Genomic DNA, 115,343 nt, shown 5'->3' with positions numbered 1-115,343 from the left:
CTAAAAATCTTTTCACAATGTCAGTAAGTATTGTAATTGTTCAGGACACAAGAAGGCCGAAAAAAGAGGGTGTTTATCCATTGAAGTTAAGAGTAACGTTGAATAGAAAATGCGACTATTATCCAACAATCTATGATTTATCCCCAGAGGATTATCAAAAGTTTTCGGCACCCCGTATTAGCAATGAATTGCAACAAATCCGCGTCAATATTCAAAAGATAGAGACCGATGCGAAGAAACTTGCCGATGAATTACACCCCTTTGATCTTTCTTATTTCGAACAACAGTTTATAAAAGACAATCCGCTCTTTAAGCAAAAGCAGCTAAAAGAGAAACCGGTAGAGAACAATAGTACAGATTTTGATTTTGAGCCATATAAAAAACGCTTTAAAATTTTGGATGAAAAGCATCCGAACATGTACCATATTTCTTATACGTTTGTTTCATACATAAAACGACTAATTGAGGAAAGAAGAATTGGGAATGCGCTTAACTACCAGGATACCTATTATTGCCTGAAACGCTTCAAAGGTAATGTTCGGTTTACAGAAATAACGGTAAGCTATTTGAACCAGTATGAACATTGGATGATAGATACAAATAAATGTACTAAAACAACTGTAGGAATAAAGTTAAGATCATTAAGGGCAGTATTTAATGAGGCTATAGAAAATAAAATCATCAAACGTGATCTGTGTTACCCATTCGGGAGAAGAAAATATCAGATACCCACCTCCAGGAGAGTTAAAAAGTCTCTGGATCTTGATGATATTAGGAGGTTATATGAATCTAAGCCAAAGCGACCGGAAGACCAACGGGCAAAAGCCTACTGGTTTTTCTGCTACTTTGGAAACGGGATGAATCCCAAAGATTTAGCTTACTTAAAGTTTAAAGATATTTACGGAGAGTATTTGCATTTTATAAGAGCCAAGACGGAACGTGAAACCCGCAACGATCCGAAACTGATCCGTGCATACATCAACGAGGATATGTTGGAATCTATTGAGAAATGGGGTAATAAGGACAAAAGTCCTGATAATTTCCTATTTCCTATAATGGATAAAGAGGCAGATCCGTTACAACAGCATATTCGTGTTAAGTGGCTGTGCAAGTTTATTTGTGACGGGATGAAAAGAATATGCAAACAATTAGGGATAGAAAAAGAGGTAAATAACATGGTGTGCCGTCATTCCTATGCTACTATTACCAAACGATCCGGAGCGAGCACAGAATATGTCCAGGAGGCTTTGGGGCATACCACCAAAACGACTACCGAGATTTACTTAGGCGACTATGAAGATGCTGTAAAGAAAGAGTTCTCCGGCAAATTGCTGGCCTTCACGAAAGGGACAAAACGAAATAAAACCACATTAAAAGCAGTCTAAAGTATTAATAATCCTGGCGACACCCTGATGGCTATCGCTGTCAGGGCATTTTTATGCCTGTTCAGGAATGTATAATTTTTATTAATTTAGGTAGTAATATTTCTTCCTAAGAAAAACGTTAGTATATGAATATAAGAAAATGGTTGTTTTCCCGGATGATTTTTAGGAATATGCTGGCTACATTCGGTTTCCGGTCGGGATACTCTGCTACTCCGGGAGGGTTTACTGCCTATTTTGTTTACCGGCTTGGAGACTATGAGCAGAACTTTTATCTGTATTTCCCTAAAGAGCCATTTGCAATACGCTATGTAAACGAAATCTTCAACAAGTTGTATGAATACGAAGGATTTGATATTATCCGGTATCTTGAATTTCATTATGGCCTGTATCCGGATAAAGCTGATTTTCTTCGATTTCTTAAATATGAGATCAACGACAGGCTGAAAAGAAAAGGCCACCAACAAAGGAAATTAAACGCCGCCCTTGAGTGGGTTACTGAAAAGCAATCCGAATTGCATGACCAGATCCGGGAGAAAATTAATCAGGAACAAAATGATTTAAAACAGGAACTTTCTGCGGGTGTTCAATCTATTATCCAGGAGGTCGGCACGACAAAAGAAGCCAATACCGACCAGCAGATTAAAATATTGGTAGAAAAATTATCCGGCCATATCGACCAGATTATGAAAACAGCCGATACAGAACTAAGGGAACTAACCAACTCTTTTAGTACCGGAAGTATTGAATTGAATAACCGCAACCATGAAATGTTGATGATCCAACTGCTGATCCTACTGAAAAACGTTCAGGCCCCTTCGTCCTTGCAAAAGGGTGAACAGCTTTTTAAAAAGTTTTCGGATACAGATATTGCGGCGATACTTGCTTTACACTTTGAAGCCTTTAAGAATCTAAAATTAAATACACTGCAAGGGAAAGCCCGCAGCCAAAATGAATTAATAAACTATAAAAGCCCTAAAGTAAAGCAGCTTATTCAGGCATTGGAAGATTTTTTTTACTGATGAAGCTCTTTTTATTTACCCTTTCACTATTCCCTTACCTGCGTCCACTTGCCTGAACTTCGTTGTAACTGATTTATTACTAATCCCAAAAAATCCATACTCCATCCATCATTGACTTTGGGTAAAATCTGATCCATGTTGCATCCATAAAAATCAATTTTATGGATACACTATTTATTCCCAACGAGGGAGATTTTCGCAGGTGGATTAAGGAAGCAATAAAGGAATGTTTAGAGCAAATTCCTGCACAACCAACGCAAACCGAAGGTGAAGAACCCTTACTAACCCGTAAAGAGATCGCTGGTATGTTCCGCATCTCTTTGGTTACCCTGCATGACTGGATGAAACGCGGCCTGCCCTGCCATAAACAAAGAGGTCGGGTGTATTTTCTTCGCTCCGAAGTATTGGCCTATCTCAAACAAAAAGGCCACAAACCCATCATTGAACCAGAGTACCCACCGTACCTCCCTGTTTCTGCTAACACTATAACCAGTAAAAAATAAAAGAATATGTCCTCACAAATTATATTTGAAGAAGCAAAGAAAGTGGAACTGGTAGCCCTGTTAGCATCGCTTGGTTTTATGCCGGATAGAATAACGAGGCAGGATTATTGGTATAGATCACCATTCAGAGATGAACACACCGCTTCCTTCAAAGTTGACCGTACTCGTAATATTTATTACGACCATGGTGAAGGTAAAGGTGGCAACATCATTGATTTTGCTGCCAGGTTTTTCCGTTGCGATGCCAAAACAGCAGCAACAAAAATTATTGAGCAAAATATTGGAAGCAATTTTTCTTTTCACCAGCAACAACACCCTACGCTCATGGCTATGGCTGGTGAAAAGAAAGAGCCAGGCAGGGGAAAAATCATTATTACCGGCTTACGGCCTTTACAAAGCACTCCGCTACTTTCCTATCTGGAAGAAAGAAAAATCCCCCTCCATATCGCGCAGCAATACTGCAAAGAAGTTGACTTTTCACTGTATGGCAAACAGCAAACGGTGATCGGCTTTGAAAATCGATCGAGAGGTTTTGAACTGAGAAGCCCAACCTTTAAAGGTAGTAGCTCACCAAAAGACATTGCTTTTTTTAACAATGGCAAACAGGAAGTTTCCGTATTCGAGGGCTTCTTTGATTTTCTATCGTTTGCCGTTATACGACCACAAGCGGGTTTGGTTTTGACCAATTACCTGGTGCTTAATTCTCTTTCGTTTCTTGAGAAAAGCCGCTCCCTGATGGAGCAGCACCATACGATCTCCCTGTTCTTAGACCGGGGGATTTCCGGCAGGCAATACACACAAAAAGCGCTTGCCTGGAATAAAGAATCGCAGTCGGAAAAATACACCGACAGCAGCCATTTATACCAGTACCGTGATGATTTGAATGAATGGCTGATCGCTCAATCCAAACAGCAGCAGCAACAAAGAACGCAGAGAGGCAGAGGGCTTTGATTTTATACCCTTTGCTCCAATATTAATTTTTAAAGTAAAAAAAATTAAACAATGCAACAGTTTCAATTTAACATCCAGGCCAAAGGGGGTGCCGGTAAATCAATGCTTACGTATCTGCAAGCCTTAAAACAACAGGATAATGACAGGGCTTATTTTGTGGATTTTGACAGTTCCGTGAAATCAAGCTGTCAACAACTAAAATTTCTACAGGGTAAAACACCCTCCCGTTTTGCCACCATGAGCCTACTTGACCAACGTGAGAAACTGGATCGCCAGTTGCTGTTTGAAAACCTGTACCAGTTAGCGCAGAAAGACTATGACGCGTTCTACCTGGACTTTGGCGCCCCGGAAAGCGACCAACTGCCATCACTGTTTTCAAAAGATTATACCATCGGAGAATTTAAGGCTGTGCAGGATGAGCTAAACGCAAAATTTACGTTCAATGTTGTGATTGCAGGCGGCAGCGCTTATGCACCTTGTACGCAATACCTGGAAAAAATTGTCTTATTGAATAGAGGTGCTTTTGAAACCAACATCTATATCAATGAAAGCACGTTTTCCGGCACTCCACAACTCATCAAAGAGTTGACAACATTCGGATCTGTAGCAGAAAACCATATAAACGCCATCCGGTTTTTTGGAGATTTTGATAGTACCACAGCCCCGCACCGGAGCATTCTCCAAAAAGTCAGCGAAGGAAAGGGCTTGGAAGCCTATCAGTTTGTCGAAAAAATAAAAATGCAGAAAGAATTATCCAAAATATAAGAGCATGCAAACATCCCGGACTGATTTAAAAAAACTAAGGTCAGCGATCTTCTTACAATATGGTATAGAGCTGGATGAAACTTCGCTTACCATTCTTGCCATTTTATTGCAGGAGGTGAAGCGCCAGTTTATGCCGATGCATACAAAGCTGGATGAAATGGCAACGCAAATACAATACTCTAAAAAATCCTTGCAGGTAGATCCCGATCATCCCCGTTGGCAGGCATTCTGGCACGGCATGGGCCAATGGGGACTTGGCTTCATCCTAGCTGTTATTGCTGCCTTCACAGTTTTTGCCATTGGCGTAAACAAGGAAAGAGAAGAAAAGAAGATGATACAACAGGAGCTCGCATGGTATAAAGAGCATTACAAGGCCACACAAAAAACTGGTAGTAAAACAAGCAATGGCACAATTGAAAAAAAATCCAGGCAAAAAAACAAACAGTTCAAATGATGTACAAAGATTTTCTAAGGAAACACCTATTGGAGAACACCTACGGTATCTACGGCAAGATACTGGAGATGTACCGGGAGCAAATGACCGTCTTGAATACTGCTTCCCTTTTTCGTAAGTGGTTGGCCGATGAGCTGGAGGTACCAATTGAGAAGATTAACCTGAATAGCCTGAACTCTGTGTTAAAACGCGAGCGAAAGAAAAAAGCATCAGCTAAGCAGGAGCCACCGATCCCATCGCATACAGCATCGGTTCAGAGCCAACCCGGCAGCTTTAAATTTTCTACTCCCAGTTCAGATGATGAAAAAAAATCAAGAATCAGGGAATACTAATCCGCCAGGCAGACAAACCTTCAGGAACACCCCTGAACCAGCAATAAGCCCGCTTGAACCAGACATAGGCGTTAATAAACCTTCTTAAACCTGAATCAACCTAAACAGACTCCAAAGTATCCCCACAAGTTCATACCGGTCTTTGCCGGTTCATTTAGAAACGGGGAAAATCAGGAGCCAGCTATGTTCTCGTAGGCTCGTAACCTCACCTACTTCGAACAGCTGGCCCCATTCATGCCGCTTTGGGGCGGCATTCATGGGGGCGCAAAGCGCGGTTATCAAATATTAAAATTATTATAGTATGAATACACCAAATGAAAAAAACAAAGGCGGCAGACCAAAGAAACCCGTTAAACGCAGCTACCGCCTGCGCGTGGCTTGCACTGCATTGGAGCTTCAAATAATTGAGACAAAAGCCAAACAGGTGCAGCTGACCATCTCCGAGTTTTTACGTGAAGCTGCCTTTAACAGTCATATTGACACCAGGCAGAAAACGTTACCCAAAGAAGTTTTAGATTTTACCGGGCAGTTAAATCACCTTGCAGCTAATGTTAATTCATTGGCCTATAAAAATAATGCGGCACAGGCTTTTAATGCCTTTGAGCGTACAGAATTAAGACAACTGGCAGCACAGCTAAAAGAGTTGGCAGAGGCAATTAAAAACAGTTTAAAATGATTGGTAAGGCCATTACAGGAAAAGGGTTTGCCGGCTGTATCAGCTACTGCCTGGAAGATAAAAAAATGGAGATGGATAAAAACCAACCTCTGATGAAAAACCGGGCAGAAATTTTGCTGTTTAATAAATGTTTCGGCAATAAAAAGGAACTGGTACAGCAGTTTAATGAAGTGCGAAGGCTTAATCCCAAGCAATCCAAACCTGTATTTCATTTTACCCTTAGTATGGCACCAGGGGAACACTTATCAAGGCCACAACTCATCCAGGTTGCCGGGGATTGTGCCAAGGAATTTGGCTTTGCAGATAACCAATTTTTAGCAGTTGAGCATAAAGATACGCAACACCAGCACATTCATATTGTAGCCAACCGGATTGGCTATAGCGGTAAAACGAATGTATCGGACAGCAATAGTTACAAGCGCATGGCGGAGTTCTGCCGTAAAATGGAACAAAAATTTAAGTTGCAACAGGTATTAAGTCCCCGGCGTTTTTTATCAAAAGACCAACAATTGCTGCCCAGAAATGACCAGCGAAGGGATCAGATCAAAGCGCAGTTGCAGCAAATATTACGATCATCAAAAACTATGGACAGCTTTCTGCAGAAAGTAAAGGCACAAGGGTTTGAAGTTATTAAAGGCCGGGGCATTTCTTTTATTGACAATAGCGGTGTTAAAATAAAAGGTAGTAATATGGGGCTTTCTTTAAGCACTATTGAGAAACTGTTGCAGAAAAACCAAACTCAATACCTCACCCGGGATCGGGAGAAAGGAAACAAGATAGGTCTGGAAACCAGACTTGCAAATGCCTGGCGATTGACTGTACCTTTTTCACCATACAAGAGAAGCCCGCAGGAAAGTGCTTTCATTAGCGCATTTATACAATCAGTAAAACAAGTGGCAGAAAATACCGCCGATTTAATGGCCGATTTATACAAAGTACAATATCCTAATCCCGAAGACTATGCTATATCTGAAGTGGAACGGGAATACTACCGGAATATTAGAAAGAAGAAGAAAAAAAGAGGTTACCGGTTATAGGCTTATTGAGGTATGCAACAATAACTAAGAACCCGAAAGGCTAAAATTTGAGAAAATAAAGAAATCAATTAATCGCTAACAAATCGGATAAGATTTTGTACCTTAGAGCTGGTGTTTTTCATAGGTTAGCAACGGCCAGCTTTTTCAAAGGCAGGCCTTTTTAGTCTAATAAATTCGCCCAAATTTGAGTATTAGTATATTTTTTTCTCGTAATGCTCAGGCTAATGCGCTGTTTAGTCCACAAAAATCTCTTTTTGTTACATTCTTCATCAGAACTGCCCTGCTATTATTTGCTTTGTTGGTAAAATAAAGGGCAAATATGTAAGTTTGGGAATACAAATAATGATATGAATAACCGGTTTACAGATATTATACAAATAATAACACAATCCCGTGCTAATGCCATCAAAGCCGTTAATACAGAGCTGATAAACCTGTATTGGACCGTGGGTGCGTATATCAAACAAAAACTATCCGTTGCGGAATGGGGAGATAAAACAGTAGATGAATTAGCGGATTTTATAAAGAAAAACAATCCCGATCTGAAAGGTTTTAACCGCAGGGGAATTTATAGAATGATACAGTTTTATGAGACCTATGCTGAATCCCTAATTGTGTCCGCAGTGAGGACACAATTACAACACACTGATAAACAATCAAATAAAGTTGTGACCCCAGTGAGGACGCAATTTGGTTTCCAAATTCAAGACATCAGAAATACTATTTTAGCTCAAATTAGCTGGACACACCACCGAACAATATTTTCGAGATGCAAAACCGAAGAGGAACGGGAATTTTATATAAGAATGTCTGTCAAAGAAAATTACAGCGTTCGGGAATTAGACCGCCAGATTTCCGCCAGCCTTTTTGAACGGACAATTTTAGGTAATGCAAAAACCCCGACATTGCCCAAAGAATTTAAAGCTGATATAACAAATGCTTTCAAGGATAGCTATGTGTTTGAATTTTTGAATTTACCCGAACCGCACAGCGAAAACGATTTGCAAAAAGGTCTAATCAGGCAGATGAAAAAATTCATTTTGGAATTAGGCCGGGATTTTATTTTCATGGATGAAGAATACAAATTGCAAGTGGGAAACAGCGATTTCTACGTCGATCTTTTGTTTTACCACCGCGGCCTGCAATGCCTCGTGGCTTTTGAGCTAAAAACAGACAAATTCAAACCAGAATATCTGGGGCAATTGAATTTTTACCTGGAAAGCCTGGACCGGGATGTAAAAAAGGAGAACGAAAACCCAAGCATCGGCGTATTACTATGCAAAGACAAGGACAGCGAGGTAGTGGAATATGCATTAAGCAGGAGTTTGTCACCTACAATGGTTTCCGAATATAAAACACAATTACCTGATAAAAAATTGCTGCAACAAAAACTGCACGAGCTGTTTGAATCCGGTAATGGGGAAAAATGATCCTGTTTCATAGAACCCTCATTGGAAGGACCAATGTAACGTATTTTAGTGCTTAACAGAGATAATGAACGTCTCTAATATTTTAAAACAATTCCGTATCAGTTTTAAACAATATTAATATTAACAATAATGCTTGTTTCATCAATGACTGTACAGGAAATCCACAAAGAAGTTTTTGAGGATATTCCTAACCTTCGGAGTAAAGTTGATAAATGCCATAGTGATTTCAGAAAAACAGTTTTAAATGCCCGCGGCTATCCTTTGTCAAAATCGTATGATTGTTGCACAAAAGAAAAAGGTAATTTATATATAGTAGATTTTGCAGCGCTGAAAAGGAGCGACTGGAAAAAACCTGTCCTCTCCATATATACAACCTATTTACGCCCCGAAGGCAAATATGCAGTTACCCTGAGCCTAGACATGAATATGATATCCATATATCCGCCACACTTTTTTAAAAGGTACCGGGAGCGTATATTAAAAGACAGTTCTGCTTCAAACGAAGCTGTTATACGGGAATATTTTAAAAAAGACTGGGGCTTTATGGGAGCCTTAGTAAACAGGGACTTTCAATCAGTATATCATTCTTTAGAAAAGGATATTGAAGGCGAAATGGTTAGCTTTGTTGCAGCTACTTCACTGGGATATTGTTTTGGGGAAAAGCAAGGGAATATCAATATCATTAAAACAATTATTTCTGAGAATATGCTGTTTGACGATCAAAAAAACATTTTTAATGATCTCAGAAATGCCTTCAACAAAGCCAATAAGGAAAGGTATGGTACGACTGTATAGAAAGATTGGCACTAAGTCGCCGGCATGACCCGCGCGCAACACCAGTGACGGAAGTGCAATATAGGACTTACTCTTGTTTATGCTACTTGGATACTAACTTGGTTACCGCTTAGTTACTACTCTGTGGATTATTTGCAGGTGATAATACCTGCAAAGGTGAAAAAGTAAAAGGGTGGTGTAAAAACTTGTTGTACGTACATTCAATAAAACTAAGTATTTTAGCGTTATGACCTGCTTATGAGCAGCCGTATAGAAAAAGGTGAAAACTGTGGCATTGGCAATTTCAATACTATCGTTATTTATTTCGGCGTTAACATTCTGGCTAACCCGGATCTGGAAGGGACAATTAAAAATGACCCGCCCTACGATTATTTGCCTTGTTGGTAAAAATGGAGATGATGAGCCGAAAGTCTTTCTCGGAACCTTACTTTATTGCACTTCAGACCAGGGGCAGTACATCCAAAATATGTTTATCCGTATTTATACGCCACAAACAGGTTATGATTTTAATATTTGGGCCTATGGAGATCATGGCTTGGTGCGAGGCAGTGGTTTATTTGTTGGCAAAACAGGTATATCCATCTATCACCATTTTTTACTCTCTAAAAATGAGCAATTGCGTTTAATTGCGGGTAATTATAAGCTGGAAGTATACGCGGAGAATAGCAGGAATGTGATGAAAAAACTATTTGAGCAGGAGTTAACGATAACTAATGAACAGGCTAAAGCATTGGGGAATGAAAAGGCGGTATATTTTAACTGGGCGTCAAATAAGGGGCAATATGCTCCTTTTATTGAAAGTGAGGTAAAACTACAATAAACTTACTTGACATTACTAAGAATAATAAATAACAGGAATTATAGTATTCTTCATGATTACAGCCGAAAAACTCGAAACGATTACTGACAGTGGCTTATTTGAACAACTAGCAAATGCTATTTTGAGAATTAAATTTCCTGAACTGGAGAACCTGATAGAATCAGGGATCAACGCCAAGGGAAAAACGATAAAAGATCCGCTCGATGCATTTTGTATGATAAACGAAAATCATTTCGCATTGATAGAGCATACTATTAATAGTACAAATCTTGAAAAAAAATGGTTAAGTCCTGGCAACAACAGCAAGTCTCCCGAAGGAGATTTACATAAGGCGATTGCATATGCTGAGAAAATTCGCGAGCACTCCCCACAAATAAGGTTCACAATATATTTGGTTACTAACCAGCGTTTAAAATCCGATCTGCAAGAAAAAATATTGAAAGCTACAGCAATGAGTTTTATAGATATCGTTGTAGTTGAGCAGTCTATTATTGCCGATTTTCTTGATAACAATTCAAAAGGACAATATCTCAGATTCAAGTATTTGGGAATTGACGCTGTGTTGCTATCTGACTTATTACTTAGAGACTTGCTAAACAGCAATCACCATAAATACAGTAAGGAGTGTTTTCTTGATGAAGAATCTATTGTTCAAACAGAGGCTATCTCAAAAGTTAGAAACGAGCTAGAATTAAGTACAAGGGCTCTCAATTTTCTAATCGGTGGTTCGGGTTATGGGAAAAGCACAATCGCTTACTTTTTACTAAAACAGCACCAAACCAATAATTTAAACGCTATTCGTATAGAACCCGATATAGCAGAAATTAGCCGTTCATTGATTGAAGCAATAGAACTTCAATTAAAAAAGGAACATCCCAAAATATTCACCTCAAAACAAGAAATTGAGACATTTTTTTATGGATCAACCTTGGTTATTGTAGACGATGTTAATAAATCAAAGAATTCCGAGTATCTGTTAGATCGACTAATATCTTGGTCGCAATCCACAGCAGAATCATGCAATGACATAAAAATCCTTTGTCCTGTATGGCCCAAGAACTTTAAGTTAATCCAACATCAAATACAGAAAGAATCGTTATATCATTTAATTCCTAATCCAGAAATGTCGATTGAAGACGGTCTGGCTATAATTGAACATGGGCTTGATAAACAGATTTCAATAAGCCGGCAGCAAATGACAGCGATCGCTTCAGAAACAGAAAACAATCATTTGTTGCTAAACCTTCATCTTAGATTAATTAACAATAGAAAAGCTTATATACCCAACCAGGGAATAGAAATTATCAATTCTTTTATCGAAGATTCATTAGCTAAGCTAGCAGAAGAAGGAATAGGACTCGCTTTCAAACTTAAGAAAGTAATCGAAATGCTAGGAAAAGCAATGATAACGCACAGATTAATTTCCCCGACTTATGATGAGTTCGAAGATTGGTTCGCTGACGATAGAGAATATTTGAGTATATTGGAGAGAATAGCTCAAAGGCAATTATTGTTTTATTTTAACGACCATGGAACTTGCATCTTTAGACATGACAGAGTCCGAGATTGGATATTAATTTCAGCACTGGTCAAGTTACTTGACGACAGCTCTTCTTCAACTGAAATAATCAGTGAGCCATTCTTTTCAGAATTACTTGGTTGCGCCATAACTATAACTGAGACAACCGATGATGATATTGACATATTACTTAAACTAAACCCGCTTGCCGTATTTTATTCGCTAAAATATTTACAAGACAAGCATAAAGAACCTAAATTCTTACAAATAATCGAAAAGATTAAGATCTGGAATAGTGGCCTAAACAAACTAGGCCACCGAAATGCATTAGCAGAGGAAATTTCGAGAGCCTTCTTAAATTTTGATACAAAGTGTATCGACGAATTAACAAACGGCCACCCTGAATCTTTAATACTCAGCCTTGCCCGGTTCAGAAACGGTAATTGCCTCGCTGGAATCAGATATATTCATTACAGCAATACGTTTCAGCCCGCTTATGGGAATTATTGGAGAGATATAGTTCTTGAACACGTTAAAACCTTCCATCTCGAATCTGTTGTCGACTCCTTATCTCAATTACTTCGGGAAAAAATAACTCCGGAAGGAAGGCTGTCGGCCTACCAATTGGCTGGCTATCTGAAATCGCCCCGGCTTATAAAAGCGTTAACTGAAAGCTGGGACAAATCAGACAATGAGGATGCATTGATCTGTTACATTTGGGCTATTATAAACTGTGCAGATAAGAATGATCTAGACATCTTAACAAATACATTTAATGAATGGGCCGACTTAAAGAGTCTAGGTTATAGTGAAGCGAACTTACCAAAAGGTGAAAAGAATAAGATATTAGACACACTTTCTTATACAAAATGGCATCTTACACAAGAGCAAATTGAATCCCTGTCGAAATTTGCATCCAATAAAAGATACAAAAGAATAATTCATACCATACTTTCAAAAATTGATGCACCAATCGCAGTACAAATGGTTATTAAAGAGCTGGGAAATTCAAAAAACAATTCCATGCGCCTATCAATAACAGAAGATCAATGGGAGCGACGCAAACTGTCTCAGGAATCTAAAGACTGTATCCTACGGATTTGGAAGAACACAAACAATTTGCCATCTGAAAGACTTTTCGCATACAGGATTTGGTCTAAAATAGAAAAAAAAGAGATTATATTAAAGGAGTCAAAGGCTATTGAACCAAGCGACTCAGAAATCTTTGACCATTCTATCTTTAAAAGAATACTTTTGGGTGATCAGGATGTAATAAAACTATATTTAAACCTAATTGAAAGCAAACCCTGGGCTGTAAGTTGGATTGCCAACATATGGAGTAAGGAACTAAAAACAGAGTTTAAAAAAATCATACAAAAAGCTATTGAGAAAAAAGATGGAAGCACATTGCATCATGTTGTTGAAGAATTACGTGAAATTGATCCTATTGACGCAGAAGAAATACTGATAGAATTTTGGGACAATCTAAAATCCGTATACTCAAGTATAGCTACGGCCTTATTTCTATCTACCTCAAAAACCAGGGAATTGGCTCATATCAGGATATGCCAGCTAGGATTTAATAATTGGAAGCGTATTTCAGAATACTACAGAGGAGTCATGGATCAAGAATTCACTATAAATGAACACAACGAAAAGTTATCGCAGGAAGAAAAAGACAACGCCGATCTTTTAGCTGATGAGTTTAAGCATATTCATATGCATTACGGCTGCTTTAATTCAGAAAGAGAAAAATATATTTCTATTGAGAAATTAAATAGCTTGAAGCCTTATTTTATTTTGCTCAGTAAATATGGCTTAGGTCAAATCGCCGAACAATGCCAACGTTCCAAGTATTATGAATGGCTTAAGACTGAATTGTATCCTCACTTGTCAGACGAATATAAAAAAATCTTTTTACCCTCTAATCAGGACATCCTAAGTGATTTGGAGGAGTTTATCGAAGAGAACAAATCAGGAAGAATCGAATATTTTATCAACGACTTGGCAAAACGCGGGGTAGAAAGGGCCCGGTTTATACTGTGTTTAGAGATATTTATACAGAAAAACTGTAATAGCCATAAGGCATTTCTTGTAGTATGCAACTGTTTAAAAGAAATTGGGTTAAGAAGTGACTTGCGCCTTCTTGAAGAATATTCAATTGAAGACAACTCGCTGGTAGAAGCTGTAGCGCAAAAGAAAGAGAATACAATTTATCGCGTAATGAGGAAAACTATTGCATAAATGTTTTTTTATTAAGGTCTTTTGTCAAGTTTTGGACTACGCTTTATTCTTCCTAATTAGAATTTATTCTTCTGAAAAAAGAAAATAAATTGGAGTATTAAAATAACTCCAAATGTAATATTTTTAAATACCCTTTTAATTGATAGATCGCTTATGGATTCAAACTTCAATAATTTCAGAGAAAGTCAACATCTTATTCCTATTAATATTGAGAACAAGGAAAGATACTACCTTGATTTAATAAATATTGAACATAGTTGGACTGGGCGGTTGGATGCGCAACTTGCAAATACATTTATACTTGAATCTAATCAATTATTGATAAATGCCATCGTCCTTTTTGAAAAGGGCTATTTTGACTGTGCCTTTTACTCATTACGTCAGTCATTAGAAATATCTACAACAATGACTTATCTTGTAGATAACGATGAAGAGTCTCGAAAAATTGAGTTGGAGAAATGGAAAACCCAAAGCTCCTTCCCAATGTACGGGCAAATGATTAAATTTTTACAAGAAAAACGACCAGTGTTTTCTGAAATAAAAGGGAAAATGGCTGACTATTTTGAGGAGCTAGAAAAGGTTAAAAAGAAATTAAACAAATATGTTCATAAACAGGGGTTTAAAACATTTTATATTTCCAGAAACCATCCTTTAAACTGGCGAGAGGATAATAGTAAATTTACCTCCGAGTTTGAAGAATATTTAAAGAAATGTATTGGTGCAGTCGCCGTATTTCGGCTAACAATAGACCCTTTTCCAATTTTACTATCAGACGAAAATATTTATCTGAGAACCGGAGATTTGTTGACAAGAGGATACGATGATAATTTTATCGAAACTTATATTGGGCTAAATCATATTGAAAATTATAAAAAAACAGATTTGTATATAGGCCACCTTGAGTTCTTTCTTCAAGAAGAAGCCAAAGAGCCTCATACGGCTGATGTCGTTAAAAATCAATATATAGACAAACTCCAAATTGATAACATCTTAAAACAAAAGCATCTTTTATCAATGCACGATCTGGCAGCTGTTGTTTTAGCTAGGGTATCAGAAAAAATTGCGAAAATTTATTGCATCGGTGGGATTCATATGTATTTTACCAGCACCAAATCCAAAAGAGAATCTTGGTCTTGGAGTAGTGATGACTTTAAATCATTTAAAGAAAGCGAAAGTAAGTACAATCAGCGATATGATGAAGCTTTTATTTCATACATTGAAATACATGAAGAAGAGTATTATGTCGAGCACAATGAAAAATTTTTCGGTGAAGAGATTTTGAAGCTTGAAGAAGTTAAAAACCTTACCTATGACAGTTAGATATTTGCATTTTTAGTATGGGGGGAAAAAATAAGTGCCATCAATCTTTTCAATGAGTAAACTCCACTCACTTATCGCTTCCGCCTATATTCATTCGTATTCGCTTTTATGCCAGATCTTTTTTCAAGAACCCCATTATTATCGGCAGCCTTTGTAAGCAATATTTTTGAAGTTTGAGGAGATTTTAGCTGCACATTATATTCTGCGGCTATTTCTTTAATAATTTGGCCAGTGCTTTTATAAGTATTTAGAAACCCCATATCAATATAGTCAGTTAGGATAAAGGAAGTCATGCTTTTTGACACCAGAGATTTAACATCAATGTCTACTCCAATTTGTTTTACATATTTTTTTAGAGCAGATATCAGTTTCTCTCGTGATGGAGCAGCAACAGTCAGGTCATAAAATAAATTCTTTTCAATGCCAAAAGCTTGGGATAATGTTGTCAGGGTCGCATTATTATAATTGATCGAACCTTTTTGAATGCTTGCCAGCGTAGCAGTTGAGACACCAGTAATCTTATATAATGCATTAAGAGAAATTCTTAGTTTTATACGTAATTCCTTGAGGCGAATAGATTCTGTACTATTATTTTTTCTTTCTTCTGACACATAACAAAATGATAAGAAAATAAAATACCCTTCATTTTATTTATTAAACAAAAGATATCGTATATTTGTATCAGTATGTAAATTGATATTAAAGCTTGCATACTTGATTGCATAAATAGCATTTTAAAGAGTCTCGGCTGCGAATTCTGACTTTTACTTTGGGCGAGACGATGGGAAATGCTCATGGCGATGTTATATCTTTGTGTATAGCAAAAGCCATGGGCTCCTGTCGCATAAATCTGTCCCAAGGGCGTCAGAACCCAGCAGCGCAGATGACAGGGCTCATGGTTTTTGCCTTTATATCTGCTATGAGACTCGCTTCTACCATAAATGAAAGCGAGAATCAGTCATATTACTTTTTCTGCCGGGCCAGAGGTGCGCCACTTGGGAGGTGTTTATCCGGCTCAATATAATTTCTGGTACGCCAGTCACCCGCGTAATCCGGAATGATCATTTGCCGGGCGGCGGGCCGGTTTTCTCATGCAACGGCCCCGCCTGCACCGGCGGCTCCAGGGCGCAAAACACCTTTTACAATGCTACACCTATACCCTTGCCCACCCGTTTCCCAAACAGTATTGCTTCATCTAACGATGATTTATTATGAAAAAATTTATGCTGGCAAGCGTAGGGGCTCTTTTATGCCTGTACGCGGCAGCCCAGGAAAGCACCATTAAGCCCTTGAATGTAGGGGATATTGTACCGGATATAGCCTTTACCAACCTTTACAATTACCAATCAAAAACGGCTAAGTTATCAGACTATAAAGGCAAGCTTGTAGTTATAGATTTTTGGGGTAAATATTGCACATCCTGCATTCACACCCTTTTTAAGCTGGATAGCCTTCAAAGAAAATTCAGAGATCAACTCCAGGTAATAACCGCTTCTGACTTTGCAGACCAGGCGGAAGTAGAAAAAATGTTTAAGAAATTTGGTAAAGGCCAAAACTTCGCATTCCCGGCGCTAAGCAACAAAGGCGGTGTTCTCTATAATTACTTTCCATACAAAATTGTATCGCACCTTGTATGGATAAATAGGCAGGGCGTGGTAGCAGCAATAACAGGGTCCGATTATGTAACAGAAAAGAATATAAGCTATTTATTAGCAAACGAAACAGCTAACTGGCCAATAAAAAGAGATCTTGAAGATTTTAAATACAACGCGCCATTGTTAAGCCTTAGCAATAGTAATATTGAACCGCCAAAATTCATTTATTACTCCACCTTAACATCCCATCTGGACGGCGTTTCAGCCCCGAACGGCACGTTTATTAATGATAAAGACAGCACCACTTTAACCCGTTATTACAATACTACATTGTTTGAACTGTGTAAACTTTCACTGGGATTTCCTGATGACAGCTGTATACATTTTAATGTAACAGATATTGATAGGTACAAATGGTCGGGAAAAGGGCTACGGTCTGATTGGGTGCGTGCCAACACCTATTGTTATTCTCTGGTATTGCCCGGCAGCCTTACAGGTGATCAATTACAGAACGCCGTCCGTACCGATGTTAAGCGTTGGCTAAATGCGCTTGGAATTACTATTGTTTCCTCCAAACAGCTGGTATGCGGAGTTGCTACATCAACCTATACCATTGAAGACAGGCCGCTGTAATACCCCCATTTTTTAAAATCTAACTAAAGATCATGTTTAAAATAAAAATAACGTTTGCATGCTTTTTTGCTTATGTTTCGGTAGCATCTGCCCAAATCACCGGGAGAGTAATTTCTGTTGATCGTGAACCGCTTGTTGCTGCAACATTAACTTTAGCAAATCAAGGCCAGTCCGCCATAACTGACAGAAATGGGGCCTTTGTTCTCATTTTAAAGAAGTATACCGACACCGTTATTGTTACCCACACCGGTTATGACGCTGATACGCTGATTCTTACAAAAGCCATATCACATCCGCTAACTATTATATTGCAAAGGTCAGCTGCTACAATGGAGCAGGTTATAGTAAGCACCGGGTTGCAGAAGATACCGAAAGAACGGGCCACCGGTTCATTTACAGTTATTGACAATAAAAAGCTTAATGAACAGGTAGGTAAAAATATAATAGACAGGCTGCAATATATCTCTAATGGTTATACTGCATTGCCTGCGCGCAATACAGTTACCCCATTGTACACAATACGCGGGTTAAGCACATTTACTACTTCTATTGCCAAGCCATTAGTTATTGTTGATAATTTCGAATACCAGGGTGATATTAATAACATTAACCCTAATGATGTAGAGAATGTAACATTTTTAAAGGATGCTGCCGCCGGTTCTATTTGGGGGGCAAGAGCGGCAAATGGAGTTATTGTTATCACTACAAAAAAAGGAAGCTTTAATAAACCAACAACGGTTGAGGTAAATGCTAACGTAACTATTGGCCAAAAACCAGACTTGTTTTATAATAAAAATATTGCCTCTGCCGATTTTATCGACCTTGAAAAATTTCTTTACAAAAATGGGTACTATTCTTCTCAGCTGACTTTCCCCCAGTATTATCCCTTGTCTCCTGTTGTAAATTTACTGGACAAAGCTGATCGTGGCATTTTGACGGATCAGCAGGTCAACAGTGAAATAAACCGCTTAAAAAGCCAGGATGTCCGAAACGACTACGGACGTTATTTTTATACAGGTGCACAGACCAACCAGTTCGCTGTAAATGTAACGGGCGGTACAAAAATATATTCCTGGTTATTTTCATCTGGTTTTGACGACGGGCATGATGAGCTATTCGCAAAGTACAAACGGATCAACTTTAGACTTGAAAACACCTATATGCCTGTTAAGAACCTGGAGGCTACAGTAAGCGCTTATTACACACAGAGTAAGACAACGGGTGGTCGCCCGTCCTTCGGTAGCATTGCTACAATTTCCGGGCAGTTGCCACCATACATATCTTTTGCCGATGGGAAAGGCAATCCATTACCTGTGTACACCAACTATAATTCGAGCTACATAGATACTGCTGGTGCTGGAAAGCTGCTGGACTGGAATTACTATCCGCTAAACGATTACAAGTATATGTCAAATCAGCAAACTCTTCAAAGTCTTAATGCAACGTTCGGATTGCGTTATATTTTTCTAAAACATTTCAATCTTGAAGTAAAGTACAGGTACTTAAAACAGACAACTGAAATGGAAAATATATTTGCAATGGGCAGTTTTTTTACAAGGAACCTTATTAATGTATTTACGCAGATTGATGGTAGCGGTACATTAAATTATAAAATACCAAAAGGTGATATTTTTGATCTGCATCGTTCTGAAGTTACTGGGCAAAATATTCGCACGCAGCTTAATTTTTCTAATAAATGGGCTAAGCATGAGTTATCGGCCCTGGCAGGAATGGAAACAAGCGAGACGGTTTCAAGTTCATACGCTCATCGCATGTATGGATATAACGCTGAAATTCTTACAACAAGTAATGTAGACTATACTACCAGCTACCCTATGTACCCTTATGGTACAAGCGGATTTATTCCTGATTTGGCGGGGGCGCTGGAGAAAAGGAATGATCGGCTTGTTTCTGTATATGGGAATGCAGCCTACACATATAATAGAAAATATATTTTGTCATTAAGTGGCCGAAGAGATGCGTCAAATATTTTCGGTGCAAACACCAACGACAAGTGGAAGCCTCTTTGGTCCACTGGTTTGAGCTGGGATATCGCTAAAGAATCATTTTATAAAATAGATGCGCTTTCTTACTTGCGAATCAGAACAAGCTATGGTCATCAGGGCAATATCGATCCTACAAAGGTTGCGGCGACCACCATTCGCTACTCCAATGTTAACCCCTTAACATTAACTCCCTATTCCGTAGTAGACAATTTTTATAACCCGGATTTGCGTTGGGAACAAGTGGGTATGTTTAATATGGGTGTGGACTGGTCTATTAAAAACAAGCGATTAGCAGGTAGCATTGAATACTACACAAAAAAAATGAGTGATTTATACGCCTCCGCACCAATTGAATCAACTGCGGGGACGGGATTAAATACTGTTATAAAAAATGTGGGTGTTATGAAAGGCTACGGATGGGATATCGAATTAAATAGCGTAAATCTGACAGGAAAATTTAAGTGGCTTACCAATTTTATTCTCAATACCTATTCTGACAAAGTGGTAAAAGCAAATGAGATCACATCATTACGCCCTGCTGACCTCGTTGGCGGAACAGGATCGATAGTTCAAGGTTACGGTTTATATTCCTATTTCGCTTTTAAGTGGGCCGGTCTTGACCCACAAAATGGAGATCCACAGGGCTATCTTAATGGAACGTTAAGTAAGGATTATGGGCAAATTACCGGGGATGGAACGAAACTATCTGACCTCGTGTATATTGGCTCGCTGTTACCCAGATATTATGGGTCCATGGGAAATACTTTTAGCTGGAATGGGCTTTCCCTTACAATAAGGCTCATTTATAAATTGGACTATTTTTTTAAAAGGGAGTCAATCAATTACACATCCCTCATCAGCAATTCAGTGGGACATTCAGACTATTCGCTCCGCTGGCAGCACCCGGGAGACGAAATGAACACCTCTGTTCCTTCCTTTGCCTACCCAGTAAATACCAGCCGGGATAATTTCTATCAGGGTTCACAGGTCCTTGCTACACCGGGCGATCACATACGGTTACAGTATATTAATGTAAGCTATAATTTAAAGAATAGCGTTTTAAAAAATGTGCGTGCAATCCATAGTGCAGATTTTTACATTATCTGCAACAATGTTGGTTTGGTTTGGAAAAAGAATAAATACAATATCGATCCCGACTATAGTAATACAACAATTCCGGAGCCAAAGAATATAGCACTTGGAATGAGAATCGGTTTTTAAATTAATCTACAAAAAATATAAATCATGAAAATAAGAGTGAAAATAATTATTCAGTGGCTATTTGTATTTATATTGTGGGGCAGCCAGTATGGATGCAAAAAATATTTATCGGAAAAATCCAATCAAAGTCTTGTAATTCCATCAACGCTGACTGACTTACAATCTTTATTAGACAATTATTTACAGGTAAACCAGAAAGACCCCGTGGCAGGACAAATTAGTTGCGATGATTTTTACTTGCTGGATAATGATTATAATACGCTTGGCGAAAATGAGCGTAATATATATACCTGGGCCAAGGACAACCTTTTTGCCGATGGGATTGACAATGATTGGGCCAGATGTTATACTCAGGTTGGCAGGGCAAATCAGGTCCTGTCACAAATTGACAATATAAGCTACTCAACAAATGAAATCCCAGACTGGGAAAATACAAGAGGGCAAGCACTATTTCTTAGGGGCCGTGCGTTTTTATTTGCTATATCTCTTTGGGGGCAGGCCTTTGACACGAAAACTGCAGCGACTGACCTTGGCATACCCCTTCGGCTGGACCCCGAATTTAATACCAGATCTGTAAGAAGCAGTGTTGCACAAAGTTATGATCAGGTTGTTTCCGATCTTAAAGAATCGATTAGGTATTTGCCCGTCAATGCAGTGCATCCTATACGTCCATGCAAAGCCGCGGCAATGGCTTTGTTGGCCCGTACTTATTTGTGGATGCGAAATTATGATAGCTGTTTAAATTACGCCGATGCGTGTCTTCAATTACGAAGTGAATTGAAAGACTATAACGAACTGGATGTTAATGCCACCTATCCATTTTCCGCGATACGATATACAAATCCTGAAGATTTAGCTAATTTTATAATGTATGGGCCGCCTGCAAGCTTAAGTATTTCAAAAGCGAAAATTGACAGCATGCTATATAAATCATATGACGATAATGATCTTCGTAAAAAAATATATTTCAGAGCGAATACGGGAACGAATGCCGGATCATTTGGGTTCAAAGGCAGCTATTTTGGCAACTCCGTTCCATATGATGGAGTAGCGCTCGATGAAGTTTATCTAATGCGCGCAGAATGCTATGTCCGGACAGGAAATCTTAACGGGGCGCTGGAAGATTTAAATAATTTAATGAGTAAAAGATGGCGAAGGAACACTTTTATTCCTTTCACTACATCTATTGCAAAAGATGCGTTAATAATTATCCTCAAAGAGCGTCGGAAGGAGTTAGTGTTTAGAGGGCTGCGCTGGATGGATATTAAGCGGTTAAATAAGGAGAATGCCGATATCAGTTTAGTGAGACAAGTAAACAATTCTGCCTTTACACTTTTACCCAACGATAAACGTTTCGCCTTGCCAATTCCTAAAGATGTTATATCCCTGTCAGGAATGGTGCAAAATGAGCGTTAGCGAAGCACAGATTGTAGTATGTATGTAAGGATAAATAAGAAAGGCGCTCAATTGGCGCCTTTCTTATTAGGTGCTAAAACTATTCTGTTTCTTCTTTTTCATAATCAGAATTTGCCTGCACATAAGTTACCGGATTTACATCCATCCTGTTCAAGTAACTAACAAACTTATCTTTATTAGTTGTACCGGACTGCGCTTGCAGAGTGGTATTGTCTAAATGTGAAACACATACAATTGTTCCGGGATCGCATGGATTTTCTTCGGGCAGCCCTGTTGTGATTTCAGTCCAGTTGGCACTACTTTTCAAATTTGCAGCTGATTCATCGGGACCGTTATATTTGAAATAGGTATTGGCAAAAACTGCTGGTTTAACCTCTGCTTTTTTTTCAGTTTGCTTTTTTTCTGCCGGCTTTTTATCAAAACTGCTGGCGCCAAATACCAGCGCAGTGGCAGTGGCTATAGCAGCCACTCCCAGCATGATTTTTTTTGTAACCATTTTAGTATTAATTTTAAATTGAGTTTAAATGAAGACTGGTAAAAACAATTTCGGTTGTTTTTACTGATTTGTTTAGAGGGTATGCAGTTATTAGAGTAATAGCATACCCTTTCTTCGTTTAAAAGCCGCCCAGCCATGGTATTCCTTGTTTTCTTGGCTGAGCAGGCAATTATATTTATATGGTAAACATTGTTTCATATTTCCTTTTTTGCTGTTGTCTGGTTAAATAGTTTTTTGTTCCAAAAGGCCACCAGCTCCAGCTTGTGAGGTGAAAGCCACAACAATATTCACAATAATAGATTCGTTTGGTTCCCGGCTTCTTCACTCTGCGTTTTATGCGAACACCGTATTCACTCTTTACCTTCAGTCTGGCACGCAAACCCACCATAGTGTCCATTGCATCCGTTCGGGTGTTGTAAATGACTTTTCCTGTATTTTGGCAAATTGTTTTCATATTTCAAACTGAACCAATCCGGTTTTAATATTTAATACAACCAGTTATAGCATTTCTTTTCCCTCAATCATCAAAAAATGTTTTGATGATTTTTATTTTACAAAAAATGAACAATACCCAGAAGTAATGCTTAAATTAGTATTGCCAAATCAGTTAATTAAGCAACCCTTCTAATATATTATACGTAAAAAAGAGGGTATACGGGTGAATCAAAATCTGACTTTTTTTTAAAAATTTTCTTTCCCCTGATCCTTCCCTAAACCAGTAATTCGTTTTTGCGGCTTACTACATGAAAAAGGAGGTAACATGCTATTTGATCACCTGGTATCCGGTTCGGAAAAAGATCTTTCCGAAATTATTGCAACCTATCACAATAGATTGTACGCATATGTTAATCGCTACGTACGAAATCCATGTAGCACAGAAGAGATCTTACAAGATACCTTTTTAACGCTTTGGGAACACCGGCATTTAATGGATAAAATTCCCTATCCTGAAGGTTGGTTAATCCTTACCGGTATGCGTAAAGCCGTTGATTATTTACGAAATGAAAAAAAGAATCCTCCAATAACTTCTTTGCCGGATGATGATGACAAGATACCGGATCCTAAAAGCCTGATCGATATTCTATCCCACAAAGAAACCCTTCGTCATATAGATAATGCTTTGCAACAGCTATCACCTATGCGAAGAAAAGTAATGGAGTTGTTTATAAATACGGGTATGTCGCGCAAGGAAATTGGGACAGAACTGGGTATAAAAGACGAAACTGTAAAAAGCCACCTGGCCGCGGCTCGGGACTACATTACCGGCTATCTGAAGAAAAGAGGGCAACTTCCTGTTGTACTCATTTTATGGATCTTAAAAATCTTCAACAATGACTGATAATACACTTGTAATAAAATCATTGATAAAAAAACATTTGGAAGGTAGCGCTACCGCACAGGAAGAAGCCGCATTCATCCAGTTATGGAATTTATACGACGATGAAGAGCTGGCACAGTTGATAGAAGAAGTAAATGCGGAAATGCCATCGCCGCCAGCAGAAAATCTGCCAAAGGTGGATGCCGCTGCCTTAGCCCGCAAAATTGTGACAATAGCAGCTGCCCGAAAAGTGGCACAAAGAAAACGAACTTTGGTAAAATATGCGGTACCTATTGCTGCCAGCGTATTGCTTGTAGTTGGGTTGTGGATGAACAAAGTGCTTTCGGAAAGGCAACAATATAAAGTAATATGCGGTGCTTCAATAGAAGCCGGTGATATAAATACCACGGAATTTAATTGCACTATTAAGGATGGCGAAAAGAACTACCTGGTGGATAGCAATACAAGCCTGCAGTTGCGGTATAACGGTCTAAGGATAATACAACGGCCTGGAAAGATTGTTTATCAACAACATAATGGCACCGATGACACAATTCGTTTCCGAGGGCACGAAATTAGCACAGCTTCGGAACAGCAATACCTGGTGGTGTTACCTGGCAATACCGTTTTGCGACTAAATGCCCAAACCAAGTTGAAAATAGCACCTGACCCATCAACAGGCACCTTAACAGCATCCCTGATGCAGGGAGAAGTATTTGCTGAAAGCCAGGGAGCGTTAACAATGACCGGACCTAATGTCAATATCACCAGCCAGGGCGGCAGTTTTGACCTGCGGGCCATAGAAGGCGGCAGTTTGATTGCTGTATCAAAAGGCCGCCTGGAAGCCAGTTTTCCTTCAGGTAACTCCGAAACTTTGAACTTTAGCGATTGGTCCGCCTTTGTCAAAATAAAAGACAAAGAGATAATTAAGGATAGTATTATGACTCAAAGGTGTGAGGATATCGAAGGTTTTACTGTTTGGAAAAATACAGAACGGGTGTATGAAAACGTGCCTCTGGCAGTTTTTGTAGACCAGATGCAGTATTGGTATGGGGTTCGGTTTACAGATCTGAAATGCCTGGATAAAGAAAAAAGAGTAACTACACGCTTATGCTACAAAGCAACCCGGGAGGATTTTTTTGCTGTATTGCGACATAATGGTTTTAAAGTTTATACTACCAGCAGTGGTTATACGTTCTGTAATCCGGAGAGAGAAAAAAAAGAGCAAATAGTGGCAAGACAATAAAAAACAAATTAGACGAGATTGCATTTTAAGTTTCTAAAATATCTCTTTATTAAATACCATTGATGCCAGAAGCTATCGCCAGGAATATCCAAAGCGCCAGATACCGGTCTAAAAAAGAAAGCTTTTACGTTCGTGTGCCGGTGCGCAGTTATTTGCAGGTATTACAGGTTGGTTTGAACAAAATTTTTAGCGTAGTCTTTTATCATATCTCTTACCCTTGCAAATTCCTGCATTGTTTCTTCTTCTGTCCCCTGCAATTTTGCGGGATCAGGAAAATTGTAATGGAATTTTACCGCATTAGTGGGGAAGAAAGGGCATCTTTCCTTTGCGTTATCACATACGGTAATTACATAGTCAAAGTCGATATTGTTGTACTCTGCAACATTGTTAGAGGTGTGGCCAGAGATATCAATACCATCGGCTTCCATCGTGGCTATCGCTTTCGGGTTTACACCATGCGTTTCTACACCGGCGCTATAGATCTCTGCCTTATCCCCGGCAAAATGTCTTAAATAACCTTCGGCAATCTGGCTGCGGCAACTATTCCCGGTACAAAGCACTAAAACTTTTTTCATGTATTTTTTTGTTTTGATTAAATGATTTTTATGGCGTTAACCCCCCTTTGTTATTTTTAGCAACAGCCTCCTCCAGGTGAGCAGCAGGTTTCAGCATTAACAGATAATTCTTTTAATGATATTTTTTGCTTTTCTGCAGGCACTCCACAACTATCTTTTGCAAGGCAATCGGTAACAGTGGACACAAGAACAAATGATGCTCCGTCAAAATCCAGAGCATACTTACCAATGGTGTCACCCTGGTATTCAACTTCCACTTCCAGGTTATCAGTAATAGAAAGTTTTTGTTCGCAGAGATTGATAATATTTAGCAATTTAGCGGGCTTTAAACGGTGCTCATAGTCATTGGCATTCCAGAGTTGGAAGTTAACTTTAGCTTCATAACGGGTTGTACCACCACAATCAATAAAGTGCTTATTTACTATTCCTACTTCTGTTACATGAAAGTGTTCCGGCACTTTGGTACCGTCAGGTAGCAGAAATGCTACATTATCCAGGCCAGGTAATATGCTTTTAATTTCAGACAGTTTCATATTTTTTTATTTTAATTGTTTATAATATTGCATTATTGCGATGAATGATCCTAAATTTTTTTTAACAGCAGCTTTTCCCAGGGGTAAATGAGGTAAAAAATATCGAAAGTTCATTGTTTACCTGTGCCCACACTTTTTCGTCAATACAATAGCAGATACTGGTTCCCTCAATACTTCCTTTGATAATCCCCGTATTTTTTAACTCCCGCAGGTGTTGGGAAATGGTGGCCTGGGCCAGGCCCAATTCTTCCACCAGGTCATTACAAATACAGGCCTGCGATTTAATAATATGCTGAAGGATGGCTATACGTGCAGGGTGCGCCAGTGCTTTTAGAATAGTGGCTAATCTATTCTGTTGCTTATTAAATATTTCTGTTTTTGTAATTCCCATACTTCAATTATTAATCGCAATATTACGATTAATTTATCGAAGAAGGAAAAATTTGATAATATCTTTTGGTTCTGCGGGGGATGTATATTCATAATAGTGGCCTCTGCATTCAGTTTTTAGCACTATCCTCAGCCACATTCTGCTGGCTTTTGGGTATTGCACATCGAAACACCCAATGCGATGGATGAGCCAGGCTTTTACAGGAACAGATTACTCTTTCTTATCTGACTTACGCTCAAAAAAATCCTGTTTTTCACCAATCGCAGTCTTAAGGCAATTCATTATTTCTTCGTGAAAGTCGGTACCTGCCGCATGAAGCGGATCGATCGCCTTTACCAGTAAAGTGCGCAATGTAAAAAGCTGCTCCCGGTTATATTTCTTTGATGCTTTTACCAGTTCCAACTTCATCAGTTCCACCTGCTGATTTTGTTTGGGGTTGAATATTTCGTTGATATGGCTGCATTGATGACAAATCCCTTTTTGGTTGATTAAAGCACATCGATGCTCAAAAATATCGGTCATCGTATTCCGGGCGTCATTCAACAAATGTTTGATCACTCCCTCGGTCTTGTCCAGGATAAGACCGATTTCCTTTATCTGAAAATCGTAAATATTCTTTAAAATAAGCGCTACCTGGTTCTCTATGGGAAGCGTTTTTGAAATACAAGTAAAACAATAATCAATGTGTTCTCTCATTTCGTATGCACCGGCAGGTGAGGTATCATGAACCATCCAAAATACCTGCCTAATCTCCTCTGAGCTTATTGCCAGGTCTGCCGCGCGGTCCTGCGCATCTGCCTGCCATCTTTTTAACTTGCGTAAATGATCGTAGGCAAGGTTGGTCGCTATTTTGAACACCCATGTTTTCAGCGATGAATCCTGGTTAAAGCTGGAAATTTTTGTAAAAGCTTTTATAAAAGTGTCGTGCGTCAGGTCATCCACATCATCCCGATCGGTAAGCAAACGATACAGGTAAGACTTCAATTGATTTTGAAACTCGCCAAATAGTGTTTGAAATGCATTGATATCACCGGACATTGCCGATTTGAGGATAGCTTCCTTTTCCATTTAATCCTTTAAAAATAAAATGAGGTTGCAGCCCTTCCGTAGGCGCTGCAACCCTAAAATACTATAATATATTCAGCTTCCCGCAATCCACATCCACAACATGGCTGTTGAATGCTACTCCTGTTTCTGAAGCGAGGAATGCGGCGGTCTCACCCACTTGTTTTAAGGTCGGGCTTGTATTGAGTATGTCGAAGGCCTTATACTGCGCCACCAGCTGTTCCCTGGGAACTCCGTATTGCTCTGCTGTAGCATCGATCCATCCGGAAATGCGCTTTGTTTCCATTAAAGCACCGGCGCAAATACAAATGACTTTTATTCCACTTACGCCCCATTCTGCAGCCATAGCTCGTGTCAACCCTTCAACAGCAGCGCTGGCAGCAGTAATGCCAGCCACATTCGGAAGCTTCGATCTTGATAAAGCTGCCGTAAGAAGCAAGATAGTTCCTTCGGATCCGGTTTGTACCATATACCTTGCAGCAGCCCTCGAAGTGAGGAATTGGGATCCACAGATCTTTTCCATTGGCGTCATAAATTGCTCAAAAGTTGCCTCTGTTGTAGGCGGGCGACCTCCCATTTCGCTATAACTGGCCCCGATACCGTTGAATATAACATCCAGCCGGCCGTTATCGGCAACAACTTTTGATAAGAAGTTATCGATCTCGGTTTCCTTCAGTGCATCCACCTTTGCGGCTTCTGCCCATCCACCATTGTCAGTAATTTCCCGGGCCAATTGGCTTACTACTTCAAAATTCCGGGCGGTGACATACACTTTTGCGCCATGCTCTGCTAACGACTCGGCAACTGCTCTTGCAATATCGCCGGATGCCGCAAATACAGCGGCTACTTTGTCTTTTAGATTTTTCATTCGCTAAATTTATTTTTTGACGAATGGGCCGGGCAAAACGGTCGGAATTTTTCTAAAAAAACAAAAAAATTGTCGTAACTCGTTGACTACAAAAGCAATGAGCTTACTGGTGCAGAATGTTTGTTTACCACCCGCCTGCGGAAGGATCGATATGAACAGTTGGAAATTATTGCTAAAAATGAATGATGTTAATACCTATATCAAAAATAGAAAGCTATGTATATCCCATAATAATTTATAAACGCTGTTACTTCATTCGTTGAAGGATTTGTTCCATCTGGTGGATCTCTCTTTCCTGGGATTGGATAATTTGCTCTGAAAGTTGTTTTACTTCCGGATCTTTAATAGCTGCATGTTTACTGGTCATAATGGCGGAGGAGTGATGTGGAATCATGGCCTTCATGTATTGGATATCGCCAATAGCCGTCTGGCTGCGTAATGCCGCCAATGCTGTAATAAATACAACAATCGCCCCTGCAATAATGATGCGATTTGTTCTCTTATTGGGGTACATACTACTCATCATCCCGATCATAATAACCGCCATTGGCGCTACCATGATCAGCGCCATATAGATCCTGGTAAGACTAGTATGGTAGTGATCCGCCTGATCCATATTTACAAACATGGCTAAATACATGACAAAAAAGGAAATGATCATCATAATGCCAAACTTTTTGTAACTCATCTGTTTCATAACAAAATAATTTGCTGATTGATAAATTGATATTTGCTTACTATCAGTCCTCAATAATCAATCCAGTATGATTAAGTGGCTTTACAAAAGGCTATCTGAAAGAGGATTTTCAAACTGTTGGTCTTACCCTGCCATTTCCCTGGCTATTCGCAACCTGCGGAGATCATCTGATGCAGGAGATTCAAACACTTCAAGATGAAAAAATTTAATGGCGGCCAGCAGGTGATCAAAAAGATCGGCCATTGTATCTTCAAAATACCCCCAGTTAGTTCCGTTGGTAAACATATAAAGTTCTAAGGGAAGCCCATACTCAGTAGGCGCCAACTGCCGTACCATTAAGGTCATATCCTTATGTATCTCCGGGTTATGCTTTGCATAGGAAAGAATATAAGACCGGAAAAGACCTACATTGGTCATTCTTCTTCCATTAACAGGAACGGAACTGTCAACCTGGTATTTTTGATTATATACCTGGATTTCTGTTTCCCGTTTGTTAATATATTCTTTTAAGAGCTGTATCTTTTTGAGCGTTTCAATCTCATCGCGGGTCAGGTAACGGATCGAGGATATTTTAATATTGATGGCTCGCTTGATCCTTCTTCCACCGCTTTCCTCCATACCCCGGTAATTTTTAAAGGCATCACTTAGCAAGGTGTAGGTTGGTATGGTAACCACCGTCTTGTCAAAATTGCGCACCCGTACATTGTTCAGGTTTATTTGCATCACATCGCCATCAACGCCATATTTGGGCATCTCGATCCAGTCGCCAACCCTGATGGAATCGTTTGCAGAAACCTGGATGCTGGCCACAAACCCAAGGATGGTGTCTTTGAAAACCAGCATCAGGATTGCTGAAGCAGCGCCGAGGGAAACCAGGAAGGACCAGGGCGAACTCCCCGTTAGGGAAGACACGATCAGGGTTCCGGCCATGAAAATAAAGAAGATCTGCACTACCTGGAGATAGCTGTCAAGCGGTTTGTCAGCAAAAGCTTTAGAACCCGCCATCAGGTCCCTGGCAGTCTTCAGAATGCTATTTACCAATGAGTATGTAAAAATAATGATCAGTATCTCCAGGAACTTTTCAAGGCCGGCTGTAAAACTGGGGAACCCAACAAAAACATAAGGTAACAGCTGACGGGTAAAAATTACCAGGATTAGCCTGCTGGCTGCATCAAGTGCTTTGTTCTCCATCAGCCTATCGTCCCAAGTCCAGCGGGTGCGTGCAATTACTTTGTGTAGTAATTCTTTAGCAACCTTGCGGATAATATAATCAGCAATGAGCAGGATGAATAAAGTGGCTAATAATAAACTGGCGCTGGTAAAGATATGTGCCGCTTTGTCTGAAATATTTAGTTTTTGCCAGATATCATAGGTCCATTGATATACTTCACTACTATCCGGAACAAGGATACTGCCATCGATGTTAATACTGTTTAAAAAAGTCATATTAACAAGCAAACGTACCCAATTTACGGCGGCCAGGCAAACTTTAAATGGAGAAATTATCTGAACCTTTTGTTAGTGATGGCATCCTGATTCATTTCAGTACCAGGTTTGCGGCAATATTCCGATCCAATATTTGCTAAAATGAGTTCAGCAAGACAATCGTTGAACAATTTGTTCCTTTCCTGTATAAAAAGTAACAATTTTTAAAATTTTTAAACGACTTTTTAGATATAAGACATACAAAAACAATATATTTCGATTCTGCAAAATCGTAATACTCAAATTACATTTGTCAAAACTTTAATTCATTCTGAACTAAACACAGCTATAAGAAAATGAGCTTATCAAAAAAAAGAACCCCGATAGAGAAGCTGGTACAACCTATACAGCGATTTATTCAACTTGAAAAATCCGGTGGTATTGTTTTGGGCGTAAGTGTTATTATAGCGCTTGTCTTAGCCAATTCAGGATGGTCAGAAGGGTATCATCACTTTTTGGAACATAAGTTGGGATTTCAGTGGGATGGCAGGACCTATTTTGAGTACAATCTTCACCACTGGATCAATGACGGGCTCATGTCTGTTTTCTTTTTTGTAGTTGGGCTCGAATTAAAAAGGGAAATCATAGCCGGGCAACTCTCTGATTTACGCAGTGCTTTATTACCGGTTGGTGCTGCTGCCGGTGGCATGATCGTACCGGCAGCCATTTATTTATTTCTTAATCATGGTACCGCAACCAGCAGCGGTTGGGGAATACCAATGGCTACCGATATTGCATTCGCCCTCGGTGTTTTGTTTTTACTGGGAAAAAGAGTGCCCCTTTCATTAAAGGTTTTTCTCACTGCCCTGGCTATTGTTGACGACCTTGGTGCGGTGCTGGTTATCGCTTTTTTCTATACTTCCCATATTTCATTGCTCCACCTGGCAATAGGTGGAGGCATATTGTTAGCTATGTATGTAGGAAATAAGCTGGGGATAAGGAGTATTATTTTTTATGCCATACTGGGTATTGGTGGTGTATGGACAGAATTTTTATTGTCCGGCGTACATGCTACAATTGCAGCGGTGCTGGCCGCATTTACCATACCTGCAGATGTGAAGATAAAAGAGCAGCTCTTTGTTGACAAAATACAAAAATACCTTGACCGCTTTAAAGATATTGACCCAATGGAAGATAAACCGACCCTTACCAATGAACAACTGCATGTATTGGAACAGGTACAGGAGGCAACAATTGCGGCCACGCCACCTTTGCAACGGCTGGAGCATGCCATGCACCCTTTGGTGACATTTATAATTATACCTGTTTTTGCCCTTGCTAATGCAGGGGTATCTCTGAATATTGACCTTGATAACCTGTTCAGCACTAATGTTGCTATTGGGGTGTCCCTGGGTTTACTATTAGGCAAATTTATAGGTGTGGTGGGCTTCACCCTGTTATTTATAAAACTTGGGATTGCCCGTTTTCCCAAAGGTATGGATGTTCGCAATTTATTGGGAGCCGGATTATTGGCTTCGATAGGGTTCACCATGTCGTTATTTATTACTTCCCTTGCTTTTTCCGATGAAATTTACATAACACAGGCTAAAATCGGCATTTTTGCTGCATCCATTATTGGTGGCATAGCTGGGTATATTTTATTAAACAAACAGTTTCAAAAGAAAAGTTAATACTTGCTTTTTTATGTTAATCTTATTTATTAAGTCATTAAATAATGCTTTTTTAAATATGCTGACAGCTGTTTATGAGTACCCGGGGTGACTTAAAATCGGTAACTTCGTAATGTATAGGTATTTGACTGAATAGATTAAAGTTGATCAATGATAAAATATCATATCCGGAAGATTGCAGTTGCAACGAATTTTAGTGAAGAATCAGATAATGCAGTGTACCAGGCTGCATTGCTGGCTAAAAAACACGATGCCGGGCTGGATATTATACATGCCGTGTCTCCGGCGGATTCAAGAAATAAAAAGGCGGAATTTGTTCAGGCTGCTTATGAACAGTTAAAAAAGTATCGTGATGGGATCTTGGATGAATTTGGTATAGAGGCCAAAGTTTTTGCGCGTGTTGGTGATGTAGTCGCATTTATATATAAGTACTGTATTGAAAATAAAACGGATCTTTTGCTTATCGGCGTACTGAATGGCGTTAAGCGCTATTTTAAAGAATCGATGGCCTATGGTATTATTATGAAGATTGAATGCCCGGTGCTCTCGATTCCGATGAGTTTTAAGCGATCAGATTTTCATAAAATCTTATTTCCTGTTCGCTCCGTTGAGGGCGTTAAAGAAAAACTCATTCATTCCAGGCCGTTCATCCAAAAAGACAACTCGGAGCTGCATATTATTTGCCTGAGACAACCGGACCTTTATAAGGTTAATGAAGTTATTGAACTAGCCAAAAATCAGCATATACAATTTTCAGTTTCGGATTTTGATGCGGATTCAAAAAAAAATGTTGCCCCCGAAGTAATTTCAGCGGCAAAAGAAAAACAAGCAGACCTGATTGTTATTAATGCTACTTCAGAAAAGCAATGGTACAATATATTTGGTGAAAACTATACGGAATACATCCTTAAAGAAGCGGAAGTCGCTGTTTTGTCAATAACACACCCTTTTGAATCAGACAATCTACCTGATACTCCGTAATGCTTAAATCCTCCGCTCCAATTTTTCAAAAACGTACAGGTTTTGCTGGTACCATAAAGTTTTCTATTTTTAAATAGAAGAAGATATTTATTATTATTGTTGAACTATGAGTAATCAGAATAGGCTTTTTAGAGCTGTCCGGCTTACACTTGCACGATTATTTAACCTGCATCTTGAAAAGGCAAATGAAGCGGATGTCATAGAATCCATCAAGAAGGGTGTGGAGTTCAGAGGGCCGAATTTATGGACGCTGATCTTTGCAATATTTATCGCTTCCATTGGTTTAAATGTCAATTCAACGGCCGTGATCATCGGCGCCATGTTGATCTCGCCGTTGATGGGACCTATTATGGGGATTGGTTTGGGCATCGCTGTCGTTGATCTTAACCTTGTGAAAAAGGGGAGTAAAAACCTGCTCACAGCCACCCTGATCAGTATTGCTACTTCTGCAATCTATTTTTGGATCACCCCGCTGCACGATGCACAAAGCGAGCTGTTGGCCCGTACCACACCGTCTATATGGGATGTTTTTATCGCGTTTTTTGGCGGACTCGCGGGCATTGTCGCAAGCACGAGAAGAGAGAAAAGTAATGTAATTCCTGGTGTTGCTATTGCTACGGCATTAATGCCGCCGCTTTGTACAGCAGGTTTCGGACTGGCTTCGGGAAATTTTTACTATTTTCTTGGAGCTCTTTACCTATATTTCATAAATAGTGTATTTATATGTCTCAGTACTTATCTCATTGTAAGATTTCTAAATTTCAGGAAAGTACAGTTTGAAAATCAATCCTACGGGAAAAAAGTTTCGCGCTACATACTGCTGATCGTAACAGCGGCGGTGATCCCCAGTATCTACTTGGCCTATAAAATAGTAGACAAAAGTATTTTTGAAACGAATGCCCAGACATTTGTAAACGACCAGTTTCGATTTAAAAATACGCAAGTGGTCAATAAGACGTTCCGGTACAGATCTGACAGCAGTGAGATTGATTTGCTGTTGATCGGCAAGAACCTCCCACAATTTACAATTGATAGCATTTCACAAAAACTAAAGCAGTACAGGCTGAAGGATGCAAAACTGGTTGTAAGGCAAGGGTTGGACGCCAAACAGGAGATCGACTTCAGCCAGATAAAGGCGAGCATTCTTGAAGATGTATTTAAACAAGATTCTGCCCGGAACTCCGTGGTGCAGGAACATACATCTTCCACGGAACTGCCGGATCTGAGGCCAGAACTGAAAGCCTTATATCCCTCGCTAACTTACTATACCGGGTCCCGGTCCATCATCTACCGGACAGATACACTTGCCACAGATACGCTTACTTTATTTGTGGCCAACTTTTCAAAGTTGCCAACCCGTGACGAACGGTTTAAAATGCAACAGTGGCTAAAGCAACGCCTGCAGACAGACTCTGTAAAGCTGATCATTCAATAAGTGATCCCTGCCCTCCGGAAAGTTTTAATTTACTGATCAGTTTGCCAACAGAAAGTCCCTGCACAAGTATCGAAAACAGCACTACAATAAAGGTAACGGATACAATGATTCCCTTATAGTCACTTGCTGGCAGGGATAACGCCAGCGCAATTGAAATGCCGCCTCTTAAACCGCCCCAGGTCATTACATAGATTGTTTTGATGCCCAGTTTTCTTTTAAATCCGAATAATAAAGAAGGTAAATACAGTGAAAAGAAACGGGATACCACGATCAGTGGGGCAATGATCAACCCGGCAAGGATCATTTCCCGGCTAAAAGATACCATAACAATTTCTAATCCGATCAGCATAAATAGAATGGCATTCAGTACCTCATCCACCACTTCCCAGAATTTTCCCATATAATCACGGGTGACGTCACTCATGGCTTTAGCTGCCCCACGGTTGCCCGTCATAATGCCTGCGACCACCATCGCCAGCGGTCCGGATACATGCAGGTAATGACAAAGGCTGTATCCTCCCATCACCATCGCCAGGGAGATAAGGATCTCCGTTTGGAAATGATCAATGGCTTTCATCATACGGTAACCTGCAAATCCGATAAGTGCACCAACAATCACCCCCCCTAAAGCTTCTCTTGCAAAAAGTTTGATAATTTCCACAGCCCCGAACTGTTCCGGCCCCCATGCTGCTATGCCCAGCAGCGTAGCAAAAATAACCACGCCGATGCCGTCATTAAAAAGGGATTCGCCAATAATATTGATTTCCACTTTTTGTGGAATGCGCGCCTTTTTTAAAATGCTCATAACCGCAATAGGATCTGTAGGGGAAATCAGGGCCCCAAACAATAAGCAATAGATAAAAGGGATAGCTGTATCAAATAATTGCGCCAGCTCATACATAATCAGCCCTACACAAAAGGTAGAAATGAGTGTACCGATAGTAGCAAAGGTAAGGACGCTTTTAGCCTCCCTGCGCAACTCCGGCACTCTTACGTGCAAGGATCCGGCAAAAAGCAAAAAACTGAGCAGGATACCGAGCAAAAATTCGGAAAAATTGATCAATTCCAGTTTTTGCTGGATCATTGTTTTGAAGCCGGAAGAAAAGTAACCGGATATAATTAAGCCTAATGATGCCAGGACCCCCATCAGCATGAGGCTGATACCGGATGGAAATTTAAACAGGCGGACATTTATATATGAAAAAATAGCCGCAAGGGTAATGAGTACTGAAAAAAGAATAAACAGTTGCATATAGGCTTAAACTATTTACGCTCCATCTTCTCCAGCAGTTTCTTCAAAAGATCCATCTTCTCCTTTTCAGCCTGTAACAAGCGCTCATACAGTTTCCGATTTTCCGTAACTTCTTCAGCCCACTTATCAAAGGGATTGAAATTACATTTGTAGTTAAAATTGGCGCCGTGGTTAATACTATTGTCGTGAAATGTATTGATATAGGAAATAGCAGCTTCCTCGTCAAAATTTTTAATAACGTCTACTGGCACTTTTAATACATCTGAAATTTGCTTTAATAAAGGTTCCTCTATTATTTCTTTCTGTTCCAACAACGATATTTTACGTTGGTTCCAATCGTCACCCAATTCCAAAGCCAATGCTTCCTGCTTCATACTCAGCATTTCCCTGAAACGCTTTACGTTTCTACCCTGATGTATTGTTTTCTCCATAAGATTTGATTTTTATGCCCTTACGGCGTTTTCAAAGATAAATAAATCGCCCTGCTAAAATACCTCATTTTCCCAATAAATTATCGCCTTTTCATTTAGGATAGCAGCCGTACCGGGTGGAGATTTAGGGCATAAAAGCCAGCAAAATGAACAACAGACCTATTTTAAACAACAACCTGCGCAGCGCCGGTGAGCCGTACACTATTCAATTGGACAACGATGATTACTGTTTAACCCAGGAAATCATTAACCAAAATGTGGATGCAAAAACCAGGCGCAGGAAAGATTGGCAATACGTGGCACTACAATTTTTATCGCTTGAAAAAGATACTCTTTGCCTGGCAATTGCCTCCTTAAAGGAAAAAGAAAAGTTTGTGCTGACCATTAAAATAGAAAAAGACCGGCTGCATATAAGCTGCTCCTGCAGCCAGCCGGTGGGGCAGCTTTGCCGCCATGCCTATGCTGCATTATCAAAAGTAGCATATAGCCGGTTCGATTCTGGCTTTTTTAGAAAATACCAGCCCGGCGGCCCGGTGGCGCTTGCCCTAAAACATAAAAAGCATTTCCGCCTACAGCTAAACGGCTATAGTCCGGAGGTGAAGCAGCATCCGGCCCTGGGTGCTATTTACAGGTTTTCGTCAACCGATATGCAGGATCGGCTGGTAAACGTATTGAAGTTACAGGGTTCGGCAGCATCCACGGTGCCGGCTAAGGAGGAAACGGTTTTATCCTACCTGTTAATGTACACTCACCGGCACACATTGCCCTTTTTAATACCTGCTGAAACACTGCTAAACCATGCGGGCAATGCGGTAAAAGGATTTGTAAGGTTCATTCAGGATATTGATGACCCAATAGCCGCAGGTCAGCCCGCCATTTTTCAAAAATCTACCCGGCTAATAACACTTGTAAAACAGTTGCCCGGCACCATAAACAAAGCTGCGGAGCAGGACAGCACAGCACTGGAAGATTTTTTTCAATTATGGAAAGAACTATTACCATTGGTAACACATCAACCGTTTGTTTTTAAAACCAGGCACTGGATGTGGCAAATGCTAAAACAAAAACCTCAAAAAATGTACAGCTACCCGGTAAAAATAAACGTGCATATACCAGAGGTACAATTTGAGCTTATTGATAAAGGGGCTTATTACCAGTTGCGAATGAATATTTTGATAAATGGCGCTAAGCTGCTGAAATATGAGCTATACGGGGCACTTATTTTTTATAAGGACAGGGTATGCCTGTCGGGCTCTTTGCGGGATGCTGCTATTATAGAGTTTATGCAAAAAACAGCGGGCTTCATTACCATTTTTAAGGAACACTTTGAGGAGTTTGAGGAGCAGGTATTGCACAAACTAAGTGATGCTTACTTTGTAAAAAACTATTCTGAAAACTACTAACCATGAACTCGGAACAAACCGTTGCTAACCATAAAGCGCTTTATCTTACTGAAGAAGATAAAGCCATTGCCGCAAAGATGGTAGCCATCATTACCCAAATTTCGCAGGTGGACACCATCTTTGTTTTAGGTAAAAAAATAGATACAGCCCACAATATATTTAAAGAACCTTATACTGCCGGCGTGCACACATCGGCTTTTTGGTTACTGGTTTTAATTGCAGGCGATGATAAGCGGCATAAAATGTACCAGGAGGAAATTGAGCAAAAATGTGGTCTTTGCTGTACAGTTAGCAGCATTGTAATGCAAACAAGCACTTTTGTATGTTGGCTAAGTGCAAAGAACTCTTTGGTTTAACTGTTTTATTAAACGCCCCGGTTATTTATAACACCAACCCAGAGCTTATAGAATGGGGCAGGGATATTACCGAAGAAAATATTCCGGAAATGGGGAAGGCTACTTTTCAAAAATGCTTTAATCTTTTTAATGAATACATTGCCGGGGCGGAGCTTTTTACTGTTCGCAAACAGTACAAGCTGGCGCTATTTATGTATCACCAGGCTACGGAATTACTACTGACTGCCTTTATTAAAACCCAAACAGGGCTGGAACTGCATATTCATAACATCAACCACCTCAATCAATACCTCAGCTTTCTAGCACCAGGCATAGCAGCAGATTTTTGGGGAGTAACACAAAAGGAAAAAGAAGCTTTCCGGCTGCTTCAAAAGTCCTATTGCTCGGCAAGGTATGATGAATGTTTTATAATTACATATCAACAGTTGGAGATTGTACAGCAGAAACTTAATAAAATAACAAAAGCATTGAGCCTATTAATAAAATTTTGATTTTCAAGTTAGCCTTGGTAAGGTATTTAGCAAGAACGTTCTTGTTATAGATATCCTCTGGCCCTTAATATTCTATCAATCTCTTCCCTGGTGGTTTGTTTGGTTGGCCTACTATACTCTTCCGTTGATGGATGAGAAATTTTGTTTATTCTCAAAACCATTTTGCCATCTGCACCTATAAACGGCGTTGTTTCAATATCGCTTGCAATATCCAAAAGATTGTATTTCTGTAAAAAACCTTTTTTCATGGGACAATGCCAGTAATCTGTATTATAAAATTTTCTTCCAGTTTGAAATATGGGGGATGCCTCATCCCTCCATTCCTGCAATTCTGCCTTATAAGTTTCCCTGTCAAATTCCAGGATCACAGGGGAAAATGCTATTAGTTTCATAAACTCATTGTGATATAAAATCTCTTCCATACTTGGGGGAAAGGAAGGGCAAAAGGATGGAGCCAGAAGAATCTTGTAAGCAGCAGCAAAACTGGCTTTGGCTTTTTCAAATGTATTAAAGAATAATAATAATGAAGCTTTGCTGTCCTTTACTATGATGGAATCTATTGCATCAAGGTTAGACCCGATCAAAAATAGCTTTCTATTGCAATTTTCATTTTCCAATATTGACATCCATTGGGTTAATAGTGTTTTAAAGTTACAAAATTTCCATAATTCAAGGGGCCTAAATCGGGCAGGCGGGGCTATTTGTACCTCAGTATCCATCCCTTATATGCGAATGAAGGGCATCTCAGTATTACTGCATAAAGATGGCTTAACAGATGCTGCCAGGTCGAAACTGTTACGGTATTTAAAATAAAAGCTTAGCTTTTGTTGAACATCCAATTATATAATTGGACGATATGATGCCACTGGAGCAGGATCATTAAACCCAATAGCATGATCAGCAGTAAATTAATCGTTCTCGAAATGCTTCTTAAACGCTTTGCATCTTTATATGTTAGATTATGTTTTGACATATTGTAAATGTTTTAAATGACGGTATTATTCATTTATTTTTCTGAATTTCTCCGGTGTACTGCCGGTATGTTTTTTAAAAAAGGTTACAAAATAAGATGTGGATTCAAAGCCGATAAGATTAGAGATTTCTGCTATTGATAATGCGGTGTATGTTAATAACCGTTCTGACTCTATTATTATTCTTTTACGGATTATATCACCACTTGTTACGCCCCTATAGCATCGGCAAAGCTTATTCAGATAATTTGTAGTGATGTTTAACTGGCTGGCATACCACGAGGGCATTTTAAATTTCATAAAATTGTCTTCCACCAGCTTTTCAAATTCTATTACTTTTTTCTTTTTATGATTAACATTCCCTTTATCTCCAACAGGGTACAAATTCCGGTCTAAGTCAAAAAGGAGAATATTAAGATATGACCGGATCACATGATCATAGCCTTTATGCTTTTTATCGGTTTCTTCTTTAATGAACTGAAAGATGATACTCCATCGTTCTTTTTGCTGCCGGCTAAGCCGAACAAAAAGCTCGTTACTGCGCTGCATAATAGAGAACTCATGCAATACATTATTGTTATACCTGATGGAGAAAAAATCTTCTGTAAAGCAAATCATGTAACCATTTGCCTTTCTATTAATGTCCAAGCTGAATACACTATTGGGTTTTATGCAAATAACCTGGGGGGCGTCTAAATGAATGGTATTGTTATCAACGATCGCACTGCCGCTTGCCGCTTCCAGGAACAATATTGTATAATAGTGCTGTTTGTGCGGCCTTTCAAAAAATGGATACTTTTCCAAAAGCCCCTCTAAATGCTCTAATATAAAAGACTTGTTTTTAGCGTTAAATGCCGCAATAGTATAAACAGGTATTGATTTCTTTGTCATACCCATTTAACTGGTTGTTATGTTTAAAACTGTTTCAAGAACTTAATAAAACAGCTCCGGCGGGCGGATGAAAAACGGCACTGTAAAAAAATTGTGGGTGTAATTCCTTATTAAATAATGGGTGCCTGATTGTACTCAATGATATATCGGGTATAAGGATCCAGTTATTTATATTATTGCAAAATAGCGTTACGTCTTTTGTTTTTAGATCGGGGATTTTTTCCTGTTTTTGATTGTCTTCCCTGAGTTTTTTTTCAAGAAAACAGGAGCCTTTACAAACAGCAACTTTTTCAAAGCGGTTGATACATAATTCCTGGGCTATATAATTCCGGTTAATATAAAAAGAAGTTAATACCCATAGCTGGGAATGGGTCTGCAAAAGGAAAATTGCAATAAATAATATGGAGAAGATTTTTCTCAAAGCCATTCAAAAATAATTAAAACTGCTCTTTTAACAGCGTTTTAATGTCTGCAATTAATTGTTTCGTTTCTTCCGGGTCGCTTCCGTCATATACTCCCCGTATATAACGGTTTTTATCTATTAGTAACAAACCCCCGCTATGTATAAAATTACTGGCATCTGCGCTATCAGGATGAGCGGCCGAGAAATATGAATGTGCAGCAATGTTCATAATGCTGTCCTGATTTCCCGTAACAAAGTGCCATTTAGCCGTATTTACACCCAGTGCCGCTGCATACTTTTTTAGCCGGCCAACGGTATCCCTTTCCGGATCTATGGTATGAGAAAGAAAAGCTACACGGTCGTCTTGTGCAAAGGCATCATATACGTGTTTCATCTCTTTTGTCATTATAGGGCAAATTGTGGGACAGGAAAGGAATATAAAATCAGCCACATAAGCTTTATTCTGAAACGTTTTATTCGTAACCACCTGGCTATCCTGGTCTATAAAAGAAAAATCGGCGATGGTTGGATAAACGCTATCCTTGCCGTTTAATTCAGGATTACCTAAATAGGGCAATTTTTTGCCCGAGAAATTACAGGCACATAATAACAGAATTGAAAAAAAGGTTATGGATTTAAACAATTTCATATTCCAAATACGATAAACAAGTACGGAAACCATAAAGTTACAAATTGCAGCTATTGAAAATTATATTCTTTATCAATGTCCCTGAAAATGGCAATTCTATTTGGCTACAATAGCCATATTCAAACAAAAAGTAGTGATTTTTTAAATCATAGAATTGAAAATATAAACTCATCCAATTAAAGAAAGCCTACTTTTGCATTGTGAAAGTGCTTTTTTCCTGCATATTATCAATCATTGTATTTTTGGCAGGTTTTCAGAATTCGCTGATTTTAATTGATTACCAATTGAACAGGGATTTCTATGAAGCGAACTGTGTAAATAAGGATAAACCTAAAATGGAGTGTCATGGAAAGTGCCAGATGAAAAAAGAAGCCGAGAAAAAAATCCCCGAAACTAATTTTGTAAAAATAGGTTTTGAGCTCAATGTGCTCCCACAGAAATTAATTGAAGCACCCGACCCTGAAGTTATTATTTCTCAAAATGAAAAACCAGGGTTTGAAAATTATATCGAAAGTCTTTTAAATGGTTTTCATCAAACACCGTTTAATCCGCCACAAATCCTTTCTTAAGGCAACAGGTTTATTTAAAATTTTATTGTAGCAGTTGATTATGCTGTCTTATTAAAGCGAAGACAGGCGGTTTTGTGGCTATGCAATTATGCTATTATGCTATGATTAAAAACCCAGCAGGTGTATAGCTATAAATAAGGTATAAGATATTTTAAATAAGCCTAAAACCAATTGCAATTTTCCTGCAAGCTTTCGTTCTGTGTATTTGACTGTGAGAATACACAGGTCAACCTTAAAAAAGTTTGCAGATCTTCAGCTGTTTTTCACAAAACGCCCATCAAAATGAAAAATTTGTGGTTTTATGTGATCGCAATATGCTTTGCGATTGTTTCCTGTACCAAAGCTAAGACCGACTATGAAGCAGAAATAAGCACTGTAGTTACGGAGCATTATGAATTTAAAGAAGCGGTATCCATCAATAGTGCAGGCTATAAAATCAGTATTGAAGCATTAAATGGCACGTTCTATAAAGGATATAATGAGATCCGTTTGAAAATAACGAATCAAACAAACCAGCCCGTAAACGCTTCAGCAATAAAGTTTTTACCGGTAATGACTGGCGCTGATGGCAGTAAAACCTCCTGCCCCCATAAGTATGATTTGGTTTATAAAGCAGATAGCAACTACTTTTCAGGATACACCGTATTTACAAGTGAGAGCAATGCGGCCGGAAGCTGGGAGCTGTATGTCAGTTTCACCATTAATAATCAAACTTATGATATACAAAAGGATATTTCGGTTGAGGAACAGACCAATAAAAACCTGAATATGACCACCTTTACGGGAAAGGATGGGGAGCAATATTATATTGCCCTGGTCGCACCACAGAAACCGAAAGTTGCCGAAAATGAACTGGTTGCGGGTATTTATAAATTCGATAAACCCAGCATGCCCGCTGGAACTTTTCCGGATCCTTCACAGTTTTCCTATAGTGAGGTAAGCGGTTATACGTTGCAACTGGATCCAAGAATGCCGGAGCCGTCGATGGGAAACCATTCTTCGATCAATAATAAAGACCTGATACAGCAAAATGATGGTTTGTATTACGGTGTTGTAAACTATACCATGACCGGAAACTGGACATTGAACTTCATCATGCTGAATCAAAACGGCCAGATTGTAAAAGGAACCGTGGTACCAAAGGATTTTACTCCGGGAGTAGAAGGCGTAAAAAGCGAGCTATATATTGATATATTATTCTAAGTATTATGAAGAGGTTAATGTTTCCGGTTCTGTTGTTTGGAATAGCTGCGAATGCCCAGAGCATCCAGGAAAAAAAAGACAGCGCTAAAGCCCTGGATGAAGTGAAAGTAGTAGCGACTGCCAAAAAGAAGATGGAAACTGAAATGAAAATGGCGGTTTCCGTTGATGAATTTTTAGCATCCTCCAACAATATAAGCTTTATAAAACGAGGAGCCTATGCCTGGGAACCGTTGCTGAATAACATGAGCACGGAGCGCTCAACCGTCACAATAGATGGTATGCATATTTTCGGTGCATGTACTGATAAAATGGACCCGATCACTTCCTATGTGGAAAGTAATAATCTTTCTGCAATTGATATCAAATCCGGACAGGAAGGCAGCCTGCACGGTGCCACTGTTGCCGGAAGCATAGATTTGAAACGAAAAAGCACGCCGTTCAGTCTTGAAAAAAAATGGGGCGGCTCCTATCAAACCGGTTTTGAAATGAATAACAAGCAATTCTTCAACCTTGGGAATGTATCCTATTCCACTAACCGGTTTGTGGCAGACGGAAGTGTTTCCTACCGAAAAGCAGGTGATTATTATGATGGAAATAATGATGAAGTAAAGCACTCACAATACAATAAATTCAATACTTCGTTAGGCATGGCCTACAAGACAAGTCCGTTTTCAGCACTAAGAGTAGACGCCATTTTTGATGTAGCAAAGGATGTGGGCTTTCCCGCCCTCCCGATGGATCTGTGGCTTTCCCGTGCACTTATTACGTCAGCTTCCTATAAGCAATTATTTCAGGAGGGACTGATAAAAGTCTGGGACACCAAGGTGTATTTTAATGCTATAGAACATTATATGGATGATACCAAGCGCCCGGAAAATTTAGTACACATGGATATGCCGGGCTGGAGTACTACTTACGGGTTGGTTTCCAAAGCAAATTTAAAAAGCGGCGATTATTCTTCAGAGATCCAACTGAATGCTTATAATAATTTATCAATTGCAGAAATGCGTATGTATCCGCAGGACAGAAGCAAAAGAACCATGTTTGCTTATAGCTGGCCCTGGGTTACAACAAAGTTTGCAAGCCTTGCTATGAATAATTCCTGGGACATTTCAGAAAGAAGCCAGGTGAATTTTGGTGGTACTGTTGGCGTTAATTATAATCGATCTAAATATGTAGAATTTAACTGGATTTTTCACCCAGGTGCACCGCAGGAAAAAACCAGGCTTTTACCGGGTTTACATGCAAGCTACCAGTTGAATATCAACCAGTTTAATTTTTCTGTTGGAACCGGGTATGGGCATAGGGCACCTTCTGTTTCCGAAGGATACGGGTATTATATCTATAATAGCTTTGACCGCTACGATTATGTAGGTAACCCTGATTTAAAAAATGAGATATCCTATGAAGCCAATGCCAGCGCAGGGTTTAAAAACGAGAAAATGGGCATTGAAGCTAAAGTGAACTATTTCTACATTCAAAATTATATCATCGGGAAAATTTTGAGTTTAGGAAGCCCAATGAACTATCAGTCGGTGGGCGTTAAAGGTTATACCTCCTTAAACCATGCTAAGCTTTTTAACCTGGCACTGAATGTCAACTATAATATTCTGGAGCATTTACATTGGAATGGATCGCTCACTTACGCACGCGCAACAGACGATAACGGCGGGAATTTGCCGTTCATTCGCCCGTTAAGCTACCAGACATTCCTTCATTTTATGTATAAAAAATTGGGCGTTCAAACCTCGCTGAATGGAGACTTTGCACAGATCAATTACAGCCCGGAATATGGCGAGGATCAAACACCGGCTTATATAATCTGGAATGCTTCAGCAGATTATTGGTTCAATATTAAAAGCTTCAGAACCGTCTTACAGGTTGGGGCAGAGAATTTATTAAACAGGTATTACAGTACTTATGCAGACTGGGGTAATATCCCGAGAATGGGACGTAATATTTTCACATCGTTAAAATTTAATTTTTAATCCTAAATCAAATAAATCATAATTAAAAAAATCTAAGACATGAAAAATTTTAAAAAGTATCTGCTGTTATCTGCTTTTCCACTGGCATTATTTTCTTGCAGTAAGAGCGATGATGTTCCAGTTGCAAACAATGTTACTTTACATTTTAATAATACATTTAAAAGTACAACGATTGTTCTTGGCAATGCCACTACTGCCACAGCCACAGTAAACACTTCAGCCAAAGGGCAGGTGCATCATTTTTCTGAACTGAAATATGTAATAAGCAACATCCGGCTTATAAAAGCTGATGGGACCGAAATTCCTTATAATATTAATGACCTGGATAAGGGTGCAACTGTTGTAAACCAGGCAAAATCTGAAACGCTGGATTATACCTTGAGCAATATACCGACAGGTGAATACAAACAGATCAAATTCGGCTTGGGAATCAAACAGGATCTGAATACGTTAGATCAGGTAAAATTTCCAAAATTCTACGCTGCAGCAGGGTCTAATGATACGGAAATGATGTGGGAATGGGGCACGGGTTACCGTTTCACAAAACTGGAAGGCTTTTACGATACCGATAATAAAGAAATGTCCATTCATACGGGAAGCACTGTTAAAGGAACTGAAGGCGCGTACACACAAGGGGTTGATGGGTACCGGGATATTACCTTAGATCTTACTACCCACGCTATAGTTGGCCGTAATGCACCGAAAGTCACCATTAAAGCAGATTTTGATAAACTGCTGAGCGGGAAAACCAATACTATTACGCTCACAACAGGAACCGGGATGGACGACAACGCTACGCCCAATATTCATACTGCCGATCAAATGGTAAAATTTGTAGATAACCTGGGTGGTAACGGTTCAAGCGATATTACAGGAATGTTTTCTATCGGCAGTGTAGAGAACTAAATAAAATGAAAAAAATAATAATAGTTTTTGCGGTGGCTATAACAATTGCCACCTGTAAAAATAAGGAAGAGCGAATGGCTGAACATTTTTTAATTGACAAACAATGAAACAGTTTATATATACTGTTCTTGCAACATTTTTATTGGCAAATGTTCAAGCGCAAACTATTAAAGGAAAAGTTGCAGCTACAAATGGCAACCCAATTGAAGCGGCAACCATTAGTATCCTGAATACAGGTAAAACAACCATAACCGATAAATACGGAAACTTTAGCTTCGCAAACATTGCCCCAGGAACTTACCAGCTAAGCATAAGTTTGGTTGGATTTGCAAAACAGCTAAAAGTTATTACAGTTAACGCAGGTATTGAAACAAAAATAAATTTCACTTTATCAGAAGAAAGTAAACAATTGGACGAAGTAGTAGTAACAGCAGATAAGGTTGAAACCAACTTACAAAAAACGCCAATCGCTGTTACCGCATTGAATGCAAAACAGTTAGAACAATACCGTGTGTGGACTATCAGCGACCTTACAGCATTAGCTCCAAGCACCTTTATAGTGGAGCATGGAAATAGTATAGGTTCTAATTTTATCAATATTCGGGGTGCAATGGGTTTTGCTAATGACCAATCTGTAGCAACGTACGTGGATGGAGTTTATCAGTTTGACTATTTTTCCGCACCGCTCAATTTTAATAATATTGAAAGAGTTGAAATTTTGAGAGGCCCCCAAGGCACGCTCTATGGGAGAAATGCATATAGCGGCGTACTGAATATTATTACCAAAAAGCCGGTAAATAAAATGACCGGCTTTGCTGAAATAGATTTTGGTAATTATAGACAACAGCGTTACAGCGCGGGTTTCAATACACCATTAATAAAGGATAAGTTATTTGTGAATGCCGGCTTACAGTCTAATGGTCGTGGTTCTGTTTATTCAAATCCTACATTGAATACAAAAAATTTTGACCAACATAATGCGTACAGTGGAAATGTGAACCTGAAATATCTTGCATCGGATAAATGGACAATAGACTGGAACACAAGATATGAAAATGATAAAGACAAGGGCGCTTATCCCTGGGCTGCCACCGACAGCATGGCCAGAGCCAATCCTTATACGGCTTTTGGAAATTGGGATAATACCGAACGCAGAACTAATTTCAACACTTCTTTAGCAATAAAATACTTTGGCAGTAATTTTAATTTTACTTCTATTACTGCATTGGTTGATTATCATATCTGGTTTCCGGGGAGGTTTGATTTTGATTTTACTCCTGACCAGTTAATAAGTGGCAAGAATTGGACAAAAGAAAATGAGCTTACACAGGAGTTTCGCTTTTCTTCACCGGCAAATGCAGGCAAATGGAAATGGACCGCGGGCTCATTTCTTTTCGGTGAAAGGCTGAAGAATGGTAACAATACTTATTTTGACCAGGATTATGCATTGTACGACCCCAATGCCCCTTATGCTTCGATCAGTAATGGAAAGAGAAAGTCTTACGGAGTAGCGTTTTATGGGCAGGCTACATATTCTATAGCTCCAAAACTTGATGTAACAGCCGGAGCGAGATATGATATAGAACATCGCGAACTTACCCAAAATTCGGCTTCTGAAAAAGATGGTACGGTAACGCCTTTGACTGCGGACAGCACGGCAAAGAAAACTTTTAACGCATTTACGCCTAAGATTATTTTGAGTTACAAATTGACGGAAAATTCTATGGTGTATAGCTCTTATGCAAAAGGATTTAGAGTAGGGGGCTTTAATTTTGGCAACCCTGCTTACCCTACCTATAATCCCGAGAAATCGGATAATTATGAAATAGGTGTCAAAAACAACTTATTCAATAACAGGCTTAAAATAAATCTTACTGCGTTTTATTTTCAACAAAAAGACCAACAGGTATCCACCTCCAAAGATGGTATAAACTATGCCACCCTAAATGTAGGTGATATGAATAACTATGGATTGGAATTGGAAACATCGGTACTTCCTTTCAAAAATTTACAAATAGACTGGACTGCCAGCACCTCGCATAGCGAATATAAAAAATTAGAGCTTTTTGATGCAGCAACAAATGCTGTAAAAGATTACAAAGGGAATAAGGCGATTAACAATCCTGCATTGCAATCTATGCTTGCGGTTCAATATGGTATTCCTTTTTCCAAATCTGCTCAAACCTTTAAAGCATTTATAAGAGGAGAATTTAGATACACAGGTGAATATCAATTAGATTTTACCAATTCCTATCATCAGGGTGCTTATGGTATGCTCAATGCCAGAGCTGGTGTTACCAGCAACCATTTAGACATTGCATTGTGGATTCGCAACCTCAACGATGTACGTTATATGGCCTATGGTTACGGCTCCTATATGATGGGTAGCCCAAGAATGTGGGGAGTAACTATAACAGGAAAGTTTTAATTTTTCAATTGTAGCGGTAACCAATTGAGTGGCTGCCGTTTTTTAAATTTTATAGTAATGAAAAAAATAATCATAGCTGTATTATCCATAGTCATGGTAACAGCCTGCAAAAATAAAAATCAGGAAACGGTAAAACCAGCATCAATGGCGGAAATATTTCCCCAACCCAAAGTAGAAATCAAAACGGTCGGTATTTTTTTATATGATGGCTACTCTCCGTTAGATGCAATGGGACCGTATTCGGTGCTTACACACCTGATGGGAAGCAAAGTTTTTTTTATAGCAAAGCATAAAGGTATTGTTGAAGATGGGGCTGGCTTAAAAGTACAGGTAGACACTTCTATTGATGAAGTAAAACACCTGGACATATTACTGATGCCCGGAGGATTGGCTACAACGTATGAGCAAACAAAAGATGATGAACTTTTAAGCTGGATACGCAGCATTGACAGTACCTCAAAATACACCACCAGCGTTTGCACGGGTGCGTGGATATTGGGTGCGGCAGGCTTGTTAAAAGATAAAGAAGCTACTACACATTGGTATGGTAAAAAAATACTGGCTGCCGATTACGGGGCAAAAATTCAAAACACACGATATACGCATAGCGGTAAATACTGGACAAGTGCCGGTGTTTCAGCGGGCATAGATATGAGCCTTGCATTGATAAATGAAATAGCCGGAGAAAAATATACCAAAGCCGCCATGCTTGACTTGGAATATGACCCACAGCCACCATTTAAAGGCGGCAATGAAACTAATTCTGATAAAGATATGGTGGACGGTATGAGAGCTTTATATGATGGAGGAATGAATACTGCTTTACATCCTGAAAAAATGTTTAAAAACATAAAATTTGACAATCCGAAAGATTTGGTTTGCGGGATGCCTGTAACCGCAGGCGTAGCGGACACAGCACATTACAAAGGAAAGGTATATGGCTTTTGCTCGAAAGGTTGTAAGGATGCGTTTGTGAAAGATCCTGCTTTGTATGTGTCGAAATAATATGCTGAAGCGTGTGTAGGTATTCAATGCAATGGCACATCATTTTATAAATAGACGTTTTGAAATGAAAAAAGTATTCGGGATATTGTCAGTCGTATTGATATTACAGGCCTGTAGCAGGAAGGATGCCATAGACCCTGTTTCTTATGACAACCCCGAAATTTCGTTAAATATTCCGGCAGGATTTCCCGTGCTGAACAGTTCGGTAAACGGAAATAAACCTACAAAATACGGGATGGAATTAGGCGAAAAGCTTTTTCAGGAGAAAAAGTTTAGCGCTAATAATACTATTTCCTGTGCCAGTTGCCATAAAGAGTCGAATGCCTTTGCCGATAATAATATTCAGGCAATCGGGATTTATGGAAGGGTTGGGCTTCGAAATGTGCCACCGATTCAGAATATGGCGTTTATGAAATTTTATAATTGGGATGGGAATGTGCTTCAGGTGGAGCATCAACCATTGGTTCCCATTATAACAAAAGAAGAAATGAACTCTTCTATTTTGGAAATTATTGGTAAAATACAAGATGAATCCGAATACAGAAGCTTATTTAAAAAAACATTTGGAGATGAAACTATAAATCCTGAAAGGATTTACAACAGCATTGCACAATACGTATATACACTGATTTCTGCCAATAGTAAATATGATAAGGTAATACGAAAAGAAGGTGCTTCTTTTACAGAAAGCGAAGCACGGGGGCACCAGATTTTTCAGCAGAAATGTGTAAGCTGCCACAGCACGGAATTATTTACAGACCAGAGTTTCAGGAATATTGGCTTTCCTTTAAACCCGGACATTAATGAAGCCGGGCGTGCCAGGGTAACCGGGATTGCTGCTGATTATATGAGTTTCAGAGTCCCTTCTTTAAGAAATGTTGAATATACTGCACCTTACGGCAGCTTTGGGCAGTTCCCAACTTTGAAATCAGTTTTGGACTATTTTGACAATGGAGTATTAGGGGCTAATAATCTTGATCCGGTATTTAAAAATAATAATAACCGGATCCCGTTAACGGAGCAGGAAAAAGAAGATCTAATTTCCTTCATGAAGACGTTGAGTGATCCTTCTTTTGTGAAGAAGTAATTAAAATTAAAAGAGACAGACCTTTAAAAAATCAGCATTGGCGGCTAAGTTCAAAATCTTTTTGATTGTATTTAATAGCGCTCTTATTCTATCACTTTTAAAATATTTCAGTTATGAAAAGTAATTTCAACCGCAGGCAGTTTATTAAAAATACAGGCATGGCCGGATTGGCTGCCGGTATCGGTCTCAATTGGAAGCAACCCCATAATCTAATCCTGAAAACAGGATGGGTCCAGGAACCGCTTGGATATGCCTATGACGCGCTGGAGCCGGTCATTGATGCGCAAACGATGGAGATACATTACACAAAACATGCCGCAGGCTACGCAAAAAACCTCGCAGAAGCTGCAAAAGAAGAGGGTGTGCAAACCAGTAGCACCACAGTTGAGGAGGTGTTATCCCGGATCTCGAAGTACAGCACAAAAATGAGGAACAATGCCGGGGGGCATTATAATCATGAATTATTCTGGAAAATCCTTCGTAAACCTTCCGATAGCAATCTTCCGGCAGGGAAGATAAATGAATGGATCCGCCGGGATTTTAATTCGTTTGAAGCTTTTCAAAAAGAATTTAATACAGCAGCAACCACAAGGTTTGGCAGCGGTTGGGCCTGGCTGGTAGCCCTTCCTGATAGTAAGCTGAAAGTAGTTTCTACCGCTAACCAGGATAATCCATTAATGGACATCGCAGAAATTAAAGGCTTTCCTGTATTAGGCCTTGACGTTTGGGAACATGCCTATTACCTGAAATATCAGAGCAGGAGGCCAGATTATATTAATGCATGGTGGAAGCTGGTGAATTGGGACTTTGTTGGAACACGATTTGCTCAATTAAAAAAATAAAGAAAATTCCCAGGAATTATGAAGATTGGTACTTATGCCAAGGTATCAATTTACTGAAGAGAAAATCTCCTTATTTATATCCATGTTTAGCGAAAGGAGTAGAGTCAGAATAGCTTCATAGCGTCAAGGTGCTAAAAGAAACAGGATTCCCAAAACAATAAAAAAGGATTAACTTAGTCATATAAGTTCTTTCACTTCTTCCTGATAAAAGTTTGTTTGCAAATTGTTTGCAAATAAAAAAGACCCACCAAGTGAGTCTTTTCTAAATGATTGATAATCAAGTGCCCAGAACAGGAATCGAACCTGCACTCCGTTGCCGAAACCAGATTTTGAGTCTAGCGCGTCTACCAATTCCGCCATCTGGGCTGGTAACTGATCGCATCAGAAGGGCTGCAATATTACGAAGATTCGGCGGAAAACAACATTTCCTCCGGTATATTTTTTTAAGGACAAATTTCCTATTTGCAACAGTTTTTCTTCGGAAGAAGGATATTCCTGAGCACAGATAATATTTTATTAAGTACTTTCATTACCGTTACTCAAAATTACAATTTAATGGCGCATTTGTTTAACAAAAAGACGATCCGCTATGAAGCAGTTTAAAATCGGGCTGATACGCGAAGGAAAAATCCCGCAGGACAGCCGAGTGGCCCTTACCCCGGCACAGTGCAAATGGCTGCAGGCACACCGCCCGCATCTTTCCTTTGTTGCCCAGCCTTCGCCGACCCGGTGTTATAAGGATGAGGAGTATGAACGGGCAGGGATCACGCTCAGCGAAGATATCAGCAGCTGCGATATCCTGCTGGGTATTAAAGAAGTGCTGGTAAACGCGCTGATCGAAGGCAAGACCTATCTTTTTTTCTCCCACACCAAAAAAAAACAGCCCCACAATCAACAACTGCTGCAGGCGGTGCTGGAAAAAAAGATCACGCTGATCGATTATGAATGCCTGGAACATGAGGACGGAAAACGGATCATCGGGTTTGGTTTTTTCGCGGGCATCGTGGGCGCACATAACGGACTGATGGCCTATGGTACCCGCACCGGGCTTTTCCGGCTGGACCGCGTATACAAACAAAAGAACTTTAAAGAACTGATCCATACTTATTTTGGACTCCGGCTCCCCAATGTTAAAATTGCTGTTACCGGGAGCGGCCGTGTAGCGCACGGATTGCTGGAGATCATGAACCTGATGGGGGTGCATGAAGTGGAACCGGACGAATACCTGGAACGGCGTTTTAATTACCCCGTATATACCCAGCTAAAAGGATACGACCTTTACAAACATGCTGTCACCGGTAATTACAGCCGGCAGGATTTCCACGAACATCCGCAGGAGTATGTGAGTAAATTCAAGCCCTATACCCGTCAAACAGATATCTTACTGAATGGCGTGTACTGGTATGAAGGCGTGCCCCGCCTGTTTGAAACGGAAGACATCAGCCGGGAGGATTTTATTATCGAGACCATTGCCGATGTATCCGATGATGAGAACGGATCCGTTCCCATCAACAAACGGACCCAAACCATCGAAGACCCGGTGTATGGAGTCGACCGGACCACAAAGGAAATCACTAACCCTTATTTAAAAACTTCAGTGGACATTATGGCGGTCGGCAACCTGCCCAATGAATTACCGCGGGATGCCAGCCGTTATTTCGGAGAACAGCTGATCAAATTTGTGCTGGATGATCTTACCGGCAATAGTAATGCTGTACTGGAACGGGCTACCATTGCCCGCAACGGGATGCTGGGGAGTCATTATGATTATCTCAGGGATTATGCCGCCGGTATGCAGCAACGGTCTTCCGGCTAACGGGCCTGCTTCAACCATCCTGAGGTCTGCATCCAGTAAATACAACTCCCGAACCATTGTTCAAAGGCCGGAAGGTTTTTTAAAAAACCATGATCGCCAAACGCATAAACATGCAGTTCCGCAGCTACCCGGTTTTTCTTTAAGGCAGCAAAAAGATCCATACTGTTTGCCAGCGGTACTACTTTATCATCAGCCGCATGCGCCAGGAAAGCGGGTGGTGTCCGCTCCGTCACCTGTTGTTCTCCTGAAAAGAACCGGATCTTATCCTCCGTTATTCCTGCACCCAAAAGGTTGGAGCGCGATCCCCCATGACCCGTACCATCTGAAAAGCTGATCACCGGATTGATAAGGATCATAAAATCGGGGCGCGGACTGATCCCGCCGGAGTGCGGTACATATACCGAATCAAAATGCGTCCCCGCCATAGCGGCTACATGCCCGCCTGCCGAAAAACCCATGATCCCGATGGCGTGAGGGTCGATGCCCCATTTCGCTGCATGTTGCTTTACCTTTAAAATAGCCTGCTGGGCATCCATCAGCGGTGCCATGGCTTTGTTGGTCAGATAGGCATCATCCGGTAGCCGGTACTTCAGCACAAAGGCGGCGATGCCTTTGCGGTTAAAGGCTTCGGCCACCGATCTTCCTTCCCGGTTGATCAGCAGGGTATGATATCCACCGCCCGGACAAATGATCACAGCCGGTGCGCCAGGTGGTAAATATGCTGGTCTGAAAACCTCAAGTGTGGGCACCGACACGTGGTACACCAGACTGTCTACTTCCGGATCAAAACCCTTTTGCTCTTTTACGGTTGTTGCTTTTGCACCAGGTATCGCTCCGTCGTACAATGGCAATTCCTTTATAATGCCCTGCCCGCAGCAACACTGCACGGCGGAAAAAAGCACCAGCATGCAGCCTAGCTTTCTGATAAAATTATAATTGTTCATGTTAGTTGTCCGTTAAGATACCAGCCGGCTACAAGTTATGAAATACGGATCATTCCTGAACACCGGCAGTCTCAAACTGATACTCCCCGGAACCGGTCGCTACTACAGCGTAGTCCGCTGTTCTTCTTATCACGCGAATGCCGTTTTCCGCCTTTAACGGGCGGCCGCCTTCTGTTATCATACTGTTCTTTTTTGCCGTGATCCAGATCTCGGCAGTGGTATTGGCCGGAATGGTCACCTTAAGCCGGTAACGACCGCCCTCCCTGTTCCACCCGGATTTTATCACTCCCGCGACCGATGCGTAACTGCCTTCCGCAAATGCCAGATCCCCCGCTGGCTGTGGTTTTATGATAATTTTCCGGAACCCGGCAGCTCCTGCGTTAATGCCCAGCAGGGAGCGATAGAACCACTCCCCCACCGATCCGAACATCGGATGGTTTTGTGAGTACGTATTATCGGAATACTTCCAGGTTTCCCAAAGTGTTGTTGCCCCACCGGCGATCATGGCACCCCAGCCCGGGAAATCGCGCTGGTCTGCGATCGTGTAAGCCAGTTGATTGAGGTCGTTTTCCCGGAGCACATCAAACAGCATTTTTGTGCCAAAGATACCGGTGGAGAGATGCTCTTTTTTTTCAGCCACAGCCTGTTTCATTGCTGCGATGGCCCGCTGCTTTGAGTCACCGGATACCAGCCCGTACCATAGCCCGACGAACTGTGCTGATTGGGTGCCGTTATCAAACCTGCCGGTGGCATCATTATAAAACCTGTCTACAATGGCGGCCTTGATGGTGTCGGCTAATGATCCGTATTTTCTTTCATCTTCTTTTTCATTCAAAATCCCTGCAAATTCTTTCATCAGCAGCATATGATGATAGTAAAAACAGGAAGCCATAAACGCAACAGGCTTTTCATCCAGCGATTCATGATCTCCCAGGTCTTTTTCATAAAGGTGCCCTTTGGAACTGTCGGTTAAAAATTGCGCCTGCTTTTTCAATGCAGCATAATGCCGGGCGATGATCCGCCGGTCGCCATAAAAATCATATACCTGTTTGATCACATAGGGAAAGCCGATCTGAAAGCTCAAAGGCCCGGATTGCGCGTCTGGTCCGGCGTCGGAGATCCCCACATAAGGCGCCGTTTCCGTGATGCCGCCCGATGGCCGTTGCGCATCCTCATGATCCTGCAGAACCTTCCGGTAAAAATTGGCCATATCAAAATAATAGCTGAATGCATTAGCGGTGCAGAACATATCGCCGCCATAACCAAACTTTTCCCGGGCCGGGCAATCGGATTGTACGCTGAACAGGTTGCTCAGAAAGGTCCAGCGGATATTTTCAGCAAGCTTATTGAACATGGGATTGGATGTCGTAAACCGGCCGGTTTCCTCTACCGCTGCATTCATGCGCCATCCTTCAATATCATCCTTCCCCGGTCTTCCCGGCCAGCCGGTGATCTCCACATAACGGAATCCGTGAAACGTAAATCCTGGCGCCCACGTTTCTTCCCCGTTCCCGGCAGCGGTGTACACATCTTCCTGCCACGCAACCTGCGGAGCTCCGGGACCACCGTTCCCTGATTTCACCTGTCCGGCCACCGAGGTCATTACATTTAAAGTACCATCCTTGTAAAGAGCTTCACCATAGCGCAGCACCACGCGGGTACCTGCCGGCGCCCTTAGCCGGATATGCGCCACACCCGCAAAGTTCTGTCCCATATCTGCAATAAAGACACCTGGTTTTATTTCAGTGATCGTTACCGGACGCAGTTTTTTTGTAACGGTGATCCCGGGTTGTAATTGTGCGGTCAACCTGCCTGCCGGGCCTTTTACAGCCACGGCTTTCTTTGCGGAACTCCATACTTTTCCTGAACCATACCAGCGTTCCGGTGCGGCCCGTGCATCATAATGTTCTCCGAGATATACATTGTTTCTTAACACCGGGCCGGGGGCTGTTTCCCAGGTTGTATCGGTACCCATAACCGCTGTGGTTCCATCAGCAAATTGCAGCCGTATCATCGCTTTTACACAAGGCTGACCGGTCACAAGCGCATTTCTTAGATTGCGTGCACCCCACATGCGCATGGGCAGCGGGTTATACCAGCCATTTCCCAGCATTACACCGGCAACATTTACACCCTGTGTAAGCAGCGCGGTGATATCGTGTGAGCGGTACAGCACTGTTTTATCAAAGCTCGTCCAGCCGGGAGCCAGCATTTCAGGGCTTATTTTTTTCCCGTTGATATACGGCTCATAAAAACCAAGCCCGGTTATATATAAACGGGCCGCCGTTATTCTTTTGCCGATGGAGAACTGCTTCCGGAATAAGGGTGCCGGTTGCTCTTTATAAAAATCGGCTTCCTTTTCGGGGGCAACACTGCCATCGCTGATCCAGCTTCCCTTCCAGTCATCCGGATCAAGCGCTGCCGTTTCAAACCAGGCTGTACGGCTCCAGGAAGAAGGTTTTCCCTGTTGATCATATACCTTCACTTTCCAGTAGTACCGTGTAAAAGACCGCAATGCTTTGCCATTGTAGATAACACCGGTATTATTGCCAGATAAAACTTTCCCGGTATTCCAATCCGGTCCTTTGGAAAAGTCGGCACTGTCCGTAGCCAGCTTTATTTCATAGGCCAACTGCCGGGTATTCCTTCCACGGGAACGAAAGGTCCAGCTAAACACCGGATGATCTGTATCCACTCCCAGCGGGTTATCTGCAAATTCGCACCGGAGCTGCTCCGGATACAGTGCCTGGGCATAAAGCGACAGGCCGCCTCCCCAACATTGTAACAGTAACAGAAAAAACATCGATCGCATAATTATATTTTTTTAGTGGCAACGGACGAAACAGGCTAGAGCCTGTAAACCCGTTTTGCTGTGCCATAAAACAATGCCGCTTCCTCTTCGGGGGTGCAGCCCCTGACCGCATCATGCACGGTGGTCAGCCATTTATCGTATGTTGCGGCCAGCAGTACCACGGGATAATCACTTCCGAACATCAGCCGTTGAAATCCGAATTTATCAATAGCATAATCGATATAAGGCCGCAGGGTTTCCGCCGTCCAGTTCTGCCAGTGTGCCTCTGTTACCAGTCCTGATATCTTGGCCGTAACATTTTCAAGGGCTGATAAGGCATCAATATGTTTACGGTAGGTATCAAAGGCCCGGTTCCGGATATCCGGTTTACCCAGATGATCCAGTACGAACGGTGTTTGAGGACATTGCACGATCATTGAGATTGTATCAGGCAGCGCATGTGGTTTTACGCTGATATCGAAGCTGTACCCGCAGGCAGCCAGCCGGTGCAGCCCTTTTATAAAAGAAGGCTGTATACATAACGAAGGCGCTTCATCATACATCCGGCGTACCCCTTTAACAAGTGGTATGGTGCTGAAAAACTGCAGCGCTTCTTCCAGTAATCGTTCGTCTTCAACCGGTGCATACGCTACCAGGGCCTGTATGCGGGTATCTGTATGAACCTGCTCCTGTATAAACAATACCTCTTCCCGGTAACGTTCCGGCAGGCATTCTCCCTGCACCACCACCAGCGCTTCAACGGGTGTCCCCGCAGCTGCAGCCTGGTAATCGGCAGGAAGGAAATCGCGCTGTAATGCAGGGACGGTTTCCAGCCAGGGATAGCGGAGCCGTTTTATATCCCACAAATGCAGATGAGCATCAATAATACGCATTATTGTCTTTTAACCATTGTGTTTAAAACAATATAGGGACAGGTAACCGATGTAAGGTATACCGGCCCGCGGGTGTACGCAGGAGGATAAAAACATTCCAGGGGTCCGCCAAAGGAAGGTCCCTTGCGAAAGTCAGTTGCTTTTAATTCCGCGATATATTCTTTCACCAGCCTGGCCGCATTTTCTTTGCCGGAGCGTTCCAGTGCCATTGCTACCCAGCCCACCGGTGTGGGCCAGTAGGCACCGTTCTGGTACTGATTCAACGGGGCTTCCGGGATTGCTCCTTCCCAGGACGTCTTCTCATTGAAGTCATCGGTTTTAATGACATGCCGTATCGCTCCTTTATAAGCCAGGGTGCCGGCCGCGTATGCAGTGGCAAGTGTTTGGGATGCCCGTTGTGCCGCAGCACCGGAAAGTACATTAAGATAAATGGCAAATGCAGTGCCCCATACATCTTTCTGGGCGCTTTGGCCGGTAGCCGCAACCAGCATTCCGTTTGCTGTTGCAAACCGTTCCGGAATGGCCGTCTTCAAACGGGCAGCGATCGCCTGATACAACAGGACTTTTGCAGGATCTTTTTTCCATTTAAAAATATCCGACAGTTGCAGCGCAGCTTCATACTTCAGTAAAGAAGGATATAAGAGGTCGCCCGTTATATGGATCGCATCCCGGAATCCAAAATCCACGGCCCTGTAATGTTCTGCGGAGTAAACGATATGATCGCCGGGATGCGCCGGAGGAATTCTGAAAGCGGTCTCCAGCCTGTCGGACAATGCAACACCGTTGATGTTTCTGCTCAGGAGCGACCGGTCGCCGGTACTGCTTACATAATAATGCGCCATTTTTATAAAATAGAACTGATCACAATACGGCGGGAACCTCCCAAACTCGGGCGTGCCCTGGGCTTCCGCATCATAAGTACCGGCAAAGTAAACCGGGGTACTGTTGTTCGCCAGGATATGATCTGCAATGGCTCCATAAGGCACCATGCTGCCTCCCCTGGTGATCCATGTCTGATCGCATTGTGTGGCCGCGGTGAGCAGCAGCATATGTCTTTGCTCCTCCGGGCTTATAAACCCGGTTTCAAGGCTCATAGCATAATCCCGTATCCAGAATGCGGGATAGGTAGCTCTGCCTCCCGGCCGCACCAGTGTACCGCCGGTATTATTCGAACCAAAAGGCTCCGGCAGCGCCTGTCCCGGCAGCAGCCGCGCGCTGTCGAGCACTGCTTTTGTAAGCCCCCTGAGAAAAAGCAGGTCTTCCTTACTGATCAGTTCCTGTGCCTGCAGCACCGTGAAATCACCCGCCCCCAAAAACAGCAGGAAAAGCAGCAGCCGGTTTTTAATTTTTAACAGCATCGGATAGTATTTTTGTTTTCTGTGCGGACGCTCCTGCTGCTGCAGCAGCCGGTACAAATGCATCCGTTACGCACCCCTCGGATGCGGAGCTTACTGTATGCCGGTATTTATATAACACACCGCCGTACTGTATCTTATCAGGCGCCTGCCAGTGCGCCCTCCGCTTTTCCAGTTCTTTTTCCGGTACCTGTACCGATATCGTGTTGGTTACTGCATCAATCGAAATCAGATCACCGTCCTTCAGCAATGCAATAACGCCCCCTTCGTAAGCCTCGGGCGTGACATGACCGATTACAAACCCATGTGTTCCTCCGGAGAAACGGCCGTCCGTTATAACGGCTACTGACTTACCCAGGCCGGCGCCGGTAAGCGCCGCCGTAGTTTTCAGCATCTCCGGCATACCCGGGCCGCCTTTCGGACCTTCATAACGGATGACCACTACATCACCGGGCCGGATGCCGTTATTACGGATCATTTCGATGGCAGACGGTTCATCATCGAACACCCTGGCCGGACCCTCGAATTTCTCGCCTTCCTTTCCCGTGATCTTGGCAACAGCACCCCCAGGTGCAAGATTACCATAAAGGATCTGCAGGTGGCCGGTCTTTTTCAATGGTGCACTAAAAGGCCGCAGAATGGCATCCGCCGTATCCAGCGGGCGCACGTTCTTCAGGTTCTCTGAAATGGTGTTGCCCGTTACCGTCATACAATCCCCGTTCAGCCGGCCTTCCTCCAGCAGCAATTTCATAATGCGGGGCGTTCCTCCGGCAAGGTGTATATCATTCATTACATATTTCCCGCTGGGCTTCATATCGGCCAGCAGGGGGGTCGTATCACTGATCCGTTGAAAATCATCCAGCCCGATATCGATCCCCGCAGCTTTTGCAATGGCGATCAGGTGCAGCACCGCATTGGTAGAGCCTCCCAGTATCATTGTCATTGTGATCGCATTTTCAAAAGAAGCCCTGGTAAGGATGTCCCGCGGTTTCAGATCCTTTTCCAGCAGCTTCCGGACAAAGGCTCCGGCGGCCAGGCACTCTTCTTTTTTTTCATTGCTTTCTGCCGGGTTGGATGAACTGTAGGGCAGGCTTAGCCCCATCGCTTCAATGGCAACCGCCATGGTATTGGCGGTATACATGCCGCCGCAGGCGCCTGCACCGGAACAGGCATTCCGGATGATCCCGCGGAATTGTTCTTCATTAATACTTCCGGCAAGCTTTTCCCCGTAAGCTTCCAGGGTCGATAATATATTGATGGCCCTGCCTTCATACTGCCCGGCTTTTATAGTGCCGCCATACACCATCAGGGATGGGCGGTTCAGCCGGCACATGGCAATGATCGCTCCCGGCATATTCTTATCGCATCCCATTACCGGCACCAGCGCATCGTACCATTGCGCGCTCACAACGGTTTCAATCGAGTCGGCAATAATATCCCGCGAGGGCAGTGAATAACGCATCCCTGCGGTTCCCATCGATAATGCATCGCTTACCCCGATCGTATGGAACACCAGTCCTTTTAACCCTGCGGCACTTATCCCCTGCTTGATCAGTTCGGAAAGTGCATTCAAATGCATGTTACAGGGATTGCCTTCGAACCCGGAGCTGGCGATACCCACCTGTGCCTTGCGCAGATCGGCATCGTTAAAACCTGCACCATATAACATGGCCAGTGAAGAGGGCTGACTTTCATCTTCGGTAATAATTCTGCTGTATTTATTTATTGGCTTCATCATCATTCTATTGCTGATATGCTACAGTAGTGCCGCCGGTTTCGTTCGACTGATAGGCAGCCTCTACGATCGCCATTGTCTGATAGGCGTTTTCAAAATGATTCATCAGCTTATCCGAACTTCCCTCGGCATAGCAAAGCAGTTCAGCCATGGAGGCTATAAACGCATCCGGGAACCACTGTCCGGGGAATGTTACCGATTTCCACTCCGGATCCTTCCCTTCTTCCCGGATCACGTATTCAAAGGAATCGGGCACTCCATTGGGATAATCGATATTGAGACCGAGGGTCGTTTTTATAGCGCCTGCCGTACCTTCAAATTTCACGAAGGATTCCTGGTGCTTCAGTCCGAAATCATGACCGTGATTGGTGTTGATGTGAGCCTTGATGAGATCACCATAATCGAGCAATATCACCGACCTTGTTGAAGCCAGTTCTTTCATTAGCGGGTGCTTCAATGTTCTGGCATACACTTTCTGCGGAAGTCCGAAAAACGATTTCAACATATCCACATAATGAATGCTGTGATACAGCATTTCCATACGTGGAATACCATATAAAAACTTCCATAAATGCCAGGGATGATAGATATTCATCCGGATCTCCATATCATGCAGTGTTCCGATCGCGCCGGATGCAATCAGGTTACGGGCCGCGATCATGGCCGGAATAAATTTCATCTGGAAATTTACAGCGGCCAGTAATTTCTTTTCACGGCAAAGATCCCTGATCAGTTGTGCTTCGGCAATAGTGGTACCCATGGGCTTTTGCATCAGTACTGTTGCCCCGTCCGGCAATTGCCGGATAACGCCGGGCAGTTCTGTTGCCGGCACCGCCACATCAAATACCACCCCGGCGCCCGCAGCTGTTACCAGCGCCGGCAATGTTTCAAACACTGCCGGGATCGAAAACATTTCTGCCAGTAAACGCGCCCGGTCCGCCTGAAGATCATAGATCCCGCCTACTTCCCAGCCCGCTTTGCGGTATGCCGGCAGATGTGCGGCTTCCACAATACCACCTGCCCCGATCATGAAAATCGTATATTGCCGTTGCGGCATCAGAAATCCGCTCTCAATTTGCATGTGTTAATAATTTAAACAGCGGCTGCAGGATCAGTGATCACCTTCCACCGCATACAGCCGCCCCTCTCCGGGTAAGAAAACTTCTTCAAACCGACCGCTGCCCGCTTTATAATGTACACGATGTTGTTTACCGTCCTGTGCGGACAGGCATCGTATCTTTTTTATTTTTTTATCAATAACAAATGCAAGGGTATCCCTGCTTACCAAAGATTTATTCACCACCATAATAAAGGACTGTCCGGTTACTGCATGTCTGAAATGGGACACGATGACGCGGTTTTTATTGCCGGAGGGCCTCCAGAAAAAATTATCCGGAAGGGTATGACCGGCAGTACCATCGAGCGTGTCGGAATGGTATACAGCAACGGCATCCAGCATACGCAAGGTGCCGCCCAGCAGTTTCAGTTCTGCATTTAGTTTTTGAAACGGCAGGTAGAGATCGGTCTTCTTACCCGTACTGTCAATTATTGCATTGGTAAACCGCTCGGAAGGCTGATGCACCGGAGTATTATACGTAAACCAAACCAGCTGCTTCACCCCGTACGCGACTGCCGTGTAAGCACTGTAACGCAGCTCGCTGCTGTTGGGTCTCCGGTACGCATTCAGGATACCCATCGACTGCGGATAGGTGGCCGTGGGAATGCCGTAGCGCAATCCCACGCGCCGGATGATATCCAGATTATTAAAATATCCTTTACCAAAGGAACCATCGGCCAGCAGGGGATAATGGTCAAAAGAAAGCTGTCTCAAATTTCCCCTGCCTGCTTTTTGGACCCAGTCTTCAACATATGCCTGCTCATAATCAGGATAGATCGCCGGCAACAGGTTGACCGATGGCGGATGCACAGGATCATACTTCACCAATGTTCTATAAGCACGGGCCGGCCAATCCAATGCGCCCTTTCCCGGCTCGTCCACTATAAAATAACCGCCCAGTCCCGGATGGTTCTTATAAAGTGCCACCATTGCCGCAATATCGGCCTCGTTTCCTTTTACGTGCGGATCATAAACATAATACTGCAACCCATGCCGGGATGCCCGGTCAAGGAGCCGGAAATTACGCAGCCGGGCTTCGGCTGTATCGTCTTTCAGTGTGCCATCGAGGTACTGGATGAAATCAATATTCGCCTCTTTGATAAAGCGGTACTGTTCATCATTGGTAAGTTCGGGAGTCGGTCCGTAAAAGATGCCAATAGAAAAAGACCGCGGCAATGAATCCGTTGTTCCCCTGGCAGCAGCAACCGCAAACAGCAATAAAAAGCTTCCCAGTAATTGAACTATTTTCATAACATTTGAATGAATTGCAAGCAGGGCGAAAATATTATGAAACACCTAAACAAGACTTCAATATTTGAAGCGAATTGTAATACTATTTTGACCAATATAAGTTATTTTTATAAGCCGTCATTAATTTTGTAAAGAGATATGAAAGCGATTCTTCAGAAAGTACCCGTTTTAACGAATACCTCTTTTGCACTGCAGCATTTTAGTGAGCCCTATTTCAATATCCCCTGGCATTTTCACCCGGAATGTGAGCTGGTACTCATCCATGAAGGTTCCGGAAAAAAGTTCATCGGCAATACCATCACCGACTTTGCTCCGGGCAGCCTGGTGCTGATCGGACCGGACCTGCCGCACTGGTACCGCTGTGATGATATTTTTTATCACCGGCAACCGGGTCTTAAAGCGGCATCCACCGTTATCCAGTTTGAAAAACATTTCCTTGGGGACGGGTTCCTGCAGGCCCCTGAGCTGGGTGTGATACGCGAGATGCTGGACAGCGCTGCAATGGGACTTGAGATAACCGGCAGTTGCCGGGAGGATGTAAGCTCCAAAATGCTGAAGATGGACGCCACACAAGGCATGGAACGTTTGTTGCTCTTGTTATCCATACTGCACCGGATCGCGGCTTCGGGCGCTTATCATACACTCTCCACGCAGGAATCAGTACAACTGAGTAAAGAGGATTCACACCGCATCAATAAGATCTATGAATTTGTAATGGATCATTTCACAGAGGATATTTCCACCGAAACGGTTGCAGGAATCGTAAACATGAGCGCTTCCGCTTTCTGCCGGTATTTCAAAAAAAGAACCCGGAAAACATTTATTGTACTTTTAAATGAGATCCGGGTAGGACATGCCTGCCGGCTGCTGATCGAACAGGAGAACAGCATTACAGATGTATGTTTTTCCAGCGGTTTTAATAACGTATCGTATTTCAACCGCCAGTTCCTCGCCGTCAAAGGCATGTCGCCCAAGCAATTCCGGAATGCCTACCAGCACCAGGCTGCACAAAAAACCGTCTGAAGGTGTTGCAGCCACTTTCCTCCCGGAACTTATCTGGCATAGGTACCCATCAGCTCAATTCCCATGATCCACACGGCCTGCGTCGGTTTGGGGTCCCAGGTGGCAAGCGCCTGTATACGGATATAGCGGAAAGCGGGAAGCCCGGAAGGCAGCAAAAAAAGTTCACCCTCGGTAACATTATGCTGCCCGGAATTGAATGTCCCCAGCTTCGTCCAGCCGGCCCAGCTTCCGTCCTGTGCGGGCTGATTGCTTCCCCACAGGGCAAAGGATTTAAGGTTGCCTCCTGTAAAAGCTGAATTGTAGGCCGTACGCTGCCAGGTACGGAAAGAATATATTGCATAATCGGATGTACCGATATCGAAGGTGATATGTAGCGGCTTGGGCAGATCCGCAGAATGATACCCCGGATCCTGGTTGGTAATACCGCTCCAGATCTGGCTCAGCTTCCAGCCCAGCTGGGGGTACTGGCAAAGTGCATCATTATCCAGGATCAGTTCACCAAACTTAGACGGATCCAGCCGGTACCGGACATCTGCACCCGGTATTTTCACTGCTGCTGTTTTCAGGGTATCGATCGATGTGGAATCGGGACGGTAAAGGGTTGTATAAAACAGGTCGCCGCCTCTTTTATAATCATCCAGCACCGTCTGACCTTCTTCCGCTGGAAGGAATACCGTCTTGATCTTGTTATTATTGCCGGTATAGGTCAGTTCCTGACCAATGCTTCCGTTATAAACATCGGCGCTGCCCCACGACAACCGCAACTGTCCGTCCCGGTTATCTACAAAGACCTGGTTCAGCGGGCGGTCGAACATATTCGACAAAAATGTTTCACCGATGGACCGGCCCTGTACTTCTACCGGCACCGATGTGTTTTGTTTTTCATCAAATGTTTTAATGATAAAGGAATAGGCACCTTCCGGGATGTTCAACATATAAGAAACGGTATCGGCATTTTTGGGTATTGCGAACTCCACCGAGTCGGAAAAATTATTCCAGTAGATACGCGCGGCGGCCACAGAAGGATCAACCGGTGCGGGCCACCGGAACAGGACCCTCCGGAGCCCGGAATAGGTGTTTACATTCTTTGGCCGTTCTGCATAGGTAATGCCTTGCGGAACCACATACTCCCTGTACGTATCATCCATTTTTTTGCATCCGGCGATCAGCAGCAGTAAAACGGCGCCGCAAACAATTTTGATCAGATCATTCATTTTAGTGCAATTGATTTCTATAAATTATTTTATCTCCTGCCCCCAAAGGGTAAGCTCCTGAAGTACTACCGCACCCTGTTGTCCTGCAGTATTGGCATAGGTGGCGGTGGTCTTAAACCGGAGATATCTTACGGCGGGCAGTCCTGCCTCAAACTCAAAGTCCTCACCTTTGTTCAGTGCGTAATCCCGGTCTTCATTGGTCACTGTCCCCAGTGGGGCACCGGAAGGTTTATACGAACTGAACACGCCCAGTCTGACCCAGTTGCTGCGATAGGTTTTGGTAACAGGATCTTCATAATCACCGTCGGGATTAAATGTATTGCTGCCCCAAACCTCAAACTCTTTCACGCTTGGTCCGTTATAGGGTGATTCGGGATGCTGCCAGGTCTTCATCCGGCTCAGGACGACCTGTTTTCCAAAATCAATAGTGATCGTATGCGGGAAGGTATAGCCCTTGGAGGCAAACAGGCAACAGTAGCCCAGCCCGTTGTCCCAGAGCTTTGGCAATACATAGCCTTCCACATAGTCATAGGTATCGCCGGGGAGGTATAGCGGCTTCCATGACGCCTTATCGATCAGCTCTTCGTACAGCGGTTTTATCAGGGCGGTGGTGGCAGCCGTTTTATTGTTCCAGCGATCCCGCAGATACAGGGAGATCTTTTTATCGGTCGTATCCATCCCCCGTACAGAAAAACTGATCCGGTCCGCAGCAGAGTAATAAGTGGTCAGTTCCTTCAGGTTACCATCCTTTAACGGATCGTGCAGCACTACCACCGCCAGGTTGGAACGACCGGGATTCTGAAGCCGGACATTCACCCCGCCAAAAGTACCGGAGATTGCAACTGTTTTGTACACCGACATGATCGCCGGCAACAATGGTTTTACCTGCACCACAACAGGGCTCGATTCTTTTTCATTTTTGCCAACACTGTAAATCTGCACCTCATGTATTGAAGTATCACCAAAGCCTTCCACTTTCAGGGTATCATTAAAATAAGAAGCCTTTACCTCCCATTTTGTTCCCGGAGCCGTTTCATAAACGGCCTTTACATACCGTAAATTTGAATCCCCGGGTACTTTATACACGATATATGCGCCTCCGGCCACCGAAGTCACCCGGAGGTCATATACCTGCGCGGGGGCCGGAAGCGTTGCATCCGTATAATTGATATAATTGTCCTGTCGCTTGCAGCCCAGCACCACCAGCAAAGTGATGACCAACGGGAAAAGCTGTTTCATTTTTAACATATCGGTTCTTTTAAGCATTTACCATCCGATGTTTTGTACAAGATTGGGGTTTACATTCCGTTCATATTCCGACAACGGAAAAAAATAATCCTTGAGTCCAAAGCGTGGCACAAAGAGGGTTGTAGCCCTGTAGTAACTGGCCACATCGGAGCCATAAACATTCCATCCGCTGATCGCCCGGTTCATTTCCGTTACAGCTTCTTTCCATCTTCGCAGATCCCAGAACCTGTTTTGCTCAAAAGCCAGTTCATTCAGACGTTCGCGGTGGATGATCTGCCGTACCCCGTCTTTGCCGGTGATCTTTGAAGGAGTTCTTGAAAATTCGGTCCAGGCTTTTTCCACATCCGGGACCCCTGCACGGGCACGCACTTTGTTCAGGTACTGAAACACCAGGGGTGACGGGCCCGCTGCTTCATTCAGGCATTCGCTGTATAAAAGATACAGGTCTGCCAGTCGCATCAGTGGCCAGGGATATTGCACGATCGTATAGCTGGTAGTGGCGCGCAGGTTTTCGGGATGGATCAGTTTTTTGAGCGAGTAGCCCGTTACCGGGCCGGTAAAAGCCGAAGATTTCCCCAAAGGGTCACCCAGCTTTGTCTGGAGATAGAACAATTCCCCGTCTTTTTTATCATCAAATTTTCCCTGCCCGAACCAGATACCGCCATCAAAGCCCAGGTAGGCATAGAACCGGGGCTCCCGGTCAAAATTAAGCGCGGCAGTGGTATAACCTGTTTTGAGATACAGACGGTATGGTGTTGTGGCGGTCCGGGTGGTATAACGGGCCTGGTAATCCCATGTTTTGTCTTCACTGATCGGCAGCCCGTTCTTGGTATAGAACTGTTCAGCGATCTTGAGGGGCGCGTTGTACCGGTTGTCCATCCATACGCGGGCCTGCGGACTTGGGTCCCAGTCCGGCGAAGCCAGGTTTTGAAACCAGCTGTTCCAGCTCTGGGTATTGGCCCATATGATCTCACTGTTCCATTTTTCTGTTACGGCCTTCCGGAGCCCCAGCTGCACCTGCATGGTATCACTCAATTCATATTGTAACAGGTTCTTTGGCTGTTCGTAAAGTTTTATACCTGCCGCTTCACAAACCCCGATGGCTTCTTTACACGCTTCAGCCGCACGCTGCCATTTCTTTTCATCATAAGCAGTATTAAAAAGTTGCCTGCCGTCTGCATTCTTTAATGTTGCCTGCTCTGCATTCCCGTTAAATAACGGACTGGCTGCATAAGTAAGGATCTTTGCCTTTAAACTGTAGGCTACCGGCTTTGTGATCTTACCGAAGTATTGCGGATCATTGATCACCTGAGGCAGGTCATCCTTTGCTTCATCCAGCAGCTGCACGATATAATTGAAGCAGGTATCCACCGGTTCCCGGAATACTTTTACTTCATCGGGCCCTGCAGAAATGGGCAGGTTGGCCCTTACCAGCGGAACAGGACCGTACATGCGCAGCAGTATAAAATGATAATAGGCCTTCAGGAATTTTGCCTCCGCGATCCATTGCTGCCGTTCGTAAGGCTGAATGTCCGGCACCCTCCCGATATTCGATAAAAAAATATTACAGTCCCGGATGCCCATATACATGCGGTTCCAGTATTCCCCTCCGATGGGTTCGAGTACATTCTGATTCCCCTGTGCAAGGTTTCTATAGATGCTTGTGGTGTTAATATCCGGCAGCTCCCATATTTCATCGCCCCCCAGCAATGCAGGAGAACCATTATAATCCGATTCCCGGGGCAAATAGAAATAACAGGTGAATAAATATTTCTCTGCTTCCCCGCGCAGCGAAAATGCATTGTCCAATGTGGCTACATTATCGGGCACAATATCCAGGTAACGCTTACAGGAGGAAGACAAACCTGATAGTATGATCAGAACAAAAGCCAGCTTTTTCATACGATGTATTTTAAAGAGTTTAATTAAACCGGATATGAAGACCGATGTTGTATACTTTTTGAATGGGGTATCCCAGGCCATTACCCCCCATTTCAACATCCCAGAGTTTGAACTTGCTAAAGGTCAGCAGGTTATTCCCGCTGAAATAAATACGGACAGCAGATGCATGGATCTTCTTTGTGAGGTGCTGCGGCAATGTATACCCCAGCTCCGCAGTCTTCAGCCGCAGGAAACTGCCGTTTCTCATAAACCAGGTACTGGGCCTGTTATTATTGGGATTTATATAGTTGCTCAACCGCGGCCAGAAGGCATAGCTGTTCTGGTGTTGCTCGCTCCAGTAATCATCTGCGATCACCTTCATCACCTGCGTTTCATTTACAAAAGGGGACAACGCCGCATAATCGATCCAGAAAGATTCGTGCGCCAGACCCTGGAAGAAAACAGAAAGATCAATGTTCTTATAGGTGGCCGAAACCCCAAAACCGTATACGATCTCCGGTACTGTGGGATAACCGATAGGCACCCGGTCTGCATCCGTTATTTGGCCGTCGCGGTTTACATCCAGGTATTTGATATCCCCGCCCCGGACGGGATAAGCCGAATTCTGGTTGGGCGCGTTCCGGGCATCCTCATCATCCACGAACAGGCGCTCCGCAATATACCCGAACTGCTGATTGATATTTTGTCCGACCTGTGACCGGTACCGCTCTTTATAAAAGGGTTCTTCAAATACCGCATACTTATTGGTAGCATAGGTAAAATTTCCCATACCCGAAAGGAACAGGCCGTTGTTAAATGATTGGCTCAGGTTCAACGACAGGTCAATTCCTTGGGAAGTAGCTTCACCCACATTGGCTCTCACCGGGGCCGACAATCCCATCGTGCCGGGTATATAGGCACGGGTCATAAGAATGTTCTTCCGGTGCTGTTTGAAAAGATCGATATTCAGGGTTGCAGCGCGGAGCACACCAAGCTCGATCCCCAGGTTCTGCTGGTACGATTTCTCCCAGGTAATATCCTCATTGGCATAACGGGTGATCAGTACTCCGTTCAATCCTTTCACGGCTCCCGCATCACCTCTTCCGAACTGGGCATACCGGTCATCGGAATTCATATTTACTTCCGAAAGGTAAAAGAAGCGATCGGAGGGTGAGCCGATCGCATCGTTTCCGATCAGCCCGTAAGTATACCGGAGCTTTAATGTGGTGATCACTTCTTTAAGCGGATCAAAGAATTTTTCATTATGAACCGTCCAGGCGACACCAGCTGATGGGAAAAAACCGAACCGCCTGGATTGATGGAACCGCTCCGAGCCGTTGTATCCAAAATTGAATTCTCCGTAATACCTGCTTTTATAGCCGTAGGTAAACCGGCCCGACAGGCCCGAGTTCCGGAACGGCAGGGAGTTCAGCAGGGAATTCGCCGCGGAATTCAGCCGCTGTTGCAGGATCCCTACCAGCATGCCGCTTACCGAATGTTTCCCGTTAAAAACATTATCATAGTTCAGTACCGCCTCCCCATAGAAATTGGAGTTGATCTCCCTGAGATCCGGGTCGGCAGTGAACCCCAGGTACTCGGTGCCGATGGGACCAACCGGGTTGGGATTGGAAGAAGAGTTAATGACATTTATATTGTATTGCTGCGAAACCGGGTCATAGGAAGCGATCTCATAATAAAACGGATTATAAGACCGGGTAACCGTAGTATAGGAATACCGGTTCACATAGAACATACCCCGCAGGTTCAGCCCCTTTATCCAGCTGCCCAGGTTTTGTCTGATTTCCATCTGGGCCATCATATTCGAACGGTTCCAGTCGCGGTAGCCCCGTACCATTTCTGCGTAAGGGTTCTGGTACAGGCTTCCCTGCTGCCCCTGTGTTACATTATTACCAAACATGATATGCCGCACAAATGCATGCGCCGAATCGCTGGGAAAAGTGGCGGGGAACTGAACCGGATTGGAATGCATCATCATACCGTACATATCATTCCCCGAATAGATGGGGCCCTGGTAATCATCAAAATTCCCGTAGAGCCTTACTGTCAGCATCGTGGTCTTCGTTACATCAATGTCTACATTTGAGCGCAAGGAAAAACTTTTCAGATTGATATTGTTATTAAAATTGTTCAGCTTATCTACCCGCAGTACGCCATGGTCTTCGCTTAGTCCGCCTGAGACAAAGTACCGCGCCACACCACCGCCACCGCTTACATTAAGGGTGTACCGCTGGTTGTTGGCATAATCCTTAAACAGCAGTTTGCGCCAGTCGTTAGCCGGATAGATATAAGGGCTGGAGCCTTCCTTTCCGGTACGGTTGATCTTATCATCCGAATAAAGGATCTTGCCCAGCGGGTCTCTCGTCAGCACCGCTTCGTTCGCCATTTTCATATAGGTTACCGGATCAGCGAGCTCGATATTTTTTGTGGCCGTTGAAACAGAATTCTCTGCCCGCAGTTCGATCTTGGCCTTACCCACCTTACCCCGCTTCGTGTTTACGAGGATCACTCCATTGGCTCCTCTTGCCCCGTAAACCGCCGTGGACGTGGCATCCTTCAGGATGGAAAAGGAAGCGATATCATCCACCCGCAACCGTGCCAGATCGGTACTGGAAGATTCGATGCCGTCGATCAGGATCAGCGGTCCGTTCTTATACCCGAAGGTGGTAACCCCTCTCACAAAGAAATCGGCATTATCCGCACCGGGTTCTCCCGTGCGCTGATAGGCGATCACGCCCGCTACTTTTCCTGCCAGGGCCGTGGTGAGGTTGCTTGTCGGTATCCGAAGGTCCTCTGGTTTTACGGTTGTTACCGCCCCTACTACCTGTTCTTTTTTTCGGGTTTCATAACCCACTACCACTATCTCACCCAGGTTCTGCCCCTGCTGATCCGGTTTCAGGATAACGGTGAGTTCCGTTCCCCTTTCCGTAAGAACAGACCGGGACAAATAATTTACCGCTGATATGACGAGGCTGTCGCCACCCGCTGCGGCGATCAGGAAGTTACCATTCGGATCCGTCTGTGTTCCGGTATTAGTGCCTTTGACCGCAACCGATGCATTACTTACCGGTTTGCCATCCTCATTCAGTACTTTACCAAATACCCGGGCAGTATCCTGCTGCTGCCCGTTTGCTGCCACAAATAAAAAAGTACAGCAAAAAATAAATCCGGAACGGGCACCTGTTTTTAATGTAAGACAACGCAGTAGGGGTTTTATTTTCATTTCCAAATCATTTTCAGATGATCTTAATAAGCGATCGCCGTCATTTTCTTTAAGCCATGTACAAAGGACATGCAACTGCCCTGCGAATGGCCAGCTCCGTGGATCCGGATGCGGGTACTATTCCCAAAAAACGTGAAACAAAACGCCTTCGCTGCAACCCCTTACAGAGGCTGTATCCGGCAGCTGATATCACGCAAGCAATCGTAACGTTTATACAAGGATCGTATCGCTAATTAAAACGAAAATATTATGAGTCGCTAAATCTTGCTTCAACATTTAAGGCTATTTGTAATACAATTTTGACCGTTCGAAATGCAGGGTGTTTTGGTGTAGCTTTTCTGCAGTGACGGACCACAGCCTCCCGGGACGGGGGCATAAACAATATATACTTTAAGGGTAAACAGCCCGTATCGGTAACGGCACTTCTTTTGAAGAAGGAGCTGGCTTCTTATCCTGTGGCATAAATACATAATGACCGGATACCGGTCAGTTCATACGGTGGGCCCTGCATACGTCCCTCCACGTGCCTGAGGATATGAGCAGCACGTTGTTTTGACTGCCCGCATTTTTTAAGGCCGGACAGTTATCCATACATTAGCAGTACCACCGGTTTGCCCCGCCTCTGCATAGGGTACCAGTATCAGGGACTGCGGCTGACCGGCAGCGTTCCTGAATGTGGTGGCATAAGCCTGTTTGCCGATCCATTCTGCCGGAAGTGTTTCACGGGCTTGCCGCAGCTTTATGCCGGAAGCGGTATTGAGATTTAATGCAGCAGGATCAAGAGAAGGATTCAGCGACTGATCCACCGACAGTACCTGGGGACCCCGCTGAACGGCTACAGCACCGGGATAACTTTGTCCGCCCGGCAATGCCTGCACCGGTATTTCAAATGAAACCGATATCTTATTTTCCCTTTCCCAGTTCCGGTCTATAATGATCAGCTTGTCCGCTTTGCCGGTATAGGTACGGCCACCGGCCACTGCTTTGAAGGCCTTTGCCCAAACCGGTACCCTGAGCTGTAATGCAAACCTTGCTGTCGAAGGAATACTCAGTTTTATCGTTGCACTGCCTTTGTCCGGAAAATCACTGCTGACCAAAAGTGATACCGGGAGTTCCTTTCCCGCTGCCGTTCGTACCTGATCCTTTATGGCAGCGGCTTCGTAGAGCAGTAATGTCGGCCGGTTATTCAACCTGACATAATTCAGATAGGGAAGTAATGCAATGCCACGCGGTACACTCGACAGGCAACAGGTGATATGGCAGCGGTAGGGTTTTTCACCGATCAGCGGTGTATAATAGCTCACACAGCCGGTTGCCGGGTTTTCTGCCGCCAGCAGCTGGTTGTAAACAGCACGTTCTATTTCATTATAATATTTCAGCTCCCCGCTGATGGCAAATAATTGCATGTTCAGCTGGATCCAGGTCGTGGTCACACATCCTTCGCCCATATGTGCTGAAGTATCCGCCTTCAGCACACCATCGGCGATAAAATGTTCATGATCGCTGGTAGTGCCGGTGATGAACAGCCGTTTTGATACGATATCATCAAATGCATACCGGGCCGCTTTCAGATAATCCGGCTCACCGGTAAGCCGGTATAGTTTTACAATGCCTACCAGGTTCGACAACATTTCGTATGCTTTTCCGTTGGCTACTTTAATCACCTGCTTTTCCTTCAGCAGGGTGTTGATGATGGCAGGCCCGCCGGCATGATCATATGACCGTATGATATAGCGGCAAAAATCGAGGTACCGCTGATCCCCGGTCCATCGATACAACTCCGTCATCGGATCGATCACAGAAGTAGCGGCCATACCCACATGCGAACCGGCCTTTATGATATCCTTTTGCCCGTCCGCATCGCCAAATTTCTTTACCAGCAGATCACCCACTTTTACGGCCGTTTCCAGGGCCCTGGCATTCCCTGTGGCGTTATAATAGGCCAGCAGACCAACCAGGTCATATTTATGCACCCATACATCCCATGAGCTCCAGTAACTATCCGGAAGATAAGTACCCAGATAGCCATCCGGCAGCTGGGTTTGGATCAGCGTGGTAAAAATCCGGTCCATCTGGGTTTTCAGCTCCCTGTCCTTTGTGATCAGCCAGGTATTGGCAGCCGCTTCAAGATATTTCCCTGCATGCTCGCCGATCCAGCGTTGTTTTCCGGGACGTGATACAAAGCCTTCCAGTATTCCCTTTTCATCAATTTTCAACAGCCGGTTCTTCAGATTAAGATCATAGCGCGCTCCCAGGTAGCCCGTCAGCCGGTCTGTTTCGGGCAACCGGATTTCGCAGACGGCAGGAATACGGTATCCTGTTTTCTCAACGGGGCGCATCGCCGGTTGGGCATCCGCCTGCGGCATTATAAATAAAGCAACTAAAAATGCAGCAAGAAGTTTCTGAATAAGCATCATCGTTATTATTTTTTATTCTTAAGAATCGTTCAGGTTGCGCCACAAACACGGGCGGAAAGAGGCATTCCTTTTACACGGGAAGATCGGTCATTTTCATCACGATGTATTACTACCGGATCAATATAAGCCCGAAACTGTTTTTACATGACGTGCTTCCTGAAACCGACAACCGGTACCTACCGAAAATAGAAAAAAGTGCCTGTTTTTTCAACGACATTTACGGGGGAAATTACGAATCTCAAAAAAAATATTTTAAAAAATAAAATATTCAAATTTTTGATTTTTATGTTTTTACAAACTAAAAGATACTTCATTTTTATATTTTCAGCAACTGCCGGATCCTCACATATCGCCGTCCGGCAGAAAAACAAAGACAGTCCCGTTATCCGCCGGCGGGAATAAAGCATTGAGCTTCTTCCAACACTGCCATTGACACCATTCCGGATTTTGTCATAGATTTGACTGCCTGCAATTCGGCGTTCGTTAAAATTGTGCGTAAGGATCAAACCCTCCGTAAATATGAAACAGCATACAACAAACTACCAGGATACATTTATTGAAGTTGCCCCCGATTGTCCGGTCAAGACGGCCGAAGTTCCACCGCTGAAACTTTCAGGAAAAACAGCAGCCAATCTTCAGTTTGAAATGATCATGGAAAACCCATACACTTTCACATCGGATGATGTATTGTTTCACTGCTTCGCTGTAAAGAACCAGATCCCCCGGAGCCAACTAAAGGCGGCAAGAGAGGCGTACTTTTCAAAAGGACAACCCTGTCTGCGTGCTTCGCCGCTTACAAAACGCTACGGCTGGGGCGTACACTGTGATGCGGCAGGCAAAGTTGCTATTTTTGGTGTTGAAACATCAAACTATAAAAAACTGGCTGCAGATAAAACGCTGAAAATTGTGAAGGCAATGCGTTCCGGCAGGTAAGCATGCAAACGGCTGCCCTAATAAAAAAACAGCCGGCCCTTTTATCGAAAAAAAAAGCTGCCCCATCGAAAATACTCATAACCTGATCGAATACACTGCTTCTGTTATCCCAGCCCCTATACTTTTGCGTCCAGATAAGAACTATGACAAAGGAGCACCGGCACCAATAATCCTTTGACAACACATTCGATTCACCACTTGTAAATCCAGTTTAGTATGAAAAAAATTCATGCCCCTGTGATAGGGACCTTGCTATGCTTTTTCTTAAGCACCTTCACCACTTTCGGTCAGTACTTCGGAGCCTCCGTAGCTAAAAGAGGTAATGGTAATTACCGCGGAAGTATCTATTGGATCAACTGGGATGTGAATGACGACGGCCGCCCCGGAGATGCCATCGCCTCCGGAGCAGAACGCGTTGTCAACACTCCCCAGGGGATTGTTTACACGATTAAGATCACCAAGATCAACAACAACAATAATAATCTTGAATCCTACACGCCGGGACAATGGCCTTACGATGATGTAAAGACGGGGTATAACTGGTTCAGCCAGTCCATCAACAATGCCAATCAATATACCGGCTCCTATAATTACAGGACCAGTCCGCTTTCCGATGTATATGACAATAAGGTGGATGCTCACAATTCCGTGATCGGTATCCGCAATGCTACCGACGGGCAGCGGGTGAACTTCAGGGTGACGGTCACCGCACGCCTGGGCAATAAACCCATTTCGATCCTTGGGATGGTGGCGGTTGGTGCCGAGTCGCTTGGCGGCAGTCCTACCAGCCCCTACAGGGAATCCGAAAGTTTTACAGCAGGCAACAGCGATGCAGCAGCAATCGTTGCGGCATGGCAGGCTTTTGATAAGGTTCAGAATGCATATGCAGGTCCGTACCGGTCTACCTCTTTCCGTACGGTGGCCAATGTCTCCAACGGCGGCAAAACCGTAATGGGGCATAACCCGGACAGAACCGGCGAGGGTCCAGGTGAAATGATCTGGTTCTCCCAGGGAGCCAACCAGATCGATGTAGACCTGAAAGGCGGCGGCGTACAGGCCATTGCCATCGGCTTTATCGGCACTTATGATTTTGGTGATGCCCCGCTCTCTTACGGCACTGTAAGCCATGAGCTGGATGTTTCTTTCAGTAACGGGGCACCTGCTATCGGTACCGATATTAAACTGGCTTCTTTATCCCTGGCCAACAGGAATGCACCTAAATTCACGATCGGCACACTGGCAGATAATGATGCCGACCAGTTCTACAGCGATGACTTGCTGGGAGACGACATCCACGATCTGAAAGATGAAGACGGTTTACCCAATCCTTATAAAGCCACCATCATTGCAGGGGCCAACAAGGCAACCTTCTCCATTCCCGTGCAAAACAAGTCCGGCGCAGCCGGTACGCTCTGGGCCTGGATCGATATCAACAAGAACGGCATCTTTGAAGCCAGTGAAAGAGGTACAGCCGTAAATGTCCCCAATAATCAGACGGGTAATGTAACACTTAATTTCACGAACCTGCCGGGCACCTTCCAGCCATTTAAAAGCTACCCGATGCGCCTGCGGCTGGCGCAGGCCATCCCCGACGACAATACATCAACGGCCATTGATGAAGGATCCATCGGAGTGGCATCCGGCGGCGAAGTAGAGGATCACCTGCTCCGGGTACCCGATGCACCGGTAACCGGTGTTATCTTCCAGGACGTGAATCAGAATGGCTTGCAGGAGGCGGCGGAACCGGTTTTCACAGGCACCGGTATGTTTGTATACCTGATCGATGCCGACAACAGGATCATTGAGAAAGCCCCCGTAGTGGACGGAGCCTATACCATCACACAGGTACCCGTCAATGTGAGTCTTACCGATCTGAATGCTCGGCTGGTGGCCACGGCACATGATCTTGCAGTTGGTACCACCCTGTCCGACCTCACCGGCACACCTCCTGTAGGCTATATAAAAACCGGAAAGGATCTGACAAAAGCAGGAAACAATGTTTCACCTGTTGGTAACAAAACCGATTTCCAGATCAAGTTTACCGGTACGGTTCCTGAGTCCGGCATCCAGCATGTCAACTTCGGCATGTACCCGCTGGTGCTGGCGGTGAATTTCGGTGCGATCAATGCGCGGATCAGCGGTGACCAGCTGACCGTCAATTGGGTAACGGAAACCGAAGAGAACAACCATCATTTTGATGTGGAAGTTTCCACCGATGGAATGAAGTTTGTAAAATGGGCTACAGTAAAAACAAAGGCTGCCGGCGGCAACTCCAGCCAGGAGCTCAGCTATGCTGTTTCGGGCTCATTAAATACCGCCGCAGGATTGATGGGAGCTTCGCTGTTCTCCATAGCGTTCCTGGGATTACTGTTCCTGAAGAACAGGCGGAAACTGCTTTCCGTGGTCTGCTTTATCGGACTGGTAACCATGGGTGTTTCCTGTAAGAAGACAGACCAGGCACTGGATCCCTCTGCAAAAAAAGTGTTTGTCCGGATCGTTCAGTACGATACCGACGGCACTTCCAAATACTCCAAAACAGTTCAGGCCGTTGCTGACAACTAATCGTTCGTACCCCAAATAAAAGGGAGCCGTAATGGCTCCTTTTTTTATGCCCGGGCTGCACCTGCATCCGCATAAATATCCTGCACGGCATCTGGTATTTTAGTAAATTTGGTAACGCTGTTGATATGGAAACATATGGTAAAATATTACTGATCGCCATCCCCTCTTTTTTGGTACTCGTACTGCTGGAAATGGGATATGCCTGGCACCGGGAGCAGAAAGGTATGCGCACCAATGATGTGATCAGCAGCCTGCTCAGCGGTGTTACCAATATCACCAAAGATGTACTGGGCTTAAGTATCGTGATCTATTCCTATTCCTGGATGGTGACCCACTGGGCCCTGATGCACCTGCAGACCTCCTGGCTCACTTATGTCATCGCTTTTATGGTGCTCGACTTTTCCGGCTATTGCGTGCACCGGATACAACATGAATATAATTTTTTCTGGAATGGTCACCTCGTGCACCACAGCAGCGAAGAGTTCAACCTGGCCTGCGCCCTGCGCCAGAGCATTTCCGGCTTCGCCAATATTTTTGTAATCTTCCTGCTGCCGGCCGCCCTGCTGGGTGTGCCGGCAAAGGTGATCGCTGTGGTGGCACCGCTTCACCTGTTTGCGCAGTTCTGGTATCATACCAGGTTTATAAAAAAAATGGGCGTGCTCGAAAAGATTATCGTAACGCCTTCCCTTCACCGGGTGCATCACGCGATCAACCCGGAATATCTTGACAAAAACTATTCACAGATCTTTATTTTCTGGGATAAATTGTTTGGTACTTACCAGGAGGAACTTCCGGACAAGCCGCCGGTATATGGCATTACCCGCCCGGTAAGTACCTGGAACCCGGTGAAAATAAATTTTCAGCATGTGGCACTGCTGATAAAAGATGCATGGCGTACCCGGAGCTGGAAGGATAAATTCCGCATCTGGCTGATGCCCACCGGCTGGCGTCCGCCGGATATGATCGAAAAATATCCCGTCCATAAAATTGAAAACGTTTATCAGTTCGAAAAATACGACCCCTATCTGTCCCCTGCCGTAAAGACCTGGCTGTGGATACAGCTGGCAGCACTCCTTTTTTTTATCTGCTTCCTGTTTGGCAATATTGCCGCCATTGGCGCTCCCGGCATCTTTTATTACGGCCTGTTCATTTTTCTTTTTGTATATGCCCTGGCAGAGCTGATGGACGGGAATCCTTTTACCTGGATCTGGGAAGGATTAAAAGTCATCTGTGGTGCGGGCATTATCTGGCATTACAATGACTGGTTCCTTCTGAAAAATTATATGACGGGCGGTTGGATCTTTGTTGCAGGGTATTTGCTTCTCTCGTTACTGATAACAGCCGTGCTGCGTCGACGCGCGGCTTAATTTTTGGTAAACTTTTTGCAGCAGCTGAAGCGGTTCCTGAAATAAAAACGATGATCCGGAGCGGATCCGTTTCCGTTGTTTTTTTAACCCGCCTGCCGGAAGGCTCCAATACGAACGTATGAAAAATACAGGCTTTTTATTCCTTCTTCTTTTTTTTATCTGTTCCTGCTCCAAAACCGATCGTGCACCCGTTACCGCCACCGAACCGGCTGTGTATAAAAACCTGGCCTATGGCGATGATCCCTTACAAAAGATGGATATCTATCTGCCTGCCAACAGATCGTCTTCCACCACCAGGGTATTAGTGCTGATCCATGGAGGCGCCTGGGCTGGTGGCGACAAAGCCGAGTTTGATGCTTTTATCACCACCTACCTGGCAAAGGAACTTCCGGATTATGCCGTTGTCAATCTCAACTACCGGCTGTATAAAAACAATACCAACCTGTTTCCCACCCAGGAAAATGATGTGAAAGCTGCACTTGATTTTTTCAATGCAAAGCGAAGAGCATACGCAGTATCCGCTACAACGGCGCTCCTGGGCGTAAGTGCGGGTGCGCATCTGGCCCTGTTACACGCGTATAAACAGGACCATACCGGTGATTGCAGGGCAGTGATATCCATTGCAGGACCTACGGATCTTACAGCGCTGTACCGTACCAATTCCGCAATGGCCGGTCCGCTGCTGGTTCCTGTAATCGGGGGCACTCCCGACCAGGTACCGGATCGTTATGAAGCGGCCAGTCCTGTCCATTTTGCAGGTAGCGGTGCGGCGGCTACACTGCTCTTTCAGGGAGGCAAGGACCCGCTGGTACCAGCGTCGCAGGCCGACCTGCTGGCCGCTAAACTGCAACAGCAGCAGGTCCCTTTTCAAAAAGTGATCTATCCCGAGGCCGGTCATGGCTGGGGGGAGCCAGAGCTGACCGACACATTTAAAAAGACAAAGGCATTCCTGCAGCAGCACCTCTAGCAGCCGGTTTTTCTGCTAAATAAATTAGTATTACCTTTGGACGCTTTTAATCAGATCTATTATGACTCCACTGGCAGAAAGGTTGCGACCGCACAGCTTAAAAGACCTGGTAGGACAGGAACATCTTACCGGAGACGGAAGCATTCTCCGGAAATCCATAGACACGGGAAATATCCCCAGTATGATCCTCTGGGGCCCGCCGGGAGTGGGTAAAACCACCATCGCAACGATCATCGCTCATTCCGTGAACCGGCCCTTCCTCTCATTAAGTGCGATTTCCGCAGGTGTAAAGGACATCCGGGATGCCATTGCCACCGCCACAGCAGCACGCGGTGCTATTTTGTTCATCGATGAGATCCACCGCTTCAACAAAGGCCAGCAGGATGCCTTGCTGGGTGCGGTCGAAAAAGGCATCATCACCCTGATCGGCGCCACAACGGAAAACCCCTCTTTTGAGGTCAACAGCGCCCTGCTGAGCCGGTGCCAGGTATATGTGTTAAAGGCGCTGGAGGAAAAAGATCTGATAAAACTGCTGCACCTGGCCATGGAAGCGGATGAGACCATCCGGGATAAAAACGTACAGCTGAAAGAGACCGAGGCCCTTATAACGATCTCCGGGGGGGATGCACGGAAACTGCTGAATCTTTTTGAGATCATCTGCGATGCGCTCGAAGTTCCGGCCATCATCACCAATGATGCTGTAATGCGTATTGCCCAGAAAAAGATCGCCTTATACGACAAAACAGGAGAACAGCATTATGATATCATTTCGGCATTCATAAAATCCATCCGGGGCAGTGATCCCAATGCTGCCGTTTACTGGCTGGCACGTATGATCGAAGGCGGGGAAGATATAAAGTTCATCGCCCGCAGGATGGTCATTTCCGCCAGCGAGGACATCGGCATGGCCAATGCCAACGCCCTCCTGCTGGCCAATGCCACCTTTGAAGCCGTAAATAAAATAGGCTATCCGGAAGCCCGGATCATTTTATCGCAATGCGCTATCTATCTGGCCTCTTCCCCAAAGAGCAACAGCGCTTATATGGCCATCGACAGCGCATTGGCAACCGTCAGTAAAACAGGGGATCTGCCCGTGCCGCTGCACATCCGCAATGCACCCACCAAACTGATGAAGTCGCTGGACTACGGGAAGGATTATAAATATTCCCATAGCTTTGAAAACAATTTCAGCGAACAGGAATATCTGCCCGAAAAGATCGCCGGTGCTGCATTTTACGAGCCGGGTAATAATGCAAGAGAAAACGAATTGCGGAATTATTTAAAAAAATTGTGGAAAGACAAATACAACTATTAATGCAACAACAACCGGTTATTGAATGGGCCTGCAGATCTTTTGACCAGTTAACGCTTACCGAATTATACGCGATCCTGCAATTACGCGCTGCGGTTTTTGTAGTGGAGCAAACCAGCATCTACCAGGATGTGGATGGTAAAGACGTGAACGCCCTGCACGTGACGGGAATGGATAAGGACCAGGTGGCCGCTTATACCCGGTTGCTGCCTCCCGGTGTTTCCTATAAGGAGCCCTCTATCGGAAGGGTGGTTGTTGCATCATCACATCGTGCTTACGGACTGGGCCGCGAACTGATGAAACGCAGCATAGAAGCCAGTTACCGGCAATTCGGGAAAAACAGCATCCGCATCAGTGCCCAGCTGTATCTTCAAAAATTCTATGAGTCGCTGGGGTTCGGTACCGTAAGTGATGTATATGACGAGGATGGTATTCCGCACATCGAAATGCTCCTTGCCGGACCTTCTTTATAACTGTAATCGCTGACGGTTCCGTTCAAAAAAGATACTGTGATCCACCTTATCGTATACCCGGATGGTATCAGTAACGGAGTTTTGTCCGGTTTCTTTTATAGACCCGCTATAGTCAACCTGAATACGATAAGTAACCCGGGGTTCGTTTTTAGCAACAGCCTTTTCAGCGGGCACAGGGCGGAGGATTAAAGTAGTAGCCGCCCGGCTGCCCGCCCGCTGAACGGCAGCAGTATTACGGGCGGCCCTGCTTCGAGCCGTAGCAGTTGCCGCGGCATCGGTGTATCTGATGGTTGCAGGAATGTTCTTATAGCGGGAAGGCATCTGCCGGTATGTTGTCGGCGGCAGTGATTTTGATTCGTTTTTGTTTTCCTTTTTATACCCTTCCACAATAACCGGCTTCAGTTCCGGCTGCTCCTTTTTATTATCCGCTTCATTTTTCTCTTTTTTTATTCCGTAGCCTGTTACGGTCACTTCTTCGAGCGGATCCTTTTTGGAAGTGCTGCCGGTTTTGGTGGTTACAAGCACCACACCGTTCCTGCCGGCTTCGCCATAAAGAGCTTGTGCCGAAGCATCTTTTACAATGGACACCGACTCGATGTTATGGCCATTAATTATTGACAGTGCCTCCTGGGTTGCAGGACGACCATTGATCACATACAGCGGTGCTTTTTCGTTGCCGGTAGTATTGCGGAATGTAATACCTGAAGCAGCTTTTTGTGTACGGTTGCTGCCATCCGCACCCTGTGTGGTTTTTGACACCGCATCTCCGGAGGTGGTTACCTTATGCTGCACAATGGTCACCCCTGAAACCTTTCCTTTTAAGGGAGCGCCGCCGGATGCTGCAGTTCCCTCACCGGTATGATACGAATACGTAACGGTTCCGGCAAAGACCTTTTTTCCTCCGGCAGAATCTGATTTAGCTGCAAACCCCTTCTTTGTGGTTATCAGCACCACACCATTTTTTCCTTCATCCCCGTACAAAGAAGTTGCAGAACTGTTTTTAAGCACATCAATGGACTGGATCTCATCCGGGTTTAATCCGCTCAGGTTGCTGACTGCTTTTTTAACCCCGTCGATCACAAACAGCGGCGGAACGGTATCCTTTCTGCCCGGCTTTATCCGCAGGCCCGCATCGCTGTGATAATACAGGTTGGAATGGGCGTTATCATAGGATTTTGAAAAGATCTCGATCACACCATTTTTGCCTTTGCTTCCATATTGCGCAACCGCCGCGGTTCCTTTTAAAATAGAAATCGATCCGATCGAGGTCTCCGGCAGTTGCTGCAGCGTGCCGTGTGCCACCGGCCGCAAATCCAGAATATATACCGGTTTTTTTAATGCATTCGCTGCCGCCACTTTTTCCAGGTAAGAGAAGGCGTTTTTATCGTCTGCGTTATCCGGCACCAGGGAGGCAGTATTTCCGGTATTGCCGGATGGCTGCATTTCATTTCCCGTATTTCCGGCAATCATTGCAGGAGCTTCCTCTTTGATCTCTTTCCGGAACGCCAGCAGCAACACCGCCACCACAGGTAACAAAAATAAAAATTTTGCGAGATGGATCTTTGCCGACCGGATGGTATTCATCATGGCGATCCTGTTCTTCAGGGATGAAAAATTAAAATGATTGGCAAAAGCAAACTGCTTATTACCCATTACTTTTAATAACAGGTACTGGTATTCTTTTTTATCCATGCCGCCTTGCAGCACCTGCTTATCTGCCAGGAATTCCAGGTTCTGTTTAATGCTCTTACGCAACAGCCATACAAACGGATTGAACCAAAGCAGGATGCATAGCAGTTCGCTCCAGATAATATCGATGGTGTGTTTCTGCCGCACATGCACAAATTCATGGCGGATGATCTCTTCCAGCTCCTCGCCGCTGTGCAGTTCCGTATTGATAAAGATGGCATTCCCAAAAGAAAAAGGCCGCACTTCTTCATCCAGCTGGTAAATGCGTGTATTGTCATCGGAGATCAGCTGTGCTTTTTTCCGGATCCGGAGAAAGGACAGGAACATGATCATAAAACGCAGCAGCAGTACCAGCGAACCAAGCACTCCCGCAACCATTACCCAATCCCAGGCCGACAATGATTCCAGCAGGGAAGTTTCGGAGGCCTCGGGTGAAAAACCAAATACCGGTATCAGCTGCACCAGGGCATTCCGGTCCAGCGCTTTCCGTTGCAGCTCCGGCATGATGTCGATCAGCGGTATCACAAAACTCAGTGCGCTGTACCCCAGCAGGTACCAGCGGTTCCAGCCGTAAAAGGTAAGACGCCTTAAAAACAACTGGTAAAAGAGATATACAACAGCAAGACAAATACTTACTTTAAGAATATAATCAATTATGACAGGCATTGGAAGATGTTTAAGGTTGATTGTTCAGGGTTTCCGGGGATCGGGTATCAGGCCTCCGGAACTCCGTTGTGCATACTGCTGAAGACGGATAGCTGACTGCTATTTCTTCTTCCCGCTTTCAATCATCTTTACGATATCCTTTAACTCCTGAGCCGACAATTTCTTCTGATCCACAAAAAAACTCACCAGCTCTTTATAGGAATTACTGAAATAATCCTTTACCACATTACCCATAAAACGCTTCTTGTATTCCTCCTCGGATAGCGCCGGTTTGTATACATATACATTGCCGAACAACCGGCTGGAGACATATCCTTTTTTTTCCAGGTTCTTGATGGTGGATGCTACGGTGGTATAGGGTTGCTGCTCCGGAAGCAACTCCATGAATGCTTTAACATTCCCCTCTCCCATCTGCCATACAGCAATCATCAGCTGCTCTTCCTGCGCGGTTAATTTTTTCATTTAATACGATTTTAGAGTAAACTTACGAAATATTCGTAATAAACAGAATTTTTTTTCCCTTTTTAAGACAACCCATTCAACTGAATCCGCATCCTATTGTTATCTTTGGTAGCATTCATTTCATAAAATAAACAAGATGAAGTATTTACTATTATTACTGGTTACCATTACGGGCATCGCCCAGGCAAATAGTCAGGCCCTGCCCCCCTATAAACAATACAAAACCATTCCTTCTGTACGGTTACTTTCCGCCGACAGTACCGGGTGGGAATTAAAAGCAAAATTACAAAAGAACAAACCGGTGATGATGATGATCTTCAGCCCTGAATGTGATCACTGCAAGCATGAAACAGAAGAGCTCATCAAGCATATGGATAAATTCAAGGACATCCAGATCGTAATGGCAACACCACTTCCCTTAAAGGAAATGGCCGCCTTTGCCGCTCATTATAAACTGCAGAAATATCCCAATATACTCGTAGGAAAGGATTATGCGTTTGCCCTGCCGGCTTATTACGGCATCAAAAACCTGCCCTTTCATGCTTTTTATAACAGCAGCAAACAGCTGATCAGTGGTTTTGAGGGCTCCATGTCTACAGAAACCATTCTCAAAATCTTTGGCAAATAGTTTTTAATTGTTTTTTAATGAGGCCCGGCAAAGTATTCCGCTTTCGCCGGGCTTTCTGTTTCAACACAGTAGCTTCGGAATCTTCCGGAATCCGGTGTCTGCAATGTTATGATGCCATTCTGCTATCCGCCAAAAGCAGCGATCCGGATGTATATTATCACATAAATGCGTGCAATCTTTATACAAACGGTATGCATTATCCCCCTTGTTTCACTATTTTTGAACAAATTGATTATTAAGATGAAAAAACTTCAGCTCTTATTGATTGCAATTGCCATAGCAATCACCGGCTTTGCACAAAACGCAGTAAAACGACCAAAACTTGTAGTAGGCATTGTAGTGGACCAGATGCGCTGGGATTATCTCTACCGTTATGCCGACCGCTACGGAAATGGCGGCTTTAACCGCATGCTGAACGAAGGTTATACCTGCGAAAATACATTTATCAGTCACCTGCCCTCCTTCACAGCGGTGGGACATACCACCATATTCACCGGCTCTGTGCCCGCCATCCATGGTATTACCGGAAACGACTGGGTAGACCAGCTTTCCGGCAAATCGGTTTATTGTACAGAGGACGCCACGGCCCAGCCGGTAGGCAGTAATTCAAAAGCAGGAAAAATGTCGCCACGCAACAATATGGCCACAACGATCACCGATGAACTGCGGCTGGCCACCAACTTCCGCTCCAAGGTAGTGGGAGTTTCCCTGAAAGACCGGGCCTCCATCCTCCCCGCGGGCCACAACCCCACAGCTGCTTTCTGGTTTGATGATGAGAGCCGCCAGTTCATCACCAGCTCCTGGTACATGAACGAACTTCCGGGCTGGGTGACACAGTTCAACGCAAAGAAAGAGCCCGCAGCACTTACTGCCAAACCCTGGAACACGCTTTATCCCGTCAATACTTATACCCAAAGCACGGCTGATGATGTAAAATGGGAAGGCAAATTCAAAGGCGAAAAAACCACCAGTTTCCCCCACGATCTCAGCGAGATCTTTAAAGAAGACCCCGATGTGATCCGCAGTTCTCCTTATGGGAATACCCTCACACTGGACTTTGCAAAAGCCGCTGTTGACGGTTACCAGCTGGGAACCGGGGCTTTTACAGATTTTCTTACCATCAACTGTGCCTCTACCGACTATGTTGGCCATAAATACGGCCCGAACTCCATTGAAGTAGAGGATGTTTATTTACGTCTTGATAAAGACCTGGATGCGTTCTATAAATTTCTTGACCAGAAAGTAGGCAAAGGAAATTACCTGGTATTCCTGACAGCCGATCACGGAGCAGCACATTCCATCGGCTTTATGCAGGAGCATCAGATGCCCGCAGATTTTTTTCAGGGGGGAAAAGTGATCAAAGCCCTGAACGACCTGCTGAAAGCCCAATTTGGTGAAGATAAACTGGTACGCTCCGGCACCAACTACCAGGTTAATTTTGACAATCAGCTCATCGAATCCAAAAAGCTGGATTTTGCTGCTATCAAAAAAGCAACCGTAGCCTTCCTTCAAAAACAGGATGGTGTCCAGTTTGTAGCAGATGTGGAGAACATCGGCAGCGCATCCATACCGGAACCTATAAAAATGATGATCGTGAACGGGTATAATTATAAACGCTCCGGTCCTGTCCAGATCATTCCGGATCCGGCCTGGTTCAGCGGCAGCCCCGGTGGCACCGGTACTACACACGGCACCTGGAACCCGCACGATACCCATATTCCGCTGGTCTGGTTCGGATGGGGCATCAAGCCCGGAAAACTGACAAGGGAAGTACACATGACGGATATCGCGCCCACCCTGGCCGCATTGCTGCACATTCAGCGCCCCAATGGCTGCATCGGAAGCGTGATCCCGGAAGTAGGACAATAAATTGTATAAATAACCGGAAAAGCCTTAATCAGTGATTAAGGCTTTTTTTATGCCGGAACAGGTTCAGGACCCGGCACATGCGTTGACGCCGGACAAGAAATAATTCCGTTTATCGGGTACCTCCCGGATTCAGGGTATATTTAGGAAAAAGTACCCATGGAGCTACAACAACAATTTGAAGCAGCGGCTGCAGCCAGTAAAACATTAACGGAAAAACCTTCCAATGAAATATTGCTGCAGCTGTATGCACTTTACAAACAGGCTACGGAAGGAGACATCCCTTCCGAAGCAGCTTCCAACCCTTTTGATTTTGTGGCAAAAGCCAAACACAGTGCCTGGGAGGAACAAAAAGGAAAGTCACAGGCAACGGCGATGCAGGAATATATAGAACTGGTCGGCAGACTGAAGGGGTGATTATCCAAACAGATCCGCCATCGTTACTTCCGAAGCAATGCGCCCGGTGTAATAGCTGTTCTGCTTTGTACCATAGGTCGTGACCATTGTAGGAAAGATCGTCTTTTTTGTTCCCGTCCGTTCCTTAAAGACGCTCACTTTCCGGTCAAGTTCCGAAGCATACTTTTTATCAATGATGAAGGCCTTATCGGAGAATTTCATTTCGCATACATTGATACAATGATCCTGCCGGTCCAGCAAAAGATCAATTTGGGCACCGGTCTCCCCCTGTTTCGGAGTAAACCGCCAGCCGGATGCTTCTGTGTATACCCCCCTGATGCCCAGGGCTTCCTTGATTTGCAATACATGCTTTTGGCAAATGGCCTCAAAAGCATAGCCACTCCAGCTGTTATAAGATTGACCTGCTGCAATCTTGTGCCAGGTACCGGCGCCCATAGCACGGGACCGGTCAACAAATTTCAGATAAAACAGTGAGTATTCGTCTGATAGCTTATACACAGCATCGCGTAACGTTTTCTCAAATGGGATATACTGCGCAATAAAGCCGGACTGTTCGAGTTCCTCAAACAATCTTGTCGTTGTTCCGCCGGTAGTAAATCCACATGCTTCTATCAGTTCCGTCCGGCTCATTCCGCCTGGCTTCCTGGCAAGCTGCCGCACAATGGATTCATGATGACTGGCATTGTTAAACAGCGACCGGTAAAGTACATCAAACTCCGTTTTCAGCATACCGTTCCGCTCAAAGAATAGTTTATCAATAACCTGGTTGGCGCTTTCCCCTTTGTCCACCTGTTTCAGGTACTGGGGAATCCCTCCCATTGCCATATAGAGCTGTAATACCTGGTAATGATCCAGCCGGATACCGCGACTGATGAGGTAATCCCCGGATTCCTTTAAGCTAAACGGCAGGAGCCGGATGGTACGGCTTACGCGGTTATGAAGGCCACCGCGGTTGTGCAGCACATTTTCAACCATCCAGGATGCCGCCGAACCGCAGATAACCACTTTCAGCTGCGGCTGACGCGAGGCCCAGGTGTTCCACCAATGCCCAAAGGCCGCTAAAAAGCCGGATTTAGGCGTGTGCATCCATGGAAATTCATCAAACAATACAACCACCGGCTGCGTTTTAATTTTCGTTTGCAGAAAATCGCTGAGAAAAGTGAACGCCTGCATCCAGCTGTCCGGCGTTGCCGGTGGTATTGCAGACTGCATCGCCTGCTGAAGCGCTTTACTAAAATTCAATAACTGTTCCGCCAGGCCGGCCTCATGCAGCCCTGTACACTCAAACACAAGCTGTTGGTGGTAATATCCCCGCACGAGAAAAGTTTTTCCCACCCGGCGGCGGCCAAGAAGGGCAATCAGCTCCGCTTCCTTAGAGCCCAGCATGTCTTTCAGTATTTTCTTTTCGGACTCCCGGCCAATGATCGCTTCTTTCATATAGTTATGGACAAATATAATTTTCTATTTTCATCCATAAATATACTTTTAAATACAGTTATGGACAAATATAATTTTTCATTTCCGTCCACATCATGAAAAGGCCCCTCTTTATATGATTTCCGGAACCGGCAAATACCGTTACCGGTTTTGAAGCAGCTTTGCCGTCACCAGCAGCTGTCCGGTATGCCGCATCGTGTGTTCTGCAGCATGAAAGCACAACCCGATCACCGTGGAAGGCAACCCGGCCCTTCCCACAGCCCGTTGCGCTGTTAGCGAAGCAGCGGAAAGCCCGCGGAACCGGAGCAGGGTCTGTTCAATCCCGGCATGCACCCGCTGCAAGAGGTCCCGCACCGGTTCTGCATCCGGTACCGGTTCATTTTTCAGGTATGCCAGCTGCTCCGGGGAAAGCGTCTTCTCTTCGGCATAAGTCAGCAGGCGGTCCAGCACTCCCGCAATATGTTTCAGATGAAACCCCACTGCAGCCACCCCCGCCGGGCGTTCCCAAAGCAAGGTTCCGGGAAAATCCTTTAACAGCAGCTCCAGTTCTTCACCGGCCTGCAACAGGGCATCAGCAGCCGGCTGTAATTCCGGCGGCAGGGCCGGATCTTTTTCTCCGCGCAGCCACACTTCTTTTTTTGTTTCCAATGATTCTTTTTTATGTCTTCTGATATAGTTCTTCCGGAAAGCTTTATAAAAGTACCTCAATTATGGTCAGCAACAAAAAGCCCGCTCCTTTCGGAACGGGCCCTTGTTTTAAAGCATCTTGTATTGTTATACCCGGAAGTGTGCAAATGCCTTGTTGGCTTCTGCCATACGATGGGTATCTTCTTTCTTTTTGAATGCGGCACCTTCGCCCTTGCTGGCTGCAACGATCTCATTGGCCAGTTTATCCGCCATGCTGCGACCATTTCTTTCACGGCTGTAACGGATCAACCATTTAATGCTCAATGAAATTTTCCTGTCGGGACGCACCTCGGAAGGGATCTGGAAGGTAGCACCACCGATACGACGGCTGCGTACTTCAACCGCAGGCGTTACGTTAGACAATGCTTTTTTCCAAATTTCATAACCATCTTCATTGGTTTGTTTTGCCACTTTGTCCAGGGCATCATAAAATATAGTGAAAGCTCCACTTTTTTTACCTTCCCACATCAGGTTGTTTACAAAACGGGTAACCAACTTATCGTTGAATTTGGGATCCGGCGCTAACGGAAGTTTCTTGGCTTGTGCTTTACGCATTTTATTCTAATTTTTTCTTTTTCTGAAGTCTGATCCCGATGGCTACCGGGGCTGATATCTGACAGCTAATTACTTTTTAGCTTTTTTAGTTCCGTATTTGGAGCGGCTCTGCTTACGGTCTTTTACACCGGCAGTATCCAGGCTTCCGCGTACGATATGGTAACGAACACCCGGCAAATCCTTCACACGACCGCCTCTGATCAATACGATCGAGTGCTCCTGCAGGTTATGTCCCTCACCCGGAATGTAAGCGATCACTTCCACCTTGTTGGTCAAACGCACCTTTGCTACTTTACGCAGCGCTGAGTTTGGTTTTTTAGGAGTTGTGGTATATACACGGGTACAAACGCCACGACGCTGCGGACATTGATCCAAGGCCCTGGATTTGCTTTTTGCCCTTATAATTTCTCTTCCTTTACGAACTAACTGATTAATAGTAGGCATTCTTTAATGCTTTAAATTTAGGACGGCAAAGGTAGCATTTGTTCATGAACTTACAAAAATAATTCTCATTTTTTCTGCCCTGCCTTTATTTTTGACCCGGCGGCAGGAATACTACTCCACACCCTTGTGTCACTCACTTGTGCTGCAGAATATCTAATCATCTGTTTTTCAAAAAATTACAGGACGCCGGTTTGCAAAGGTAATACAATAAGCGGTTTTGGTAGCGCACCGGCGCCTGTACGCATTCCGTCTTTACGGAACGCAGAAAAGAAGGGGCGGGCTCCCTTCTAAAACCGGTATTTAAAACCTACCCCCACTTCTCCCTGGGGCTTTTTAAAATACTCACTTCCGAAAACAGATACTTCAGGTTCCAGTACCAACCGTTCTGTCAGATCAAATGTTTTACTCACCTTAAATTGATAACCAATCGCCAATTTTCTCGGCTCTTTCTGATAAGGTCTCGGGGTCCAGCCTTCCGGAAACGACCGGCCCGTCATCAGATTCAATGTTGGCCCCGCTGCTATATTTACGATCCGGGAGCTGTACTTATATAAAACCGGAAGGGTGAAATAATGATCTTTACCACCGGAGGTTATCCCATATGGAGCATTCGGTGCATAGTACCTGATCTGGGAATAGTTTGTATATTTTAATCCCGTTTCAATACTGCTGTGCGGAGTAAACTTCCATTCGTAGCTCAGGGTAACAGCAGGCCTTATACCCCTGCCTTCTGTCCATTGCATGCCTGTACTGATACCAACCAATTGTTTCCGGGGTATTGTCTGGGCACCAGCAGTAAAACTGATGGAACTTAAAAATAGGAGGCCGGTTACATAAACTCCGGGGTTCCTGCATAAGCGTTTCGTGTTTAAAGGTCTCATAAATTATTGTTTAATTGGTGAATAATCAAAAGCAGGAGCCAAAAGTAATCCGGCTCCTGTTAGCAATAATTTAATGAAAACCAAAGGGTCTGTTATTTAACAGAAAAGGCCCGGAGTGGTTCCGGGCCTGTGGGAGTATCTGATAATTTTCGTCTTATACGCGTTCCAGCCACCCATAAGGGTCGCCATGCCTGTTCTCTTTGTAATCCAGCAGGTATTTTTTCATTTCTGCAGAAACGGTCATGCTGTCCACATCAAATTCCATCACAAAATCCTTATACTTCAGCTCTTTCACATGAGAGATGGTAGCAGCTGTCCCGCATCCGAACACTTCCTTCAGGGTTCCGGCTTTATAGGCATCCATCAGCTCATCAATAGACACTTTACGCTCTTCTACCTTAAAACCCTGGTCGCGGAACCGCTCAAGCAGGCTCAGTCTTGTGATACCACTTAAAATAGTACCGTCTGTAAGATCCGGTGTTACTACCGTATCCCCGATAATAAACATAATATTCATGGCACCTACCTCCTGTACATATTTATGTTCCAGGGCATCCATCCACAATACCTGGTCGTACCCCTGTTTTTTTGCCTCCGCAGAAGATAACAGGGATGCGGCATAGTTACCACCTGTTTTTGCAAAACCGGTACCGCCGGGTGCCGCCCGGGTATATTTTTCTTCTACATAAATACGCGCCGGAGCGGAGAAATAAGATCCGGCCGGACCTGTAATGATCAAAAACTTATAGGAAGAGGACTCTTTTACACCCAGTGTTTCTTCTGTTGCAAAAAGGAACGGACGGATGTACAGCGACTCATCATAGCCGGAGGGGATAAAATCCTTGTCCAGCTCCACCAGCTGCTTCATTCCGTCAATAAAAATCTCTTCCGGAACAGGCGGCATGGCCAGCCGCTCGGCGGAACGGTTCATCCGCTTCCAGTTCTCATGCGGCCGGAAGATATGTACATTCCCGTTCTCATCTTTATGTGCCTTTTGCCCTTCAAAAATGGTTTGGGAATAGTGCAGTACCGATAGAGCAGGTAGAAAGCCGAGCGACTCATAAGGGCGGATATTGACATTTGTCCACTGACCATTCACGTAATCCGCTTCCAGCATGTGGTCAGAAAAATACTTACCAAAACCCAGGTGATTAAAATCCACCTCTTCCAGCTTACTTTTACCGGTTTTCGTTACCGGTATACTCATTGCTTCCACCATAAAATATTATTTTTGATCCCCGATCGGGGTCCTGCGAAGATACGAAAACCCCGGACGCAAAAATCTTTATCTGGCAGCTGCCTGTTATGGATTTGAGCCACACCGTCATATCGACAACAGGCAAACAAAGCGTATGATAACAAAAAAACATCCTGATGAACTTACCTGCGAGGTGTTGGGCTGTGCTATTGAAGTGCACAAACAGCCGGGGCGGCTTTGCTGATCAACTTTCATTGTACCAATATTTTTAAATATGGACAAAAAACATTCGTGAATGCCTTATTTTCACAATTACCGGATAAATAACCACATAAACCGCTATGTGTCTATGTGGTTTCAAAATATATAAAAATGAGTCTGAATAAAATTGATCTGTCACCCCAGCTGGTGGCCCGGCTGTACCCGAAATCCCTGTCGATGGATCCCGGAACCCAGGCCCCGCCTGCTGTTCAGCCGGAGCCTGCTGTGGTGGTTCCCCCCGGAAACGCGCCGGTAACAATGGCGGCACCCGAATGGAAATCGCTGGGGGGGAATAAAAAGAATATCCTGGTGGTGGTGCACTACCCGGGAGATCTGCACCTGCCGGATACCTCGTTTCAATTTCTTTCACAGCTGCTCAACGCCTGCCGGCTCACGCCCAATGATGTGGTGATCATCAACCGCAATAACTACCCGGATGCCGGGCACCAGGAATTGCTGGAGCATTTTCAGAGCCGCACCGTGCTCCTTTTCGGGACCACCGCCGCGGCTTTTGGTTTCCCTTTCGAAACCCCTCCCTACCAGGTGCAGCATTACACCGAACTCGTCATCATGCATGCCCCGGCGTTGCATGAACTCAAAGACGATAAGGCTGCAAAGACCCAGCTCTGGGCCAGTCTCAAAAAAATCTTTAACATATGACCGAATTAATTTTCGCCACCAATAATGAAAACAAGGTACGCGAGATCCGGCAGGCCCTGCCGGAGGGTTTCTCGATTATCAGCCTTAAGGAAGCCGGCATCTTAAAAGACATTCCCGAACCTCACCCTACCCTGGAAGCAAATGCTACGGAGAAATCTACCGTCATTTATCGCCTCACCGGGAAAAATTGTTTCAGTGAGGATAGTGGCCTGGAAACCGAAGCGCTGGACGGAGCACCAGGAGTACGGAGCGCCCGCTTTGCAGACAATGAACCGGAATATGCTTCCAACACGGAAAAATTACTCGCTTTGTTACAGGACAAAGAAAACCGGAGGGCCCGTTTCAAAACTGTTATTTCATTAATAATCAACAATGAAGAGCAGCTTTTTGAAGGCATTTGCGAAGGAACGATCGCCACCGCCCCACTGGGTAACGGTGGTTTTGGCTATGACCCGGTTTTTATCCCGGACGGCAGCGACCGGACCTTTGGCCAGATGAGCCTGGAAGAAAAACAGGAATTTAGTCACCGCAAGAAAGCAGTTAAAAAACTGGTGGTATATTTGACGCATCTTTCCGTTGGAAGCTGACAGATTTAACAGGGGTTCAAAAAAAATCCCCGTTAATTTGTTAACAGATCCATATGTCAATTAAATTTAGATAAATTTGAATACAGAAAGCAACCATATCATACCGGATAACGACTTAATAAAAGGATGTATTGATGGCGATCGAAGGATGCAGGAAGAGCTTTACCGCCGTTTTTCTCCCAAAATGTACGCTGTTTGCCTGCGTTATGCATCCAATGCTGAAGAAGCACAGGATATATTGCAGGACGCGTTTATCAAGGTTTACAAAAAGCTGGAAAGCTTCCGCGGTGATGGCTCCTTCGAAGGATGGGTACGCCGTATTTTTGTAAATACCGCCATTGAACATTTCAGGAGGAAAAAATACCTGCAACCGGTAACAGAAAAGGAAGAGAATACTATCGAAGGGAAATATGTATCTGTATTGGACGAACTAGCTGAAAAGGATATTTTACAACTGATCACCCAATTATCACCTGGTTACCGGACCGTGTTCAACATGTACGTGGTGGAGGGCTATTCACATAAGGAGATCGGCGACATGCTCGGCATCAGTGAAGGGACCAGTAAATCGCAGCTTTCACGCGCAAAGGCGATTTTACAGGACCTGGTTAAAAAATACATTGAGAATAAAGATAAAAAGGATACAGTAAGCAATGAACAGCCAACATAAATTATATGATTATCAGGTAACACCTCCGGCTGAAGCATGGAAAAACATTGCTGGCGAGTTGGATGCGATACAGGACCTGCACCCCCTGAGACAAAAATTACAGGCGCTGGAAACGCCCCCCCCTGCCTTTGTGTGGGAAGGCATTCTTACACACCTGGAAGAAGAACAGTCCTTCAGCAATATTGCCGGAAGACTGGGCAACCTTGAAATTGCGCCTCCGGCAGCCGCCTGGAATGAAATTGAAGCAAAACTGGGAGCTGTACAGCCTGCGGCAAAACCTGCTCCTGTAAAAAAAGGCCTTTTCAACTGGTCGAAGTACGCAGTAGCTGCCTGTATTGCAGGCCTGCTGGGATTTACCGTTTTTCACCTGGTTGAAAAATCCAATAAGGACTCCAAGCACATTTTCTCCCAGTTGTTTCCCGGAAAGGAGGACTCCAGTAAATCGCAGCTGGCCATCCAGCAACCCAGAGTTGAACCTGCCGCAAAACCACATTCCGGCAACAACCTGGCGATGAACGAAACACCCGTAAAGCCGGCACAGATAAAAACAGCCTCGGGCAATACTTACACCACTACAGTGGAAAAGAACAAAGCCATCCAGGGCCGTTATATCATGCTTATGACCGAAGACGGCAATGTGGTGCGGATGTCGAAGAAACTGGGCAATATGGCAGACTGTGTGGCAGGGGAAACGGCCAGCGGCGACTGCAATTACCAGATCGAGCAATGGCAGAAGGAAATGGCAAAGGCCCCGGTGGCAGCCACACCGGATAATTTCCTGGATCTGCTGGAACTGGCAAAATCAGAGAATACCGGTTTATAACCAACCCGGGTTTAGAAATCATTATAAAGTCTTATCAGCCGGTAAGACTTTTTTTATTCCTATTTTCGAAGCACTATTGCCGTTTCAGTTAAAAATGATCAATTATCACAATAAAAAATTCAGGCCTGTCCGGATTTCGGAAAACAGCGAGACCTCACCGGATACCATCTTCCATTATACCCAGGAAGGAGCTATTGTTACCGCATCCTATTCCGGGGGGTCTGTTGTAAAAGGCCATCTGATGGGGCTCGTGAATGAAGAGGGCGTCATTCAGCTATGTTATCACCAGGTGAATGAGAAGGGCCAACTGATGACAGGACGATGCAGATCAACCCCGGAACAGCTTCCCGGCGGAAAAATAAGACTGCATGAAGTATGGCAGTGGACCAGCGGAGACCAATCTGAAGGAACCTCGGTGATTGAAGAATTCTGATCAGCACCGCTTTAAAATCTATACTATGCCAAGGATCAAGATCCAATTGCCGGAAACGTTTCATTTTTCCTGTATCATACCCGTGCGGGTTACGGATATCAACTATGGAGGTCATGCAGGTAACGATGCCCTGCTGGGAATGATCCATGAAGCCCGGGTGCAGTTCCTGCGGAGGTTGGGGTACACCGAGTTTTCAATGGAAGGTGTGGGACTGATCATGGCCGACGCCGCTATTGAGTTTAAGAATGAAGCCTTTATGGGTGATGCGCTCCTGGTATCGGTAACTGCCGGTGATTTCCAGCGGGCAGGGTTTGATCTGTATTACCGGGTCGAAAAAGAAACGGATGGTAAAAAGCTCCCTGTTGTCTTTGCAAAAACAGGGATGGTCTGCTTTGATTACACCCTGCGAAAAATCGCCCCCCTTCCGGAAGCCGCATTACGGAAACTGGAATTTCCTGCATCCGGATGATTATGATCCGCCGGAGACCCGGTACTGTTCCGTTTTTTACAATTCAGAATCGCGGATCTTTTTAACTTTACAATTCATGGATCAAAAAGAAACGCGATACCAGGAGTTTTTGCCGGCACTGCCGTTAAGGCCTTTTATTGAAAACTACTACATCATTGAAACGGATGGCAGTGAGTTGTTCGAAAAAAAGGCATATGCCAGCGGCTGTGTTGAGATCATGATCCGCCTTGGCGGCGGCAACTGGTACGTGCGCAACAAAAACGGCATCCGGTTAAATCCGCCTATTGAATTATGGGGACAGATCATCGAACCGCTCACCTACTTTTGCGATGGTCCCGGGTGTATGATGGGAGTGCGCTTTTATCCGCATACAGCAGCGCTTTTTTTACGGGAGGAGATGCATCTTTTTAACGACCAGGTAAGTGACCTGTACCAGGTACTGGGCAATCCCATACAATACCTGTATGAAGAGCTGTTGAACAAAACAACACTCCAAGAACGTCTTCAGGCATTCGATTCCTTTTTTATAAAAAGGATACACGGCTATGAAAAGCAGAAGCGCCATATCCTCCTGCTGGATGGCGTGATCCGTGAATTTAAACGGGAGGATTTTTGGAACAACATTCAACATGTTGCTGAAAAATTCGGGATCTCTTCCCGCTATCTTCAAAAACTGTTCGTTCAGTATACCGGCTTGTCGCCCAAGCTTTATATGCAGATCGACCGGTTTCAAAACAGCCTGAAGCTCCTGGAACAGAATTCCCAGTCACTTACTTCTATTGCCTATGAATGCGGCTATTTCGACCAGGCTCATTTTATCAAAGCATTCAAATCCTTTACCGGAACCACCCCCTCCGGCTTTTTAGCGGCACCTGCACCGCTTATCCTCACGCCCGAAATCAGCTGAGTTCCGATCTGTACAATTTTATGGCACTGCTGCCATAGCATCTTTGTTGAAAATAAACAACAATATGCAACGGCAATCCACATCACATTCCGGTTCCCGCCCGCTGATATTCGCAGCAGCCGGAAACCTCAGCTTACCCGGCAATATACTGCCCGTACAATTCTGTAAATCTTTAAAATCATTTATCATGAAATCATATACCATCATTATGGCCCTGTTCCTGACATCGCTGGTAGCGCAGGCTGCAAACAATTACCCTCCGGTTAATGAAAAAGTTTTGAAGACATTTAACCGGTTATTCACCGCTGCGCAGGACGTTCAATGGAGATATACCGGCGACTTTTGCGAAGCAAATTTTCAGGCAGAAGGCATCCGGCTCCGTGTAGCGCTGGATTATAACGGCAACCTGATCCGCACGATCCGCTATTACAAAAAAGGGCTGCCGCCTGCTATTCTTAATACGGTAAATAAAAAATATGCGCATGCCGAAATATATGGTATTACCGAACTATCGGATGCGAACGGCATCCAGTATGACATTGTTCTCTACGAAAAGACCCGGATGCTCCGGCTGATCCTGAATGCAAACGGAAACGTAACGGCCTCCCACCGGTTTAAACGGGAGATCATGTAAAAACAATGCTCCGTTTATCCGGTGCGGGATGACCGGATAAACGGAGCTTCCGTGTCAGGCAGCAGCTTCCTCTTCTGCCTCGTCGATCTCCACCACCAGGTTATCAATAATAAATTCCTGGCGATCCATTGTATTTTTACCCATATAATATTCCAGCAGTTGCTGGATATGGTCTCCCTGTTCCAGGCGCATCAGTTGTTTACGCATATCGCCGGAAATGAACTGGGAAAATTCATCCGGACTGATCTCACCCAGCCCCTTAAAGCGGGTTACTTCCGGTTTTCCGGACAATTTCTTTATCGCCGCTCTTTTTTCCATTTCGCTGTAGCAATAGATGGTTTCCTTTTTATCCCTTACCCGGAACAACGGCGTTTCCAGTACATACACTTTCTCCTGTTTTACCAGCTCGGGAAAGAACTGCAGGAAAAAGGTCATGATCAGCAGGCGTATGTGCATCCCGTCCACATCGGCATCGGTAGCAATAACAATATTATTAAACCGCAGCCCGTCCATTCCTTCCTCAATATTCAGTGCATGCTGCAACAGGTTGAATTCCTCATTTTCATACACTACTTTTTTTGTGAGACCAAAACTGTTCAGCGGTTTACCCCGTAAACTGAATACAGCCTGGGTTTCCACGTTCCGGGCCTTTGTGATGGATCCGCTGGCACTGTCCCCCTCTGTAATAAATATGGTGGTTTCGTTCTGCTTTGAAATAAATTCTTCTTTTCCTTTGGAGGGAGGATCCTCGTTTAAGTGAACCCGGCAATCCCGGAGCTTGCGGTTGTGCAGGTTTGCTTTTTTTGCACGTTCATTGGCCAGCTTTTTAATGCCTGCCAGGTCCTTACGTTCCCGTTCGCTTTGCTCGATCCGTTTTTTTAATGCTTCTGCCGTTGAGGGATTTTTGTGAAGATAGTTATCCAGCTCCCTCGACATAAAGTCGCCGACAAACTGTTTCATGCTGGGGCCGTTGATATCCACATTCTGGGAGCCCAGTTTGGTTTTTGTCTGGCTCTCAAATACCGGCTCCACCACCCTTACAGCAACGGCGCCTACGATGGCTCCGCGGATATCAGACGCATCATAATCCTTTTTATAAAATTCGCGGATGGTTTTTACAAACGCTTCCCGGAATGCCTGCTGATGGGTTCCGCCCTGTGTGGTATGCTGCCCGTTTACAAAGCTGTACAGCTCCTCTCCGTAATCATTTCCATGGGTCAGCGCCATTTCAATATCCTCCCCTTTTAAATGGATGATCGGATACCGGATCTCATCTTCATTGGTCTTGCGTTGCAGCAGATCCAGCAATCCGTTGCGGCTGACATAGGTTTTGCCATTGAACAGGATCTTTAGTCCTGCATTCAGGAAACAATAATTCCAGATCAGGTTCTCCAGGAACTCCGGGTGAAACTTAAAGTTTTTGAAAATAGTATCATCCGGAATAAAAGTAACAAGGGTGCCATTGTCCTCGCCTGTTTTGGATTCCTTACTTTCTTTTACCAGCACTCCGCGCTCAAATTCGGCAGTCTTATCTTTCCCGTCCCGGACAGCCACCACTTTAAAATAGTTGCTGAGTGCGTTGACCGCTTTTGTACCCACACCGTTCAACCCTACTGATTTCTGAAAGGCGCGACTATCATATTTGGCGCCGGTATTGATCTTGCTTACTACATCCACCACCTTTCCCAGTGGTATACCACGTCCATAATCCCTTACAGTTACCGTATTGTCCTTGATGGTCAGTTCGATCGTTTTTCCGTACCCCATCATGTATTCGTCAATACAGTTATCCATTACTTCTTTTACCAGCACGTAAATCCCATCATCCGGGCTGCTGCCATCGCCCAGTTTTCCGATATACATTCCCGGACGCAGGCGGATGTGCTCCTTCCAGTCCAGGCTTTTTATACTGTCTTCATCGTACGTTGCTCCTGTCTTTGGTACTACGGTTTCTTTTGCCATGAATCAAATCCTTTTTATATACTTGTCCTATCCGGCGGAAGGTTCCGCCCTTAAATGAAACGTTCAAAAGTAAAAATATTTTGGGATAATTATAATCTATATTTTCCGGCCATATTCCCGCAGGTTTTGTTATTTACCGGACCAGGGAGAAAGCAGGAACGGGCTGGCTGGCATTTTCAGTGTTCCCCAACCCCAGTTCCCCGGAAGCATTACGGCCTGCAGAAAAAACCATTCCGTCTTTTTTTAAGAACACCGAATGATAATGCCCTGCCGCAATGGCCATAACCTCAGATGCGATCTGCACGGGTGTTACCAATGCCGGTTCTGCGGATCCGGTTCCACACTGACCATAATTATTTCTTCCTGTTGTCCATAGTGATCCGTCTTTTTTCAGGATCAGGCTATGATAGGCGCCAGCAGCTATTGCAGCGACATTGCCGGCAAGCCGTATGGGACTCGGCCGGTTCTCCTTGGTCCCATCTCCCAACTGGCCATATAAATTCTGCCCGCTCCCCCACAAAGAGCCATCCGTTTTTAATATCAGCGAATGAAATGATTCTGCTGCAACTACCGCTACATTGTCCATAACTTTCACGAATGTTCTTTTATTGTCTAATGTTCCGTCTCCCAATTGGCCGTAATTATTGCGCCCCGCCGCCCACAGGCTGCCATCGGTTTTCACAATCAAACTAAAGTCTCTTCCAGCAGCCAGCTGTTTCACGCCTGTTGCAACCTGCACCGGAGTGTTCCTGGAAATTCCGGTACCGTCGCCTAATTGACCGTAAAAATTTCCGCCGGTGGCCCAAACCGTTCCGTCTTTTTTTAATATCAGCGTATGAGCGGCTCCGCCCGACATGGATAGCACGTCGCCGGTGATCTTTACCGGTATCTTTGTTTTACTTCCCTGTACATTACCCAGCTGCCCCGAATCGCTTCTCCCCATTCCCCATAAAGAGCCATCCGTCTTTAATACCAGCGTATGAAAATAACCGGCCCGCGCTAGGCTTACATGTTCCGTTATCCGTTTAAAATTCGAATCGCGACCTGCGATGCTGCCACCCAGCTGCCCATAATTGTTGGTACCTGCTGCCCACAGGGAGCGATCGCCTCTGATGGCCAATGTAAAATAAGCATTTGCACTCAATGCATCCCAATTTACGGTACTGTAAATATTGCCCGGTGTTTCATTCTTTTTATTACAGGCAAAAAGGAAGCAACAGAAGAGTATCATCAAAATAAAAGGGCGGAACAATGTTTTTATCATAGCGCTGCGTCATTCAGGATTTAGAAACAGATATGCAAAAATAATGAATTGTACGATTTGTGTCCCGCGAACTACGCGATCAGCGGGGTAATACGGAGATATTCTTTATTTTTGTTGCACCGGCAGCATTTTGTGATACTATGAGCCGCCAATCTGATTGAAAAACAGTAAACCCGTGAAGTAATGCAACAAAGGCTGATTTTAACCATCGTCATACTATTGATTTTTCCCCTATCCGGCATCACACAAAACACCAGCACCCGTTTCGGGATAAAAGGCGGTATCAACTATTCAAAACTAAGCGCCCCAAAGACCACTGCCACTGCTCCGGATCAGCATCATTGGCTTATGAGCTATCACATGGGTATCATTGTGGATATAGCAATGAATGAACAGGCTTTTTTACGTATGGGGCTTGACTGGCAGGGTAAGGGAACAAAATACGAGAACCTGCTAACAAAGAACGGCAGGGCCGCCCCCATGTATTTTGAATTGCCCCTAAACTTTATGCTAAAGAAAAATGCGGGACGTTCCGATCTTTATATTGGTCTGGGTCCTTATATCAGTTATGGTATCGGAGGTAAGAACCGGTATGCCGCACTGGTTGCGAATGGAACCGTTTTTTCAGAGAAGATCACCTGGAACGATCACCCCCCGGTTGCGGTACAGCCGGGCAACGGAGGTTATTTCAGAAGATTTTCATGGGGCGCTAATGCGGTCTGCGGCATTGAGTTTTCCGGAAAAATAGCGCTAAACCTTCAATATGGATATGGTTTGAGCAACGCCCGGCCGCTGGCCGATAATTATTATCAGCGGGAATTAAGTGCCGGTATCGCCCTTTTTCTTTAACTCCCAGTTCCCGGCAACAACAGATCAGGAAGTGATTTTATTTTTTTCCTGCCATGAATCGATCACCGCCCCGATACCTTTCACTTCTTCATCCGGCAGATCACCCCATATCTGTTTCCAATATCCTTCCTCATAACGCAGCTCTGTAATTTCCTTTGATCCCGAGCTGCATTTATAGAAAGTAATACCGTCTGTGGTTTCGTCGGACACTACCTGAAGCTGCGTTGGCTTTCCATGTACAGCGGCCTCAATGGTGAACTGTTCTTTTCCTGTTTCCATAATGTGCTCTTTTAAGTTAAACTACCTAGGGCTATCCCTGAAAGCCCACCAAGATCAGGCCAAAGAACCGGCACCGCTGTTAAGATTTCCTGTGCCGGACGTTAGTTCCCGGGCAACAGGACCTCATCATGATATACTTCGGCATTTTTATTTCTGAAGCTGTATTTAAATCCCGGGTATCCATCTCCTTTGAATATAAGCCCTTTCTGAAGGACCGCGCGGTTTGCCAGAACCCTGAAATATCCCCGTTCATTAGTTGTGCCGGCGAGTTTTCCGGATGGCTCATAAATAGAGATCCGGGGAAGCCGTTGTCCCTGCTGGTTGCTGACGAGACCGTAAAACACAATGTTTCCGGCCAGCGAGTCATAAACAGGATCGGACCAGCAAATACGATAACCGGTAAGCGCCTCCTGTATCGGGCGCAATCCCATTGCTTTTCGGCGCGCATCCAGCTGAAGCATTTTTTTTACCGGCCATAGAACCGTATTCCCTTCATAGTCGCCTCCCATCTGGGTTCCGTAAAGCTGAAACCGTCCGCGGAACATTTGTACCCGGTCGTACAGATAGGCAAAATAGTTTTTGGGAGCCTTTCCCTCCGCAGCCGCCTGTTCCAGCACCGGAAGGTATTTTTCACGGGTAAGGGAATCTGCATGCTGAATAACAAGCCATAGTGCTTTGGAAGCTTCCGGCGAAATCAGCCGTTGATCCGGCCAGCCATAGGTATCAAGGATACCGGATACCCCGAGGGTGTTGATGGAGTCGATTGTGTGGATGTAATTCCAGTATTGACGCACCGTATCCGCATCAGTCCCGTACTTTAAAGCCAGCTTATTCAGCGTGTCACGGGGTCCCTGATCTTTTGCCAGTACACCTTCCAGCTCGCAGGACAGCTGTTCATATGGGATCGCGATCTGTGCTTTCAGGCCTTTACAGACCAAAAAGAATAAAAGCAGAAAACACCATTTTAATTTATAGGGCAGCATATTGTCTCCTACAACAATTTGCAAAAACAAAAAGTTCAGGCCATAAAAAAAGGCGTAAGTAGTTCCTACGCCCTTTATATTATTTCCAATAAGTTATCCTTCCACCATCGTTACCTGGTCCTTATCGCTGTTCTCCGTCCAGCGCACCAGCACCTTCTGGGTTTCAAAGGAATCGATATATTTTCCCACATAATCCGCCTGTATCGGAAACTCCCTTGTAAACCGGCGGTCGATCAGTACACACAGCTCCACTTTCTTAGGGCGGCCATAATCCAGCAGCGCATCAAAAGCGGCACGGGTGGTGCGCCCGGTATACAAAACATCGTCGATCAGCACCACGTCCTTTCCCTCAATCGAGAACGGTATATCCGTTTCGTTGGCGGTATGCAGCTCATTGCGGACATCATCCCGGTAAAAGGTAATATCAAGCTTTCCGTAGTCGATCGGCTGGCTGCCGGACAGCTGCTGAATTTCCGCGTAAATACGGTTCGACAAAAAGATACCACGGGGCTGCAAACCAATGATCGCGATCCTGGAAAAATCTTCGTGATTTTCCACGATCTGATGCGCCAGCCGCTTTATCGTAATAGCAATCTCTTCGGGTTTTAGAATCTGTTTCAAAATAAAAAAGTTTAAGGTCCAAGATTTAAGATTTAAGGTTTTTGGGAACCCTCAACTTTAAACCTTAAACAAAAAATATTATTCCTCTGCCATAAACGGATAACGATAATCTACCGGAGGGTTAAAGGTTTCCTTAACGGTACGCACACTCAGCCAGCGGTAAAGGTTCAGGATCGATCCCGCTTTATCATTGGTACCGGATGCACGCGCACCGCCAAAAGGCTGCTGCCCCACCACCGCACCGGTCGGCTTGTCGTTAATATAAAAATTTCCGGCAGCATTGGACAGGCGTTTTGTCGCCAGCTCAATGGCCGCGCGGTCTGTAGCAATAATGGATCCCGTTAAGGCATAGGGAGAGGTCTCATCTACCAGTGCCAGTGTTTTTTCAAAACTTCCGGCAGGGTATACATACACGGTAAGCACGGGTCCGAATATTTCCTCGCACATCGTAACGAATTTCGGATCCTTTGCTTCAATAACCGTAGGCTGGATAAAGTAGCCTTCTTTTTTATCGCAGGCGCCCCCAACCACAATACTGGCCTTGGGGTCTTTTTTTGCTTTATCGATATATCCTTTGATCTTGTCAAAACTCTTTTCGTCGATCACGGCATTGATGAAATTACTGAAATCCTCCACAGTGCCCATTTTAAATGATTGCACCCCTTCGATCAGCAATTTCTTTACATCCTTCCACAGGTTGGAAGGAATATAGGCGCGGGATGCCGCAGAGCATTTCTGCCCCTGGAACTCAAAGGCCCCTCTCAGCAACGCGGTGGCCACTACATCAGCTGAGGCACTTTTATGCGCTATTACAAAATCCTTTCCCCCGGTTTCGCCTACGATGCGGGGATAGGTCCTGTATCTCGGAATATTCCGGCCGATGGTTTCCCACATATGATTGAATACGCCGGTAGATCCGGTAAAATGTACACCGGCAAATTCCCGGTGGTTAAAACATACATCCCCTACCACCGGACCATCGGCATAGATCAGGTTAATGACACCTGCCGGCAAACCTGCTTCCTGCAGGATACGCATAAAAAGCTGGGCCGAGTAGATCTGGGTATGCGCCGGTTTCCACACCACCACGTTGCCACACATAGCGGCTGAAGTAGGCAGGTTTCCACCGATCGCCGTAAAATTAAATGGCGTTATTGCCAGCACAAATCCTTCAAGCGGACGGTATTCCAGACGATTGTGCATCCCGGGTCCGCTTACCGGCTGTTGTTTATAGATCTCGCTCAGGAAATGAACATTGAAGCGGAGAAAGTCGATCAGTTCGCAGGCGCTGTCGATTTCTGCCTGGTATGCATTTTTGCTCTGGCCAAGCATGGTGGCCGCATTCATATGCCCCCGGTACTTTGTGGCAATGAGATCCGCGGCCTTTAAAAAAATACCGGCACGGCTTTCCCAGCTCATTCCTTCCCAGTCTTTTTTTGCTGCCAGCGCCGCATCCACAGCCTGTTGTACGTGTTTTTTATCGCCTACTGAAAACTGCCCCAGCACATATTTATGATCGTGCGGGGGGCGCAGGGTTTCTTTTTTTGAGGTACGGACTTCCGCTCCGCCGATGTACATGGGCACATCCGCTTTCTCACTCTTCAACAGTGCGATGGCGGCCTTAAGATTTTCCCGTTCTTTACTTCCGGGGGTGTAGTTCAGCACCGGCTCATTGGCCGGCAAAGGATATGAAAATGATCCCTGGTGCATATTATTTCAATTTGAGAACCTGCCAGCGGGCAGGCGGGTTTGAAAATTTAAAATATTATAAATGTGGCTCTTTGCTATTTCAGATAACTGTTTCTGTATTATTGTTCGCTCCTCTTTCCGGGCTCCGGGCTGGCCCATTAAGACGCCGCCCCCGTAAATACAGAATGATCAGACCGTTTCTTTCCGCTGCATTAAATAGGCTTTAATAAAGCCATCCAGCTCTCCGTCCATTACCGGCTGCACATTTCCCACTTCATATTCCGTACGGTGATCTTTGATCATTTTATAGGGATGGAATACATAGCTCCGGATCTGGCTGCCCCATTCGATCTTTTTCTTGTTGGCATTGGCGGCATTCTTCAGTTCCTCGCGTTTACGCAGTTCTTCTTCATATAACCGGCTTTTCAGCATTTGCATGGCTTTCTCCCGGTTGCCCATCTGTGTACGTTCGGTTTGGCAGACCACCACAATTCCTGTGGGAATATGCGTAAGGAACACTTTTGTTTCCACCTTATTCACATTTTGTCCGCCGGCACCTCCGCTCCGGGCAGTTTCCATTTTAACATCAGCGTCCTTGATCTCAATATCGATGGTATCATCCACCAGCGGATAAACGAATACCGATGCAAAGGACGTATGCCGGCGTGCATTGCTGTCGAACGGTGAGATCCGTACCAGCCGGTGCACCCCGCTCTCCGCTTTCAAAAAGCCATAGGCAAACGGTCCTTCAAACTGTAATGTGGCTGTTTTTATACCTGCCCCATCCCCCCATTGCCAGTCCAGCTCTGTGATCTTCCAGCCCTGTTTTTCGCCATACATCCGGTACATCCGGGCGATCATCTCTGCCCAGTCCTGACTTTCCGTTCCGCCGGCGCCCGAATTGATCTGGATCACAGCCGGGAGTTCATCCTCCGCTTCGTTCAGTGTACTTTTAAACTCCGCATCTTCCAGTATGTTCAACGCCTGATCGTAGGCTTCCTGGGTTTCGGTTTCGGTGGCATCACCCGCCTTCCAGAAATCAAACAGGACCGCAAAATCCTCTACCGCTGTTTCCGCTTCGCGGAACAGGTTCATCCAGTATTCGTTGGTCTTTAATGTTTTTAAAATCTCTGTGGCACGCTGATTGTCGTCCCAGAAACCGGGACTTAACGAAAGCTGTTTATCTTCATTTATTTTCTGTTGACGGTTCTCGACGTCAAAGAAACCTCCTTATCCCGAGAACGCGGGACCGCATATCCTGTAATTTTTCCTGTGTCATAGGCTGCAAAGATACGGCCTATTTCCGATTTGCAGCAGGTTGGGCAAACGATTGTTCATCCAGTTTGCTGTTTTTAAAAAATGCGGCTGCCGTTTGCTGCGATCCGATGTTCCGTTACATTTGTAATACCAACAGCTCTCTTGTCATGAAATACAAAATCAAACTGTCAAAACCACTTGATCTGCAACAATTAAAAGATGAGGTTGAAAAGGGCGGACGCTTTATCGTATATCAATATTGCATATCGCTTGTTTTTGCCGTCACATTCAGAAAACTGTCCCCCGCTATTTTTATTCCCTGCAGGGAAACGGGCATCCGCTACAAATACCGGTACAACCTGCTTTCCGGCATTCTCGGATGGTGGGGATTTCCCTGGGGGCCCATTCACACCATGAAAACCCTGCGGATGAATAACGCGGGCGGAATCGATGTAACCAGTGATGTGCTGTTGAATATAACAGAAGAATCCCTCAGCAGGTTCTGCGTCGAGCTCAAAAGCACCACCCTGCTCTTCTCCCATCCCGAAAAAGCATATATCCCCTCGTTTAAGAAAGCCTTTCACCAAAAACTGCTCCCCGAATTCCAGCCGCAACAGCTGGTTGTGGGTCTTTTTCTGAATGTTCCCGAGGGTACTGCACCCTATTATGTGATCGGTATTGCCACGCGGTGCGGCTTTGATCAGACTGTTGCAGCGATGCGGAAGGCCCTTCTTACGCAGTTTTATAAACACGTCCGTTTCGACTTTATTGAACTGGATGCGCCACAGCAACTGAGCCTGGAGCTGCCCCCATATGATACCGGATGCCTGAAAGCACAGGGGCTTTTTTTTAAAAAGGAGCATCCTGCCACTATGCCCGGCTAATTTATCCAGAGATGTTTTATAGGGTTGAACTGAGCCGGCCGGAGCGGCAGATACGGCTGCCAGGTTCCTTAATTCCGTCGGGCAACTGTACACATCCCATCTTTACTGCTTATAAATAACAAAAGTTCCGGAAAAGGGTTGTGATAGTTCTTCCATTTTCCCATTGATCCAGAACTGCTTCAGTGTATATTCCGTTTTACAGGGATCCGAATGGTCGGCACTGGCACTTATTTTTAAGGTATCAATATCCGATGCGTCATATTTGATATAAAACGCAGCGGACTGACTAAAAATGGGATGATCATTATCTGCTGAGACGGCTACCGTATCCTTCAACCCGCCCTGAACTGCTCCTGTATTATATAAAGTATCATACGTCCCTGAAGCGCTCTTGTAAAAAAGACGTATCGTTTCTTTCTTATACACCCCTTTTGTAATAAGATTTTCGGATGTGTTTTTATCCTTAATTACAAATCGCAGGGTGGTAAGATAGCCAATATTGTTGCATTCGATCAGATTTGTCCCGGGAGGATCGCAACTACAGATACTCAAGGCAAGTACGCAGCAGATGAGCACCATTCTATATTTTTTCATTGGCATATATTGTTTTGATTCCATTTTACTAAACGCAGCAGCCTTTTAAAACGCAACACGTAATAAACAGCTGGTTTGATCAGGTTCTTAAACTATCTTTGCAACAACCGTTCATCAGCGGTTCATTACTTAAACCAATCCATACATTATGGATGACTTCATCGCGGCGCGGTCCCAGATGGCGCTTTCCTTAGGGTTTCACATTATTTTTTCCTGCATCGGCATGATCATGCCGTTCTTTATGGCGGTGGCTCATTACAAATGGCTAAAGAGCGGCAATATCGTTTACAAAAATGTAACCCGCGCCTGGAGCCGGGGCGTAGCCATCTTTTTCGCTACCGGCGCCGTTTCAGGCACCGTATTATCGTTTGAACTGGGGTTGCTCTGGCCGGAATTTATGAAGCACGCGGGACCTATTTTTGGCATGCCCTTTTCGCTGGAGGGCACCGCCTTTTTTATCGAGGCCATTGCGCTTGGTTTTTATTTATACGGATGGGACCGCTTCAATAAATGGTTCCACTGGTTTACCGGCGTAATTGTGGGTGTCAGCGGATTGGCCTCCGGCATCCTGGTGGTAGCAGCAAATGCCTGGATGAACAGTCCTGCAGGGTTTGATTATGTAAACGGACAATACCTCAATATAGATCCCATAGCGGCCATGTTCAATGACGCGTGGTTCTCGCAGGCCCTGCACATGATACTGGCGGCGCTTACGGCTACAGGGTTTGCCGTCGCGGGGGTACATGCCCTGATGATCCTGAAGCGGAAGAACGTATTGTTCCACACCAAGGCCTTTCGTATCGCCGCAGTGTTTGCCTGCGCGGGGGCGATCCTGCAACCGTTAAGTGGTGATATCTCCGCGAAAGATGTGGCAAAGCGCCAGCCGGTAAAGCTCGCCGCCATGGAAGCACATTTCAAAACAGAAGAAAAAGCGGCGCTCATTCTTGGCGGCATTCCGGACGAGCAGCGGGATACGGTACATTATGCCCTGAAAATACCGGGTGCGCTGAGCTTTCTGGCGCACGGTGATTTCAAAACATCCGTAACCGGTCTCGATGCATTTCCCCGGGAAGTGCGCCCGCCGGTTGCCATTACCCACTATGCATTCCAGGTGATGGTGGGTCTCGGTATGATCCTGTTGCTGATCGCCATATTTTATTTCTTTATGCTGTGGCGCAAACGAAAATGGCTGGAACGGCGCTGGTTGCTGAAACTCTTTACTGCAGCCATTCCCCTTGGCTTTATCGCCGTAGAGGCGGGATGGACCGTGACCGAGGTAGGCCGTCAGCCCTGGATCATTTATGGCATTATGCGCACACGTGATGCCGTTACACCGATGCCCGGTATCGTTTATTCTTTTTATATTTTTACTGCCGTCTATTTTTCGCTGAGTATTATTGTGATCCTGCTCCTGTACCGGCAGGTGAAGATGGTAGGTAAATTATATGATGTAACCGGTTGATGAGGGAATGACGGGGTTGGAGGTTTGAAACGCTGAAAGCTGATGGCTCAAAACGCCGATCTCTGGTCTTAAATCATAAATGAATTTCGTTATGCTTTATGTAGTGATGGCATATCTGTGGGCTTCGATCCTTCTTTATGTATTGATGGGGGGCGCGGATTTTGGCGCGGGCATCCTTGAATTTCTTTCCACCCGGAAGAGCAAGGACCAGACCCGGAGAGTGATGTACCGGGCTATAGGCCCCATATGGGAAGCCAATCATATGTGGCTGATCATTGCGATCGTGATCCTGTTCGTGGGCTTTCCGGTCATCTATGCAACCGTATCGGTTTATCTTCATATTCCGCTTACCATCATGCTGCTGGGGATCGTAGCGCGGGGCACGGCCTTCAGTTTCCGGAATTATGATGCGGTACGGGATAAAATGCAGACCGTATACTCCAAAACCTTTATGTATTCCAGTGTGATCACGCCCCTGTTTCTGGGCATTATTGCCGGCAGTGCAGTATCCGGAAAAATAGATCCGCAGGCGACTCATTTTCTGGATGCCTATATATTCAGCTGGCTGGGATTTTTTCCTGTTTCGGTCGGCATCTTTACAGTAACGATCTGCGGATTTCTGGCGGCGATCTTTATCATCGGCGAAACCAAAACAGAAGCAGAGCGGCAACGTTTCATTCAAAAGGCCAAGCATATGAGCCTGGCAGCAATAGCTGCTGCCGGCCTGGTACTGGTTGCCGCACACCAGGATAATATTCCGCTGGTACACTGGCTTTTCGGGAACCCGGTCAGTGTGATCTGTGTGCTGCTGGCGGCACTTTCACTGATCTGGATGTGGATCTCCCTTTTCCGGCAGTCGACCCAATGGCTGCGGATCATTGCCGGGGCGCAGATCACATTGCTGCTGGTTGCCATTACTTATGAGCACTACCCGGTACTGATCAATCTGAAAGATACAGAAGGACTGTCACTACTGACCCACAAGGGCTCCGACAAAACCATCCGGTCACTGGCAGTAGCACTTTTAGCAGGAAGTGTCTTTATCCTGCCGGCACTGTTCTATCTGCTGTATAGCTTCAACCGCCAGGAGGAGCCGGTGGAACATTAAATTTTTCTGGTAATTATTTATAGCGCACGGGCCCGCCTTCCCCGGTCTTCCCAGGGAATAAAAACCCCGAGTGTTCCGCGGAAACGGCGGAGGAACCCTTCGCGCTCGAGGATCGATTGGAAGGGCTGAACATAAGCCGGAGCAGGATCAATAACCGGATCGAGGTGATTGTATTTTTTTACGGTATCTACCATAAACGGCAGATGTACGATCCGTGTTCCGAATTTGCGCCGGGTAAAGCCTTTCATCATAGATGACTGGAAAGGATCCGTGACGAGGGCCAGCGATTTGAATCCCTGCTGCCGCGCGATCTGGTAAGAATAGAATACATTTTCGGTACTATGTTCCGCTTTTGTTTCATAAAAGATACGCGAACCCGGAATACCCAGTTCCTGCGCATACAATCCCATGATCCGGGCTTCATAATAAGGGGAATAAACCGCGCCGCCGGAAAAAATGATATTACGAATGATGCCCTGGTTATAGAGTTGCACGGCCCACAATACGCGTCCCTTCATTACGGTATCCCATTCTCCGTTTTTAAAGGGTACTCCGGGTACGATTCCGGCGTCGAAACTGAGGTTCTTTGAAAGCACTTCTTGATAAAGGCGGGTGGGCCGTTTCCGGTACGAAACGCACCCATATAAGGAAACAAGGAACAGCAGGATCCCAAATACAGCAATAGATTTTTGTAGCATCGGGATTAAAAATACAGCAAAGTTTCCGATTCGATACACGAGAATTAGGTAATGAGGCTCAGTAGCGGCCGGTTATTCGCTATTAGCAATCAGCTGACAGCTAATCGCTGAAAACTGATTGCTAAAATTTCATTTCCCGCTTCTGATTGCTGACACCCCAAACCTGTCCCGTCAATGCATCATCTCACTCATATCCATTTTTTCCTGTTTGCCTTTTTTCTTTCGTATAAACAGGATAAAAGGAATACAGATCAGGAACATCAGTCCCAGGTAAAGGAATACATCCATATAAGAGAGAACGGTCGCCTGTTTGGTCACTGTAAAATCAAGGACCTTATGGGCCGACTGCAGTGCCACGTCCGGCGACAGGCCCTTTGCCGTAAAGCTGTGCTCCAGGGCGCCTACCCGCTGCTGTACATTCAGGTCGTTCACATCCAGTTTGGATACCAGATCATTCCGGTAAAGCATACTGCGGTTGGCGATAAAGGTCGTGATTGCTGCCACACCAAAGGATCCTCCCAGCTGCCGCATCATACCCGTAAATGCAGCGCCCTGGCCGATTTCCTGTCCTTTCAGTGTAGACAACGCCAAGGTGGTAATCGGAATAAATAACAATCCCAGCCCTACCCCGCGCACGATCAGCATCCAGAAGAATGCATCCTTACCGGTATCTGGTGTGATGATCTTATACCCCCAGAAACTGTACACAAAGAAAAGGAATAGCCCCGTGGCTACCAGGTACTGCTGCGGAATGCCTTTGGCGATCATCCGCCCGATAAAGGGCATCATAAATGCCGTGGCCAGTGTGGCCGGTATCATCAGCATCCCCGCCTGCAGGGCCGTCCAGCCCAGGATACTCTGGGTGTACAGCGGTACAATAAACGTAGAACCATAAAGCCCGAAGCCCAGGATAAAGGACATGATCGTTCCAACCCTCAGGTTCCCATTCCGCAGCACCCGCAATTCCACGATCGGGTTCTTATAAGTAAGTTCCCGCCAGATAAAGAAGAAAAGTCCCAGCACAGCAGTGATGGTCAGCACAATGATCGCTTTGCTGGAGAACCAGTCGTCCTCGTGCCCGCGTTCCAGGATGTACTGGAGCGACCCTACGGTGGCGCTCAATAAAAAGATACCCAGCCAGTCGATCTCGTGAGCCGCTTTTTTTTCCGCATACCTGGGACTGCGCACAAACTGCAGTGTCAGCAGTGTAGCGATGATCCCCAGCGGGATATTGATGTAAAAGATATAGGGCCAGCTGAAGTTATCAACGATATAACCACCCAGGGGCGGGCCCAGCGTAGGACCGGCGATAACACCCAAGCCGTAAATGGCCTGTGCCATTCCTCTTTTTTCAATAGGGTATGATTCTGTAATGATGGTCTGGGAAGTCACCAGCAATGCACCGCCCCCCACGCCCTGCAAAAAGCGGAAGGCCACCAGCTCCCAGATATTGGTCGCATTACCGCAAAGAAAGGAACAGATCGTAAACAGAACGATCGATACCGCAAAGTAATTTCTCCGGCCAAACTGCTGCGAAAGCCAGCTGGTCATGGGAACAATGATCACATTTCCGATGGCGTAGGCAGTAATGACCCAGCCCACTTCAGATAAGGTAGCACCCAGGTTCCCCTTCATATCGTTCAGCGCCACGTTTACAATGGTGCTGTCAACAATTTCAAGCAATGCACAAATAATTGCCGTTACCGTAACAATGACACGCCGGGCACCATATTCTACAAGAGAATCCTGTTGTTGCATAATTTGGATTTCTTTTTATTGTAAGAAGCGAGAAGTGAAAAGATCCGCTTCACATTTACGTTCCTGTACCTCATTTATCACATCTCATCCTTCACTTATCCATTTCGCTTTTCACTTCTCACTATTCATTAATTAAGATGAACATCTACCAGCACATTCATGCCGGCGCGTAATTTTTGGATCAGGGAGTCGTTTTTATTTACAAACTCAATCCTTACCGGTACACGCTGTACCACTTTTACAAAGTTTCCGCTGGCATTATCCGCGGGTAGCAGTGCCGATACGGATCCGGTAGCCGGAGAAAAAGAGCCAACAATACCTTCAAAGGAATGCTTGGGGAACGCATCCACGCTGAGTTCTACTTTCTGACCTGTCACCATTCTGGATAACTGGGTTTCCTTAAAATTAGCCACCACCCATTTGTCGTTGTTCAGGATAATGCTGAACAACTGAGCGCCGGCCTGGATATACTGACCGGTCTGTACCGGCACTTTGGAAACCACACCGTCCTCATTGGCCACAATAACCGCATAGCTCAAATTCAGTTTGGCATTTTCCACATCCACTTCGCGCTGGCGTACCATTGCTGCAGATACCCCGATCTGCTCCGCAGTGGCTTTTGACTGAAAGCTTACAGCACCGGTTTGCGCCGCAGCCTGGTTACGTTGCTCTTTCAGGATCTCCAGCTGGCGGTCTGCCGTCTGTTTGGCCGCAAGTGCCTGCTCGTATTGCTGCTGGGTGATCGAATGGTCCTTGATCAGGTTCTCATATCTTTTCAAATCTTCCGAGGTCCGCCATACATTCACCTTTGCCGCTTCGATCTGTGCATCGGCAGTGGCAACAGCAGCGCTGGCAGTACCGATGTTTTTATGAGCTGCTGCCGTAGTGGCATGCGCAGAGGCCACATTGCTGCGGGCCGTACCCAGTGCAGCTTCTGCCTGTTCCAGCGACATTTTCAGATCCCTGGTATCCAATACCACCAGTGTATCGCCTTTGTGTACAAACTCGTTGTCCTTTACTTTTACTTCGGTAATATACCCGGAGATCTTGGAAATAACCGGGCTTACATTGGCCGCTATCTGTGCATCATCGGTATCCTCATGATGCTGACTGTAGATATAGGCTTTAATGCCATAGAAGCCGCCCACTACTATCAATACTGCAAGTATGATAAAGAAGACCGGGCTCCTTTTTTTCTTTTGATTTGTTTCGTTTGGCTGATGCTGAGCTTGTTCCTTTGCCATGGTATAATGATTATTATAAGTTGATTTTACTGATTGGTTTTCTGAATTAAGATGCCCGAG

At 44.5% G+C, this 115,343-nt stretch carries 102 protein-coding genes and 1 tRNA gene (1 of these 103 only partly in view); 56 read left to right on the top strand and 47 right to left on the bottom strand.

The genetic code is table 11. From position 1 onward, the window contains the following. Positions 1–17 precede the first annotated feature (17 nt). From K7B07_RS16865 to K7B07_RS16800, 14 genes are all read left to right on the top strand, one after another. On the top strand, positions 18–1,385 hold the full coding sequence (locus K7B07_RS16865; protein WP_223711693.1) for a tyrosine-type recombinase/integrase: 1,368 nt from the start codon (positions 18–20) through the stop codon (positions 1,383–1,385). A gap of 329 nt (positions 1,386–1,714) precedes the next feature. Beyond that, the gene (locus K7B07_RS16860) at positions 1,715–2,404 is read left to right on the top strand and encodes a hypothetical protein (RefSeq protein WP_223711692.1); all 690 of its coding nucleotides are present in this window, start codon (positions 1,715–1,717) and stop codon (positions 2,402–2,404) included. A 161-nt stretch (positions 2,405–2,565) separates the two neighbouring features. After that, the gene (locus tag K7B07_RS16855) at positions 2,566–2,907 is read left to right on the top strand and encodes a helix-turn-helix domain-containing protein (RefSeq protein ID WP_223711691.1); all 342 of its coding nucleotides are present in this window, start codon (positions 2,566–2,568) and stop codon (positions 2,905–2,907) included. A gap of 6 nt (positions 2,908–2,913) precedes the next feature. Next, positions 2,914–3,858 (top strand): toprim domain-containing protein, encoded by a 945-nt coding sequence (locus tag K7B07_RS16850; RefSeq protein ID WP_223711690.1) that lies wholly within the window; start codon positions 2,914–2,916, stop codon positions 3,856–3,858. A gap of 51 nt (positions 3,859–3,909) precedes the next feature. Beyond that, on the top strand, positions 3,910–4,623 hold the full coding sequence (locus tag K7B07_RS16845) for a hypothetical protein (protein ID WP_223711689.1): 714 nt from the start codon (positions 3,910–3,912) through the stop codon (positions 4,621–4,623). Between the two features lie 4 nt (positions 4,624–4,627). Continuing rightward, positions 4,628–5,077, top strand: a complete 450-nt coding sequence (locus K7B07_RS16840; RefSeq protein ID WP_223711687.1) for a hypothetical protein — start codon at positions 4,628–4,630, stop codon at positions 5,075–5,077. Next, a complete protein-coding gene (locus K7B07_RS16835; protein WP_223711685.1) occupies positions 5,074–5,409 on the top strand; it encodes a hypothetical protein in 336 nt (111 codons plus the stop codon). Before K7B07_RS16840 ends, K7B07_RS16835 begins: the two co-directional genes overlap by 4 nt. Before the next feature lie 301 nt (positions 5,410–5,710). Then, a complete protein-coding gene (locus K7B07_RS16830; protein WP_223711684.1) occupies positions 5,711–6,085 on the top strand; it encodes a plasmid mobilization protein in 375 nt (124 codons plus the stop codon). Further along, a complete protein-coding gene (locus K7B07_RS16825) occupies positions 6,082–7,122 on the top strand; it encodes a relaxase/mobilization nuclease domain-containing protein (RefSeq protein ID WP_223711682.1) in 1,041 nt (346 codons plus the stop codon). Before K7B07_RS16830 ends, K7B07_RS16825 begins: the two co-directional genes overlap by 4 nt. A gap of 347 nt (positions 7,123–7,469) precedes the next feature. Beyond that, a complete protein-coding gene (locus K7B07_RS16820) occupies positions 7,470–8,552 on the top strand; it encodes a PDDEXK nuclease domain-containing protein (protein ID WP_223711680.1) in 1,083 nt (360 codons plus the stop codon). 129 nt (positions 8,553–8,681) lie between these two features. Then, on the top strand, positions 8,682–9,347 hold the full coding sequence (locus K7B07_RS16815; protein WP_223711678.1) for a hypothetical protein: 666 nt from the start codon (positions 8,682–8,684) through the stop codon (positions 9,345–9,347). Positions 9,348–9,615: 268 nt separating this feature from the next. Continuing rightward, positions 9,616–10,167, top strand: a complete 552-nt coding sequence (locus tag K7B07_RS16810) for a hypothetical protein (RefSeq protein WP_223711676.1) — start codon at positions 9,616–9,618, stop codon at positions 10,165–10,167. A 52-nt stretch (positions 10,168–10,219) separates the two neighbouring features. Continuing rightward, positions 10,220–13,930, top strand: a complete 3,711-nt coding sequence (locus K7B07_RS16805; protein ID WP_223711674.1) for a hypothetical protein — start codon at positions 10,220–10,222, stop codon at positions 13,928–13,930. Between the two features lie 153 nt (positions 13,931–14,083). Further along, the gene (locus K7B07_RS16800; protein WP_223711672.1) at positions 14,084–15,250 is read left to right on the top strand and encodes a hypothetical protein; all 1,167 of its coding nucleotides are present in this window, start codon (positions 14,084–14,086) and stop codon (positions 15,248–15,250) included. 71 nt (positions 15,251–15,321) lie between these two features. On the opposite strand, the gene K7B07_RS16795 is transcribed toward K7B07_RS16800, so the two are convergent. Then, positions 15,322–15,861 carry a helix-turn-helix domain-containing protein gene (locus K7B07_RS16795; RefSeq protein ID WP_223711670.1) on the bottom strand — a complete coding sequence of 180 codons (540 nt, stop codon included), beginning with the start codon at positions 15,859–15,861 and terminating at the stop codon, positions 15,322–15,324. Between the two features lie 678 nt (positions 15,862–16,539). On the opposite strand from K7B07_RS16795, the gene K7B07_RS16790 reads away from it, so the two are divergent. From K7B07_RS16790 to K7B07_RS16780, 3 genes are read left to right on the top strand one after another with little or no spacing between them, the layout of a single operon-like run. After that, positions 16,540–17,478, top strand: coding sequence for a TlpA family protein disulfide reductase (locus K7B07_RS16790; RefSeq protein ID WP_223711668.1), 939 nt, complete (start codon positions 16,540–16,542; stop codon positions 17,476–17,478). A 32-nt stretch (positions 17,479–17,510) separates the two neighbouring features. Continuing rightward, positions 17,511–20,705, top strand: a complete 3,195-nt coding sequence (locus K7B07_RS16785; protein WP_223711666.1) for a SusC/RagA family TonB-linked outer membrane protein — start codon at positions 17,511–17,513, stop codon at positions 20,703–20,705. A gap of 24 nt (positions 20,706–20,729) precedes the next feature. Beyond that, entirely contained in the window at positions 20,730–22,121 is a 1,392-nt protein-coding gene (locus tag K7B07_RS16780) for a RagB/SusD family nutrient uptake outer membrane protein (RefSeq protein WP_223711664.1), read from the top strand. Positions 22,122–22,200: 79 nt separating this feature from the next. On the opposite strand, the gene K7B07_RS16775 is transcribed toward K7B07_RS16780, so the two are convergent. Next, entirely contained in the window at positions 22,201–22,617 is a 417-nt protein-coding gene (locus K7B07_RS16775) for a hypothetical protein (protein ID WP_223711662.1), read from the bottom strand. Positions 22,618–23,377: 760 nt separating this feature from the next. Here K7B07_RS16775 and K7B07_RS16770 point away from each other — a divergent pair. Together K7B07_RS16770 and K7B07_RS16765 are read left to right on the top strand one after the other, a co-directional pair. Continuing rightward, positions 23,378–23,956 carry an RNA polymerase sigma factor gene (locus tag K7B07_RS16770; RefSeq protein ID WP_223711660.1) on the top strand — a complete coding sequence of 193 codons (579 nt, stop codon included), beginning with the start codon at positions 23,378–23,380 and terminating at the stop codon, positions 23,954–23,956. After that, positions 23,949–25,181, top strand: a complete 1,233-nt coding sequence (locus K7B07_RS16765; protein ID WP_223711658.1) for a FecR domain-containing protein — start codon at positions 23,949–23,951, stop codon at positions 25,179–25,181. The genes K7B07_RS16770 and K7B07_RS16765 overlap by 8 nt, the downstream gene beginning before the upstream one ends. Before the next feature lie 161 nt (positions 25,182–25,342). On the opposite strand, the gene K7B07_RS16760 is transcribed toward K7B07_RS16765, so the two are convergent. From K7B07_RS16760 to K7B07_RS16730, 7 genes are all read right to left on the bottom strand, one after another. Next, on the bottom strand, positions 25,343–25,756 hold the full coding sequence (locus K7B07_RS16760; protein ID WP_223711656.1) for an arsenate reductase ArsC: 414 nt from the start codon (positions 25,754–25,756) through the stop codon (positions 25,343–25,345). A gap of 56 nt (positions 25,757–25,812) precedes the next feature. Then, positions 25,813–26,289, bottom strand: a complete 477-nt coding sequence (locus K7B07_RS16755) for a DUF6428 family protein (protein WP_223711654.1) — start codon at positions 26,287–26,289, stop codon at positions 25,813–25,815. A gap of 61 nt (positions 26,290–26,350) precedes the next feature. Next, entirely contained in the window at positions 26,351–26,680 is a 330-nt protein-coding gene (locus tag K7B07_RS16750; protein ID WP_223711652.1) for an ArsR/SmtB family transcription factor, read from the bottom strand. Between the two features lie 210 nt (positions 26,681–26,890). Next, entirely contained in the window at positions 26,891–27,748 is an 858-nt protein-coding gene (locus K7B07_RS16745) for an RNA polymerase sigma factor (protein ID WP_223711651.1), read from the bottom strand. 61 nt (positions 27,749–27,809) lie between these two features. Next, a complete protein-coding gene (locus tag K7B07_RS16740; protein WP_223711649.1) occupies positions 27,810–28,613 on the bottom strand; it encodes an SDR family NAD(P)-dependent oxidoreductase in 804 nt (267 codons plus the stop codon). 247 nt (positions 28,614–28,860) lie between these two features. Next, positions 28,861–29,310, bottom strand: coding sequence for a DUF305 domain-containing protein (locus K7B07_RS16735; RefSeq protein ID WP_223711647.1), 450 nt, complete (start codon positions 29,308–29,310; stop codon positions 28,861–28,863). A 123-nt stretch (positions 29,311–29,433) separates the two neighbouring features. After that, entirely contained in the window at positions 29,434–30,756 is a 1,323-nt protein-coding gene (locus tag K7B07_RS16730; RefSeq protein ID WP_223711645.1) for a mechanosensitive ion channel family protein, read from the bottom strand. A 335-nt stretch (positions 30,757–31,091) separates the two neighbouring features. On the opposite strand from K7B07_RS16730, the gene nhaA reads away from it, so the two are divergent. The 3 genes from nhaA (at position 31,092) to K7B07_RS16715 (ending at position 34,842) form a co-directional block, all read left to right on the top strand. After that, entirely contained in the window at positions 31,092–32,426 is a 1,335-nt protein-coding gene (gene nhaA / locus K7B07_RS16725; RefSeq protein WP_223711643.1) for a Na+/H+ antiporter NhaA, read from the top strand. Between the two features lie 150 nt (positions 32,427–32,576). Next, positions 32,577–33,407, top strand: coding sequence for a universal stress protein (locus K7B07_RS16720; RefSeq protein WP_223711641.1), 831 nt, complete (start codon positions 32,577–32,579; stop codon positions 33,405–33,407). A gap of 106 nt (positions 33,408–33,513) precedes the next feature. After that, positions 33,514–34,842 carry a TIGR00341 family protein gene (locus K7B07_RS16715; protein ID WP_223711640.1) on the top strand — a complete coding sequence of 443 codons (1,329 nt, stop codon included), beginning with the start codon at positions 33,514–33,516 and terminating at the stop codon, positions 34,840–34,842. Here K7B07_RS16715 and K7B07_RS16710 read toward each other — a convergent pair. Continuing rightward, positions 34,832–36,094, bottom strand: a complete 1,263-nt coding sequence (locus K7B07_RS16710; RefSeq protein WP_223711638.1) for a cation:proton antiporter — start codon at positions 36,092–36,094, stop codon at positions 34,832–34,834. The genes K7B07_RS16715 and K7B07_RS16710 overlap by 11 nt on opposite strands. Before the next feature lie 11 nt (positions 36,095–36,105). Next, on the bottom strand, positions 36,106–36,525 hold the full coding sequence (locus K7B07_RS16705; RefSeq protein ID WP_223711636.1) for a helix-turn-helix transcriptional regulator: 420 nt from the start codon (positions 36,523–36,525) through the stop codon (positions 36,106–36,108). 146 nt (positions 36,526–36,671) lie between these two features. Here K7B07_RS16705 and K7B07_RS16700 point away from each other — a divergent pair, with 146 nt between their 5' ends. The 3 genes from K7B07_RS16700 to K7B07_RS16690 are packed head-to-tail and all read left to right on the top strand — an operon-like array spanning position 36,672 to position 38,775. After that, positions 36,672–37,928 carry a hypothetical protein gene (locus K7B07_RS16700; protein ID WP_223711635.1) on the top strand — a complete coding sequence of 419 codons (1,257 nt, stop codon included), beginning with the start codon at positions 36,672–36,674 and terminating at the stop codon, positions 37,926–37,928. Between the two features lie 2 nt (positions 37,929–37,930). Next, positions 37,931–38,284 carry a hypothetical protein gene (locus K7B07_RS16695; RefSeq protein ID WP_223711633.1) on the top strand — a complete coding sequence of 118 codons (354 nt, stop codon included), beginning with the start codon at positions 37,931–37,933 and terminating at the stop codon, positions 38,282–38,284. Further along, positions 38,254–38,775 carry a HEPN domain-containing protein gene (locus tag K7B07_RS16690; RefSeq protein WP_223711632.1) on the top strand — a complete coding sequence of 174 codons (522 nt, stop codon included), beginning with the start codon at positions 38,254–38,256 and terminating at the stop codon, positions 38,773–38,775. Before K7B07_RS16695 ends, K7B07_RS16690 begins: the two co-directional genes overlap by 31 nt. 44 nt (positions 38,776–38,819) lie before the next feature. On the opposite strand, the gene K7B07_RS16685 is transcribed toward K7B07_RS16690, so the two are convergent. From K7B07_RS16685 to K7B07_RS16675, 3 genes are all read right to left on the bottom strand, one after another. Then, positions 38,820–39,401 (bottom strand): hypothetical protein, encoded by a 582-nt coding sequence (locus K7B07_RS16685; RefSeq protein ID WP_223711630.1) that lies wholly within the window; start codon positions 39,399–39,401, stop codon positions 38,820–38,822. 372 nt (positions 39,402–39,773) lie between these two features. Continuing rightward, positions 39,774–40,637: an AraC family transcriptional regulator gene (locus tag K7B07_RS27755; protein WP_276225272.1), complete on the bottom strand. Its 864-nt coding sequence runs from the start codon at positions 40,635–40,637 to the stop codon at positions 39,774–39,776. 437 nt (positions 40,638–41,074) lie between these two features. Beyond that, a complete protein-coding gene (locus K7B07_RS16675) occupies positions 41,075–41,617 on the bottom strand; it encodes an SCO family protein (RefSeq protein ID WP_223711628.1) in 543 nt (180 codons plus the stop codon). A gap of 314 nt (positions 41,618–41,931) precedes the next feature. Here K7B07_RS16675 and K7B07_RS16670 point away from each other — a divergent pair, with 314 nt between their 5' ends. The 8 genes from K7B07_RS16670 to K7B07_RS16635 all read left to right on the top strand — a co-directional run bounded on the left by K7B07_RS16670 (position 41,932) and on the right by K7B07_RS16635 (position 51,717). Next, positions 41,932–42,258 (top strand): hypothetical protein, encoded by a 327-nt coding sequence (locus K7B07_RS16670; protein ID WP_223711626.1) that lies wholly within the window; start codon positions 41,932–41,934, stop codon positions 42,256–42,258. Positions 42,259–42,540: 282 nt separating this feature from the next. Continuing rightward, positions 42,541–43,461 (top strand): FixH family protein, encoded by a 921-nt coding sequence (locus K7B07_RS16665; RefSeq protein WP_223711623.1) that lies wholly within the window; start codon positions 42,541–42,543, stop codon positions 43,459–43,461. Between the two features lie 5 nt (positions 43,462–43,466). Beyond that, positions 43,467–45,449 carry a TonB-dependent receptor plug domain-containing protein gene (locus tag K7B07_RS16660; RefSeq protein ID WP_223711621.1) on the top strand — a complete coding sequence of 661 codons (1,983 nt, stop codon included), beginning with the start codon at positions 43,467–43,469 and terminating at the stop codon, positions 45,447–45,449. Positions 45,450–45,488: 39 nt separating this feature from the next. Next, positions 45,489–46,355, top strand: a complete 867-nt coding sequence (locus K7B07_RS16655) for an MbnP family protein (protein WP_223711619.1) — start codon at positions 45,489–45,491, stop codon at positions 46,353–46,355. Between the two features lie 103 nt (positions 46,356–46,458). Further along, a complete protein-coding gene (locus K7B07_RS16650) occupies positions 46,459–48,783 on the top strand; it encodes a TonB-dependent receptor (RefSeq protein ID WP_223711618.1) in 2,325 nt (774 codons plus the stop codon). A gap of 57 nt (positions 48,784–48,840) precedes the next feature. Next, positions 48,841–49,788 (top strand): DJ-1/PfpI family protein, encoded by a 948-nt coding sequence (locus tag K7B07_RS16645; protein WP_223711616.1) that lies wholly within the window; start codon positions 48,841–48,843, stop codon positions 49,786–49,788. A 64-nt stretch (positions 49,789–49,852) separates the two neighbouring features. After that, positions 49,853–50,875 (top strand): cytochrome-c peroxidase, encoded by a 1,023-nt coding sequence (locus tag K7B07_RS16640; RefSeq protein ID WP_223711615.1) that lies wholly within the window; start codon positions 49,853–49,855, stop codon positions 50,873–50,875. A gap of 113 nt (positions 50,876–50,988) precedes the next feature. Then, positions 50,989–51,717 (top strand): Fe-Mn family superoxide dismutase, encoded by a 729-nt coding sequence (locus K7B07_RS16635; protein WP_223711613.1) that lies wholly within the window; start codon positions 50,989–50,991, stop codon positions 51,715–51,717. 282 nt (positions 51,718–51,999) lie between these two features. On the opposite strand, the gene K7B07_RS16630 is transcribed toward K7B07_RS16635, so the two are convergent. After that, positions 52,000–52,083, bottom strand: a tRNA-Leu gene (locus tag K7B07_RS16630). A 223-nt stretch (positions 52,084–52,306) separates the two neighbouring features. On the opposite strand from K7B07_RS16630, the gene K7B07_RS16625 reads away from it, so the two are divergent. After that, positions 52,307–53,533: an NAD(P)-dependent oxidoreductase gene (locus K7B07_RS16625; protein ID WP_223711611.1), complete on the top strand. Its 1,227-nt coding sequence runs from the start codon at positions 52,307–52,309 to the stop codon at positions 53,531–53,533. Here K7B07_RS16625 and K7B07_RS16620 read toward each other — a convergent pair. Genes K7B07_RS16620 through K7B07_RS16590 form a run of 7 tightly spaced genes read right to left on the bottom strand, consistent with a single transcriptional unit; the run spans position 53,530 to position 63,619 of the window. Further along, entirely contained in the window at positions 53,530–54,477 is a 948-nt protein-coding gene (locus K7B07_RS16620) for an alpha/beta hydrolase (RefSeq protein WP_223711609.1), read from the bottom strand. The genes K7B07_RS16625 and K7B07_RS16620 overlap by 4 nt on opposite strands. 49 nt (positions 54,478–54,526) lie before the next feature. Next, positions 54,527–57,289 carry a family 78 glycoside hydrolase catalytic domain gene (locus K7B07_RS16615; RefSeq protein WP_223711607.1) on the bottom strand — a complete coding sequence of 921 codons (2,763 nt, stop codon included), beginning with the start codon at positions 57,287–57,289 and terminating at the stop codon, positions 54,527–54,529. Between the two features lie 35 nt (positions 57,290–57,324). Continuing rightward, a complete protein-coding gene (locus K7B07_RS16610) occupies positions 57,325–58,161 on the bottom strand; it encodes an amidohydrolase family protein (RefSeq protein ID WP_223711605.1) in 837 nt (278 codons plus the stop codon). Continuing rightward, the gene (locus K7B07_RS16605) at positions 58,161–59,519 is read right to left on the bottom strand and encodes a glucosidase family protein (RefSeq protein ID WP_223711603.1); all 1,359 of its coding nucleotides are present in this window, start codon (positions 59,517–59,519) and stop codon (positions 58,161–58,163) included. The genes K7B07_RS16610 and K7B07_RS16605 overlap by 1 nt, the downstream gene beginning before the upstream one ends. After that, the gene (ilvD, locus tag K7B07_RS16600) at positions 59,503–61,251 is read right to left on the bottom strand and encodes a dihydroxy-acid dehydratase (RefSeq protein WP_223711601.1); all 1,749 of its coding nucleotides are present in this window, start codon (positions 61,249–61,251) and stop codon (positions 59,503–59,505) included. The genes K7B07_RS16605 and ilvD overlap by 17 nt, the downstream gene beginning before the upstream one ends. Positions 61,252–61,258: 7 nt before the next feature. After that, positions 61,259–62,332, bottom strand: coding sequence for a Gfo/Idh/MocA family protein (locus tag K7B07_RS16595; protein ID WP_223711599.1), 1,074 nt, complete (start codon positions 62,330–62,332; stop codon positions 61,259–61,261). 30 nt (positions 62,333–62,362) lie between these two features. Next, positions 62,363–63,619: a hypothetical protein gene (locus K7B07_RS16590; RefSeq protein ID WP_223711598.1), complete on the bottom strand. Its 1,257-nt coding sequence runs from the start codon at positions 63,617–63,619 to the stop codon at positions 62,363–62,365. Between the two features lie 138 nt (positions 63,620–63,757). On the opposite strand from K7B07_RS16590, the gene K7B07_RS16585 reads away from it, so the two are divergent. After that, positions 63,758–64,642: an AraC family transcriptional regulator gene (locus tag K7B07_RS16585; protein ID WP_223711596.1), complete on the top strand. Its 885-nt coding sequence runs from the start codon at positions 63,758–63,760 to the stop codon at positions 64,640–64,642. 29 nt (positions 64,643–64,671) lie between these two features. Here the strand turns inward: K7B07_RS16585 and K7B07_RS16580 are convergent, their stop codons facing one another. From K7B07_RS16580 to K7B07_RS16560, 5 genes are all read right to left on the bottom strand, one after another. After that, positions 64,672–65,856, bottom strand: a complete 1,185-nt coding sequence (locus K7B07_RS16580; protein WP_223711595.1) for a DUF4998 domain-containing protein — start codon at positions 65,854–65,856, stop codon at positions 64,672–64,674. Between the two features lie 24 nt (positions 65,857–65,880). After that, positions 65,881–67,104 carry a DUF4959 domain-containing protein gene (locus K7B07_RS16575; RefSeq protein WP_223711593.1) on the bottom strand — a complete coding sequence of 408 codons (1,224 nt, stop codon included), beginning with the start codon at positions 67,102–67,104 and terminating at the stop codon, positions 65,881–65,883. An 18-nt stretch (positions 67,105–67,122) separates the two neighbouring features. Further along, complete coding sequence (locus K7B07_RS16570; RefSeq protein WP_223711591.1) at positions 67,123–69,006, bottom strand: RagB/SusD family nutrient uptake outer membrane protein; 1,884 nt, start codon at positions 69,004–69,006, stop codon at positions 67,123–67,125. Between the two features lie 19 nt (positions 69,007–69,025). Then, complete coding sequence (locus tag K7B07_RS16565; protein ID WP_223711589.1) at positions 69,026–72,226, bottom strand: SusC/RagA family TonB-linked outer membrane protein; 3,201 nt, start codon at positions 72,224–72,226, stop codon at positions 69,026–69,028. 569 nt (positions 72,227–72,795) lie between these two features. Next, positions 72,796–74,643, bottom strand: coding sequence for a beta-L-arabinofuranosidase domain-containing protein (locus K7B07_RS16560; protein ID WP_223711587.1), 1,848 nt, complete (start codon positions 74,641–74,643; stop codon positions 72,796–72,798). A gap of 519 nt (positions 74,644–75,162) precedes the next feature. On the opposite strand from K7B07_RS16560, the gene K7B07_RS16555 reads away from it, so the two are divergent. From K7B07_RS16555 to K7B07_RS16530, 6 genes are all read left to right on the top strand, one after another. Continuing rightward, entirely contained in the window at positions 75,163–75,576 is a 414-nt protein-coding gene (locus tag K7B07_RS16555) for a DUF6157 family protein (protein ID WP_223711585.1), read from the top strand. A 216-nt stretch (positions 75,577–75,792) separates the two neighbouring features. Continuing rightward, the gene (locus K7B07_RS16550) at positions 75,793–78,138 is read left to right on the top strand and encodes a CshA/CshB family fibrillar adhesin-related protein (RefSeq protein WP_223711584.1); all 2,346 of its coding nucleotides are present in this window, start codon (positions 75,793–75,795) and stop codon (positions 78,136–78,138) included. 125 nt (positions 78,139–78,263) lie between these two features. After that, positions 78,264–79,505, top strand: a complete 1,242-nt coding sequence (locus K7B07_RS16545) for a sterol desaturase family protein (RefSeq protein ID WP_223711582.1) — start codon at positions 78,264–78,266, stop codon at positions 79,503–79,505. A gap of 118 nt (positions 79,506–79,623) precedes the next feature. Further along, entirely contained in the window at positions 79,624–80,472 is an 849-nt protein-coding gene (locus tag K7B07_RS16540; RefSeq protein ID WP_223711580.1) for an alpha/beta hydrolase, read from the top strand. A gap of 61 nt (positions 80,473–80,533) precedes the next feature. Then, positions 80,534–81,787, top strand: coding sequence for a replication-associated recombination protein A (locus K7B07_RS16535; protein WP_223711578.1), 1,254 nt, complete (start codon positions 80,534–80,536; stop codon positions 81,785–81,787). Next, on the top strand, positions 81,787–82,257 hold the full coding sequence (locus K7B07_RS16530) for a GNAT family N-acetyltransferase (RefSeq protein WP_223711576.1): 471 nt from the start codon (positions 81,787–81,789) through the stop codon (positions 82,255–82,257). The genes K7B07_RS16535 and K7B07_RS16530 overlap by 1 nt, the downstream gene beginning before the upstream one ends. Here K7B07_RS16530 and K7B07_RS16525 read toward each other — a convergent pair. Continuing rightward, positions 82,252–84,612 carry a M56 family metallopeptidase gene (locus K7B07_RS16525; protein ID WP_223711574.1) on the bottom strand — a complete coding sequence of 787 codons (2,361 nt, stop codon included), beginning with the start codon at positions 84,610–84,612 and terminating at the stop codon, positions 82,252–82,254. The genes K7B07_RS16530 and K7B07_RS16525 overlap by 6 nt on opposite strands. Before the next feature lie 99 nt (positions 84,613–84,711). Next, positions 84,712–85,074, bottom strand: coding sequence for a BlaI/MecI/CopY family transcriptional regulator (locus tag K7B07_RS16520; protein ID WP_223711572.1), 363 nt, complete (start codon positions 85,072–85,074; stop codon positions 84,712–84,714). Positions 85,075–85,210: 136 nt separating this feature from the next. Between K7B07_RS16520 and K7B07_RS16515 the strand changes: the two genes are divergently transcribed. The 3 genes from K7B07_RS16515 to K7B07_RS16505 all read left to right on the top strand — a co-directional run bounded on the left by K7B07_RS16515 (position 85,211) and on the right by K7B07_RS16505 (position 87,985). Then, positions 85,211–85,702, top strand: coding sequence for a TlpA family protein disulfide reductase (locus tag K7B07_RS16515; protein WP_223711561.1), 492 nt, complete (start codon positions 85,211–85,213; stop codon positions 85,700–85,702). A gap of 240 nt (positions 85,703–85,942) precedes the next feature. Continuing rightward, entirely contained in the window at positions 85,943–87,571 is a 1,629-nt protein-coding gene (gene pafA / locus K7B07_RS16510; RefSeq protein ID WP_223711559.1) for an alkaline phosphatase PafA, read from the top strand. Between the two features lie 156 nt (positions 87,572–87,727). Beyond that, positions 87,728–87,985, top strand: a complete 258-nt coding sequence (locus K7B07_RS16505; RefSeq protein WP_223711557.1) for an acyl-CoA-binding protein — start codon at positions 87,728–87,730, stop codon at positions 87,983–87,985. Here K7B07_RS16505 and K7B07_RS16500 read toward each other — a convergent pair whose 3' ends face one another. The 6 genes from K7B07_RS16500 to K7B07_RS16475 form a co-directional block, all read right to left on the bottom strand. After that, the gene (locus K7B07_RS16500) at positions 87,986–89,422 is read right to left on the bottom strand and encodes an AAA family ATPase (RefSeq protein ID WP_223711555.1); all 1,437 of its coding nucleotides are present in this window, start codon (positions 89,420–89,422) and stop codon (positions 87,986–87,988) included. It abuts the gene before it with no gap. A gap of 141 nt (positions 89,423–89,563) precedes the next feature. Then, a complete protein-coding gene (locus K7B07_RS16495; protein WP_223711554.1) occupies positions 89,564–90,070 on the bottom strand; it encodes a DinB family protein in 507 nt (168 codons plus the stop codon). A gap of 126 nt (positions 90,071–90,196) precedes the next feature. Further along, positions 90,197–90,664, bottom strand: coding sequence for a 30S ribosomal protein S7 (gene rpsG / locus K7B07_RS16490; RefSeq protein ID WP_223711552.1), 468 nt, complete (start codon positions 90,662–90,664; stop codon positions 90,197–90,199). Positions 90,665–90,733: 69 nt separating this feature from the next. Continuing rightward, positions 90,734–91,108, bottom strand: a complete 375-nt coding sequence (rpsL, locus tag K7B07_RS16485) for a 30S ribosomal protein S12 (protein WP_026310044.1) — start codon at positions 91,106–91,108, stop codon at positions 90,734–90,736. Positions 91,109–91,395: 287 nt separating this feature from the next. Further along, on the bottom strand, positions 91,396–91,989 hold the full coding sequence (locus tag K7B07_RS16480) for a hypothetical protein (protein ID WP_223711551.1): 594 nt from the start codon (positions 91,987–91,989) through the stop codon (positions 91,396–91,398). A gap of 154 nt (positions 91,990–92,143) precedes the next feature. Further along, on the bottom strand, positions 92,144–93,208 hold the full coding sequence (locus K7B07_RS16475) for a branched-chain amino acid aminotransferase (RefSeq protein ID WP_223711549.1): 1,065 nt from the start codon (positions 93,206–93,208) through the stop codon (positions 92,144–92,146). 351 nt (positions 93,209–93,559) lie between these two features. On the opposite strand from K7B07_RS16475, the gene K7B07_RS16470 reads away from it, so the two are divergent. The 8 genes from K7B07_RS16470 (at position 93,560) to K7B07_RS16435 (ending at position 98,631) form a co-directional block, all read left to right on the top strand. Further along, positions 93,560–94,108 (top strand): hypothetical protein, encoded by a 549-nt coding sequence (locus tag K7B07_RS16470; RefSeq protein WP_223711547.1) that lies wholly within the window; start codon positions 93,560–93,562, stop codon positions 94,106–94,108. After that, the gene (gene rdgB, locus K7B07_RS16465) at positions 94,105–94,695 is read left to right on the top strand and encodes an RdgB/HAM1 family non-canonical purine NTP pyrophosphatase (protein ID WP_223711545.1); all 591 of its coding nucleotides are present in this window, start codon (positions 94,105–94,107) and stop codon (positions 94,693–94,695) included. The genes K7B07_RS16470 and rdgB overlap by 4 nt, the downstream gene beginning before the upstream one ends. A gap of 76 nt (positions 94,696–94,771) precedes the next feature. Beyond that, on the top strand, positions 94,772–95,365 hold the full coding sequence (locus tag K7B07_RS16460; RefSeq protein WP_223711543.1) for an RNA polymerase sigma factor: 594 nt from the start codon (positions 94,772–94,774) through the stop codon (positions 95,363–95,365). Next, positions 95,349–96,188, top strand: coding sequence for a hypothetical protein (locus K7B07_RS16455; protein WP_223711541.1), 840 nt, complete (start codon positions 95,349–95,351; stop codon positions 96,186–96,188). Before K7B07_RS16460 ends, K7B07_RS16455 begins: the two co-directional genes overlap by 17 nt. Positions 96,189–96,282: 94 nt before the next feature. After that, on the top strand, positions 96,283–96,621 hold the full coding sequence (locus tag K7B07_RS16450) for an avidin-fold protein (RefSeq protein ID WP_223711539.1): 339 nt from the start codon (positions 96,283–96,285) through the stop codon (positions 96,619–96,621). Positions 96,622–96,646: 25 nt separating this feature from the next. Further along, positions 96,647–97,090, top strand: a complete 444-nt coding sequence (locus tag K7B07_RS16445) for an acyl-CoA thioesterase (RefSeq protein WP_223711530.1) — start codon at positions 96,647–96,649, stop codon at positions 97,088–97,090. Between the two features lie 76 nt (positions 97,091–97,166). Then, the gene (locus K7B07_RS16440) at positions 97,167–97,997 is read left to right on the top strand and encodes a helix-turn-helix transcriptional regulator (RefSeq protein WP_223711528.1); all 831 of its coding nucleotides are present in this window, start codon (positions 97,167–97,169) and stop codon (positions 97,995–97,997) included. 187 nt (positions 97,998–98,184) lie between these two features. After that, positions 98,185–98,631, top strand: a complete 447-nt coding sequence (locus K7B07_RS16435) for a hypothetical protein (RefSeq protein WP_223711526.1) — start codon at positions 98,185–98,187, stop codon at positions 98,629–98,631. Positions 98,632–98,685: 54 nt separating this feature from the next. On the opposite strand, the gene K7B07_RS16430 is transcribed toward K7B07_RS16435, so the two are convergent. Continuing rightward, positions 98,686–100,593 (bottom strand): DNA topoisomerase IV subunit B, encoded by a 1,908-nt coding sequence (locus K7B07_RS16430; RefSeq protein WP_223711524.1) that lies wholly within the window; start codon positions 100,591–100,593, stop codon positions 98,686–98,688. A gap of 133 nt (positions 100,594–100,726) precedes the next feature. Then, positions 100,727–101,857, bottom strand: a complete 1,131-nt coding sequence (locus tag K7B07_RS16425; protein WP_223711522.1) for an RCC1 domain-containing protein — start codon at positions 101,855–101,857, stop codon at positions 100,727–100,729. Positions 101,858–102,040: 183 nt separating this feature from the next. Here K7B07_RS16425 and K7B07_RS16420 point away from each other — a divergent pair, with 183 nt between their 5' ends. Further along, a complete protein-coding gene (locus tag K7B07_RS16420) occupies positions 102,041–102,706 on the top strand; it encodes an outer membrane beta-barrel protein (RefSeq protein ID WP_223711520.1) in 666 nt (221 codons plus the stop codon). Positions 102,707–102,730: 24 nt separating this feature from the next. Here K7B07_RS16420 and K7B07_RS16415 read toward each other — a convergent pair whose 3' ends face one another. From K7B07_RS16415 to prfB, 5 genes are all read right to left on the bottom strand, one after another. After that, a complete protein-coding gene (locus K7B07_RS16415; RefSeq protein WP_223711518.1) occupies positions 102,731–102,985 on the bottom strand; it encodes a hypothetical protein in 255 nt (84 codons plus the stop codon). A gap of 101 nt (positions 102,986–103,086) precedes the next feature. After that, on the bottom strand, positions 103,087–103,992 hold the full coding sequence (locus tag K7B07_RS16405; RefSeq protein ID WP_223711516.1) for a DUF6624 domain-containing protein: 906 nt from the start codon (positions 103,990–103,992) through the stop codon (positions 103,087–103,089). Between the two features lie 69 nt (positions 103,993–104,061). After that, positions 104,062–104,589, bottom strand: a complete 528-nt coding sequence (gene pyrR, locus K7B07_RS16400) for a bifunctional pyr operon transcriptional regulator/uracil phosphoribosyltransferase PyrR (protein WP_223711514.1) — start codon at positions 104,587–104,589, stop codon at positions 104,062–104,064. A gap of 78 nt (positions 104,590–104,667) precedes the next feature. Next, on the bottom strand, positions 104,668–106,299 hold the full coding sequence (gene pruA, locus K7B07_RS16395; RefSeq protein ID WP_223711512.1) for an L-glutamate gamma-semialdehyde dehydrogenase: 1,632 nt from the start codon (positions 106,297–106,299) through the stop codon (positions 104,668–104,670). Positions 106,300–106,467: 168 nt separating this feature from the next. After that, positions 106,468–107,557 (bottom strand): peptide chain release factor 2 gene (prfB, locus tag K7B07_RS16390; protein WP_223711511.1). Its coding sequence is split into 2 segments (ribosomal slippage): positions 106,468–107,496 and positions 107,498–107,557, totalling 1,089 coding nucleotides; the frame shifts between segments, so codons are not numbered across the junction. A gap of 145 nt (positions 107,558–107,702) precedes the next feature. Here prfB and K7B07_RS16385 point away from each other — a divergent pair. After that, entirely contained in the window at positions 107,703–108,419 is a 717-nt protein-coding gene (locus K7B07_RS16385) for a hypothetical protein (RefSeq protein WP_223711509.1), read from the top strand. Between the two features lie 102 nt (positions 108,420–108,521). On the opposite strand, the gene K7B07_RS16380 is transcribed toward K7B07_RS16385, so the two are convergent. Next, a complete protein-coding gene (locus K7B07_RS16380; protein ID WP_223711507.1) occupies positions 108,522–109,013 on the bottom strand; it encodes a hypothetical protein in 492 nt (163 codons plus the stop codon). Positions 109,014–109,161: 148 nt separating this feature from the next. On the opposite strand from K7B07_RS16380, the gene K7B07_RS16375 reads away from it, so the two are divergent. After that, positions 109,162–110,475: a cytochrome ubiquinol oxidase subunit I gene (locus K7B07_RS16375; protein WP_223711505.1), complete on the top strand. Its 1,314-nt coding sequence runs from the start codon at positions 109,162–109,164 to the stop codon at positions 110,473–110,475. Between the two features lie 79 nt (positions 110,476–110,554). Then, positions 110,555–111,583, top strand: a complete 1,029-nt coding sequence (locus K7B07_RS16370) for a cytochrome d ubiquinol oxidase subunit II (RefSeq protein WP_223711503.1) — start codon at positions 110,555–110,557, stop codon at positions 111,581–111,583. Between the two features lie 17 nt (positions 111,584–111,600). On the opposite strand, the gene K7B07_RS16365 is transcribed toward K7B07_RS16370, so the two are convergent. From K7B07_RS16365 to K7B07_RS16350, 4 genes are all read right to left on the bottom strand, one after another. After that, positions 111,601–112,281, bottom strand: a complete 681-nt coding sequence (locus tag K7B07_RS16365) for a YdcF family protein (RefSeq protein ID WP_223711501.1) — start codon at positions 112,279–112,281, stop codon at positions 111,601–111,603. A gap of 171 nt (positions 112,282–112,452) precedes the next feature. Further along, the gene (locus K7B07_RS16360; protein ID WP_223711499.1) at positions 112,453–114,039 is read right to left on the bottom strand and encodes a DHA2 family efflux MFS transporter permease subunit; all 1,587 of its coding nucleotides are present in this window, start codon (positions 114,037–114,039) and stop codon (positions 112,453–112,455) included. Between the two features lie 128 nt (positions 114,040–114,167). After that, positions 114,168–115,283 (bottom strand): HlyD family secretion protein, encoded by a 1,116-nt coding sequence (locus tag K7B07_RS16355; protein WP_223711497.1) that lies wholly within the window; start codon positions 115,281–115,283, stop codon positions 114,168–114,170. Between the two features lie 26 nt (positions 115,284–115,309). Continuing rightward, positions 115,310–115,343, bottom strand: partial view of a TolC family protein gene (locus tag K7B07_RS16350; RefSeq protein ID WP_223711495.1) — the end only. 1,310 nt of this gene lie beyond the right edge of the window; 34 of the gene's 1,344 nt are visible here — the last part of the coding sequence; its start codon lies off the right edge, out of view; the stop codon is at positions 115,310–115,312.

Source organism: Niabella beijingensis (assembly GCF_020034665.1).
Lineage (GTDB): Bacteria > Bacteroidota > Bacteroidia > Chitinophagales > Chitinophagaceae > Niabella > Niabella beijingensis.
This window is presented reverse-complemented; position numbering and strand designations above follow the sequence as displayed.

Bases quoted from the DNA above. Each gene is read 5' to 3' on its own strand.
- K7B07_RS16865 (WP_223711693.1), top strand. From the start codon at position 18: ATGTCAGTAAGTATTGTAATTGTTCAGGACACAAGAAGGCCGAAAAAA.
- K7B07_RS16855 (WP_223711691.1), top strand. From the start codon at position 2,566: ATGGATACACTATTTATTCCCAACGAGGGAGATTTTCGCAGGTGGATT.
- K7B07_RS16850 (WP_223711690.1), top strand. From the start codon at position 2,914: ATGTCCTCACAAATTATATTTGAAGAAGCAAAGAAAGTGGAACTGGTA.
- K7B07_RS16845 (WP_223711689.1), top strand. From the start codon at position 3,910: ATGCAACAGTTTCAATTTAACATCCAGGCCAAAGGGGGTGCCGGTAAA.
- K7B07_RS16840 (WP_223711687.1), top strand. From the start codon at position 4,628: ATGCAAACATCCCGGACTGATTTAAAAAAACTAAGGTCAGCGATCTTC.
- K7B07_RS16835 (WP_223711685.1), top strand. From the start codon at position 5,074: ATGATGTACAAAGATTTTCTAAGGAAACACCTATTGGAGAACACCTAC.
- K7B07_RS16830 (WP_223711684.1), top strand. From the start codon at position 5,711: ATGAATACACCAAATGAAAAAAACAAAGGCGGCAGACCAAAGAAACCC.
- K7B07_RS16825 (WP_223711682.1), top strand. From the start codon at position 6,082: ATGATTGGTAAGGCCATTACAGGAAAAGGGTTTGCCGGCTGTATCAGC.
- K7B07_RS16820 (WP_223711680.1), top strand. From the start codon at position 7,470: ATGAATAACCGGTTTACAGATATTATACAAATAATAACACAATCCCGT.
- K7B07_RS16815 (WP_223711678.1), top strand. From the start codon at position 8,682: ATGCTTGTTTCATCAATGACTGTACAGGAAATCCACAAAGAAGTTTTT.
- K7B07_RS16805 (WP_223711674.1), top strand. From the start codon at position 10,220: ATGATTACAGCCGAAAAACTCGAAACGATTACTGACAGTGGCTTATTT.
- K7B07_RS16800 (WP_223711672.1), top strand. From the start codon at position 14,084: ATGGATTCAAACTTCAATAATTTCAGAGAAAGTCAACATCTTATTCCT.
- K7B07_RS16785 (WP_223711666.1), top strand. From the start codon at position 17,511: ATGTTTAAAATAAAAATAACGTTTGCATGCTTTTTTGCTTATGTTTCG.
- K7B07_RS16780 (WP_223711664.1), top strand. From the start codon at position 20,730: ATGAAAATAAGAGTGAAAATAATTATTCAGTGGCTATTTGTATTTATA.
- K7B07_RS16775 (WP_223711662.1), bottom strand. From the start codon at position 22,617: ATGGTTACAAAAAAAATCATGCTGGGAGTGGCTGCTATAGCCACTGCC.
- K7B07_RS16770 (WP_223711660.1), top strand. From the start codon at position 23,378: ATGCTATTTGATCACCTGGTATCCGGTTCGGAAAAAGATCTTTCCGAA.
- K7B07_RS16765 (WP_223711658.1), top strand. From the start codon at position 23,949: ATGACTGATAATACACTTGTAATAAAATCATTGATAAAAAAACATTTG.
- K7B07_RS16760 (WP_223711656.1), bottom strand. From the start codon at position 25,756: ATGAAAAAAGTTTTAGTGCTTTGTACCGGGAATAGTTGCCGCAGCCAG.
- K7B07_RS16755 (WP_223711654.1), bottom strand. From the start codon at position 26,289: ATGAAACTGTCTGAAATTAAAAGCATATTACCTGGCCTGGATAATGTA.
- K7B07_RS16750 (WP_223711652.1), bottom strand. From the start codon at position 26,680: ATGGGAATTACAAAAACAGAAATATTTAATAAGCAACAGAATAGATTA.
- K7B07_RS16745 (WP_223711651.1), bottom strand. From the start codon at position 27,748: ATGGAAAAGGAAGCTATCCTCAAATCGGCAATGTCCGGTGATATCAAT.
- K7B07_RS16740 (WP_223711649.1), bottom strand. From the start codon at position 28,613: ATGAAAAATCTAAAAGACAAAGTAGCCGCTGTATTTGCGGCATCCGGC.
- K7B07_RS16735 (WP_223711647.1), bottom strand. From the start codon at position 29,310: ATGAAACAGATGAGTTACAAAAAGTTTGGCATTATGATGATCATTTCC.
- K7B07_RS16730 (WP_223711645.1), bottom strand. From the start codon at position 30,756: ATGACTTTTTTAAACAGTATTAACATCGATGGCAGTATCCTTGTTCCG.
- nhaA (WP_223711643.1), top strand. From the start codon at position 31,092: ATGAGCTTATCAAAAAAAAGAACCCCGATAGAGAAGCTGGTACAACCT.
- K7B07_RS16720 (WP_223711641.1), top strand. From the start codon at position 32,577: ATGATAAAATATCATATCCGGAAGATTGCAGTTGCAACGAATTTTAGT.
- K7B07_RS16715 (WP_223711640.1), top strand. From the start codon at position 33,514: ATGAGTAATCAGAATAGGCTTTTTAGAGCTGTCCGGCTTACACTTGCA.
- K7B07_RS16710 (WP_223711638.1), bottom strand. From the start codon at position 36,094: ATGCAACTGTTTATTCTTTTTTCAGTACTCATTACCCTTGCGGCTATT.
- K7B07_RS16705 (WP_223711636.1), bottom strand. From the start codon at position 36,525: ATGGAGAAAACAATACATCAGGGTAGAAACGTAAAGCGTTTCAGGGAA.
- K7B07_RS16700 (WP_223711635.1), top strand. From the start codon at position 36,672: ATGAACAACAGACCTATTTTAAACAACAACCTGCGCAGCGCCGGTGAG.
- K7B07_RS16695 (WP_223711633.1), top strand. From the start codon at position 37,931: ATGAACTCGGAACAAACCGTTGCTAACCATAAAGCGCTTTATCTTACT.
- K7B07_RS16685 (WP_223711630.1), bottom strand. From the start codon at position 39,401: ATGTCAATATTGGAAAATGAAAATTGCAATAGAAAGCTATTTTTGATC.
- K7B07_RS27755 (WP_276225272.1), bottom strand. From the start codon at position 40,637: ATGACAAAGAAATCAATACCTGTTTATACTATTGCGGCATTTAACGCT.
- K7B07_RS16665 (WP_223711623.1), top strand. From the start codon at position 42,541: ATGAAAAATTTGTGGTTTTATGTGATCGCAATATGCTTTGCGATTGTT.
- K7B07_RS16660 (WP_223711621.1), top strand. From the start codon at position 43,467: ATGAAGAGGTTAATGTTTCCGGTTCTGTTGTTTGGAATAGCTGCGAAT.
- K7B07_RS16655 (WP_223711619.1), top strand. From the start codon at position 45,489: ATGAAAAATTTTAAAAAGTATCTGCTGTTATCTGCTTTTCCACTGGCA.
- K7B07_RS16650 (WP_223711618.1), top strand. From the start codon at position 46,459: ATGAAACAGTTTATATATACTGTTCTTGCAACATTTTTATTGGCAAAT.
- K7B07_RS16645 (WP_223711616.1), top strand. From the start codon at position 48,841: ATGAAAAAAATAATCATAGCTGTATTATCCATAGTCATGGTAACAGCC.
- K7B07_RS16640 (WP_223711615.1), top strand. From the start codon at position 49,853: ATGAAAAAAGTATTCGGGATATTGTCAGTCGTATTGATATTACAGGCC.
- K7B07_RS16635 (WP_223711613.1), top strand. From the start codon at position 50,989: ATGAAAAGTAATTTCAACCGCAGGCAGTTTATTAAAAATACAGGCATG.
- K7B07_RS16625 (WP_223711611.1), top strand. From the start codon at position 52,307: ATGAAGCAGTTTAAAATCGGGCTGATACGCGAAGGAAAAATCCCGCAG.
- K7B07_RS16620 (WP_223711609.1), bottom strand. From the start codon at position 54,477: ATGAACAATTATAATTTTATCAGAAAGCTAGGCTGCATGCTGGTGCTT.
- K7B07_RS16615 (WP_223711607.1), bottom strand. From the start codon at position 57,289: ATGCGATCGATGTTTTTTCTGTTACTGTTACAATGTTGGGGAGGCGGC.
- K7B07_RS16610 (WP_223711605.1), bottom strand. From the start codon at position 58,161: ATGCGTATTATTGATGCTCATCTGCATTTGTGGGATATAAAACGGCTC.
- K7B07_RS16605 (WP_223711603.1), bottom strand. From the start codon at position 59,519: ATGCTGTTAAAAATTAAAAACCGGCTGCTGCTTTTCCTGCTGTTTTTG.
- ilvD (WP_223711601.1), bottom strand. From the start codon at position 61,251: ATGAAGCCAATAAATAAATACAGCAGAATTATTACCGAAGATGAAAGT.
- K7B07_RS16595 (WP_223711599.1), bottom strand. From the start codon at position 62,332: ATGCAAATTGAGAGCGGATTTCTGATGCCGCAACGGCAATATACGATT.
- K7B07_RS16590 (WP_223711598.1), bottom strand. From the start codon at position 63,619: ATGAAAATAGTTCAATTACTGGGAAGCTTTTTATTGCTGTTTGCGGTT.
- K7B07_RS16585 (WP_223711596.1), top strand. From the start codon at position 63,758: ATGAAAGCGATTCTTCAGAAAGTACCCGTTTTAACGAATACCTCTTTT.
- K7B07_RS16580 (WP_223711595.1), bottom strand. From the start codon at position 65,856: ATGAATGATCTGATCAAAATTGTTTGCGGCGCCGTTTTACTGCTGCTG.
- K7B07_RS16575 (WP_223711593.1), bottom strand. From the start codon at position 67,104: ATGTTAAAAATGAAACAGCTTTTCCCGTTGGTCATCACTTTGCTGGTG.
- K7B07_RS16570 (WP_223711591.1), bottom strand. From the start codon at position 69,006: ATGAAAAAGCTGGCTTTTGTTCTGATCATACTATCAGGTTTGTCTTCC.
- K7B07_RS16565 (WP_223711589.1), bottom strand. From the start codon at position 72,226: ATGAAAATAAAACCCCTACTGCGTTGTCTTACATTAAAAACAGGTGCC.
- K7B07_RS16560 (WP_223711587.1), bottom strand. From the start codon at position 74,643: ATGATGCTTATTCAGAAACTTCTTGCTGCATTTTTAGTTGCTTTATTT.
- K7B07_RS16555 (WP_223711585.1), top strand. From the start codon at position 75,163: ATGAAACAGCATACAACAAACTACCAGGATACATTTATTGAAGTTGCC.
- K7B07_RS16550 (WP_223711584.1), top strand. From the start codon at position 75,793: ATGAAAAAAATTCATGCCCCTGTGATAGGGACCTTGCTATGCTTTTTC.
- K7B07_RS16545 (WP_223711582.1), top strand. From the start codon at position 78,264: ATGGAAACATATGGTAAAATATTACTGATCGCCATCCCCTCTTTTTTG.
- K7B07_RS16540 (WP_223711580.1), top strand. From the start codon at position 79,624: ATGAAAAATACAGGCTTTTTATTCCTTCTTCTTTTTTTTATCTGTTCC.
- K7B07_RS16535 (WP_223711578.1), top strand. From the start codon at position 80,534: ATGACTCCACTGGCAGAAAGGTTGCGACCGCACAGCTTAAAAGACCTG.
- K7B07_RS16530 (WP_223711576.1), top strand. From the start codon at position 81,787: ATGCAACAACAACCGGTTATTGAATGGGCCTGCAGATCTTTTGACCAG.
- K7B07_RS16525 (WP_223711574.1), bottom strand. From the start codon at position 84,612: ATGCCTGTCATAATTGATTATATTCTTAAAGTAAGTATTTGTCTTGCT.
- K7B07_RS16520 (WP_223711572.1), bottom strand. From the start codon at position 85,074: ATGAAAAAATTAACCGCGCAGGAAGAGCAGCTGATGATTGCTGTATGG.
- K7B07_RS16515 (WP_223711561.1), top strand. From the start codon at position 85,211: ATGAAGTATTTACTATTATTACTGGTTACCATTACGGGCATCGCCCAG.
- pafA (WP_223711559.1), top strand. From the start codon at position 85,943: ATGAAAAAACTTCAGCTCTTATTGATTGCAATTGCCATAGCAATCACC.
- K7B07_RS16505 (WP_223711557.1), top strand. From the start codon at position 87,728: ATGGAGCTACAACAACAATTTGAAGCAGCGGCTGCAGCCAGTAAAACA.
- K7B07_RS16500 (WP_223711555.1), bottom strand. From the start codon at position 89,422: ATGAAAGAAGCGATCATTGGCCGGGAGTCCGAAAAGAAAATACTGAAA.
- rpsG (WP_223711552.1), bottom strand. From the start codon at position 90,664: ATGCGTAAAGCACAAGCCAAGAAACTTCCGTTAGCGCCGGATCCCAAA.
- rpsL (WP_026310044.1), bottom strand. From the start codon at position 91,108: ATGCCTACTATTAATCAGTTAGTTCGTAAAGGAAGAGAAATTATAAGG.
- K7B07_RS16480 (WP_223711551.1), bottom strand. From the start codon at position 91,989: ATGAGACCTTTAAACACGAAACGCTTATGCAGGAACCCCGGAGTTTAT.
- K7B07_RS16475 (WP_223711549.1), bottom strand. From the start codon at position 93,208: ATGGTGGAAGCAATGAGTATACCGGTAACGAAAACCGGTAAAAGTAAG.
- K7B07_RS16470 (WP_223711547.1), top strand. From the start codon at position 93,560: ATGAGTCTGAATAAAATTGATCTGTCACCCCAGCTGGTGGCCCGGCTG.
- rdgB (WP_223711545.1), top strand. From the start codon at position 94,105: ATGACCGAATTAATTTTCGCCACCAATAATGAAAACAAGGTACGCGAG.
- K7B07_RS16455 (WP_223711541.1), top strand. From the start codon at position 95,349: ATGAACAGCCAACATAAATTATATGATTATCAGGTAACACCTCCGGCT.
- K7B07_RS16450 (WP_223711539.1), top strand. From the start codon at position 96,283: ATGATCAATTATCACAATAAAAAATTCAGGCCTGTCCGGATTTCGGAA.
- K7B07_RS16445 (WP_223711530.1), top strand. From the start codon at position 96,647: ATGCCAAGGATCAAGATCCAATTGCCGGAAACGTTTCATTTTTCCTGT.
- K7B07_RS16440 (WP_223711528.1), top strand. From the start codon at position 97,167: ATGGATCAAAAAGAAACGCGATACCAGGAGTTTTTGCCGGCACTGCCG.
- K7B07_RS16435 (WP_223711526.1), top strand. From the start codon at position 98,185: ATGAAATCATATACCATCATTATGGCCCTGTTCCTGACATCGCTGGTA.
- K7B07_RS16430 (WP_223711524.1), bottom strand. From the start codon at position 100,593: ATGGCAAAAGAAACCGTAGTACCAAAGACAGGAGCAACGTACGATGAA.
- K7B07_RS16425 (WP_223711522.1), bottom strand. From the start codon at position 101,857: ATGATAAAAACATTGTTCCGCCCTTTTATTTTGATGATACTCTTCTGT.
- K7B07_RS16420 (WP_223711520.1), top strand. From the start codon at position 102,041: ATGCAACAAAGGCTGATTTTAACCATCGTCATACTATTGATTTTTCCC.
- K7B07_RS16415 (WP_223711518.1), bottom strand. From the start codon at position 102,985: ATGGAAACAGGAAAAGAACAGTTCACCATTGAGGCCGCTGTACATGGA.
- pruA (WP_223711512.1), bottom strand. From the start codon at position 106,299: ATGCACCAGGGATCATTTTCATATCCTTTGCCGGCCAATGAGCCGGTG.
- K7B07_RS16385 (WP_223711509.1), top strand. From the start codon at position 107,703: ATGAAATACAAAATCAAACTGTCAAAACCACTTGATCTGCAACAATTA.
- K7B07_RS16380 (WP_223711507.1), bottom strand. From the start codon at position 109,013: ATGAAAAAATATAGAATGGTGCTCATCTGCTGCGTACTTGCCTTGAGT.
- K7B07_RS16375 (WP_223711505.1), top strand. From the start codon at position 109,162: ATGGATGACTTCATCGCGGCGCGGTCCCAGATGGCGCTTTCCTTAGGG.
- K7B07_RS16370 (WP_223711503.1), top strand. From the start codon at position 110,555: ATGAATTTCGTTATGCTTTATGTAGTGATGGCATATCTGTGGGCTTCG.
- K7B07_RS16365 (WP_223711501.1), bottom strand. From the start codon at position 112,281: ATGCTACAAAAATCTATTGCTGTATTTGGGATCCTGCTGTTCCTTGTT.
- K7B07_RS16360 (WP_223711499.1), bottom strand. From the start codon at position 114,039: ATGCAACAACAGGATTCTCTTGTAGAATATGGTGCCCGGCGTGTCATT.
- K7B07_RS16355 (WP_223711497.1), bottom strand. From the start codon at position 115,283: ATGGCAAAGGAACAAGCTCAGCATCAGCCAAACGAAACAAATCAAAAG.